This is a genomic window from Acetobacter nitrogenifigens DSM 23921 = NBRC 105050 (assembly GCF_000429165.1).
In the GTDB taxonomy this organism is placed as follows: Bacteria; Pseudomonadota; Alphaproteobacteria; order Acetobacterales; family Acetobacteraceae; genus Acetobacter; species Acetobacter nitrogenifigens.
On the sequence record NZ_AUBI01000009.1, the window covers coordinates 1 to 115,343 of the forward strand.

Consider the following 115,343-nt stretch of genomic DNA (forward strand, 5'->3'; position numbering starts at 1 on the left):
CTGTTCAAACAGAGCCTGCCAGACGCCGAGCTTTGCCCAGCGGATGAAGAGTTGGGCTGCCGTCCACCAGGGGCCGAGTTCAGCAGGAATGGAGCGCCATTTCGCGCCGTTCTGATGGCGCCAGAAAATCGCTGACATGGTCCGTCGCAGATCGCGAGGCGGGGTTTTGCCTTTCGGACGAACCGTCTCGATCAGAGGTTCCCAGATCGACCATGCATCATCGGAAAATACAGACTGTATCATGCTCATGACAAAGAGCTATGCAGTGCGCTCCGTCTTTCAAGACCTAACAGGCCCTAGTTGCCTGCCAAGTGTAGCTGCGCCCTCTTGGGCTACTTCTTGCCAGATAGCCGAAAACGGATCATTCGAAACCACAGGTGCCTCCGCTTCAAAGATAGGGTTGGCAGCTTCGGTGAGGTAGTAAGTTTTTGTTTCATGTCGGAAGCACAGTATAATTTTGACCGCCGACCGCGCCTTCAGACAATCGCATTGCCTGCCTGAGAGTGACGCGCGTACTCACTAAATATACAAGCAGATCAATCAGCGTAAGCAGGCTATCCTGGACTTGATCAACGGTTACGTTCACCGCGTCATGCCCGCAATCCATATCGCCGCAGTCCTCATTTTCTATCTCAAAAGCAGAGTCCTGACCCTAAGCGCAAAGAACCTCTAGCGTCCGCTGCGCCGAATCTCTGGCCCCCCGATCCGTCCGACCGGTGCCGTCGCCATTCGTACGAACCGCGGTTTTATGGAAATGCCGCAACCTAATCCGGAGCCGCAGGGCTACTGAAAATGCTTCATTTCAGCGTTGGCATTCACTAACGCCCGGCGACGTCAGGCAGCTTTATCTGGCACCGCCATATTTGCAGCCCCAGACATCGCACAAGCCCCGCGCATGCGGGAACGTCACGCGAAGTTGCGTCACCCTCGACGCAACATATCGTCGAGCGGATCGAGGCGTCGCAACCTCGATCCGCCATCAGCCGAGCGCCGGAACTCGGCCGGCTTTCATGTCGCCAAAGCGACAGTCCGCTACTTGCCGAGCAACGCTTTCACGCCCGGCGCGAACGCGATCATCACGCCGGCAACCGGCGTATTGGCTGCGCCGAACGCCGCTGTGATGTCGGTCGAGAGCGCCAGCTGCGCGAGGTTGTTGTCGAGAACAGCGCGAGCCGCCGCATCAGAAACCCCCGCGTTCCCGTCGAGAGCGTTCAGGCCAAGCGTCGCGAGGCTCGCCACGTCGTGCGACACCGGGATGGCCTCGACAAGCCCTCGGCTGGTCGCGACCTTGGTGTAGGCGGCGTCATTGCCTTTCCACGCCTGCAACTGCGCACGCAGTTCCGGCGCGACCGAATGGTCGCCCGCAGCATAGCGAGCCGCCAGCGCGTTGAAACGGATCGACGCAATCGGGTCCGGAGAGGCGATCTCCGCGATTTCGTCCAGATGGTCGCCATGCGCGCCCGAATAGCGATTCAGACGATAATTGCGAATCGGCACGATGGCGCTGACCAAGGTCTGCACGGCGTCGGGATCTTCCGGCGCCAGACGGGCCATCATGCGGCGCGTGTTGACTTCGGATTGCAGGCCCAATGCGGTCAGCTCGGTATCGACCGTCGCAAGGCGCCGATACATGTCGTCGACATCGCGCACGGCGGCGGGCGACCAGAAGCGCTCGGCGATCGCAGCGCTGCGCGGCCAGAACCGCGCGTCCAGAGTCTCGTCGGTCACCAGTTCAGCCCAGAGCGGCGTCTCTCCACCCAGCACAAGTTTCTTTTGCGCGTCGTTCAGCGGTGGCGGAGCCGGGTCGTTCAGGAACGCGTTGATCAGGACAGGGTCGCCGCCCTTGGCGAGCATCTTGTTCGCCTGTTCACGCGTCACGCCGACCGAGGAGGGGTCATACGGATCGACCAGGTAATGCTGTCCTGCCGATTGCAGCAGATCGAGATAATACCCGACGGCGACAATGACCGGGTGCCCCTCCGCAGTAGCGGACGAGATGAACTTGGAGCTGCGCCAAGCCTCGACGACCACGTTCTTTGGGATCGGCGCCTCGCTGACCTCGTCCCAGCCGACCATGATCTTGCCTTGCGAAGCCAGTATCTTTTCGACGTCGGCGGTGAAGGCCGCCTGCAGCGCCTGCGGCGTGGCGAAGCCGTGCGCATGCATGTAGGCGACGATCTTCGGATTGGTTGTCCACTGCTTCGGGCTGACCTCGTCGCCACCAGCATGAAAGTACTGATCCGGGAAGATAGCGCCCATTTCCGCGTAAAGCTTTTTGATCAGCTCAAGCGTGCCCGGAATTGTAGGATCGAGAGCCGCATTGTTCTTGTTCTTAGGATTCGGGTCGACCGGATGCTGTGCGGCAAGGTCAGGACGCGCGAGCAGAATGGCCAAAGCATGGCCCGGCACATCGAATTCCGGCACGACGCGCACGCCGCGATCGGCGGCGTAGGCGACCAGATCACGCAGTTGCGCCTGTGTGTAGTATTCGCCGTGCGAACCTTTCGACGTCAGAGAAGGCAACACCTTGCTCTCGACGCGGAATCCGGTTCCGTCGCTGAGATGGAAATGCAGCACATTGAGCTTCACCAGCTCCATCGCGTCGATCTGGCGTTTCACCGTCTCTACGCTCATGAAATGCCGTGACGTGTCGATCATCATGCCACGCCACGGAAAACGAGGCGCGTCGGAGATGGTCGCGAAGGCCAGTTCCGGGCCGCTCGCACCGACACGGATCAACTGCGCCAGCGTTGCAAAACCGCGCAGGACGCCTGTGGGACCGTCGGCGTTCAACATGACGCCATTGGCTCCAACCGAGAGTGTGTAACCCTCTTTCGCCTGAACGGTCAGCACGTTCGGATCTTCGCCGACGTGCACGCGCACCGGAATGGCCGCACTGCTCGCCCCGGCGCGTGCGCCGCCAGCCAGAATTGCTGTCCTTGCGTTAAACCGCGCAGCAGCGCGGTCGAGCATCGGCGTGGGCGCACTGTCCCAGGTCACGGAAAAACCGCCGGACGCAGGCAGCGCGCCAGCGGGAAACTGCGCCGACGACGGAGCGGGCATCAGCGCCGGAAGTGCTGCGGATTGCGACGCGACGGATGCGCCCGGCGTCGCGGCGACCACAGGAGCGCCCGCCATGTCGAACGCCAGCAACGCCGCCGCAGCCATCAGACCAGCCCTGAATCCGGTCGAGAAACCTCTTTTCATACGCTTTATTCTCCGTTTCTTGCGGTAGACATAACGCAGGAGCGCATGGCGCGCACACGCCCGGCGTCCGTCTCTCCCGGACGCGCTCCGAAGCCGAACGCGAGGACGCGCCCGTCTTCCTGCTCCTGCGGGGCAGGCCCCCGGCAGGAGGCATGAACCTCCATGACGCCCGTGGCGGCTATCACCTCCGCGACGTTCTCTGACGTAAGGCCGCCACCAGCCATGACCGAAATGCGGTCGCCAGCCTGTTCGCACAGCATCCGCAATATTTCGGCGCCATCGCGGGCGGTCTTCGCGCAACCGGATGTCAGCACGCGCTCAAACCCCAGCCCGATAGCCTGCTCCAGCGCTTCGGCAGGATCCGGCGTCAGATCGAAAGCGCGATGAAGCGTGGCGCGCGACAACCCGACGGAGCGAGCATGTTGCAACAGGCTCTCCAGACAGGGGACGTCGAGCCGCCCGTCAGCAAGCGACGCGCCCAGCACGACGCCGACAGCCCCATCCTTCTGCGCGAAGGCGGCGGCGACCGCGTCGATATCGCGGCGCATCGTCGCTTCCTCATCAACAGAAAAGACGAAATCTCCGCCACGCGGCCTGATCATGACATAGACCGGCGTCGCGCCCTGCGCCGCCACGGCCAGCAAACCGGGAGACGGCGTCAGCCCCCCTAGCGACAGGGCCGCACATAATTCGATCCGGTCCGCCTCTCCCTCCCACGCGGCGCGCAGACCACCGATGGAATCGACGCAAACTTCAAGACCGGGAACGAGTTTCGCCGTCACCCCTGCACAGCCTCAAGCAACGCAGTCAGCTCCGGGTCGTGGCTCATCTGCCAGGCGATCACGTCGCGCTGCGTCAGGCCAGACGCTGCAGCTTCGTCAAGCACGACCAGGCAGCGTTCGTGCAATTGCAATGCCGATCCCGGCACGAAGGCGGAAACAGGCCCCTCCACGACGCGCGCCAGAATATCCGCCTTGGCCGCTCCCGTGACGACCATCAGCGTTTCGCGGGCGTCGAGAATGGTCCCGGTGCCCATAGTCAGCGCACGCGCGGGAACGCTATCCGGATCGCCGCCGAACATGCCTGCGTTCTGCTCCCGCGTGGCGCGGTCGAGCGTGACGGCGCGGGTGCGTGAGCGTAGGGCCGACAGCGGTTCGTTGAAGCCGATGTGACCGTTTTCCCCGAGCCCAAGCAATTGCAGGTCGATGCCGCCGCTGGAGACGATCGCAGCTTCGTAAGCCAAAGCCTCTACGTCCGGACTGGCGGCAGCGCCGTCAGGGACGTGCGCGTGTTCAGAGCGAATATTCACCCGATCGAACAGATGCGCGCGCATATAATGGCGATAAGACTGTTCGTGTGAGCCCGGCAGGCCGACATATTCGTCAAGGTTGAACGTGGTGACTTCGGAAAAATCGAGACCAAGCTCGACATGCTCCCGGACGAGCAGTTGATAGATCGCCTCCATCGTGCGTCCCGTGGCAAGCCCCAGAACGGAGGACGGCTTGCGGCGGATCTGACGGGCGATGACCCGCGCCGCCACCGCGCGGGCGGCGGCCGCGTCCGGGCAGATGACCAGTTTCATGCTTATCAACCTTCCGTAAGCTTCAGGCCTGCCGGGGATGACGTCTCGGCCGTGCGCGCCATGAAGGCGAGCATCCAGACAGCGATGACGACATAGCACGGTATGGCCAGCGCCATGAACGCCTCGGCAACACCGATGCGGGGCGCGAGATGGACAAAAATCTGCGGTATGACGGCGCCGCCGGAATACGCCATGACGAGGAACGCAGTCGCCGTTCCGGGGTCGGCTCCGGCCTCCGCCAGCACGACAGGGAACAAGGCTGGCAGAATCATCGCGTTTGCGAAACCAAGCAACGCCACACATAGAACCGGCGCCATCCCGGAGCCGGACGTCGCGGCGGCGACCAGCGCCAGCAAGCAGAACGCGATGCCGAGCACACAGCAGAACACTGTATAACGCCGCTGCGTGACGAACCGCGGTACGACGACCATGCCGACGAGGTAGCCCGCCATCATGGCCGCAAGCGTAAGCGCCGTCAGATATTTGGTGACGTCGAGCGACAGTCCGAACGAGCGCCCGTAAAGCCCGATCGCATCACCGGCCAGAACCTCGACGCCGACATAAAGGAACATCGACAACACCCCGGTGACGAGCCAAAGCGGGTGCGCGCGAGAGCCTGAGGTTGTCGGCGTTGCGGCGTCGAGGGAAATTTCAGGAAGAGAGGACCGCGCGACAAGTATGGCGAGCAGAACCAGCACACCGGCCATCGCCGCATACGGCGCATGCACCGCGTGCGCGAAATTGGCCAGAATCGTGTCGCGTTCTGGTCCTGCAGGAATGCTGCGAAGGCTGGCGGCGACTTCGCTCACATGGGGCATGACCAGAACGGCAAACAGCATCGGAGCCAGAATGCCCGCAAATTTGTTAGCCGTACCCATGATGGCGATGCGTTGCGCCGCACGGTCATGATCGCCAAGCAGGCTGACATAAGGATTGACCGTGATCTGCAACAGGGAGAGCCCGGCGCCGATGACCGTCAGTCCCCCGAGCGCCCCGGCGTAGAAACGCGCCGTGACGCACTCGCCGAAAAGCGCCGTTCCCGCCGCCATGACGAAGAGAGCGACGATCAGCCCCTTACGAAGCCCGATCTTTCGGGAAAGCATCGTCGCGGGAAGCGGGAAGAAAAAATACGCCAGATAAAAACACATCGGCACGAGAAAAGCCGTGACGTCGTCAAGGCTGAACGCCACCTGCACAAAGGTGATAAGCGGGCCGTTCAACCAGGTCACGAAGCCGATGCTGAAGAACAGCGCCGCCATGATGAGCACCGGCCGCCAGCCATAGGAGCCAGCCGGGCTCTCGATCATTTTCCGCAACGCCTTACTCCCTGTTTTCAGGAGGCGCTGCGCAGAGGCGCCCCGTCCCGTTCGGTCGTCCGTTCTAGAACATCATGCGATCGGACGAAAACCGTCAGCGATGACAACACTCCCGGCTGCATACGGCAGGCCACGGCCTACCGGGATCCGGCGTCAACGCGTAAAATTGGCGCGACGGCTGCGGGACATGCAGCCGTCGCGTAACATCAGAACCCTGCCGACAAAGACACAAAGGCCGCAAAGTTACCGGCGACCATATAGGTCGGCGAGCTGCCCGCGTAAGTCGCGCCGGTCGAGGTCACGCGCGAATTGGCGCTGGCCGTATAGCTTGCGGCGCCGGACAGATATTTGTTGTCGCCGATATTCATCAGGTTCAACTGAATCTGCGGATGGCGAACGCGTCCGTAGGATTTGAAGCGATAGCCGAGCGTGACGTCGGACGTCAGGTACGCTGGCATCTTCTGGTCGTTCATGAACGTCGTGTACTGGGTGTCCACGTAACGCAGCTGGAAGTTTCCGAAATAGGTGCCGTCGTCATAGCTCAGGCCAATGGCGCCCGTGAATTTCGGCGAGCCAACCGCAGTTTTTCCAGCTGTCGGCAGCAGGCCCGAGCCCGTGTTGTAGTTGTTGTCAAAGGTCGCGTGCAGATACTGCCCCGAGAAATAGGGAGCGAAGTGATGCCAACGCTTGAAGCCCAGTTCCGCCTGAACGCCGCGTGCGGTCTCTCCGCCGACGTTGATCGGGCTGGAGATCAGCATATTGGTGTTCGGGATGTAGCCGCTCGACGTCACCTGATGGTTCGTCATGTTGTAATTGAAGAACGACGCCTGGAAATTATAGAACGATCCCTGATGGCGATACCCGATTTCCTCACCGATTGAGTATTCCGGTTTCAGGCTCGACGGCTGCTCAACGGCGTGCGAGCTGTTCGGGTCGAAAATCTGAGAGTAAGCCTCGACCGATTCTGGCGCACGGAAAGAAGTCGTGCCGTTGATATAGACCTGATCATGCGGCGTGATCTGATAGCTGGCGGCGAACTGCGGCAGCGGTTCGAAGTAATTGCCTTGCAACTTGTAAGGGTCAGCGCCGGGGATCAGGTTCGTGCCCTGACGTGACACCATCGCGACACGGAAACCGGCGCTGAGGGTCAACTTGTCATGAAACAGCTTCTGGGTGTCCGCAATGAACAGCGTGTTGACCTGCTGGACGAAGTTCAGGTCATAGCCGGAAAGAATCTTCCCGTTGACGGTGATGACGTCGCCCGACCAACCCTGCCCGTTTGCATAGACCGGCCGGAAATCCGAAAGCTCTTCATGCGTCGTGTAAGCGTACCACCAACCGAAGGAGAAGGTGTTCGACTTCGTGATCGCCCAGTCAGCCGAGACGTTGATGCCACCCGTTTTCTGATTCCACGGATCGCGGCTGGAGGTCAGGATGTTGCCATTGACATTGGTGCCAGCGGTGATGGTGCCATACTGCTGCGTTCCGTAATAACCGCCCGAAGCCGGGATATTTTCACCGCCGAGCGACGGACCGAACTGATGCACGTAATACGGCGTCACCTGCAGCTTCAGCTTATCGGCCAGCGTGAAGTGCATTGGCAGCACGATCAGCTGACTGTTCAGGTTGCTGCGGTTCAGCTTGTAGTACGTGCTCTCGCCGGGCGTGAACTGGGACGCGTAGTTGAAGCCAAGACCATACTCTTTCCACTGAGCCTTGGTCGGCTCGCGCCAGGACGTAGCCTCCTGCCGGTTGTAGGAGAATACGGCGGCGATGCTGTTGCCCTGCCCCCACTCTTTTACGAATTTCGAATCAAGGTGATAGCGAAACAAACCGCCGGGGCCGCGGAAGTTGTTATAGCCGGAATGCGAGAACGACACGAAGCCACGAATACCTGTGTTTCCGATATCCCCTGTTTCCAGACGGAGAAATTCCTTGTTGGCGCTGTGCGTTCCTCCACCCGCCTCGATAAAGCCTCCGGCTTTATGCGACGGATTCATCTCGGTCGCGGTGATCTGTCCGCCAACAGCGTTATAGAACGGAGCGTTCAGATCCGGCTGCCCCTGCGACACCGTGACAGAGCCGAGGTTTTCCGTATCCACCAACATGGTAGTGTACGGCGCGTAGTTAATCGGATCCGCCAGCGGAGCTCCCTCGAACAGGTAGCCGATCTGGGTCTCGTTCATTCCGCGCATGGTGATGTGATCGCCGGTCATACCCAGCGGATCTTGCGAAGACATTGTGGCGCCCGGAAGATCGGCGATCAGGGACGCAATATTGGACGTCGGCGACTGTTTGGCGATGAAATCGCGCGTGACGCCGCTCTGCGAGCGGGGCGCCGTCTGGACCGGCATCAATCCGCCGCCCGGAGTACGGTTTGTGATACCCGTCGCCGCAGGAAGACCACCCTTTACTGAAATTTCCTCTGGCGCCTGCGTGAACTGCCCCAGAACCGACGCGGACAGACCGCTTGCGGACGGCGCATCCGCCGCCGCAGCGGATGCGTGACGAACATTGCCCTTGCCAACCGTCTTAACTTTTGGAGCCGTCTGCGCATGAGCGCCTACGCTAAAAAGTCCGATAAGAACCGTGCAGGACACTGAAATCTGTCGTAGGGACACTCGCATCGCGCTCTATTCCTCAATTCGAACGGCGCCTCCGTTCGTTGCCAACCTGAAATTAGAATGATCAGGCGCGCTTTTGTCCGCAATATCTACAAAAGCCTCATATATTAATTTATCATATAAACAAATTATTTCCGTTTCGTACCCAGCTCATTGTTGTGAAAATGTCACATTTCTGTCGCACAATGAGGGCGCAGACGACAATCAGCCTGCGCTGAGAACCGAGACGCGCACGCCTTACAATTCATCCGAGCCAGAAATGAAGTAGCGTGCGGCGAGACTCGCCGCCCCGCTGGCGAAGTTTTCCGGCGCAAAGTCGCGGAACGTGACCATCGTCCCCGGTCCCTCACGATGGAGAATATGGGAATCCGCTTCCTTGCGCAGCGCATGCGCGAAAACACTGTCGTGCAGCGCCGGGTCCAGCATCACCACGACGTGGCTGGGGTCCAGCATCTGAATCAGTTGCGCCGTGGCCAGACCCAACGCCGACCCTGCCCGGTGCAGCAACGCCAACGCATCCGGTTGCCCTTTCGCCGCCAGAGCAGCCAGCGGACCGATTTCCTCAGGCAACCCCGCTCGACGCGCGGCATTGGTGATCGCCAAAAGAGACGCGACAGTTTCAAGACACCCCTTGTTGCCGCAGCGACATGGCGCGGCCCCGAACCCTTCGATGGCTATGGGAGCATGCGATATTTCGCCCGCGCCGCCCGCGTTGCCGCGTAGCAGACGCCTGTTGACGATGTGCGCGCAACCGATGCCGTAGCTGACGAAGACCATGCTGAAATCAGGACTTCCACGCAGCGGGCCGAATAATTGTTCGCCCAGAATCAAAGCGTTGGCGTCATTTTCCACCCAAGTCGGCAGCCCCGTGCGCTCTGTCAGCGCCGCGCCGATATCGACATTGCGCCAGCCAAGCGCTGTCGAGGCGACGCAGGTATGACGATCATGCGAAACGAAGCCGGGGAGCGCCACGCCTACGCCTGACAGCCGCTCGGTCGATGCGCCGCCCGCAGCACGCAATTGATCGATTGCGGCAACCAGACTTTCGACGCACAGGTCTGGATCCTCCGCGCGCGGCACCTCCACGCGCGCCAGCACAGAGCCGTGCAGATCAGTCAGCACCAGCACGGCCGGATCCTGCTGCAGGGACACGCCTATGAAGCTCGCCGCGTCGGCGCGTACCGCCAGCGAAACAGACGGTCGCCCGACTCCAAACACAAGCTCCTGTTCACACAGGATATTTTGGTTCAACAAATCCCGCACGAGTCCCGAGATACTCGCCTTACTGACACCCAGTGTGCGAGCGAGGTCTGTGCGACTGCACGGTCCGCCGCGGCTGAGAGTCGTTAGTATCTGGTAATGGCCGGGCGAAAGCATAGCGGCTCCAGTAGCAGCGTCCGTCCACAGAACGGCGGGAAAATGACGCCTACCATTTTTTTATGAAATGAACCATTTGCGGCGCAATCATTGTATCTTATTTACAAAAAACCGGACGTTCGATAACCGAATTCATTCGACGGAGCCTTCCACGCAGATCGACGAGCGTGAGACAGAGATGCGGAAATTTTTATGATTCTATGCGCGGATATCGGCGGCTCCTTTATTGATTTCGCAGTCGTCAGCCCGGACGGCCGCGTCGCCCACCGTCAGGCCGAACCGACTCCGATCCACGATATACGGGCATTTGCCGACATCCTGACAAAACTTTGCGCGCCATGGCCTGACATAGCCCTGCACATCGCCATCGCCGGAGTCGAAAACCCGGAAACTGGCGTCGTCCACGCCGCAAATATTCCATGCCTGGCGAACGCGCCGCTAACGTCGCTTTTGCAGGAACGTACGCAGCGACAAGTTCTGATCGCCAACGACGCAGATTGCTTCGCGTTGGCAGAGGCGCGTTTTGGCGTCGCTCGCGGCCATAGAAATGTGTTCGGCGTCATTCTTGGAACAGGCGTCGGCGGCGGCCTCGTGATCGATGGGCGTCTCGTGCGCGGCCTTGGCGGTGTGACGGGGGAATGGGGACATGGGCCATTCATCATCCCGCCTCCGGCAACGCCGCCCGGGCTCGACCTGTCCCGCGTCATTCCCTCGTTTCGATGCGGGTGCGGACAGACCGGGTGCCTCGACACCATTGCCGGAGCACGGGCGCTGGAGCGCTTGCATCTGTGGGCTGGCGGTTCGGCGGCGACCAGCAGGGAGATACTGACGCGGTGGGAGGGCGGTGAGCCTGAGGCCAGGCGGACTATGGACATCTATCTCGCCTACCTTGGATCCGCGCTGGCGCTGGTCGTGAATACGACAGGCGCTACGATCATTCCTGTGGGAGGCGGACTTGGCGGCTCCGCGGCCCTGATCGCTGCGATCGATCGCGGCGTACGGCAGAAAATTCTGGTGCAGTGTGATGCGCCGCTGGTCGTGCAAGCAGTTTTGGGCAAAGACGCCGGCTTGCTCGGCGCTGCATGCCTTGAATGTGAGAGTGAGCGGCGCTAACGCCGCATCGTGACGTAAGACCCGCGCCCGAAACGCGCGAACAGTTATCCAATCATTCGCGAAATGAGTGCGTATGTTCAGGGATTATTTTACCCTGCGATGAACGGCGCCTCAAGGCGCTTGTCGCCCGCACATTTTCCGTCTTCGCAGTCTTACGTATCGCAGGCGTGGTATTTGAGAAGTCGGAGAACCTTTGCATCGCTTGCACACGGCGCCTTCCGCCGGACGGAAAACGCCGGGACTTGCAAAATTGTGCGGCGGACTGACGGCCGTGCACGGTTTCGCACGGCGACATCTTTAGATTGGCGCGCTCAGGAACCCCCCCCCCGCACGTCTCGGCCCGCGAACAAGCCGTATTTTTGCTCTGGCGAAATTTTACCCGGTCCGTCGAGGTCGGGCGATCGCCTTACCGGCAGACGCGTCGCGTGCCGTCCGATGCGATGTAGGTCAGCGTCGCCGGGTCAAAGCAGGCGTTTTGCACGCAGCTGTCGCCACTCGACAGAGGTTGGGGATAAATCGATGCGCCAGTCGCGTTCGCTTCCTGCGCCGCAGCGCCGCATAGCGGCGTATTGTTTGGCGCAGAAGGATCGTTGACCAGCTTCGTCCCTTCCGGCGGCGGAATCTCCGCCACTGTGCCCGGGGGGAAGTCCTGCGGTGGTATGCGCTTTGGCGCCTCCGCAGGCGGCTGAGCGTCAGCGGAAGGCTGAGAGGCGGACTCGGTGTCCGCGCAACCAGACAGACCTGCAAGACAAAGAGCCAGAACCGGCAGCAGCGCCGAACGCCGCAGACCAGAGCCGAAACGCAGGGAGAAACGCGAAAACGTTGGAGAATTGAACCTGTGCATCGCGTCGATAATCCTCACCTTGCGTCCCGAAGGGTGAATCAACCCGATCAGGCGTTGCCGGCTGTCTGCGGGAACTCGGCGCGACGCGCCTGCCACAGGGCGACGAAGTCGATCGGCTGCAGCACAACCGGCGGGAATCCGCCATCACGCGTCACATCGCCCATGATGTTACGGGCATAGGGGAAAATCAGACGCGGCACTTCGACGAGCAGCATCGGCTCGACCAGTTCCGGCGGCGCGTTGGTAAGCGTAACGACAGCGGCGTAGGTCAGCTCAGCGATGAACACCTTGCGGCCGGCGGGACCACCTTCGGTCTCCGGAGCTTCGCTCGCTTCCGACTTGATGGTCAGAGCGACTTCGAACACCTGTTGGTCGTTTTGCAGGCGGTTCGCCTGAACGTCGATGTTCACAGAGATCTGCGGCGCGGCGCGCAGGGAGGCGAAAATCTCGGCTCCGGCCGGAACCTCGAACGACAGGTCCTTGGTGTACTGCAGGTTGATCGCCAGCGGCAGAGCAGGCGGCGCTCCCTCGGCGATGGTCTGGTTCGTGTCGGACATGTGGTCGATTCCTTCGTCTCGTGCCGTGGTAGGGCTCCCGCGGCGGTAGCATGGCGTGCGCGCTTCGCCAACCGTCTCGCGGCCGGAAGATTATTGAAGCTTCAGCCCGGCGCGATCAGTGTGTCAAAGGCGCCGTCGGGTCGAGGCGACGCCAACTCCCGTTCTCCATGCTCACGCGAGCAAAGGCGACGAGAAAACCCCAGTGGGAAACGACCAGCGTGTGCGGCCACTCCGGGTCCGCCGCCATCTCCGCGCGGAAGAGGGCGGCGCGTTCCTCCACTTCTTCAGGTGTTTCAACGCCTTCAGTCCACCACTGCTCCTCCAGCCCGGAGAAATCGAGTCCTGGCCATTGCAGCGCCAGTTGAGCAGGCGGAGAGCCGATATCGCACGAAAACGCCGCGCGCTCCCGGATGAGCGGGCGCACTTGAGGCGTCAGGGAGAGCGCTCGCGCAACCGGCGCGGCAGTTTGCAGGGCGCGCGTGAACGGAGAGACGAGAATCCGGCGGATCTTCTGCCCGGCCAGCGCCGTCACGAGCGCGTCCGCCTGCGCCAGACCATGCGTGGACAACGGAGGGTCGGAGATGCCCGGATCGCGCCGCGTGGCGGTGAACAGGCGATTGAACTCGCTTTCGCAATGTCTGAGAACGATCATGCTTTTGAGATAAGGCCTCAGGCCGCCGCTCGGCAATGTTTTTGAGACCCTGCCTCCTATCGCTCTTCGCAGCGTGAAACGGGCAGGCCCGGCGGCGCGGCTGGCGCTATAGACCGTCGGTCATTGCGCCAGCCTGCGCCGCTGCCTATTCTATCGTATCTGGACCAGACGTTCGGGGCGCGTCAGAGCGTGACGCCTTGGGCATGAACTACGGATGACGCCGCACATGGACTTCTCCCTCGGCCACTTTCCGGTCGATCTCGTTCTCTTCGCCCTGATCGCGGCGTTTCTCGCCCTTCGCTTGCGTAGCGTTCTGGGCAAGAAGGCGGGGCTTCAGGCTGCGCCCGTGGCGCCGCCGATGGCGCGCGAACCCGTTGGCCCCATTATCGAAGGACGACCGGAGCAAAGTTCGACGACGAAATTCGACATTCCGGCGTCCGGCACACGCCTCGGGCAGGTCCTCACAGCCGTGACGGAGAAGGATCGCGGCTTTACCCCGCAGCAGTTCCTGACCGGTGTGGAAGGCGCGTTTCGTCAGGTCGTCACAGCGTTTGCGGCCGGAGATCGCGCCGTGCTGCAGGAGCGGTTGACGCCGGAAGCCTTCACTGCGTTTGACGCCGCGATCACTGCGCGCGAAGCAGCCGGACAAACTCAGCGTAGCGAGATTCGCGGCATCAACTCGATCGCGATCGAAGATGTCAGGATGGCGGACATCGCTGCCGGCACTGCGGTCTCGATCGACGCACGTGTGGTGTCGGACCAGATCAGCCTGACCGTCGATTCTAACGGGCAGCCTGTGCACGGCACGGAATCTGTGACCGAATTCTCCGATCTCTGGACATTCGAGCGCCTTCTCAACGCTGGCTCCAGCTGGCGCCTGTCTGCCGCGCGGAGCGCCTGACGCTGCACAGGCTCGCCCGGAGCGCTAAAGCCATATGCCTGTGAAGCCTTCGAAGCCGACCCCCAGACGGTCGGAAGCGGGTGAGCACGCCACAAAAGCGTCGCCTCTATCGCCTAAAGCGCCTTCCTCCGTCGCCCCGGCGACGAAGCCTGCCCGCCTTCGCCGTTTTCATGTCGCCGGGCAGGAAATCGTGCTTGGCGACTGCCTTCAAGCGCTTCAACGCATGAAGGCGGGCGAAATCGACGTTGTGGTCACTTCGCCACCCTATAATATCGGCCTGGGCTACGCGAAGTACCGCGATCGGCGTCGGGAGGACGAGTACCTCGACTGGATGATTGAGGTCGCGACTGAAATTCGCCGCGTGCTCCGGCCCGACGGCTCGTTTTTCCTCAACATCGCAGGCACGTCCGCAGAGCCCTGGCTGCCGTTCGAACTTGCAGTGCGCCTGCGCTCCCTGTTCGCGCTGCAGAACCATATCTCGTGGGTGAAATCGATCGCGATTCCGGGCGATTCCGTGGGGCATTTCAAGCCGGTCAACAGCGCCCGCTACGTCAACCGGAACCATGAGCACCTGTTCCATCTCACGCTGAAGGGCGACGTACTGCTGGATCGGCTGGCAGCAGGCGTGCCGTTCAAGGATAAAAGCAACATCGCACGGCGCGGCCACGCGCAGGACCGCCGCTGTCGCGGCGACACTTGGTTCGTGCCGTATGAAACGGTTCAGGATCGGTTACAGAAATTCAATCACCCCGGCACGTTCCCGGTGCAATTGCCCGAGCTTTGTATCCGCTTGCATGGCAAACCGAACGCCCGTGTTCTTGACCCGTTTATGGGGACCGGGACGACCCTTCTGGCCGCCGCGCGACTGGGCGCGCGCGGGATCGGGCTTGAAATTGATCCGTCCTATGTCGCCGTCGCGCGCCAACGGTTGAGCGAGGGGCCAACAGGCGACGATGCCTGATCGACATAGTCGATTGTTTTCATCAAAATTATTATTTTGACAGATTAACTCACACCCCTCACATCGATGCACGGAATGCATGGCATCGACATGGGGGCGCAGGTGAAACGCATTGTTCTGGGAATCGCAGGGGCTGGTCTGCTCGCCTACGGCGCTACGGTTGCTTATCTGACGCATTATGATCGCGCTGGCGCACCTACGCTTCCGGCAGAATCCCCAACGCGGCATAACCCCGTCGCTCTGGCCGCATTCAACGCGCTGGATGAAGCGCGTTGTGATTACTGCCATACGCAGGGCGCCGCCCTCCCCTTTTATGCAAGCCTACCGGGCGCTCATCAACTGATGCAGCACGACCTGCGTGAAGGCCTGCGTCATTTCCGAATGGAGCCGGTGATCGAGGCGTTTCGTAAAGGCGACGCGCCGAGCGAAGAACAGTTGTCGCGCATCGAAGAAGTCATCCAGCAGAACCGGATGCCTCCGGCGCAGTATTTGCTGATGCACTGGCACGCGCATCTGTCCGGCGATCAGCGTAACGCCATTCTGGATTGGGTGAAGGCGGAGCGACGCGCGCACTACCAGACGGCCGGGGTCGCTCCCGCTTTCGCCGCCGAACCGGTGCAGCCCATCCCCGAGAGCCTGCCAGTCGATAAGGACAAGGTCGTTCTCGGAGAAAAACTGTTTTTCGACAAACGCCTTTCCGGCGACGGCACGCTGAACTGCGCGAGTTGCCATGGGCTCGACAAAGGCGGCGTCGACAATCTGGTGACGGCGACCGGCATCAAGGGCCAGAAAGGCCCCATCAATGCGCCGACCGTCTACAACTCGGCCTACAACATCGTCCAGTTCTGGAACGGGCGGGCAAAGACTCTGGCCGATCAGGCGGCGGGTCCAGTCATGAACCCGCTGGAGATGGGGTCACACGACTGGTCGGAAGTCGCGGGAAAACTGTCGTCCGATCCATATTATACCGATGCGTTCGCCCGCCTTTATCCCGACCAGCCTATCGGCAAGGACACGATCACCGACGCGATCGCGGAATACGAAAAAACGCTGATAACGCCGGATAGCCGCTTCGACCTGTATCTGAAGGGCGACGCCTCGGCACTGAACGCGCAGGAAAAGCACGGTTACGAACTCTTCAAGAGCGTTGGCTGTTCCGGCTGTCATAACGGCCCCGCCATGGGCGGCGGCGCAATGGAAGTCATGGGCCTGGAAGGCGATTACTTCCATGAACGCGGAGGCGCGCTGACCGACGCCGACAGCGGACGCATCGCAGTGACGCAGGACGAACTCGATCGCCAGCGGTTTCTTGTGCCTACGTTGCGTAATGTCGCGCTAACAGGCCCGTGGTTCCACGACGGAAGCGCTAAGACGCTGGAGCAGGCCGTGCGTGAAATGGCGCGCTATCAGACCCCGCGGCGCGATCTGTCAGACGGCGATATCGAGGATATCACCGCCTTTTTGAAAACGCTTACCGGACGTTACAACGGCAAGCCGCTGGATGCGACGTCCGGCGCCGCACAATAACGACAGTCCGGTCGGCCGACGGCTTTCACCGTCGCGCCGCCCGGGTTTTTGAGACGCAGTGCTCCGACGTCTTCGCACCGGGCTTTACGTCGGTAATTTCAAGAAGATTGTTTGACGTTCTGCCCTATGGCGGCGGACCGGGACTACGGCCCGCAGCGCCGGGCTCAGGCGTGACAGCAGGGCTGCACAAAGTCGGACTTCTGATATTCGTCCATCCCGCAAATACTGTTGGTTCACGCTAGGCTTGTGAAGGCCTCAGGAGTACAAGCGACAGCTGGCGCGTTCAGGAAAGACGCTCCGCTGCCGCCATGCACGCTACCGCAGCCCTCCAGCACAAACCCTCGGGCACACATACATCTCGACATGCGCCCCGTGTGAACGGCGCATTTTACAATCGGCTCCGATGCTCCGCCGGCAATCGGTGACGCCCCGCCGTGTAACCACCGGCCGCCGCATTAGTGGCGAACGGAGTGTCGTCCAACTCAAACGTCCGTGCCTGCGCTGGGGTCAAGAAGCGTTGCGGACACCACCGCACTTGAATCGAGCACGAAAAAAGCGCCTCGCCCTGCCCCTCCCAGAATTTCCAGATGCCAGTGTCGACACTCTCAATCTATTTGCGGGGCCATAAGCCGTCCATCAACCATATCCTGAAGAAACGCAGCGTGCTGGATCGTCAAGTGCGTCGTACGTTTGGAGCGGCGTTTCCACTCCGACAGCAGACGCCAGACAGCACGACATGCACGCCAAACAAACCCCCACGAGCGCGTCCCGCAAAGATTCAAGAAATCGATGCATCTTTTTCGAAACAAAATATCGGCGCTTCTTAGGAAAATTCTAAGCAAGCCCTATCAATTCAATTGTTTCGATCTCGTTGGAATTTCACTAGCAAGGATTACGCGCCTCTGACAGAGGCTTCATATGTCCGTTCAGGAGAGACCTCCGGCATGTCGGCAGGAAATGCAGTGGAAGCCGTCGATACCCTCATTATCGGCGGAGGGCAGGCAGGTATCGCGATGAGCGAACATCTCGGCAAGCGCAACATTCCATATCTTGTTGTCGAACGTGGAAAAATCGCCCAACGCTGGCGCGCGGAGCGTTGGGATTCCCTCGTCGCAAACGGACCGGCGTGGCATGACCGCTTCCCAGGCCGCAAATTCGAGCAACTCGATCCCGACAGCTTCGCCTCGAAATCCGATATCGTCTCGTATTTCGAGGGATATGTAGACCAGATCGGCGCGCCCATTCGTTGCGGCGTCGAAGTCACGGCGCTGCGCAGCGCCCCGGAAGGAGAAGGCTTCGAAGCAGAGACGGCTGACGGGACGATCCGGTGCCGCAACGTGGTCGTGGCTACCGGCCCGTTTCAGAAACCGACCTTTCCCGCGATCCTGCCGCCGGACAGCAGAGTCGATCAGATTCATTCCAACGCCTATCGCAACCCGAGCGCCTTGCGCGACGGCGGCGTGCTCGTGGTCGGCGCCGGATCGTCCGGCGCGCAGATCGCCGAGGAACTGCGTCGCGCAGGACGCGACGTATGGCTGTCCGTTGGCCCCCATGACCGGCCGCCCCGCCGTTACCGAGGACGCGATTTCGTCTGGTGGCTCGGCGTTCTGGGAATGTGGGACATGAAAGTTCCCGGCCCCGGCACCGAACATGTGACGATTGCGGTCAGCGGCGCGCGCGGCGGACATACGGTCGATTTTCGTGATATCGCGGCGACGGGCATCACCCTTGTCGGTCGCACCGAAGCCTATGAGAACGGCGCATTGCGTTTTGCCGCCGATCTCGAACGCAACGTGGCCGCCGGCGACGCCAACTATCTTGCGATGCTCGACGCGGCGGACGCTTATGTTCGCGAGCATGGCCTTGATCTGCCCGAAGAACCCGCGGCACGCGAACTTGGCGCGTTGCCAGACAGCGTGACGAATCCGTTGACGACACTGGATCTGGCGAAAGCCGGGATCAGCACGATTATCTGGGCGACCGGCTACCGGTTGGATTTCGGATGGATAGATCTGGACGTTTTCGACGAACACGGCCAACCGCACCATGATTGCGGCGTTTCAGAGACGCCCGGCCTCTACTTCCTCGGCCTCGCGTGGCTGTCGCGGCGCGCATCGCCCTTCATCTGGGGCGTGTGGCACGACGCGGATTATCTCGCCGGCCACATCGCCGAGCGCGAGGCGTCTCCACTCGCATGACACTGCCTTACGCTGCTGACGACCGGTCTTGCGTCAGCGGCGGTCGCAGGCGAGGGGCCGCTGCCTCCTGGCGCGTATTACATCATTGGACGCCAGACCGGCGGCCGGATTGATCGACTTGAATAAATTGAACTGTAGGCGCGGCGATCACACGCCCCAGCCACACAGCGTCAATAAAGTACGCCCAACGGTGGCTCGGCGTGATCGGGCCAGACGAAGAATCCAGCTTTATGACGGAAATCGTTGGCGTCACCGCGATCTTTCTGACGGCTCCGGTCGCAATCGCAGTCTCCCGCAGCATCCGTCACCGAGCCCGATCTCAGATCGACTCAAACGAAGGCGCTGCGGTCTCCGGATCGATCGCGGTCAGGAACTGCGACACCAGATCGTCGCCCAAGGCGGGGGCGCCGCACATCATTGCGATCGACAGTCCAAGCAGGGACGAAGCAGGCGTGTGACGCGCAGGCTGCTCAGTCGCGGCGATTTCCGGCGGGGGGACGCGCAGGTCCATGACCAGCGTCGGACAGCAGAACAACGCGCAGCGCAATGTCTCTCGCCACTCAGATGGAAGCGCGCCACGGGCGCGCAGATCCGCCAACAACGGACGCCACAACAGACGCGCCTTGCCGCGCAGGAACGCGCGACGCAACGGCGTAAGAGACCAGTTGGTCGTCACATGCGCGACGCCTCCCTTCAGCCGAAGCGCAGGAGCCTCGGCAAGGTCGGCCGGATGATAAAGCCAGTCAGCATGAGCAAGGATATTGTGAAACGTCGCTTTCACCTCGGCGAGCAGAGCCGGGATATTGCGTCCTGCAAACGCGGGATCGAAAAAGGTGAGTGAAGAGGGCGTCGCGTTTTTCGCAGCCGTAAACCAGACATTGGCGTTATGTGCGTCGCCATGCGCTATCACGCCGCCATACTGCGCGAGAGACGCAGGCGATAGCAGGGCGAGACTGCGCTCGAGAATACCGCCAAGCGTGCCTTCGTAACGCGTGCCATCGATCACCCAGTGGAGCGCTTTTACCTGCGCCCCTGTCAGCGTCGCGCCTGACAATGCGAAGAGTCGCTCGTCAGCGAAGAACGCAGCCGCGCGGCCACCCAGCGAAACATGGCCATCCGCGTCCGCCGGAGCTGCGAGCCGGTGGTAGAATAGTTGATGGATCGGCTCGGCGGCGCTCTCCGCCGCATCAATCGGATGCCAGGTCTCGCGATATATCCTGACGCTGAGACGATCGAGCTCATCCTGCGCAGAGATCAGAGAATCATGATCGCCGCCCGCGAGTGAACGCCCCAGATCCACAGCGCGGGCTGCGTCTGCCAGACGCGGCGTGGTGCGCCGGTCGTAAAGCAGGATCTGCCGCCCTATCCGCCGACATACATAGGCTGGCATGTCCACGGAATATCCCGCGTCCTGCAGGATCTCGCCACGATAGAATTCCTCAAGAACCGATTCCTCGCCTTCCTCATGGTGAAACTTGAAGAAAAACACAGCGCCGTCGTCGCGCGTCACGAAGCCATTTACCGAGTTGAGGCTGTAGCCATCTGTGCCGAACGAAATATCATAGGGCTCAAAGCCGAACTCTTCCCTGATCAGTTGCGCAAGCGCCTGGCTCGCCTCATCAAGTCGACCTTCACGCCTTGCGCGTAGTATTCCGGCCGCCCCCACTTCGTGCGGCGCGAAGACGTTCATCGCGGCGCAACCTTCGGCATTGGACGGGCGGAAGAGACCGCGCGTGCATGGCCGTCAAAACCCTCGAACCGCGCGAAGCGTTCCGCGTGGTGCGCGGCTTCGCGGTAAGCCTCGTCAGACACCCGGGCGAACGACATCCGTTTCATGAAATCATGAACGGATAACGGCGAGTGTGTTCGCGCAGCACGATTGGTCGGCAAAACCGCGTTCGGGCCAAGCACATAATTACCCAGCGTCACCGGCGTAGCATGCCCGAGAAGAACCTCTCCCGCGTTACGGATGCGGCCCAGATCGGCCATTGGATCCGCAGTCAGGATTTCAAGATGCTCCGGCGCGTAGGCGTTGGTGAACGCGACAGCCGCATCGAAGTCTGCAGTCAGAATAATGCCGCCATGCTCGCCGCCCAGAACCGAACGAGAGAAGCCTGCCCGCTTCGCTTCCATTGCCGCCCAATGCGTTTCCAGCGCCGTGCGTACGCCTTCCGCCACACGACGACTGCTGGTGACGAGCCAGGCGGAAGAATCAGGTCCGTGCTCCGACTCAATAATCAGATCCAGGGCGGCAAGAACCGGATCGACGCTGTCGTCGGTGAGAATAATCGCCTCGCTCGGTCCCGCAGGCACGCCGGGATCAAGAACGTCACTCAACAGGCGTTTCGCCGCGACCACGTATGGGCTGCCCGGACCGACGATTTTCGCGCAGGCAGGTACTGTCTCCGTACCGAAGGCGACTGCCGCGACCGCCTGTGCGCCGCCACATTTGTAGACGTCCCTGACCCCAATCAGCCGCGCCGCCACCAACGTTCCAGCGTCCACGCGCCCGTCATGCGCTGGCGGCGTCACGACGATCAGACGCGGTACGCCCGCAACCATGCCGGGAATGGCCGTCATGTTCAGGACACTCGGGAACGACCCTTTACCACGCGGCACATAGCACGCCACAGAGTCGATCGGCAGGCACCGGTCCCCCGCCCAGATTCCGGGCTGAACCTCTATCATCCAGCTATCTTCGGGTTTTTGCGCCTCATGAAAGCGCCTGATGTTCCCGATGGCGTATTTGATGGCGTCCATTACGTCGGGTTCGATCCTGGCGAACGCTTCGTCGAACTCTTCTTCCGTCGCGCGGATCGTCATCTCCGGCGCCGTGACTCCGTCCAGCTCACGAGCGAAGTGCTGCAGGGCGGCATCGCCCTCTTGTTTCACCCGTTCAATGATCGGCTTCACACGGTCGAGAAAGACAGAAAGATCGCTTTCTGTACGTTTGAGAAGTTCGGACGGAAACCCCTTGGTCGCGCTGAGATCGTGGAAAGTCACCGAGAAATCAGACATCGAGATGGTTCCTGCGTTGAGCGGCGCACGAGAGCGACCGCGTGAAAATCGGAAGACGAAAGCGAAAGGCTGCCGCACGCCATGGCGCCAACACGAGCCTCGCCCGACCGCAGGGCTGCAGGACGTCCCGCGAACCAGCCCTTTCCATTCGTTACAGTAAGACCCGTTCAAAACAGAGCATCGCACACTCGATTCCGGCGGCAACGAAGAAGACGAACCCTAAACCGCAGTCGTGCGGATCGGTGGATGGGCTTCAGGTGTCAGGGCATGGACGCACACATCCTTTCGCTTCAGGCGATTATCCGTTACTTGCGGCCTGTCATCGGCTGAACGATAGATGTCACGGTTTCGGAATGAAAGGCGCCTGATCGACGAAGCCATATAGTTTTTTTCATGGCAAGGCTTCGAAAAAAATTATTCAAAAAAACATTTTATAATCGAAATATAATCTTATGCTCTTATAACGAAACAAGGATATACAATGGCTATTATTTATTCTCGAACGATGTTCAATTCAAGCAGAACATACCGATACACAACAAAACATCGCTTGTATGTTATTGAATAATTTTACCTTCAACCGATAAATTGCCAGTCGGCATCGGTCGCAAAAAATCCAATTATTCCAATAAAAAATGGTATTTTCACATTAGAATCCACCCTCTGTACGGCAATGCCAAAGATTTTCTCGCTTACAACACCATACCGCGTTCATTGTCTCGACGCCCCCCATTACAGCACGGGACAAACCGTTTTAGAGCGAAGCGCCGTATGCGACCAAAAAATCACGCTGAAGTCGGAGACGCCAGGAGTCAGGCTATCCACGATCACAAAGCTTGAGCGGAGCAGGATGCCCATGCTCGTATACAGAGAAGAGAGCGAAAACCAGCCATCAAGGACAAACAATGAATCGCGACGAGCCTCTGCTATGGCAACGGTTTTCTCTGAAAGACCGTTGCGTCCTGATCACGGGCGCCAGCCGCGGAATTGGCCGGGCGCTCGCTCTAGGCTTCGCCCAGGCGGAATGCCACGTCGTCATCGCGGCTCGCAAAATCGATTCACTTGCCGAAACCGCCCGTGAAATTTCAGCATTGGGGGGTTCGGTCGAACAGATCGCGCTCGATCAGACGAACGTAGCGGGCATTCGATCAGCGTTCGCCGCCATCGGCCAGATCGACGTACTGATCAACAACGCAGGCGTTGAAGACGTTTGCCCCTCTCTCGATATCGAAGAAGAGCTCTGGGACAGAATTATCGACACCAACCTGAAAGGAGCGTTTTTCGTCGCCCAAGCCGCCGCCACTCGCATGGCCGGGCGCAAACGCGGCGCGATCATCAATCTGGCCTCCCTGACCTCTTATGTCGGCGTGCCCACGGCGACGCCCTACGGATCGTCCAAATCAGGAATACTTGGAATGACCCGCGCTCTGGCCGCCGAATGGGCGCCTCTCGGCATTCGGGTCAACGCGATCGCTCCCGGTTATTTTCACACAGACATGACGAAAGAGTTTTACGAAAATTCGACGTGGGTCGAATCGATGCAGGCCAAGATTCCCCTCGGACGTTTTGGCGCAGTCGACGACCTTGTCGGAGCGGCGGTTTTCCTGTCCTCCGACGCGGCGTCCTATATCACCGGGCAGTGCCTGCCTGTCGATGGCGGATATCTGGCGTCGATCTAGGGGGCTTTTAAAATGATTGGCCGCACGCCCGGAGATAGCTGATGGAACCGGCGCGCGAAGTGAGAGCCAGATACGTTTCCAGCCGAGAACAGAAAGCAGTCAATTTTGGGGGGTATTGGTGAGCCGGGAGGGACTCGAACCCTCGACCATTCGATTACGTACCACTTCGGCTTTCGCCGCCCGTAAAGGTTCGTGGTCTGGACTTTATCTTCGCCATGGACCGAAGTCTTTAGGCGGGCCCTGTCAAGTCTCTACACCTTCAAGTCGTAGCCGACTTGCTTGGCTCGGTATCGGCACGGCGTGAGCCAGAGCGTTCACCGAATTTAAGGCCTGTTCCACGACCGGTTTCCCGACCGCGCTCCCATTGAAAGTCGAATGCTCTACCGACTGAGCTACCGGCTCTCACCAACGGGGCGGCTTGTACATGCTCACCGGGGTCAGGGCAACCCTTGATCGACGAGAAGTCGCCTGATCAGTGAATCAGATGCGCGCGCCCCCGCGCCGTGGCGAGCGTCTGCTCGGCCGCAAACGCAGGCCACTCGCCACGCACCAGAGCCTCCAGCGAAGGCGTTGGCAGGTTCATACGGTCAGCGTAAATCCAGAGATACGACAGCGCGCGCGACACGTAGACCCGGGTCTCGGGATTCGGCAGGCGCTCCATGTAAAGGAGAGGATCGGTCGCGGCGCCGCTAGACGCCTCCCAACGGCCGATCGCGCCAGGACCGGCGTTGTAGCTGGCCAGCAGGCGAATAAGATCCCCGCCATCCGGCGATGAGGCGGCGTTCGACGCCGTCAGATGAGCAAGGTAGCGGACATAAGTCTGCCCGATCTCGAGATTCAGCCCCGGATCGTGCAGAGCCTCCGGCGCCGCAGTAAAGCGCGCGGCGTCGCCTGTGACGAAACCGGCCGTCACCGGCTGCAACTGCATCAGCCCATGCGCCCCGGCGCCGGATACTGCGCCAGGCTTGAAATTCGATTCCAGACGGGTCAGCGCATAAACGAGCGCCGGATCGACTGTGAACCCGTGCCGAGGATGCAGCGACGGCAGCGGCAGATTGGGCGCTTCCTGATCGGCGGCCTGCGTCAGACTCTGGATAGAGTCCTCCATCTCGAGCGCGAGGTCATTCAGTCCAGCAGCCTCGGCCACCAGCCGCATGGAGCGCGCCAGAGCCGTATCGTGTAGCACATTCGTCCAGTAGCGACGGAAAGCGTTCTCCGCGCGTTCCTGCTCGCCCACCTGCAACAGCGCAAAGACGCGCTTGCCAATGGGGGTGGCGGCGACGGCCTCCACGTCGATTTCGGTCAATACGGGCCGCACCGGAGCGTCGTCCACGGGGGTTTCCAGCGCCGCGTTCGTCACGCCGCCGCCAGACGAATGGCGCGGCGCGCGATCGAGCATCCGGCGCGCGAGCAGGCCATACAGGCTATTCGGCGCCGTCAGGGCGCGTTGCAACCATGGACGAAATGCGCTGTCTTCCCCGAGTTCGCGATGCGTGCGGGCCGCCCAGAACGCGGCGGCCGATTTCAGTTCCGGCGTCGCAAGCGGCGCCCGCGACGCCGTTTCGAAGAACGGTGCGGCGTCAGCCTTGCGGTCGAGCGCCCAGGCGGCGAGACCGGCGACATAGGCCGGAAAACCGACCTTTCCGTCGCCGCGCACGAACGCGTCGGTCGCCATCTCCAGCGCCTCCGCGCCATGCCCCTGACTCAGCAGGAGCTGCGCGACCTCACCGCCAAGCTGCGCGGCGTACGGCGCAGTCATGCCGGGCGTTATCGAGACCAGGTGAATAGCGCTACGAGCGCCCTTGACGCCTTGCGTCGCGCGCTCCACCACAGTCCGGTCCAGCAGCGGATTACGGGTGAAGGCCCGGTCGAAAGGATCGTCACGATTCACGCCGCCGACGCCGCCCAGCATGGCTGACGACGGTTGGGACGGCAGGGCGCCGTGATCGGGCATGGAGGACAGCCGCGCAAACACCGCCGGAGCGTCCGCCATGTCGGCGTTGGCGTGGAGCCACTGCCTCAGCTCCAGAGCCGTGGGGTGATACGCGGGATTGAGATAGCGCTCGGCCAGTATGTCGCCGAGCAGAGTCGAATCGGTCAGTCGGGTCGTGGCCGCCAGAGCATCGGAAAATGCGCCCTGCCGCTGGAGTCGAAATATCGACCGCACCAGTGTCGCAATGTCGGAAGAAAGCGGCCGTGGGAGCGCCACGGCATCGTCGCCGCCGTGCGCTGCGAAACGGGGGATCGCCATGGCGTACTGTTCGCCGGAACGTGCGAGCCGCGCCCCGCTTTCGGCGTCAGCCGCACCGTCGGCGCCGCCGCCCGAGCCGGGGGCGGAAGCCCTCGCTGTGGCTGACGCTCCGGTCAACAAGGCTGCGCCCGCGAGCAGAACGCGCACGGCTACATTTTGGGAGAACTGTCCGATGACTCGCATAGTCCGGCGGGGTTTATAAGTTCCCGATCGCGAAAGCAAGCTTTCGCTGATCCGCTCACCAATACGGCCTACGTATCCACGCCTAAAGCATTGAATTCAGGATATTACTTCGATCACAACGAGCAATGATAAAAATCGTATTCCTGACACATTTAAACAAATATTTGGCGATGACGCCTTTATTTCACCGCAGTTCATCAAGAGTAACAGACAATAACAGTAAATCGTTCCATATCTCCCGACGAGCGGAAGAACCCACGCGCAACTGGAGCGGGTGTCGGATCGGTAGCGCAGGGCGCTTCGGCCCCCATTCCTCGCCCCAGCCGCTCATTCTCCACCGCCCTCGCAACCTGCCTGGGTTCGCGTCCTCGCCCAGAATCATCCGGGTCGCGAGCCCGCCGCACAGCAGCAGGCGCTCGGGTTGGTAGAGGCCGATCGCCCGCAGCAGCAGCGGTCGACACGCCAGGCTTTCCGCGCGCGAAGGCGGACGACCACCGGGCGGGCGCCACGGAATCGACGGAGCCAACGCCACCTCTTCCCGACGCAGGCCGATGCTCGACAGCATCCGGTCGAACAGGGCGCCGGCCGCTCCCGAAAACGGCGTCCCGCTGCGGTCCTCATCCGCATCGGGCGCGTCGCCAATCACCATCACGCGCGCGCCAACCGGCCCGCAGGGCAACACGGTGTGGGTGGCGGTCGTCCGCAACGTGCATCCGTCGAAGCTCTCTATCGCCGTCGCCAGCGCCTCGACCGACGCAAGTCCGAGCAACGCGGCGACGTCCGGAAGAGCGGGTTCGGCGCCAGTCGCGGCCGTACTACGCACCAATGGCCGGACAGAAGCAGCTGTCGTCTGAGCCCCGCCAACAGGTTGACGCCCCACCTGCCCGGCGCCAGCCGACGCAGTCGGCTCCCGCGCCTCGGCGGCCTCCGCCGGAGGCTTGAGGGCGTTACGAGCCGAGTTCGCGAAACGATCGTGCGGCGCATCGTCGAGGATCGCATCGACCCCCCATTCCATCTGCATGCGCATAAGCGCCGCGATGTCGCCGCGCGACGGGGCCTGAGCAATTTCGCGTTCCATCAAACGCCCCACCTGGCTCGATCAGACATTTCAGCCAGAACTGATAAACGGCCGTGCTGAACCGCCATGCTTCCGTTCCGACGCCCCATAGCCACCTCCTGCCGCGGCCACATCATGATTTGGCGCAACCCCTTCGTCGAGTTACACGTATTGACGAAATCCCGCCACGCGGGCCGCAGCCTGGAGATTCCCATCATCGCCAGATCGCCTTGCTCAGATGCTGTCCGCCCGGCCCAATGCGGCCTTCCGTGCGCCCCAACCGCTTCGCACGCCTTCGATCCCGCTCCCATATTACAGCATGAGAGCGGGACGGCCGACCGGGCCTGTCAACCGGGACATCCCCGCAGGACGATGACGACATGCGAACGCAGAGCCGTGAAGAGAATCCCCCACGTGCCCTGACGTCCCGGACGCAATGCCTTAAAGCCATAAGGCGCAATGCCACGCGGCGCCTCATTCTCCCGGCGCCCTGACGCTTCAGTCTTCATACAAGAGTACAAGAACGCCATGCCCCCTCGTCCGGCCCCGCTCCTCGCTCTCCTGACGCCAATCCTGTGGGGCGGACTCGGCGTAGACATTTCAGGAGGCGCAAACGTAGCGCACGCGGCAGACGTCCATCGCCCTCCGGCCCACACGGCGCCAGCCGCGCCCCCGTCCGGCGCCACCACCCTCTCCCCCGTCGACTCGTCCGACTACCTTGTCGCCCTGCAGGCCGCGCGGCTGGACGATCACGCGGAAGCCGCACGACGTTTCGCCGCGGCGCTCGCCGTCGATCCGCGTGATGCGGCTTTGACGCGTCAGGCGTTCATCCAGAGCGCTCTCGCGGGAACGCCCGACGCGCCAGCGCTTGCTCGCGCGATGTCCGGACACCCGGAGGAACGGACGATCGTCACCGCCTTCGTGCTGGGAAACAGCGCAATCCTGAAGCAGGACTGGCGCGCCGCAGCCGAGACCTTCGCGACGATGCCAAAAGACGCCCTTACACGGTTGCTAGAACCGTTTCTCCACGCATGGAGCCTCGCCGGAGTCGGCAAGGCGGACGCAGCGATTCAATTGCTGGCGGGACCGGGACGCGCCGCCTCGCCGATGACCCCATTCTATGTCATCCACGCTGGCCTCATCGCCTCCATCGCTGGTGACAAAGCCCGCGCAGAACAACTTTTCCGACAGGCGACAACGCAAACGACAGGCGACGACCTCCTGCTGGCTCGCGCACGCGCCAACCTGCTCTGGCAGGATGGACACGGACTGGAAGGACGCGCGCTTCTGCGTCGCCTGACCGACGCCCCCACGCCACTCGCCCTCGCCAGCGCAGATCTGCAGGAAGCCATCACAGCTCCGCCGGTGACGACCATCCCCGAAGGCGCAGCCTACGCATATGTGATGGGGGCTTATGTGTTACGCCAGCAGGCCGCCCACGTCGGTCAGGCCGACGCGGAAAAACAGATCGACGCGGCGGCGGGCATGATGTTGAGCATGGCGCTGTCGCTCGATCCTCACCTTTCCGTCGCACGGCTGATGCTGTCCGAAGTAGAGGAGAACAGTGATCACAAGGATATCGCGCTACAGGTCCTGCGCGGCGTGGAGCCGACAGATCCGCTGATCCGGGTGGCGCGCTATCGCACGGCGCTGTTGCAGGATGCGCTGGGCGATCCCGTCGACGCCCGCCGCGAACTGGAGGATCTGGAAAAAGGCCAGCCGGGGCAAATCCTGATCTGTCGCGCGCTGGCCATGCTTTTGTTCGAACAGAAAGACTGGGCCGGATCGGCGGCCGCCTATGACCGCGCCATCGCCTCCGCAAAGGCCGCGCACCTCGCGGACTGGACGTTGCTGTTCGGGCGGGCCGCCGCCTACGAGCGCGCCGGGGACTGGACCCGCAGCGAGGCAGACCTCCAGGAGGCGCGCAAGCTGATGCCGGACGAGCCGCTGATACTGAATTTTCTCGGCTACGGATGGGTTCAGCGCGGCCTGCACAAGGACGAGGCGATCTCGATGCTGCAACGCGCGGCGTCGCTCGATCCCGATGACGCCGCGATCCGGGACAGCCTCGGCTGGGCGTTGCTGGAGAACCACCAGACGCAGGAGGGGGCGACGCTTCTGGAGCATGCGGCGGAGCAAACGCCGCTCGACCCGGAGGTGAATTACCATCTTGGCGTCGCTTACTGGCGTCTGGGCCGCAAGACGGAAGCCATAGATCAGTGGAACGTGGCTCTGGGCCTGAAGCCCGAACCCGATGATCTGCAACGGATCCGCAAGGCGCTCAGCGACGCGGGCGCGCCTGCGTCGCCCGCCGCGGCTTCGACAGCGACCAACGGCGGCTGACGCTGCCTGCTTTTGAACGAAATCGTCATTCGGGCTAGAGCAGGCCTCGATCCGGCGCAGCCCGATGATCGACGCACGGGGCGGACGCCCTCCCTTGCCGCGCGCCCCTTCCCGGGCGCCAGAACGGACTGAAGTTCTTGATCCTGACCGAAACCGCGCACGCGAAAATCAACCTCTACCTGCATGTGACCGGACGCAGGGACGACGGCTATCACCTGCTGGACAGCCTCGCCGTGTTCGCCGGAGCCGCCGACACGCTGTTTTTTTCGTCCGACGCCGCCGCGCTTTCCCTGTCTGTCGAGGGTCCCTTCGGCGCGGAGCTTTCGACGGACGCAACCGACGACAACCTTGTTATGCGCGCCGCACGCCTTCTGGCTGCCGAAGCCGGACACACGCCGACGGGCAGTCTGACTCTTGAAAAGACGCTGCCCGTGGCGTCGGGAATCGGCGGCGGCTCGGCCGACGCTGCAGCGGCGTTGCGACTGCTTCAACAGGCATGGGACGTTGCCGTGTCCGAGGAACGTCTGTTCGAACTGGCGGAAAAGCTTGGCGCAGACGTGCCGGTCTGTCTCGCGCAGCGCTCCGCGCGAATGGGCGGCGTTGGCGAGCGCCTTGATCCCGCGCCTGCGCTCCCTGATTGCGGCATGATTCTGGTGAATTGCGGGCTCGGCGTCTCGACGCCCGCCGTGTTTCGCGCGCGCGACGGCGGTTTCTCCGAAGCTCCGGCATTGCCTGCCGCATGGGCCAGCGCAGCAGAAATGGCGACCGATCTGGCGCGCCTGCATAACGATCTGGAAGCGGCCGCCTGTGCACTTTGCCCGACGATCCGCGATGTGCTCTCCGCGATTAACGCGCTCCCCGGATGTCTGCTGTCGCGTATGAGCGGCTCGGGCGCGACATGCTTTGGGATATTCGATACGCCGGAGGCGGCGCGGCGGGCGGCGGCGCAGTTGAGCGCTCTTACGCAGGCGCGGTCGTGGTGGGTCTGGGCGGGCGGCCTCGCCGGACGCCCGAAAACCTCCGAAAGCAGACCGGCGGCCTGAGAATCAGGCGCAACCTATGGCGCGAGCGCACGTCTTCGTGAAAGAGTGCGGCATTCAACGCGAAACAAGGGCGAGCATTATGGAACCGCATGTTCACATCGCCATATCCGATGATCGCACCCACGCGACCGTCGCCTTTACGGCGGACGACGCCTCGTTCTCACTCAATCTGTCCCGCGCGCAACTGGCCAGTCTCATCGCAGCGCTGGGCGCCGTGAACCAGACGCTCGGAGGGGATGTAACCCCCAGCATCGAGGGCGCGAAGTTTACGCCGGTGCGCCGCACAAGCTGGGCCGTGCAGCCGGACGTTGAATCCGGCGGTTCGATTCTGGCCTTCCAGCATCCGGCTTACGGGCCTCTGGGCTTCACGCTGCTCCCCAAAGACGCGGAGCGACTGGCGCATGGTCTGCAACTGCACAAGCAGCTTCACCTCGCCGTCAAGGCCGCCGCCAAACGCGCCAACTGAGCGGGCGACAGGCTTCGCAGACGCCCGCGGGGACCGACGCCGTACGACTGTCCTTGACGCTTTACATCTTTGCACACCGCCAGCCGCTCCGGCGCGTTCACGCCTAATCCGGCGTCGCCCGGAAACCTGTGGCCGGAAGGAGCTAGCGTCGATGATTATTGTGCACCACCTTGAGAACTCACGCTCACAGCGCATCCTGTGGCTTCTGGAGGAGCTGGACGTTCCTTACGAGTTGAGGGCCTACAAGCGGCAGGGGTCTTTGCTGGCGCCGCCGGAACTGAGAAAGATTCATCCGCTCGGCAAGGCGCCCGTGATTCAGGACGGCGACAGAACCGTCGCGGAGAGCGGCGCAATCATCGACTATCTCGTGACGGCCTATGGGGGCGGGCGCCTGGTTCCGCCGGAAGGGACAGCTGAAAGGCTCAGCTACACATACTGGATGTATTACGCAGAAGGCTCTGCAATGACGCCGCTGCTTCTGAAGCTGGTCTTTTCCATGCTTCCCGGACGCTCGCCCTTTCTTGTCAAACCTGTGGTCAGGATGATCGCCGACAAGACGAGCCGGAGCTTTATCGACCCGCAAATTCGGCTTCATATGGATTTCTGGGAAAGCGCCCTGTCCCGTAATCCCTGGTTCGCGGGAGAGCAGTTCAGCGCGGCTGACATACAGATGAGCTTCCCCCTGGAAGCCGCGACATCGCGCGCGACGCCGGGTCCGAAGAGGCCGTTCGTGGCGGCGTTTCTTGACCGTATCCATAGCCGACCAGCCTATCGTCGGGCGCTGGAACGCGGCGGCCCTTACGCCTACGCGGAATAGGCCAATCACGGAAAAAACCGGGCGAGACCCTCAGGAGAGAACTTATGTATTTCATTGCCACTGACAAATTGTATATTTTTTGTCGTGTAAATTAGTACTGCGACAACCATGCAGAACAGATCAAAATCCGATCAACAAAGCATCTTCTGGACCCAGGCAAAGCAGCGCAATTTTGAACGAAGAGCATAAATCGTATCTTGAGATGTAGATGCAGGACGCCGCTCATGGCCGGTTCAAAATCCTGAGAATGTCCAACTTATAGGGGACGAGCTTGGCCCGCGGCGATATCCCGGACATCCACGTCACATTCAACAAAGGACACGCAACTTCATCTGACCGTTCGCCACTCCCCCACTGGCGAGAAAGATAAGCGGGAGTGGAAAGCCGTGCGGACAGGCGAATGGTCCGATCTGAAGTTAAGCAAGAACAACGCTGGACCACAGGCGAGGGAAGGAAGACCCTTGCCGAAAACTACGCCAAGCGACTGAATGGAATGCAGCCTCTCTCCGGTCCCGGCAAAAACTCGATGACCGCCAACTCCGGCTCCGATTTCTATCAGAGCGCCATGATGGCTGAGGTCAAAGGCGCCCGGACGTCATAAAGGCAAATTCACACAAGCGTCTAAAATAGAGCGTCGCTTTGGGCGCGAGCGCAGAACAGGGTCACGCACGGCGAAGCAACCCCGACACGCCACGCCTTACCGCCCTGACTCGCATATGCTAGGGTGTCGCCGCTTTGTAATAGATTTGTCGCGCCCGCCTCCACCGGGGGCTGCGCGGCCCACGACATGACGGAAACGCTTTGACCGACGCCCCCGACCAGCCCATTCCGCCCTCGGACCTCGTTCCGGTGACGATCGAGGAGGAAATGCGCTCCTCCTACCTCGCCTACGCGATGTCGGTCATTGTCAGCCGCGCCCTGCCGGACGTGCGCGACGGCCTGAAACCGGTTCACCGCCGCATCCTCTACGCCATGCGCGAAAGCGGCTTCACCGCCGACAAGCCCTACCGTAAATCGGCCCGCGCCGTCGGCGACGTCATGGGTAAATACCATCCCCACGGCGACGCCTCGATCTATGACGCCATGGTTCGCATGGCCCAGCACTGGTCGATGCGCGTCAAGCTGATCGACGGGCAGGGCAATTTCGGTTCGGTTGACGGCGACAGCCCTGCGGCCATGCGTTACACCGAAGCGCGTCTGGCCAAGGCGGCCTCCTTCCTGCTCGACGACATCGATCGCGACACGGTCGATTTCCAGCCGAACTACGACGAATCCGAACACGAGCCCAAGGTTCTCCCGGCTTCCTTCCCCAACCTGCTGATCAATGGCGCCACGGGCATCGCGGTCGGCATGGCGACGAACATCCCGACGCATAATCCCGGCGAGGTCATCGACGCCACGCTGGCGATGATCGAGAACCCCGACATCACGCTCGAAGAGCTGATGAAAATCATCCCCGGACCGGACTTCCCGACGGGCGGCCTTATCCTTGGGCGTTCCGGCATCCGCAACGCCTTCGCCACCGGGCGCGGCTCCGTCATCATCCGAGCCAAGGCCGAGGTCGAGGAGATCCGCAAGGACCGCAAGGCGATCGTGGTCACGGAGATTCCATATCAGGTCAACAAGGCCACGTTGCAGGAGCGCATCGCGGAGCTCGTGCGCTCGAAGCAGGTCGAGGGCATTTCCGACATTCGCGACGAGTCCGACCGCTCGGGCATGCGCGTAGTCATCGAAATCAAGCGCGAAGCCACGCCGGAAGTCGTGCTCAACCAGCTCTACCGCTTCACGCAGCTCCAGACCTCGTTCGGCGTGAACATGCTGGCCCTTAATGGCGGCCAGCCGCAGCTGATGGGTCTTCGCGAAGTCCTTTCGGCGTTCATCGCCTTCCGCGAAGAGGTCATCCTGCGTCGCGCCCGCTTCGATCTCGCCAAAGCGCGTGATCGCGGGCACATCCTCGTCGGTCTCGTCATTGCCGTCGCCAATATCGACGAAGTGATCAGGCTGATCCGCGCGGCGCCTGACGCCGCCACAGCGCGCGAATCCCTCATGGCTGCGCAATGGGATGCGGCCGAGGTCGAGCCGTTGCTCGCCCTGATCCATGACGAGGGCAATGTCGTCATCGACGGCCAGGTCCGCCTGACCGAAGCGCAGGCGCGCGGCATCCTTGAACTGCGCCTGCAGCGCCTGACCGGCCTCGAGCGCGAGAAGATCCAGAACGAGCTGACCGAGGTCGCCGCCAAGATCAACGAATTGCTGGCGATCATCGGCAGCCATATCCGCCGCATGGAAGTGATGCGCGAGGAAATTCTCATCGCGCGCGCCGAAATCGCGACGCCGCGTATGACCGAGATCACCGACTACGAAGGCGACCAGACGGACGAAAGCCTGATCGAACCGGGGCTGATGGTCGTCACCATCACCCGCGACGGCTTCATCAAGCGTACGCCGCTCGAGGTGTTCCGCGCACAAAACCGTGGCGGACGTGGACGCACGGCAGCCGGACGGCGCGGCGACGATATCGTGGTCCGTTCGTTCAACGCGCACACGCATCAATGGGTGCTGTTCTTCTCCTCTGGCGGCAAGGCCTACCGCGAAAAGGTGTGGCGCCTGCCCGAGGCCAGCCCCACCGCCAAGGGCCGCGCTCTGGTCAACCTGCTGCCCGATCTCGGCGACGACTCGATCACGGCAGTCCTGCCGCTGCCGCAGGACGAGGAGCTGTGGGAATCGCTGCACCTCGTGTTCGGGACGGCCAGCGGCGGCGTTCGCCGCAACCGTCTGAGCGATTTCCGCAACATCCGCGCCTCTGGCCTGATCGCCATGAAGCTGGATGAAGGCGATCGTCTGATCGGCGTCGCGACCTGCCGCGAGGGTCAGGACGTGTTCCTCGCCACCCGCAAGGCGCGCTGCATCCGCTTCCAGATCACCGACGAGACACTGCGCGTCTTCGCCGGGCGCGATTCTTCGGGCGTACGCGGCATCAAGCTGGCCGAGGGCGACGAGGTGAACAGCCTCTGCGTGCTCAACCACGTCGACGCCACGGTTGAGGAGCGTCAGCTTTACCTCCGCGCCGCGGCAGCGAAACGTCGCGCCGAGAATGCCGCCGGAGAAGACGAAGCCGAAGATGCGACGGCGCCCGAGGCCGAAGACGAAGTCGCGACGGCGGGCGCCACCCTGTCGCCGGAGCGCTTCGCTGAGCTTGAGGCAGGCGAGGAAATCCTGCTGACAGTCAGCGATGGCGGTTTCGGCCGCCGCTCCTCCGCTTACGACTATCGCGTCAGCGGCCGCGCCGGACAGGGCATCTCCAACATGACCTTCTCGTCCAGCAAGCGCGGGTCCGAGGTCGTGGCGACCCTGCCGGTCCTGCCGGGCACCGACGTCATGCTTGTCACCAACGCGGGTCGCCTGATCCGCGTGCCGGTGGATCAGGTGCGGATCATGTCGCGTCAGGCCAGCGGTGTGACAGTTCTGCGTCTTGACGGAACCGAGGTGGTCACCAGCGTGTTCCCCGTTCTGGAAGATGACTCGGAGGGTGGAGACGCCGCTCCTGACGAGGAAAACGGAACGGAAAATGCCTAAATCGTCGCCACGGATCGGGTTCTACCCCGGCACGTTCGACCCGGTTACGTTCGGGCATCTGGACGTGATCGAGCGCGCCGCGCGGCTCGTTGACCGACTGGTCATCGGCGTGGCGACGAACGCCGGGAAGAAACCGCTTCTGTCGAGCGATGAGCGCATTGCCTGCATCAACGATGAGCTTCCTCGCCTGATTCAGGAGACTGGCTCGGAGATCGAGGTGGTCGGGTTCGACAAGCTGCTCGTTCATGCGGTGCGGGATTATAACGCCTCGCTGATCTTTCGCGGGCTGCGGCTGCTGAGCGATTTTGACTATGAAATCCAGATGCAGGGCGCCAACCGCAAGCTGGCGCCGGAGATCGAGACAGTTTTCCTGATGGCGTCCGAGCGTACGCAGTCCATTTCCTCCAGCCTCGTGCGCGACATCGCCTTTTACGGCGGCGATATCTCCGATTTCGCGCCCGAGGGCGCCGCACGGCGTATCAAGGCGCAACTGGGGCGCTGACCGCGGCGCCACGGCGCCAATTTTCTAATCACGAAACCCCTCCATGATTTTACGTTTGCCCAAGGGCGTCGTAAGGGGAGGCGTTCGTCGATCCCCCGCCCGCCCGGGCGCAAAAGGATCGGCTCACCAGCCAGCCTCACAGCCGGCCTGACCAAAGGATTTACGCATGTCCGAGATCGACAAGAGCGACCTGCTCAACCTGGACCTGGCTTCCGGCCGCGTGGTCATCCAGCTTCGCGCCGACATCGCGCCGCTGGCGGCCGAGCGCCTGCGCACGCTGTCTGCGGAAGGGTTCTACGACAACGTTGCGTTCCATCGCGTCATCTCCGGCTTCATGGCACAGGGCGGCGACCCGACAGGAACCGGCAGCGGCGGCAGCAAGTTACCGGATCTGAAGGCCGAGTTCACGCGCGCAGCGAAGTTCGAGCGCGGCACGGTCGGCATGGCCCGCACGCAGGACCCTAACAGCGCCAACAGCCAGTTCTTCATCATGTTCGAGCCCTCCCCGCACCTCGACGGGCAGTACACGATCGTCGGACAAGTGACCGAGGGCATGGATCTTGTCGACAAGATCAAGCGCGGCTCGGGCGGCGGCGGCGTCGTGACCGATCCGGACCGTATCGTGAAGATGCGCCCGGCTTCGGCTGAGGCCTGATTTCTCGCCGTTGGCTTCTGACGTGATGCTTTCACGCCAGAAGCCAACATGCAACAAACTGAAGTAAGACCATAGATTTATTCGATCCGTAAATATTTATTTATTGGGAAAAATTCTTCCCAATAAATAAATATACATCGAATTTTTGATTTCTTTCCTTTTCTACAAAAAGTGACCGATAAAATACCGACACTCGACCGAACCCGGGTCCCAGAAACCAGCGTTCGGCGTAACTAAAGCGCGTCATACCCCCTTTAAATTACGCTTGGCGCGCGAGCTCTCTACGTTTTCTTTGAAACAGAACCACGCCACGAGATATCGGATTATGAGAAAAATCGTACCGGCTGCTTTATCGATCTGCGCTGCTCTCGCCGCCGCGCTTCTGGCAACCAACGCACTGGTCAGGACCGCATTCGTCACGCGTATTATCTATAATATGTGCATGAGCCCGTGGTTTAAGGCATTCCAGACTTCAATTGGCATGCAGGGCACGGAAAATGCCGAACACATTTCCGGCGTTCTGTTTCTGCTGCTGGTTTCTCTGATTGCGCTCGTAGCGGCTGTTCCACTTTATCGGGCACTTAGGAAAGAGTGGAATTAAGCGTGGACTCCGCGCATACAATAGGGCCTTCAATCAATATCACAGCAACACTACATATTATTTTTCATAATTACTGCAAAATTAAAACAAATTCTACATGAGCATCAAACATCACGTAGTTCATTTCGACTTCGCCTCATGATGGCGTCTTGGTTTTCCTGGAAATATCTGTCCGCGAAATTTGCGCATTGACCTGCAACATACCCCAGGCATGGCGCCTCACCTGGATGAAGCGTCGCAGAAGCATCCCATCACATTTCTTGAAAATATATCGCAATTATCGCTAATCTGCAGTGAACCTCATGGAGGAACGTCATGCTGCGGTCATTTGAAGCGGTTAGCTGTCCTCAGAACAGACAGAATTTAATCGCCGCCGATCAAACACTCGCAGCATTGAGCAGTTCGGGCGATTACGCGAAACCGTGGCATTGGCACGATTGCGTGATGTTCATGCTCCCCAGTCAGGGAGCCATTGAACTGAAGCATGAAGGTCGCTCCAAAGGCGTCTGGCTGTCTCAGGAATGCTTTGCGGTGGTCCCCTCCAGACGCGGCCATCAGACCCGAGCGGCGCTGGCGTCTCACCGCCATATAGCGCTGTACGTTACTGAAGACGCGTTACGCAAGGTCGATGCTCGTATGGGTTCTTTGCAGGAGTTTTACCGGCGTGCGGACAGACCGATTCTCATCCAACGCAGCGCCGCCCTGCGCGCTCTACAAGACCTCGCGATACGCAAGGATCTGGGGGCATACGGCGGATCAGCACTTCGTCTGGATATCGCCTCAGCGCTTCTGGTGCAGTGCATATCCGATGTCATGACAGGCATGGCGACGCCTGATGCGGCTCGCCACGATCACGGGGCGGCTTTGGTCGCCGATCTCAAGTCATATATCGTAAATCATGCTGATCGGAACCTTCCTCTGGATGAAATGGGGCAACGTTTCGGGATTTCCCGCCGCCACCTCACACGCCTGTTTCGAGAAAAAAGTGGCGTTTCAATAGGGGCGTATCAGCAAGGAGCGAGATTAAAGCAAGCTAAAACACTTTTAACCGGCACGGATCTGTCGATCGGCGAGATAGCGCTTCGCGTAGGTTTTGAAAGCGGCGGCGCCCTGGCCCGGACCATGCGCCGGACCACTGGCCGCTCTCCATCGGAAATCAGAACGCCGAAGGCCCGATAGGGCATAAGATACGGCCCGACGGGACACGCAAAGAAACTCCCGATCCGTTTATTGTCCGCCCATACGAACCATCTGATAGGGTGTGACGATGAAGTCGGGCATTTCTATGAAAATCGTCAACGTATTTACCGACGGCCACGGCGGTGGCAACCCCGCGCCCATAGCAATGGACGCATCCAGCCTGTCTGACGCAGAGATGCAGAACATCGCGAAAGAGTTCGGCCTTGAAAGCGGGTTCATATTGCCTCCCCCTCCTGGCTCTCTATGCGACTTTGAAATTCGGTATTTCGTTCCTAATCACGAAATGGCTATGTGCGGTCATGTCACCGTCGGCGCGCTTTGGCTGCTGCATAAGGACGGAAAATTGCCTCGACAGCGGGCCAAAATCTGGACGAAGAGCGGCATTGTTTGTGGACGCCTTGCCGAGGGCGTTGGAGCAGAAGCGCAATTTGAGATTACGCAGCCTCTCGGCAAAATTGATGCATTGCCGAACCCTGCCGACAGCGAGGCGGAAATACTCGATGTTCTCCAGATCTCCAAAAAAGACCTGGCGCCGTTCCCCGTTCAGAACGCAGCAACCAGTCGGGTCAAGACGTTAATCCCCCTGAAAAGCACGGCCATTCTTGACGCGCTGCAGCCTGATTTCACACGCGTTGAAGGTCTATGCGAAAGAATAGATTCGACTGGACTATACCCATACGCTCCACATGATCGCGCCCGGCAAATTTACGACGCCAGGCAATTTCCGAAAAATTCCGGATATCCTGAAGACGCCGCTACGGGAATTGCGGCTTCGGCTCTGGCCTTTGGGCTTCTGGAGAATCAACTGGTCGATGCGTCCGATCGTCCCATCACAATCCGTCAGGGTCGCGCGATGAAACGACCCTCAAAAATAGATATTCGTTTCACCCTTGGTGATCCAGGAATCTCCGGTTGCTGGTTGAGCGGCCGAGTGGAAATAGCTGGAGGAAGATAGAATTCGCTACAATCCAGCATTCAAAAAATTAGTACAGTCGAAAAATACGACTTTCGGAAAATCTACCCAATTTTGACTTTCTGAACGAGTGAGAAAATGAACCGACGTTCAATTTTGCGGCTCGGCCTGCTGGCTGCGCCCGCTATGGTGGCGTCGCATGGCGCAAAGGCTGGTGACTCCCCCTTGATGGTCGGAGTACATGCCGGGGGGCCCCCGTTTTGCTTCAGAAAAAGAGGTTCCTACACTGGTTTCGATATCGACGTCTGGAGCGAAATTGCCAGCGGAATCGGAAGGAACTGGAAAACTCAACAGATGGAATTTGACGTCCTGATTCCGGCTTTGCAGACAAGAAGCCTCGATGTTGTCGTCTCGCAACTCTTCGTAAAACCCGCACGTCAAAAAGTGATCGATTTTTCAGAATCCTACTACAAAAGCGGATTGATCGCCGTGACTCGCGTCGACAATACGACAATCCACACCGCATCGGATCTCACCGGAAAAACAATTGGCGCAGAGACCGGAACAATAGGAACCGCCTACATCAGAGAAAACATCAAAAATGCGACGATTGCTGAAATGCCCTCTATTACCGAGGCGTTGCTCGCCCTTGAAGCCGGGCGCACCGATGCGGTCGTGTACGATACGCCGGTATTGATGTATTACGCCCACACCGGAGGAAAAGGTAAAGTACGGGTAATCAAGCCCGACCTCGAGGGGCGCGATGTCTGTGTAGGCTTTCCAAAGGGAAGCCCCCTTGTCGCACAAGCGAACACGCAACTGGCGTTTATGAAAAAAAACGGCCGCCTCGCCGCTCTGAACGAAAAATGGTTTGGACATACCGAAGAATAATCTTGATAATTTTACAGGAAATATAAAATGAATCTCGACTGGTCAGTCCTGATATCTGCTTTTCCGGATTTGATGCAGGGACTGCAGGTTACGCTTCTTATCGCAATCTCCGGGTTGGCCGGAGGGATCGTGTCTGGCGTCGTGGCTGGTGTCGCACTGGAGTATGGAGGACGAATCTCCAATGTGTTGGCACATATTTACGTCGCGCTCATCAGAGGAACGCCTATCGTAGTCCAGGTCATGTTCATATTTTTTGCGTTACCGTTGATAGCGGGCATTCGCATCAGTTCGATAGACGCCGCCATCATTACCATTATAATCAACTCTGGAGCTTATAACGCCGAGATTATACGCGGAGCTCTTAATAGTGTTCCTGGCGGAATACAGGAAGCTGGCCTGGCGATGGGCCTTTCTTTTCCCGCCGTTCTTGCTCATATTATAGCGCCACTTGCGTTTCGACGCTCGTTGCCGGCAATGGGAAACCAACTCGTTAATGTTGTAAAAGACACTTCTATTTTCATAGTGATCGGAGTCGGAGAGCTGACGCGCCGCGGTCAGGAAGTAATGGCCGAAAATTTTCGCTCCGTGGAAGTCTGGTCGGAAGTCGCGGCCATCTATTTTGTGGTCATCAGTGCATTTACGTTAGGATTGCGCGTATTAGAACGACGGATGAGGTTGCCCTGAAATGATTGAATTCCGTCAAACCACGAAAAGATTTGGCGATCATGTGGTGTTGCGACCAGTCGAACTCTCGGTCAAATCGGGAGAAGTTGCCGTTATTATCGGCCCTTCCGGCTCCGGAAAGTCGACGATGCTCCGTTGCGTCAATGCTCTCGAAAAAATTAGCGGCGGAGATTTGTTAGTGAACGAGCTCAGTGTGCTGGGATCGTCCGCCGACATACGCCAGATAAGACGTCAGGCGGGCATGGTCTTTCAGCAGTTCAACCTCTTTCCCAACCTTACGGCGCTGCAGAATGTTATGTTTGGGCCAATCCGAGCCAAAAAATACTCAAAGTCCGAAGCGAAGGAAATTGCCAAAGCACTACTAGGCAAGGTAGGACTTTTTGAAAGAAAGAATCATTATCCATCTCAATTATCCGGAGGCCAGCAACAACGCGTTGCAATTGCCCGTGCGCTTGCCGTGCAACCCAGATTGATGCTGTTCGACGAACCGACGTCTGCTCTGGACCCCGAATTACGGCAAGAAGTCATGAAAGTCATGCAAACACTTGCGATGGAAGGAATGACCATGATGGTCGTTACTCATGAGATGCATTTCGCCCGGCAAGTTGGCTCACGCCTCATTTTCATGGAGAACGGTCGCGTGGTTCATGACGGTGAACCGGCTGCTTTATTATCGTCGCCGCCTAGCGAGCGATTTCATAATTTCCTGCAGCATGTGCAATGACCGGCGCTCCACATAAATATCTTCGGCACGAGCAATCCATATGACGCAGCCCAATCAATTCGCGGATGCCTATGGTTTCATGAGAAATCAGGTCCAGTTAAACAACTGGAGAAACTCTCCATGGAATGTATGGGCGTTTCGTCATGTCCCGGAATTTATACCGACTGCCGAAATTCGGTCATACTCGGTGGAGCCGGAAGACCCCGCGGTTGCCCCCCATCCGTTAACTGAAAAGACCGTCACACTTGCAGGCGAGCCAGAACTGCTGGTTGATGTGCTGCGCCGCACCTGGACGGACGCCCTGGTCGTCATGAAGTCGGGGCGCTTCATAGCTGAGTTTCACGCGCCGCAGTTCGATCTTCAGACCAGCCATATTCTGTTTTCTTCAAGTAAATCTATCACAGGTCTTTTGGTCGGCCTTCTGGTCGGCGACGGACTGATCGATCTCGACACACCGGTAGCGACCTATGTGCCGGAACTGGAGCGTTCAGCTTTTGGAAACGCCTCAATTCAACATGTGCTCGACATGCGCACGAGCGTCGCTTTTACAGAAGAGTATGGCGACTCTCGTGGCGATTTCGCCCGCTACCGAAGGGCAGGCCTCCTCGATCCGCAGGTGGAGGGCCACCCCCGGGAGACAGTGATCGAATTTCTGGCGTCGCTAAAGCAAGGAACGAGTGAGCACGGTGGCCCGTTTCACTATTGCTCGCCGAACTCCGATGTCCTTGGGCTGGTAGTGGAACGGGCATCTGGAGAACGCCTGCCCGATTTCGCCGCCAGACGCCTCTGGCGCCCGCTTGGTCTCCGCCAGTCCGGTTCGATAACCGTTGATGCAGAGGGTACGCCACGCGCTGGTGGCGGAATCTCTATGACACCGCGCGACCTCGCGAGGATCGGTGAAGCCATGCGTTGTGGAGGCAGGGCGTTGGGTCGTCAGGTCATACCGTCAGTATGGGTTACCGAAACGATATCAGGAGGAGATCCGCAAGCCTGGGGGAAGGGGAATTTTTCCGACTGGCTTCCCGGCGGATCTTATCGCAATCAGTGGTATCAGAGCGGGAATGCTCATCGAGCATTTTTTACACTGGGCATTCATGGACAATGGCTCTACGTCGACCCCCAGTCGGAGGTGGTTATTGTCAAATTTTCATCACAGCCCAATCCCGTTGACGCCCTTATGAAAATGACAAATCTTTATTTATTTAACGAAATATCTAATTTTAATTTTGAGTGAAGTGCTAAGCTTAATTAGCTGCCGCTCGTAACCGCATACGCCAAAACCATGGTCTCGTGCGGTGAGATATTTTCTCTATCTTCGCTGTGGCGTGCACTACATCCCGCCGATGTCCGATAACGGACTGGCTTCACTACCGGGGACGGCAGAATGAGTATTTTAGTTCTTCTATGAAACTGCCATCCCGTTTTCTGGCTCGGACGATAAGGCCCACAATTTCGCGAATGGGCGGGCGAACGAAAATCTGTCCCCCGCCCATCGACTCAATCACGCGTTTTCCACAACCTTTCCGGCCGCTATCCGGGCTGCCTGCTTTTCTTCTTCGGTCCACACTTTACGCTCACGCGTCTTCTGCGGCTTGATCTGCTTCACCGGCCCCCCGCCCAACACAGGCGGACGCATGGTCGAATTTCGCGCGTCTTCTGAATGCCACTCGTGGTCTTCGTGAACGATCAGGGCGCGGCCAATTTCCCGCTCCACGGCGTGCAGCCAGGCGCGCTGTTCAGCGTCGCACAGCGTGACGGCGAAACCGGCGCGGCCAGCGCGGCCAGTGCGCCCGATGCGATGCACGTAGCTTTCCGGCAGGCTCGGCAGATCGTGGTTGAAAACATGCGTCACAGTGTCGACGTCGATACCGCGCGCGGCGATGTCCGTCGCCACCAGAACCTGAGCGGCTCCGGACCGGAAGGCGTCGAGCGCGCGTTCCCGCTGGCCCTGCGACTTGTTGCCATGCAGCGCCTCGGCAGTAATGCCCGCTTCGACAATGAAGGCGCAGACCTCGTTGGCGATGTTCTTCTGCAAGGTGAAGACAACCGCCTGCCCCATCCCCGGCGTACGTAGCAGGGTCAGCAGCGCGTCTTTCTTGTCGGCTGCGTCGAGGAACATGACCGATTGCTCGATGCGGTCCACCGTGGTTGACGGCGGAGCGATCTCGACTTTCGCCGGATCGCGCAGCAGGCTCTCAGCCAACGCGGCGATGGATTTCGGCATAGTCGCCGAAAACAGCAGCGTGTGACGATCTTTCGGCAGCGTTGCGACAATACGCTCTATCGGCTTGGCGAAGCCCATATCGAGCATCTGGTCGGCCTCGTCCAGAACCAGCGCTTCAAGCTGCGACAGATCGCACAGTCCTTGCTCGATCAGGTCGAGCAGGCGTCCCGGCGCGGCGACAATGATGTCCACGCCATCTTTCAGCGCATTGACCTGATGAAACTGGCTGACGCCGCCAAAAATCGTCGTCACGCTGATATCAAGATGGCGGCCAAAGCTCTCGAAGCCATCGGCGATCTGCGAAACAAGCTCGCGTGTCGGCGCGAGAACGAGAACGCGCGCGCCGCCGGCGGGGGCCGGGCGGGGGGACTGCGCCAGACGATGAAGCAACGGCAACGCAAAGGCCGCTGTCTTGCCCGTTCCCGTCTGCGCCATGCCGAGCAGATCGCGCCCTTCGAGCAGCATCGGGATCGACTGGGCCTGGATAGGCGTCGGATTGACGTAACCCTCCTGCGCCAGCGAGCGCAACACGGGCTCCGCCAGAGAGAGGTCGGCAAATGTCATGGTCATGGCAAGCGGCGCCTCCGGCGCTCAAAAAAGGCTGCGCCTGTTCGGGCTTCGCTGATATCGGAACGCGGGCTTTTACGGGCGATGCCGCAACGCGTCAACGCACGAGACGAGAGACGGCGTCCCGATGGCCGATCGCCAGCAGTTTTCCCCTCACCACGCAACGATGGTCATATCGGGCCGTTCGGGCGCCTCTGGCCGCATAATAATGCTCGACTGCTCAAGACGCCGTATGTCCTCACACTCAATGATTTATTCAGCGAAGCGTCGGTGATTCGGCGCGAATTCTACGAATTAAGTCTGAACTACCCGACAAAGCTTCATCGCTTACACGCTAAATTTCGAAAACCTCTTTCTGTATTCGGCTGGAGACACGCCGACATGCCTGACAAACGCCCTGCGCAACGTATCGGCGTCGGCAAAACCACAGGACGCCGCGACCTGCTTTGGCGTCTCCAGCCCCAGTTCCAGACGTCGCCGGGCGGCGCTCACGCGAGCGTCTTCGACCCACGACGCCGGCGTCACGCCCACCTCGTTGCGAAATAACCTTGAGAAATGACGCGTGCTCAGATCCATACGCCCGGCAAGATTCGCGACCGAGTGGTTCAAGCCCGGATTGGCCGCCACCCAACGTTGCAGTTCCTGTAGGGCCGAGCGGCCGGGCAACGCGGCGACGCCCTTGCGGCTGAACTGCATCTGCCCGCCCGGCCGCTTGAAGAACATCACAAGCTGGCTTGCCACCTTCCTCGCTACCTCGTGGCCCAGATCCTCCTCGACAAGCGACAGCGCGAGATCCAGACCGGCGGTCACTCCGGCCGCAGTTCGGAGAGCCCCGTCCGCTACATGAATTGCCTCCGCATCCACCATGACGTCGGGAAACTGCCGCGTCAGTTCCTCCGCGACGGCCCAATGAGTCGTGACCCGCTTACCGTCCAGCAAACCTGCTGCTGCAAGAAAGAAGGCGCCGCTACACACCGACCCAAATCGCCGCGCCGTCGGCGCACGCCTGCGTAACCACGCGACGACTACGTCATCCACCGGACAAACGGCCGCGTTTGGACGGCCAGCGACGAGAAGCGTGTCGATCGCCCCATCTTCGTCATCGCCGATAATGCGGTCCGCCACCAATCGTACGCCAGACGAACTACGGACCGGACCCGGTTCAATCGCGGCGACGACAAGTCGGTATTCCTCACGCCCGACCTGAGCATTGGCTTCCGCGAACACATCCAGCGGGCCGCATACGTCCAGAAGCTGGACCCCCGGCAACGCCACCATCACAATTGTCTTCGACCGCACTTTCATCCGTGGCCGCCCTGATCCTAAATTGTCTGAAATCGACGTATTACGACAATTGAAGCCATTTCACGATACTCCTACCGTCTGCGCAAGGTTAGCCAGCAGGAGGAAAATATGCCGTCCGTCACTCAAGAAGCCGCAATTCCCGACAGCGCGTTAGCTCGCGCAATCACCGAATATATTCGCGACACCGAAACTGAATTGCTCTTCAACCATTCCAGCCGCGTGTACCAGTTCGGCGCACTGGCGGGCGTCAAGCGCGGCCTCAAATTCGACCGCGAATTACTTTATGCAGGAGCGATGTTTCACGACATCGGCCTGATGCCGAGCCACAGCAGCCCGGACGAACGGTTTGAGGTCGATGGAGCCCATGCCGCCCGTGATTTCCTGCGGAGACATGGCGTTCCCGAAGAAGACGCCTACACGGTGTGGACGGCGATTGCGCTCCACACCACGCCGGGCGTGCCGCAACACATGCATCCTGTCGTAGCGCTTGTGACCGCTGGCGTGGAGATGGATGTGCTTGGCCTCACCTACGCTCAATATTCCGCAGCCGAGCGCGAGGCCGTCGTCGCTGCGTTTTCACGCTCCCCGAATTTTAAAGAAGACATCATCCAGGCGTTTTATGATGGGATCCGGCACAAGCCCGACACTACCTTCAGCAACGTCAAGGCGGACGTCATCGCGGACAAGGAGCCGCATTTTCATCGCGGCAACTTCTGTTCAGTCATACGCTGTTCGCAGTGGAGCGGTTAAACACCCCGAAGTGGACTGGCCTTGAAGCCGCCTCTATCTCGCACCCTGCTTGCGGCCGCCATCGACGCACGGCGCATCAGGGGGCTGGGGCAATGCTGCCAAGCGTGGCTATTGGATAACGGAAGCGGGCCGCGCGCAAACGCCCGCCACCCGGAATAGCCTGTTCTTTCCTTCGCTTATCAGATTTTAAACTTGCGCGCGCCCCACACCCCTGCCAGCACGCCGACGAGACCTAGCGTCGCCAACCCCAGGCGGGCGCCCAATGGCAGTGGAGCGCCGAGAAACGCGGGCGTCAGCGCCGTCGCTTTTTTGGATTCGATATCGAAAGGCCCATACGCGGAAAGCGCGCCCGCGACGCTGTGCTCCAGATTGGCGGGCGCATCGTCGGACGCAGCCGCCTTCTCCAGTTGCGCCGCATAACCCCGGCGAGCACGACGGGACGCGACGATGCGCGGCGCGAGCGCGTCGATCGCGCGCGTAATCTGACCGCGCAAACCGACCCACATATCCTCGCCGTTGTGAAACGCCGCGCGGCAGATGGCTTCTCCCGCCACTTCCGGTTCGAAGATCGGCGCAGGCGGGCGCAGGCGCTTGCCGGTCAGATTCTTCGTCCAGCCGAAGCGCGGCGTATTGAAGGACGGCAGATGGACAAGCACCACGCGGATGCGATCGCCATCATGCGCGATCTCGGCGCGCAGGCTCTCGCAGAATCCGACCACGGCGCTACGCGCGCCGTTCTCCGCCGCCTGCAGCGGCAATCCGCGCAAACGCGGGCCAAGCGCCAGATTGACGATCACGCCCTGTCCGCGCCGTCGCATCCGGCGCAGTGCGGCGGTGGAGCCATAGACGGAGCCTAGATAAGTGACCTCCGTCGCGCGGCGGATATCGGCGCCGTCCAGTTCCGCGACTGGCCCTACGACGGTGGAGCCGGCGCAATTGACCCAGATCGAGATCGGGCCAAGCTCGTCCTCGACCCTCTCTGCGGCGGCGTCCAGCGCCGCTTCGTCGGCGACATCGACAGCGACGCGCACGGTCCGCACGCCGGACTGCTCCAGTTCCTCGGCCGCCGCCGCCAGACGCTCCTCATTGCGCCCCAGCAATGCAACGTCAAAGCCCGCCCGCCCCAAAGCGCGCGCCGTGGCGCGACCTATGCCCGCGCCTGCTCCGGTTACGACTGCGATGCGATGCGCCATGATCCGCCCCCGATCCGTTCAGAACGCCCCGATGTGGTCCGAAACAGGCGCGGCGGCAAGTCCGGGACGTTCAATCAACCACACGGATACGGAACAGAGCGTTCATGATCGTCCCCCGCGGTCCCGCCACGGTGACGGGCACAGCGTCGACGCCAGTAAAGTCCGTCGCCGGTTTATAATGAAGGCTTGTCGCGGAGACCGGAGCGACGTTGCAGCGCGAGCGTGGGTTGCCTGCGGGGAAGCTCGGGTTGACCGAGTAATCGACGAGCGTAGCCGTTCCGTGCTGAGGATCTTTCGCGATCCTGAGAACCTGAAATTTCTCGGCGGAGCAGTCGGTCGCCACGGCCTGCCAGTAATTCAGCATCGTGTCGGTGTTTTTCGTCACGATCTTGTCGACCAGACGATAGCGATTCCACTGCGGGATATCGACGACCCTATGTGTCGCAGCAGACCCATTGGAAACGCCGGATCCAGACGCGCTCAGGGAAGTCACGGTGTTCTGCACGCACCCCGCCACAGAAAAACCAGAGGCACATAAAGCCAGACAGAGACCCCAATGCTTCATCATGCGCCGTCATGTTTTGTAACAAACACGGCGCTATCAGCGCGCAGATCGTAAGGCAATAACGACAACGAAAGGGTTAAAGGAAATTGCTTATATATCATATAAATTAATATATTCGCAGAATTTATCCCTTAACGTCCTCGCAAATGCGCGCGGCCACACGCCCCGCCGTCAAATCCGCAAGGCGCACAATCAGATCCTCCGCTCCCTCCACAGGAACAACGACGACATAAGCAGCGCCGGTCGCGTCAAACGTCTCTGTCTCGACCTGCGCGCCCAGTCCGGGCAGACGCGCGCCGACCAGCGCAAGGTCGGAAAACGGACAATGAAAGCCCACGCGCACGCGCGCCACGATCGGCGCGCGCGGCGCAAGACGCAGACACTCCGCCGCCGTGCCGCCATAGGCGCGGACCAGTCCGCCTGCGCCAAGCTTGATCCCGCCGAACCAGCGCGTCACGACCACGGCGACGCGATCTATGTCCTGCGCCTCGATCACCTGCAGGATGGGACGACCGGCCGTGCCGCCGGGTTCTCCGTCATCGTGAAAACGGTACTGCTGGCCGATCCGCCAGGCCCAGCAATTGTGCCGCGCCTCGACGTCCGAAATTTCGTGGATGAAGGCGAGGGCCGCTTCTTCGCTGTCGACCGGCGCGGCGTAGGCCAGGAAACGGCTTTTCTTGACCTCCTTCTCGAAAAACGCCCGTTCCGTCAGCATCTCAGCCATGGCCGCCAGCCCGCCACCCCCAGAGCCGGGCCGCGCCGTGGACGCGTTCGAACAGAATCTCCACGGTGTCGACGGGCGGCGCCTCGTCTTTGGCGGTTTCGACGATGACCAGCGCGTCCGGCGCGATCCACCCGCGCGCAGTGAGCGCGTTTAGGGCGAGCGCGGGCAGCCCCTTGCCGTAGGGCGGATCCAGAAAGACCAAACCGCAGGGATTAACAGCTTTCGGCGGCGCCAGAATGTCGCCAGCGAACACGCGCGATGCGTCTTCCTTGCGGCAGGCCGTTATGTTGACGCGCAAGGCGGCAAGGGCCGCGCGGTCACGTTCAAAAAAAGCGCAGGACGCGGCGCCACGCGACAGGGCCTCCAGCCCCAGAGCCCCGGTGCCTGCGAACCCGTCCAGAACGGCGACGCCCTCCACCGCGTCGCGCCCGCCCCAAGAGGCGTGCAGCACCATGTCGAAAAGCGCCTGCCGGACGCGATCCGCCGTGGGCCGGGTCACGCTGCCGGGTGGAGCCTGAAGCTGCCGCCCACGCCGGTCGCCGCCGATAATCCGCACGTGGCGCCTAGCCCCTGCGCGCTGGCGCACGCCCCTTCGACGCTCCACGCGCAGCGGGAGCCGATTCATTATCGCGCGGCAACTGACTTTTCAGAACGCGGCCCGGAACCTCCTCCAGTTCACCCGGCTGAAGTTCACCCAAGGGAAACGGGCCGTAGGACGTGCGGAGCAGGCGGCTGACGTGCAGGTTGAGCCCGGCCATGACGCGCCGAACCTCGCGGTTTTTTCCTTCCCGCAGCGCCACAGTCAGCCATGCGTTGTCGCCCTTTTTCGAGTCGAGCGACGCTTCGATAGGCCCGTATTTCACGCCGTCGAACACGCTGCCGCCGGCAAGCTCCGCGAGCCGCTTCGGGTCCACGACGCCAAACACGCGCACGCGGTATCGCCGCAACCATCCATTCGACGGCAACTCAAGACGTCGCGCCAGCGCACCGTCATTGGTCAGCAACAGCAGGCCCTCGCTGTTAAGGTCGAGGCGCCCGACGCTGACCACGCGCGGCATCCCCTCCGGCAGGGAGGCGAACACGGTCGGACGCCCCTCCGGATCGCGGTGGGTGGTCACCAGACCGTCCGGCTTGTGATAGCGCCACAGACGCGTGTGGTCCGGCTGCTCGACCAGCTTCTTGTCCACGAACACAGCGTCGTTCGCCGTCACGAACGTCGCCGGATGCGTCACGGGGGCGCCGTTGAGGGAGACGCGCCCCTCCTCGATCATGCGCTCGACGTCGCGACGGCTCGCGACCCCGCTGCGCGCCAGCCATTTTGCGATCCGCTCGCCGCGCGCGCGCGCGTCCTGCCCGTCCATGTCCGTCATCCTTCGTGTTTCACAGCATTCGCCGCGCCGTTTCCTACAACTCCCACGCGCGCGCGCCAGTCACGGCAGGCGGAGACGAAAGCGGCGAAGATGGCCTTGTCTCCAGCATCGATAAGAAATTCGGGGTGCCATTGCACGCCCAGACAGAACGTGGCCTCGCCATCCTCGATGGCTTCGATGACGCCGTCTTCCGCCCGCGCGGCGATGATCGCCTGGCCAGGGTCTCGTACCGCCTGATGATGGGAGGAATTCACGGCCATGCTCGAGCGTCCGACAATCGTCGAAAGGCGCGTGCCCGGTTCGATCATGACGATATGACCCGCCTCGTCACGCGGATTGGGTTGCTCGTGCGGTAGCGCGTTCGGGATGGCCTCCATTATGTCCTGATACAGGGAACCGCCCAGAACGGCGGCAAGCAATTGCATACCGCCGCAGATTCCAAGGATCGGCATCCCGCGCGCGCGCGCCGCCTCAATCAGAGCCAACTCGGAACGCGTACGCGCCGGTTTGAGCTGCGTAGTCGGGTGAAGCGTCTTGTCGCCATACAATACGGGGTCGATATCAAAGGCGCCGCCAGTGACAACGAGCCCGTCGAGCCGGTCGAGAAAAGCCCCTGCCATACAAGGCGCGTGCGGTATGGCCACAGGCACGCCATCGGCGCCGATAATGGCGCTCATGTAATTGGCGCGCAGGGCGTACCATGGAAAGGCCGAATACTGGTCGGAGCCTCCCGGCTCCTGATCCATGGTTACGCCGATGACGGGGTTATCGCGTGTCATGGCGCTCACATAGAATAAAGCGCCGTGCCGGTATATGGGGCGGCCGTTCGCTCATCTCTTGATCGATCATCGTCCGGATCTGCGAAGCGTCACATCAAGGTGGGCGACGGTTGCGCTCGCTGCCGTAAAGAGCGGCAACACCATCGGCTCCAACTGCGTCCCAACGCAGAAAGGAAATAGCGTGTCAGCTCCAATACGCGCTGCGTCCGAACACAGATCAACACCTTTGAACCGGACGATTTCTGTCGCGCACATACGTTTAAAGTAGAAGAAACACCCGGGAGCGCCTCTGGCGGCGCAACGAGGCGCAGCTTTATTGCTTCCTGATTATCAGACGAGATGGAGGAGCCGGAACACTGTCCTGAGTTGGCGGAAGCGCCTCACACTCGAAACAGCGAATTCGAACGGCGACATCCTGAAAAGATATCGATCGAAATGCTTCGGTTCAGCCTGAACCCTGTTCCGTCGGACCTTCAGGCGCGACCTTTCAGAGATCAGCCAGCTTCACTGCGCCAGACTCATTCGCCACGCGGGCGTGCATCGCCTCGCTGCCGAAATGAAATGTTCCGCGCTCGGAGGCGGCCAGACCGATGCCAATTGCGGCGGCTGCCAAGACAAGTGTCAGACTGCGCATCGGGGTCTCTCCCTACACTTCAGGCGGCGAAGTTGAACCGTTATGTTACAGAGATCACTATGTCTGTGAGCTGCACTTTGTGCCCTCGTCGTGTTACAAGCAAGGGAAAATAAGGGGTTTTCGATTATTTTTCACTCACTGCATCCTCGCCCGCCCAACCGGCGTTTGAAACAGAACGTGACTACGGCCGATCAGCGCTCCGTTTCGCGCGAACCTTCCCCGTGAAGCGCGAGATTGCCTCCGGCGGTTTGTTGCGATGGAGCGCCATGGACGAGGCTTTGGCCGAAGCCCGCGCCGCTTCCGGGCGTGGCGAAGTGCCGGTTGGCGCGGTCGTTCTGGGCGCGCACGGGCAGATTATCGCCAGCGCCGGGAATCAGGTGGAGGCCGACCATGACGCTTCAGCGCACGCCGAGATGCTCGCGCTACGTGGGGCCGCCCGCCTGCTGGGGTCGACGCGACTGAACGATTGTACGCTGGTCGTGACGCTGGAGCCGTGTCCCATGTGCGCAGCCGCCGCCGTCCATTTCCGCGTCCGGCGGGTTGTCTTCGGCGCCTACGACCCGAAAGGCGGCGGCGTCGAGCACGGCCCTCGCATTTTCGCCCAGCCAGCATGCCTCCACCGTCCCGACGTCGTCGGCGGGGTTGATGAGCAGCGCTGCGCGACCCTCCTGCGCTCGTTTTTCCAAGATTTGCGGGCCGACAGGACGGCTCGGCGCCGATCAGGTGACGCATAATCGTCAAAAGTGACGGCCTAACGCGTTTTTCATCACCGTGTATGATGCCGGTTCGACGACACAAGGCATTGTGACCTCGTCACGTCTCGGACGGACATGTCGGGTCAGCCCCGACGCCAAGTCCAGAAGGGGTCGCGTATCGCGACCCGATCAGTTGGAGCCTACCGGAAGACCTATGCAAGACCAGACACAGTCGCCCCGGACCGCCGGGAATAAACGTCGCTCGCTCCTGCTCGCCGTCGCTGGCGTCGAACTTCTGTCCCTCGCCGTCCCTCCGATGTTGGGGACGCCTGGCCTGATCGGCAGCGCGCGCGCCGACGCGCCCGGCGCCATTCAGCCCCGTACGCAGACCCAGACGATCCCCGACTTCGTCAACCTGGTGAAGCAGGTGAAACCCGCGGTGATCTCCATCACCTCGATCATCAAGGCTGACGCGGCGGATGAGGAAGGCGGCGGCATGGGCGGCGGACAGGGCGGCATGCAGCAGTCGCCGTTCCCCTTCCCCTTTCCGTTCCAGATGATGCCGCAGCACCAGCGCCAGACGATCGAGGCGCGCGGTTCGGGCTTCATCATCTCCGCCGACGGTTACGCCGTGACCAACAATCACGTCGTCAAAGGCGCGACCAAGGTGACTGCGACGCTTGACGACGGCACGACGCTGGCGGCCCGCATCGTCGGACGCGACCCGAAGACCGATCTGGCGCTGCTGAAGCTGACATCCACAAACAAGCTGCCGTTCATCGAGCTTGGCGAGTCCGACGATGTCCTCCCCGGGCAGTGGGTCGTGGCCGTTGGCAACCCCTACGGGCTCGGCGGCACGGTCACGGCCGGCATCGTCTCCGCTCTGGGCCGCGACATCGGCGACGGACCGTATGACAGCTTTTTCCAGATCGACGCGCCGATCAATCGCGGCAACTCCGGTGGCCCGCTGTTCACGCAGGACGGAAAAGTCATCGGCGTGAACACCGCGATCTACTCGCCGTCAGGCGGCTCGATCGGCATCGGGTTCGCCATTCCGTCCGACGTGGTCAAAAACGTCGTCTCCCAGATTCAGAAGACCGGTCACGTCACGCGCGGTTATCTGGGCGTCGAGGCCCAGCAGATCTCCCCGTCGATGGCGAGCGCGCTTGGCCTGAAGTCGCCGTCCCCCGGCGCCCCGCCATCAGGCGCCCTGGTCGCAAACGTGTCGGCAGGCAGCCCGGCCGAGAAAGCGGGGATCAAGTCCGGAGACGTCATCGTCAAACTCGACGGCAAGCCGGTGGACACGCCGCATAATCTTGCCGTGAAGGTCGCGTCCATCGCTCCGAACACGGACGCAACCGTAACTCTGTTGCGCAACGGCGCTTCGCGCGACGTCACCGTCCACATCGCCAACCAATCTGCCGCGAACGAAGCGGCTGGCGCGTCGGCCCAGGTCGGCGCAAAAGGCGAAAAACTTGGCGTTTCCCTCTCGCCGCTGACTGGCAACGTCCGACAGCAGCTTGGACTCGACAGTTCCGTCCACGGCGTCGTGGTCACCGACGTCAAGCCGGGCTCAGCCGCCGAGCAGGCTGGCGTCCGGCCGGGCGACGTCATTCAGGCTGTGGGCGATCAGCCGATCGACAACCCGCACGCCGCCGTGACGGCTGTCGCCGCTGCTCTGAAGACCCGCCAAGCGGTGCTGCTGCGTGTCCTGCGCGATGGGCAATCCCTATTCGTGGCGATCTCTCTAAACGGCGACAACGGCGACGCTGGCAATAGCGCGCCGGGCGGCGGAAGCGACGGAGATGACGACGACAATAACTGACTGCGTGCCGCCGCCCGACCTTCGGGCGGCGGCGTTTGCGCCCGACGCTGCCGCACAGGATCAACCCTTGCGCAGTGCAAGAGTCATCCGGGTTATGTTTTTGTCAGATATAAAAGCCGTCATTTTATAGATGCCACGCCAGCGTCATCCCGATGAGACGCGGTGGAACAAGATAATACTGATCGAAGATGCCCCCTCCACCTGAATACCCCATGGTGACGCCCCGGGAACTGGTTAGGTTTTTCACGTATATCGAGAGAACGCTGTGACCGAGTGACGTAGGCAAGTCGCCGGACAGGCGCAAATCCAGTGTGTTGTAATTACCCATCTTCATTGCGCTACCAAACATCACCGGGGCGGATCCCTGATAGTGGTGCATGATCGAAAAAACTGGTCGCATAAAAAGTGTTTTCGCCTGATAGCTCAGAGTCTCACTGAATTGCCATTTCGGGCTGGCCGCCAGTTGTGTTCCCTTGTTCAAGACCACGCCGTTTCCAAGGTTCACAGCCTCGGTCATGTGAGCGTCCGTATATGTGGCGTTTGACTGCAACGTCAGCCCCGGAAGAGGCGTCACCCATGTGCCCGCAAATTCAAAACCGCGACTTGTAGCGCGACCCACGTTGGCCTCATACCCGACCCCGTCAGGGCGGGCGAGTTTCGCCTGAAGATTTCTCCAGTCTATATAATAAAGCGTTGGCTCCAGAATCAGGTGACCTCGAAAGAAATTCAGCCTTGCGCCTACCTCATAATTCTTGAGGCTGTCGGACTTCGTTTCGCGAGGCGTGGGATATTGGGCGCTCACCGGGTTGGTATTGGGGGCGCCAAACCGGTATCCTTCCGAAAATTGAAAATACGCCATGATATGCCTGCCGGGCTCGTACTTGAACGCGAATTTTGGCAAGGCGCTGGTTTGTGAAGAGCGTCCAGACGAATAATTGAAGAGGCTGCCATAGGCCAGATATGACCCCAGCCCCCCGACTTCCGCGGATGATTTTTCGGACATTCCGAACACACGCGCACCTCCGGTCAACGTAAAATCATGTAGGAATTTGTATGATATTTCTCCAAAAATTGACTTTTCTACTCCGTTATAATTCACATCGTAGGGCTGCCAGACATCGCCGCCAGGCGCCAACTGACTGGCCAACTCCGATCCATACATAGAAGCGAGGTAATCGCCGCTCCCCGCAGTCGAAAGCGGGCTATTCACACGCTTCCATGTCTCGTAATACGCGGCTCCGATCAACCAGGACAACGGCCCCTGCCCCTTGGAAGTCAGGCGCAATTCATAGTACATGGACTTCCCGTCGACGCTCTGCCTGTCAATCGTCGGAGCTTTGATCGTCGGGAACAGAGCGCCGTAATATCGGGTATAGTCCCACGACGCGGACTGCCCTTTCCTCAGGAAAGCGCCAATCGCCGTTAACGATGCAAAGCCCAAGTCCTGATCCAGTCGTAACTCGTGCATCTGCGTCTGCGTACGAACCGGCTCCAGCGTCGCCACTTTCTTCGTGTATGCGCCATAGACCTCCGACATTGAATATGGGTCATCGGATACGTCAGTGCTCTGCCCGAGATAGGTATAAGCAAGCTTCGTTCCGTCCGTCGGCGTAAATACTACGCTGACCCGGGCGTTACGCGTATATGTCGTGTTGGTGTTTTTCCCGATGCCAAGATTCGTGATGTATCCGGGATCTTGTCGATAATCGAGCACCCCCCTAACCGCCAACCTTCCTTTGATGATCGGGATGTTAACCATTCCCTTTTCACCATAACCCACTTCGTGCCCGGGCATCCCAACGATAGACGTTTCCCCGGCGGCATCCCATTTTGTTACGTTCGCCTGATTCGGAATGTAATCAATTGCGCCGCCCAACGTCGCCGATCCGAATAGCGTACTTTGCGGCCCTTTGAGAGCTTCGATGCGAGCCACATCAAACGTGTCTATATCAGGGACGGAAACTGCGAACCCCGGATCGGTCAAAGGTATGTCGTTCAGAAAATACCCCGTCGTTCCTTGACCCTGATCAATTCCAGCTGTCGTCGCCACACCGCGAAAAGTAATCGCCGAATATCCGGGGATGGAAGCGGATAATGTGGCCCCGGGTATCTGCGAAATATAATCCTGAAAAGCTTGCGCCCCTCTGGCTTCGAGGCTGGCGCCCGTAAGGACGGTGACTGAATTAGCGACGTCATGTGTCGATTGACGCCGTCGCGACGCGGATATGGTAATTGCTTCCGGGCTTCCTTCAGCAGAATACACGGCATCAGTTTTTTTGATGTTTTTTATCTGCTTTGAAGAACTTGCTGTTTGGCCTGTTTTTCGACCTCCAGCAGCGTTCACTGCACCCTGTGCGCGAGCACCGGCAGGGTGAAGATACGCCAGACTGCAAAACGAGCTGACAAGAAGGAGGCTACGCTTCCTCCATTTTTTTGATTGCATAAGGTGATAAAACATTTTTATTTCCACATCCCGCCGCGAACGTCGCACTTTCTCGAACCTGCTATCGTTACAAAACTCTACCGCCGAGGAATTTGAGATAAAAATTTCTTATTCAAAAAAAAATTTTTCTATTACAAGAATTTCAATTTCGTGATTACGTCGATCAATTCTCAATGACATGATCAAGGCCCAATGGATCGAGCACTCTTGGATAAAAATCTTCATCTCTCTCCCTGAATTGAAAATCACGAAAATTCATATCAAGGGCTCCCGGCGTCGCCACGTAAAATATTTTCTCTGAAAATTTTGAAAAATCCGCCTCAAAGTGTCGGCCTGATTTTAGGCCAATAAGCCTTTTCCCAGACACATCCAATCCAATATTAAGAAACAAACTCTCTGTATAAACCTGACTTCTTTCGGAAATAACGAGAACGTCAATGCCGTCAACATAGAGCCACGCTGCCGCTCCTGCGGATATAGACGTTCCATCGAGGCCTACCTGTCTAAGATCGGAAGATATTTCCCGCACTTCAACTTTATCAAGGTCAAGAGGAAGACCAGAAGATAAGCCGATCTTGCCGCCAATCCGCAAGGGAAGGATCGCACCGCGCCCAGCTTCAATACACGTTTTCACGACTACGGGATCATAGACAGCGCCAAATACACAATCCGTCGCGCCGAATTCCATAAACGATCGCAATAAATACATGGAATCACCAGGGGACCCGCCACCCGGGTTATCACCCTGATCCGCGATGATCCATGGCCCATGTGACGGCCGTTCAGAAGAATCTCGAAGAATACACTTCAGATCGTAGGGTTTCTTACAAAAAGCACGTCTGAGTTTGTAAAATCTTTCTCCAGATTTTCTGGCTATCTCTTCGGCGCAACTCAGGTCTCCATCCGAATACGCGAGTACCTGCGCACCGGTAAACGGCGTATCTCCCCACGGAAACCCGTGAACGAGGCTAATGGAAAGACATTTAATTTGCGCTTCGAGCGACCGCAATTCATCCGTAAATACACGCATATCCCTATCAGACGTCGGAAACAAACCGATCATCTGACAATTGTATCGTGCTCCAACCGGATGAATGTCACCACGCGCAATCTTTATGCAGGCGTCATATAACTCGGACAGGCGTGAAAGAGTGTCCGTATGCGGATACTCCCTAAGAAACATCATGATAGATGAATTCTCTATCATGACGTCCGTCAGATGCGCATGAGGATCAAGTAAGACGCCTATGCAAACGTTTCCGCCCACCGCATTTCTCAAGCGCGCAAGAAAATTTCCTTCGCAATCGAAGCAGGTGGTAGAAACCATCGCACCATGTAACCACAAAATGACGACGTCATATGGGCCGGTTTCCACTATAGACCGAATCAATTGTCCACTGAGAGTCTCCCAAACATGATCGAGAGTTGGTCCACCTGGGAGCGCCTGCGCCATCAGGCCGAAAGAAATACGATGACCGTCTTGTTGTGCTTTTTCACCAAGAAGTTCAAAAAATGGCTCTCCACGCGTGTCGCTCAAATCAACCTGAAGGTTATTCCGGGAAAAACCGCTCATTGTCTCAAACGCAGACCAACTCGTTGGAATTGGCGACGACGTGTTGGTTTCAGTGCCTATCCCACCACAGAAAATTCGTAACGCCGATTCGGCCCGAGCATGGTCATTCATAAAAAAAATCCTTAAAAATTCAAAACTTTGACCACACTGACATGATTAGAAACGACGTTCTTCGCTCCGATGACCTAAACGGAGCGGCCTTCTCACTTTCTATTGTCGTTTGAAATGCAGTCTGGCTGTACGCCCACTACTCATAAGAATTCCTGATTCACTTACTTCTAATGTTACAAGCATTGGAAAAAATGATTGTGTTGTGGCCATCCAGATATCAGACCCAATCTGCTCCAACGTATAATCCTGGCTACCGTTGACCCCGGAAACTCGCATTACATTACCGTTTATAAACGCAAAAAGTTCTGAAATTTCTGATTTATATTCCCCAAACAATTCTTTTTTCTCGCTGTGAGAAGCCGGAGGATGAACTCGCTCCAGGCGATCAGTCCGTTCGAATTCGATTGCATTTAACGTCTCGAAATCCGGCCCGTCCGGCATCACCCGGATATCAGTGGGCATGATCGAAACAGAATACGCCCCAGATCGGTCACGCTTAGCGGGGAGCGTCATTCCATTTATCATCATAAATGGATTTCCATTATTCTCAGAAATTTTTAAAACACGACCACTGTTCTTCGAATAATACGTTCCTGTAGCAACTGCTCCAACAGTATCCTGCTGTATGACCGGCAAATCCGCAACACAACTGTCGATAATAGCATCCACCAGGTTATAAAGATCAAGTGCGTTCCGTCCATTACTAATGACTATAACGTCAAGGTCGCAATCGACCACTTTCAGCATCTGGCACGATCCACCTATGACCCCGCCTGCGTGATGTACCGTGGACAGACCGCGATATGTGCCCATCATCAATCCCAGGCCGTAGCCGTGACTCGCGGCAGGCGTCCGCATCTCCGCCCAGCTTTCTGCGGAACCCACGCGCGGCGTGCTCATATGCGCAAGCCAGCGCAGCATATCATCCACTGTCGAGACAATGCCGCCCTCGCCCCCGACAGGCGCACCCATCACGCCACGGCGCCATCCACCCGACAAATCGGGCACGTGAAGCGTCGCGCTATTTGGAACAAGGTCCGTGTCCAAAGGGCGCAGCATTGTGTCGACCATACCGACAGGCAAAAAAATGCGCTCACGCAGAAACTCGCCAAGCGGAGCGCCGCTCAGTCGCTCGATGATCATGCTCAGCAGAACGTAACCACCGTTATTATAACTCCATCCATTCCCTGGAAGAAAATTGACGCTCTTTGTTTGGCAGAGCATTTTGAACTGCTCGTCTGCGGCGATCGGCGCGCTTGGCGGCGCGGATAGCATCAAGATATCAAGACTGTCGCGCATGCCGCTGGTGTGCGCCATCAATTGACGGATGGTCATATCGTCCGCCCAAGCCGGCAACTCTGGCAGCACCAGTCTCGGACTATCGTCCAACGACAGAAGGCCGTCCTCTTTCAGCAACATCAACGCCAGAACGCAAAAGTGTTTTGAGGTCGAGCCTATGCGCATTCTGATCGAGGGCGACAGGGCCGTCGATGTTTCGATTGAAGCAAGACCCACGCCGCGACGATAGACCGGCCTGCCCTTCAATCCGACGCCTACGGCGAAACCAGGGGCACTGGTGCTGTCAAATGGCGCAAGCAGTCCATCCAGTTTATCGACGTCGATGTGAACCTGATGTGCCACGAGAATTTAAACTCCTTTGACGCCTCTAAACCGCAATCTGGACACGCTCGCCAAACGCACATCTTCAACTGGAGAAGTTCGACAATCGAATTTTGCTCGTCGCCGTTACGTGAGCGCGGGACATGTGTGGACGGCCGATATTGCAGGAACAGGCTCCCGCATATTTCGCTCCCGTCATAAAAAAACGAATACTCGTTCTTTTATTGCAATGTCAACAGACTTGTGCGGATGCGCGAATCGACATACCGAATGCTCGTTTGCAGGAGTCCATATGCCGAAAAGAGACGACGCGCACATGCTGGCGCAACGCGAACGCATATTGCGCTCTGTGATCGAGTGCATCGCACAGAAGGGCGTGGATCGAACCTCCATCAGCGACATATGCCGGCGAGCAGGCATGAGCACCGGCGCTCTTTATGTCCACTTTGCAAACAAGGACGAGATTATCGCTGAGGCGCTTCGCTACGGGAGTCCTCTGGAGGATGCGTTTCCAGCACGATGGCTGGACATCGTCGCCCTGCTGTCGTCCGTCGAAAACCAGATGGGCTTCGACATCCTGACGGTCGTGCGTAGCCGCCTGCACCTGCACGCGGAGAGCGTGCACCCCGGCACGCTTCACGACACGCTTCGCCCGATCCTTCAGAACACCATGGAGATTTTTACTGCACGATTGCAACAGCTTTCTGACCGGAATGAGATTCGGCTGCGCATGACTGCTGAACAAACTGCACGAAGCATCCTCGCTTTTCTGGACGGGATGTTCTGGATCACACTTGCGACTGATCAGCCACTGGACGCCCTGCGCCCGCAATTAAAGGAGGGTATCGACTGTTTTGTGGAGCCACTTTCCTGAAATTCGCCGCGCCTTTTCAGCGCAATGCGCGCCCGGCATCTGCTCAAACTATCGTCTTCTGCTTCGACTATTTTATCGTGTGACTTACGCCACCTTCACTGAGCCCGTTCAGCGAAGACCGGCCGTCCAGCTACACGCCGACACGTTCGCATTTTTTCGGAGACATCTTTCATGACCACCACCCCCTCGCTCCATTTCGTCACACTCATCGGCAGCCTCCGCAAGACATCGATCAACGCCGCTGTCGCTCGCGCTCTTCCGGCCCTCGCGCCGGAAGGCGTGTCGATCAGCGCTCTGGGCTCCGTTGGCGCGTTCCCGCTATATGATCAGGATTTGCAGGAGCAGGGTTTCCCGGCTCCCGTGCTGGCCATGGCGGAACAGATCCGCGCTGCGGACGGCGTGATCATCGTCACGCCGGAGTATAACTACTCCGTGCCGGGCGCGCTAAAGAACGCCATTGACTGGCTTTCACGCGTTTCGCCGCAGCCGCTGGCGGGCAAGCCTGTGGCGATCCAGACGGCGTCACCCGGCGCTATCGGCGGAGCGCGGGCGCAGTATCACCTCCGCCAGAGCCTCGTGTTTCTCGACGCGTTCGTACTGAACAAGCCGGAAGCGATGATCGGGCTGGCGGGCTCCAAGGTGAATGCGGAGACACTGGAGTTGAGTGACAGCGGAACGCGCGAATTCCTGTCGCGCCAGATTGAGGCTCTCGCGGCTTTGGCGCGGAAAGTAAAAGACTGAGATTCCGGAAAGCCGGGATTCAGGGCTTTTCCGCCAAACACGGAAACCTTGGAAAAGCTTCAGGTTCTTACTTTATCGAGCACCCTCACCCATTCAAATGACACCGTTTGAATGGGATTTGCTCCGGCCTCGCGCCGCCCACAACCAGAGCGCGCCTCAGCGCGGAGCGAGCACGCTGCGACTGCGGCTGTATCCGAAATAGATCGCGAACCCGATCAGCAACCACACGACAAGCCGGATCCACGTCAGACTGTCCAGAGAAGCCATAACCGCAAGGCAGCTCAAAACGCCAAGCACCGGCACGGTCACGCCGCCCGGAATACGGAAACGACGTTCTCGGTCCGGTTGAGTCCGGCGCAGGACCAGCACCCCGATGCAGACAATGGTGAACGCCAGCAAGGTGCCGATGGACGTCATGTGCCCGAGTTCCGAGATCGGCAGGAACGCGGCCAGAACGCCAGTCACCAGCATAAAGAACAGGTTTGACAGCCACGGCGTGCGGAAGCGGGCATGGGTGCGGGCGAAGAACGACGGCAGCAGCCCGTCGCTCGCCATTGCGTAAAACACGCGGCTCTGACCGAGCAGCAGAACCAGCATGACTGATGTGAAGCCGCAGATAATGCCCAGTTTCACCGCCGTCTTGAGCCATCCGAACGGCGTATGGTCGATCGCGGTCGCGACCGGGGCGGCGTCGCCGAGCATGTCGTGGTAATTCACCATTCCGGTCAGGACGAGCGAAAAGGCCATATAGACCGTCACACAGACCAGCAGGCTGCCGATGATGCCGATCGGCATGTCCCGCGCGGGGTTGCGGGCCTCCTGCGCCGTCGTGGAAACGGCGTCAAAACCGATATAGGCGAAAAAGATCGTGCCAGCGGCCCTCATCACGCCGGAGAATCCGAAATGCCCGAACGTTCCGTCGTTGGGCGGGATGAACGGGTGATAGTTGGTCGTATGCACGTAGGGCAGACCAAAGCCGATGACCGCGGCGATAACGGTCAGCTTGATCGCGACGATGACGGCGTTGACCTTCGCGGAATCCGAAACGCCGCGGATCAGAAGCATCGTGATGGCGACGATGGCGAACACGGCAGGCAGATTGGCGATGCCCGTAGCCTCCGCGCCAGACGCCAGACGCACGGTTTCGAACGGGGAAGCTGTCAGCCTCTCCGGCAGCGAGACGCCCCAGTCGGCCAGCAGGGAAACGACGTACCGCGACCAGCTGACCGAGACGGTGGCGGAGCCAACGGCGTATTCGAGCACCAGATCCCAGCCGATAATCCAGGCGACGAACTCGCCCAAGGAGACATAGGCGAAACTGTAAGCGCTGCCTGCGGCCGGGATCATGCTCGCCAGCTCGCTATAGCAGAGCCCGGCGAAACCGCAGGCGACGGCCGCGATCAGGTAGGACAGCACGACCGCCGGTCCTGCGTTCTCGGAGGCGGCGATGCCGGTCAGCGAGAACAGTCCCGCACCAATGATGGCGCCGACGCCCAGAGCTACGAGATTACCAGCCCCCAGAACCCGCTTGAGTCCCGTCTCCTCGGCCGCCGCGTTGATGGGCTTGAGGCGAAACAGGGAAGTTGAGGCCGGTCGCCTCTCCGTCTGCGACATGAAGTTGTGTCTCCGGGTTCTGTCTTCTGAACGTGGATAGCCGTTGCGGCGCGGGCTGTCGCGGGGTACGTCTCCGCCCGAAGCATGTGGCCTTGGGCTCGCCAAGGCGGTATGAGCGGGGCTGTTACGGTCCCGTCGCCGGTTCAGCGGTCTGGTGGCGGGTTTAGCCGGTTGCGTGGCTGGCGGTCGAAAAAAGGATTTCAAAGGTGAGCGAGACGAATCTGCAACGATTTTTTCAGGCTCCTCTGAGCGCTGTCGACCCCGACGTCGCAGCTGCGATCGGCGGCGAGATGGTCCGCCAGCGCGAAGGCATCGAACTGATCGCCAGCGAGAACATGGCGTCCGCCGCGGTGCTTGAGGCGCAGGGAAGCGTTCTCACCAACAAATATGCCGAAGGCTATCCGGGCCGCCGCTATTACGGCGGCTGCTTCGAGGTGGACAAGGTCGAAGTACTGGCCATCGAGCGCGTGAAGAAGCTGTTCGGCGCGGCCTTCGCCAACGTGCAGCCGCATTCCGGCGCGAACGCCAATCAGGCCGCCTTCATGGCGACCATCGCGCCGGGCGGCACCGTTCTGGGCATGAGCCTCGCCGCCGGCGGCCATCTGACGCACGGCGCGGCGCCGAACTACTCCGGCAAATGGTTCAACGCGGTCCAGTATGGCGTCCGTCTTCAGGACGGCGAGCTGGATTACGACGACATGGAGCGTCTGGCGCGCGAGCATAAGCCGAAGCTGATCGTCGCTGGCGGGTCCGCCTATCCCCGCATCATCGACTTCCCGCGCTTCCGCAAGATCGCGGACGAAGTCGGCGCGAAGCTGATGGTCGACATGGCGCATTTCGCGGGCCTCGTCGCCGCAGGACTCTATCCCAGCCCGCTGCCGCACGCCGATATCGTCACCAGCACCACGCACAAGACGCTGCGCGGCCCGCGCGGCGGCCTGATCCTGACCAACGACGAAGCGCTGGCCAAGAAGATCAACTCGGCCGTGTTCCCTGGCCTGCAGGGCGGCCCGCTGATGCATGTGATCGCAGGCAAGGCCGTCGCCTTCGGCGAAGCGCTGCAGCCCGAGTTCGTTGAGTATCAGAAGGCCGTCGCCGCCAACGCCCGCGTGCTGGGCGAGACGCTCATCTCGCGCGGCTTCGACATCGTCACCGGCGGGACCGACAGCCATCTGCTGCTGGTCGACCTCCGCCCGAAGAAAGTCACAGGCAAGGCGGCCGAGCAGGCGCTGGAGCGCGCGGGCATCACCGCGAACAAGAACGCCGTACCGTTCGACCCGGAAAAGCCCGCAATCACCTCCGGCATCCGCCTCGGCAGCCCGGCGGCGACCGCGCGCGGCTTCCGCGAGGAAGAGTTCCGCACCGTCGGCGAGATGATCGACGAAGTGCTGACGGCGCTGGCCGCATCCGGCGGCGAAGGCGACGCGGCGGTGGAGAACGCTGTGCATGAGCGCGTGAAGGCCCTGTGCGCGAAGTTCCCGATCTACAAGTGAGGCAATGTGGCCTGCGACGCCGGCGCCCGCAGGCTCTTTCACCTTACCGCCCGCTCATGCGGGCGGGGATCGCCCAAAACGACGAAAACCGACGCCCATGACGATTCAGCCCCTCGTCCATTACCCGGATCAGCGCCTTCGTCTGGTCGCGGCGCCAGTGACTGTATTTGACGCGTCCCTTCGCACTCTTGCGGTCGATCTGCTCGACACCGTGCGCGCGGCGCCGGGGATTGGCATAACGGCGCCCCATATCGGCGTCTCCATGCGCGTCGTAACGCTCGACCTGCCCGGCTCAGACGCCCCACACACATACGTCAACCCGGAGATTATCTGGCGTTCCGAAGAGACGCTCCTTCACGAGGAGGGCAGTATCTCCATGCCGGGCGTGAACGAGCGCGTCGATCGCGCAGCCCGCGTGCGCGTGCGTTACTGCGACATTGACGGGCATGAACACACCGAGGAGGCCGACGGCCTGCGGGCGGTCTGTCACCAGCATGAGATCGACCAGCTGGACGGAATTTTCTGGATACAGCGCCTGTCGGCCCTGCGACGCAACAGGCTGGTCGCGCGTTACGAGAAAATGCAGCGCGGTCGCTGAGCGTGTTTTGGAGAAAGGTGACCGAAGCGGAGCAGTTCGCGGGTCTTTGATTGCAGCGCCCGCCAGGCGACCGCCCTCATGGCGTCATGGCCACACGCGCAATTCAATTTGTGCGCATGCCCCCGGTGTCACCTTCTGGCGAAGGGCGCGACGCGCATGCGCCTCAAAAACGCCGAAACCATTGCAGCGGCATTCTTGTAAAACGTCAGTGGAGCGATGATGGACTATCTGGCCGCCATGAAAGTGTTCGTCCGGTCCGCCGAACTGGGCACGTTCACCCGCGCCGCAGAGGAAGCCGGAATTAAGGTTTCCACCGTCTCTCGCTACATTACTTTTCTGGAAGAGGATTTGGGAGCAGCCCTCTTCAACCGATCGACACGTCATCTGCATCTGACGGAAATGGGCCGCGTTTTTTATGAAAAGGCGCTTTCGTTACTGGATGATATCGAACAGATTCGTTCACTGGTCCCCACTCTCAACGCCATGCCGCAGGGGTTGCTTCGCATCCAGCTTCCCGGCGCGTTCGCGCGGAAGCATGTCGTAGGCGTTCTGGGAGAGTTTCTGGCCCAACACCCGATGATACGAGTGGAAGCGATTCTGGCCGACGCCGAACGCGACATCATCGAAGGCGGCGTGGACGTTGCGTTGAAGATCGGCGCGCTGGCTGATTCACAGCTTGTCGCAAGAAAAATAGCGCCAAACCATTATTGTTGTTGCGTCAGCCCGTCCTTCAGGGACGTCAACGGTCGGCCTGAGACGCCGCAGGCGCTTGCTCATCGCCCCTGCCTGCCGCTCGGCCTGCAATCCGGCGGCACATGGGCTTTCAAGGCCGCAGAGGGGTGGGAAAAAATAAAGGTCTCGGGACCTTTGCGATCTGACGATCTGGAATGTCTCCGGGCCGCTGCTATCGGGGCGTCGGGTTACGCTGTCTTGCCCCGCTGGCTCGTCAATGACGACCTGCAGGGGGGTTTGCTGGAAAATGTCCTGGCTGATTATGAGTTCTCTTCGGGAGGTGAAGCCGATGAGGGAATCTGGATCGTCTACCCCCCCAAAAAAATTGTCCCCTCAAAAGTACGAGCCTTCATCTCCTTTTTCGAAAACCGCTACCGCGCTGCAACCGAGTGGTGAGGTTTCATACAGTTAGCATCCCCTTGCGACAAAACTCCTATGCGGCGCGGGTTATCGATCTCAACACGGCGGCGGCTCAATATCCTGCCGGAAGCGCTTAAAAAACTTCAAAAAGGAGAGCCGCCATGGACAAATATTCACCGCAGCAGAGCCCGGTTACGCTACGTGACGAAGATGGCCCCGCCATTACGCGGGACGCCGAATACTTTGAGTACAGCACCGCAGCGAACCCCATCCGCCCGAGCCTGACGCCCCGAATTCCATTCCATTTCTTTTCGCCCGATCTCTATGCGGAGGGGGCGTCACGCGTCGTCCCGCTGGACATGAGCGAGGCTTTGAAATGCGAGGCTCCAGCGACCGGTCCTGGACTTTGCGCCAGTTTCGTTCGCGTCGCCGCAGGCGACTCTCTCGCGCTACAGCCTGAATCGACGTCGACAGTATTCTACGTTATTCGGGGCGCAGGCACGGTCGAGGCCCACGGCGCGACGTTCGAATGGAACGAAGGAGATTTCTTTACCGCCCCCGGCGTCGGCGCGATCAAGCTGAGCGCGACAGGCGAGGCCGCACTCTACTACGTCAATGACGCCCCCTTGCTGCGCTACCTTGGCGTGAAGCCTGCCGTCGCCCGGTTCGAGCCGACACTTTACCGGGCGGAAAAAGCAAACGCCGAATTACGGACGGTCGCATCTCAGCCGAACGCAGGTGAAAAAAGCCGGGTCAGCATTTTGCTAGGCAACGCCAATTTCCCTCACACCCGCACGGTGACGCATGTGCTTTGGGCGATGTACGGAATGATCGGCGCGCATACGCAGCAGAAGCCGCATCGCCACCAGTCCATTGCACTCGACTTTATCGTCGACTGCGACAAGGGATGCTACTCCCTGCTGTCGAAAGAAATCGATCAGGACGGCAATATGGTCGATCCCACCCGCGTCGACTGGGAATCCGGCTGCGCCTTTGTAACGCCGCCCGGATACTGGCACGCCCATTTCAACGAGTCTGACAGGGACGCCCGCCTGATCCCAATTCAGGACGCAGGTCTGCAGACTTACCTGCGTACCCTCGACATCAGATTCACGTGATCGATCAGGACGCAAAACCGCTCTGAACTCCCTGAACTCGGCCCCGAGCCTGCCTTTCTGACGCTGCGGCCCGACCGACATGATACTCAGGTATAATGTCGGTCATGTCGCGCAGAGGCTATCGTGTATCAAACTTTGACGCACAACGAATAAAATAAAGGCGCGCACCAGGTGGCCGATTACGTCAAACCCTCCGTCATTCTCGACAACATGATCGAAGCTGCCTCCCTGAAGGCCGCTCTTCCCGCCAAGGACGTACTGATCCGCGCCATGTTGGCCGGGGCATATCTTTCCTTCGCCACGACTCTTGCCTTCCTTGTGGCGGCGCAAACCGGCCAATTCATCGTAGGAGCTGTGCTCTTTCCTGCCGGGTTTGTGCTCATCGTCCTTTTGGGCATGGAATTGCTTACCGGTAATTTCGGCATGATGCCTTTGGCCGCATTTGCCGGACGCATCGGCGGCGGCGCAGTTTTTCGCAACTGGGCGCTGGTGTTTCTCGGCAATCTGCTCGGCAGTCTGATTTACGCTGCGCTATTCTGGATCGCGATCACCGATTGCGGGAACGTCTCAGGTGGTCCGCTTGGAGAAAAGCTGCGCGCGCTCGCCGTATCCAAGACGACGGCTTATGAAGCGTTCGGGGCGGCCGGGCTGGCGACCGTCTTCGCAAAAGCAATACTTTGCAACTGGATGGTAAGCTTGGGCTCGGTTGTCGGCCTCGCCTCGACCTCGACGATCGGCAAGATCATCGGCGCGTGGCTCCCGATCATGATATTCGTCGCGCAAGGCTACGAGCACAGCGTCGTGAATATGTTCGCGATCCCGGCTGGCATGATGCTCGGGGCGCATGTCACCTTTGCCGACTGGTGGCTGTGGAATGAGATTCCGGTAACGCTGGGCAACCTTGTCGGCGGCATCGTCTTTACAGGGGGCGCGCTTTACGCGACCTACAGGACCACGCCCATCTCCAATCAGGATCCGGCGTCCCGCCCCGTCTAGGGCTGCGTTTGAAGGATAAAGAGGGCTTTTGTCATGAGCGAAACCGCCAAACCCCACTACGAGACCTACGACCACCCGGCTGGCGGCTGGGGGGCTGCGAAAGCGACCGCGAAGGCGCTGCTGGAGCAGAGTGTCCTCGGCAAGGGATCGCGCGCGCTTCTCTCCATGAACAAGCCTGGCGGCTTCAAATGCCCCAGTTGCGCCTTCCCTGACCCGGACCGCGAAAAGACGCTTGAGTTCTGTGAAAACGGCGCGAAGGCGCTGGCTGTGGAAGCCACGAAGAAGCGCGTGACGCGCGCCTTCTTCGAACAGCATACCGTCACGGAACTGATGGCGCAGAGCGATTACTGGCTTGAGGAACAGGGGCGCCTGACCGAGCCCATGCGCTATGACGCGGCGACGGATCGCTATGTGCCTGTCACATGGGACGACGCCTACGCGATGATCGGCAGGCATCTGCGCGCCCTGAAAGATCCGAACGAGGCCGAGTTCTACACATCTGGCCGTACCTCGAACGAGGCCGCTTTCCTGTACTCGATCTTCGTCCGCGCATACGGCACGAACAATTTCCCTGATTGTTCCAACATGTGCCACGAGCCCACGTCACGCGGCCTGCCGCATGCGATCGGCGTCGGCAAAGGCACGATCGTGATGTCGGACTTCGACAAGGCCGAGGCGATCTTCATCTTCGGGCAGAACACTGGCACGAACTCCCCGCGCATGATGAGCAACCTCGTCCATGCGCGCAAACACAACGTGCCGATCGTGGTCGTGAATCCTATGCCGGAGCGCGCGCTGATCCGCTTCACCGAACCTCAGGACCCGGTGAAGATGGCGACGTTCGGCTCGACTGCCATCGCCAGCGAATTCGTACACATCCGCATCGGCGGCGACCTCGCCCTTGTGAAAGGCATGATCAAGGCCCTGCTGGAACGGGACGCTGCTGGCGAAAAGGTGCTGGATCAGGAATTCATTGCCGAACACACGCATGGTTTCGAAGCATGGCGCGACGAGGTCCTGTCCTGCAGCTGGCAGGATATCACCCGCGTTTCCGGAATTTCCGAGGAACAGATTCGTCGCGTCGCGGAGATCTACGCACGCTCCAAGGCGACGGTCCTGTGCTTCGGCATGGGCATCACGCAGCATCAGCAGGGTTCGCGGATGATCCAGCAACTTGCGGCGTTGCTGATGTTGCGTGGGAATTTTGGAAAGCCCGGCGCCGGCATCGCGCCCATTCGCGGACATTCGAACGTGCAGGGAGACCGCACGGTCGGCATCGACGAAAAGCCGACCCAGGCCTATCTCGACCGCGTGCGCGACACGTTCAACTTTGAACCGCCGCGCGAACACGGGCATCACGTCGTGGAATCCGTGGAGGCAATGATCGACGGCCGCTCCAAAGTCTTCATCGGCATGGGCGGCAACTTTATCCACGCCATTCCCGATACAATCATCGCTTATGAGGCGATGAGTCGCCTCGACCTCACCGTTGGCATAGCGACCAAGCTGAACCGAGGGCATATCGTCCACGGCAAGGACGCGCTGATTCTTCCGGTGATCGCCAGATCCGAGATCGATCGTACGTCGGCGGGCGAACAGTTCGTCACCATCGAAGACGCGATGTCGAACGTGACGTCTTCTCGCGGCGTGCTCGAGCCTGCGAGCCCGGATTTGCGGGCGGAAGTCGAAATCGTCTGTCGCATCGCCCGCGCAACGTTGCCCGACAGCCATATTCCGTGGGAAAGTTATATCGAGGACTACGATCTGATCCGGGAAAAAATCGCACAGGTTTACCCGGAAATATACACAGATTTTCCGAAAAAGATCAAAAACCCCAAGGGATTTCACCTCGACATTCCACCGCGTCGCCGGGTGTGGAAGACCTCTACCGGTAAGGCGAATTTCCTCGTAATCCCCGGCCTCGCCGTGGACAGCGACGTGCCGGATCCCGACATGTTGCGCCTCTCCACCATTCGCTCGCACGACCAGTACAACACAACAATCTACAGCAACAGCGACCGTTATCGCGGCGTCTATAACGACCGTATGGTGCTGTTCCTTAGTGCTGCTGAGCGTGAGGAACGCGGGCTGGAAAAACACGCGCGCGTGGCGCTCGAAACCATCTCCAGCGACGGCGTGACGCGACGTGTTGAGGGTCTGACAGTGCTGGATTATCCGATGCCGCGCGGCGCGATCGCGGGATATTACCCGGAATTGAACCCTCTTCTGCCGCTGAGTCATTTCGACGATATCAGCGGAACGCCCGCAGCGAAGTCCATCCCCGTGCGTATTGTCGCCATGGCCGACGCCACGCGGGAAGCCGCGGCGGCCTGATTTTCGCCAAGACGCGCCGTCCGGTGTCCCGACATCGAAATTTTCGATTCGGGACGTTGGGCGAAAGAACCGAGTCATAGATATGATTTTCAATTTCGAGAGCGACTTCGCCGGATCCCTCCGGTGCATTCCAATGGTCGCCCGACAGAAGCTCGATCTCTGCGGCGTGAAGCTGTCATTGCGACAATGGAGCCGCTTTTCTCGCGAAGACCGTGAGAGCCTGACGACGCTCTCTGCCGAATCCGCAGAGGAGCGGGGGAGCTATCGTGACCTGGTGCTCTCCCTCATCGCAGCCAAAACGGACGAACCGCCAAAATTTCTACCCTCCGAATCATTCGAAGGATGGACTGCTCCAGACCGGATGCCCGAGGCAGTCATACGGCAAGCAGGGACTGACGGCGTCTCTCCACCAACGTCGGCGCAATGGGCGGCGCTGGCGCCGCTTCAGCGTTTCGCTCTGATAAAGCTGGCCAATTCCAAACATGAAAACGAAAACTTCGTTCCCGCAATGAGGGAGTTTGGCGTTCTGACCTGAGCAAAACACCGTAACCGCCTCGCTCTGCGCTTCTCCTGGAGGAGTTAAGGCTGAGCACGAGAACATCCTTCCGCCCAAACTTCCGAATATGCCAAATCTCACAAAAGAGTTTCTAAAACCCTTTCAACAATAACGCCCCGATCCCGTGACGCCGACTCTTCGACGAACTGCCGTCGTAAAAAAGCGTTTCTTGAGTCTCATCCGCGAACAGACCCGGTCGGACAGGCCGTTGATCAGCAACCCGGCGAAGCAGCACGACCCGCTACCCAGCGGAATCGTTTCAAAACTGCCGCAACTCGTATGCTCCTCAGCCGACGGCAGTCGGGCTGTATACTATGCGACTACCCGCGCCAGTCGTACCGCCGTATGGCCACGCGCAGCGCGGTGATTCGGCATGATCAACATGCAATCGTCATAAGGCGTACGGATTTCTTCCGGGCCGTCCAGCGCGATCACCGTACCCTGAAGGGGAATGATCTCACCGCCCCGGAAATTACGCAGAAACGTCAGCGACGTCGTTCTGGCGGTGACGCATTCCGTAACCTCCGCCACACGGGGACGCGTCCCGGTCGCCTCGGCGGAGCCTATAACGTCGCAGGCGCCGAGAAAACGTGAGACCACCTTGCGGGTCAGGGCAAGAGTCGCTGCGGCCCAATGTTGCCCGGCCTCAAGCAGACAGGCCCGCGCGCCGGTGGAAGGAGTGACGAAACGCTCATAGTCAATCAGGCGAGGCCCGCCCGCGTGCCCGCTGTCGCTGACAATCAGGGGCGGCGTCCCGATCTCCCGCGCAAGCGCGCATCCCGCTTCGCTCGGCCCGGACAGCACGAGGGGATCTGACGGCCACAACATTGAGTGCAGGTCGAGCAGCATATCAATCGTATCGAAAAATCCGATCAGGCTGCGAACGCGGTCACGTTCGCTGGACGCCACTGGCTGATCAAGGGTGCCACGACGCCAGAGGCGATTCATGTCCTCATCGACGAAGCGCGATGCGATTGGACGTTCAAAATCGAACCGGGCGAACGCAGCCAGATTAAGGAAGACGAGCGATAGTTTGCCCCGCCGAGGCGTCACCCCCGCTCGCAGCAGTTCCGCCAGTACGATGGCGCCTGCGTATTCGTTGCCGTGCATCAGCGCGCTGACCGCGACATGCGGCCCCGGCCTTCCGGAATCGAACTGATGCAGACCGGGAACGCCCGTGTTGCCAGCCACCCAGGGCGACAGATCCGGGGGGGAAATTTCCAGCGTGAATGTGGGCAGGCGCGGCGGCGTCGGAGGCAGAGTCTCCGACAGGCGCGGCGCGGGCGCGCGAACGGGTAGCGGTTCGCGGCCCGCGGACGTCATGCCGACCCGGTCGACCGCGTGCAGACGCGCTGCGCCATATCGCGGATGAAAGCGTCGCAACGTTCAAGCTGCGTCCGCGCGATCCATTCGTCCGGACGATGCGCCTGTTCAATGCTGCCCGGACCGCAGACGATGCTGGTCATTCCGGCCTGCTGATAGATGCCGCCTTCGGTGCCGTAGGAGACGAACTCTTCGGCGTTTGCGCCTGTGGCGAGCTTGACCGCCGTGGTCAGAGGATTGTCCGCGGCGAGCGCAAGCGGCGGCAGTTCGTTCAGGACTTCGAAACTCAGGCCGCACTCCGGATCGGCTTCGCGCATCCATCGCCCGGTCGTCGCTTCAAGCTCCTTCTCCATCCGCGCCATCATGGCGTGCGAGTCGTCGCCGGGAACGTTGCGCCATTCGAGAAGCGCCTCGGCGCGTTCGGGGATGATGTTGATCGCCGTTCCGCCCTGCGCAAAACCGATCTGGATGGTGCTGTTGGGCGGCTCAAAGCCTTCGACCTTTCGACCTTCCAACGCGAGGCGCCGCGCCTCGGCCGCGACCCACGCCATCGCCTCTCCCAATGCGTGCAGCGCATTGACGCCTTCCGCCGGACGAGATGAATGGCCTGGCTTGCCGCGCGCGACGAGGCGGGCCGCGAGACGCCCCTTGTGCGCAATGACCGGCGTCATCAGGGTCGGCTCACCGACGACGCAGACCGACGGGAGAAGGTTGTTTTCAAGCGCGTCCTGCATTGCGACGCGAGCGCCGTCGCAACTGATTTCCTCATCGAATGTGAAGAGCAGATGCACCGGGCGTTCAAGCTTTATGCGCACAAGATCAGGCACCGCAGCGAGCATGCACGCGACGTAACCTTTCATATCGGCGGCGCCTCGACCAATCAGTTTGCCGCCCTGTTCGCGCAGCACAAACGGGTCCCCCGTCCATTCCTGACCCGTGACCGGAACGGTGTCCACATGCCCGGCGAACGCCAGTCCTCCGGCCTCTCTCGGCCCTATAATGGCGTGCAGGTTGGCTTTCTCGCCCGACGGATCGTGACTCAGCGACCAGCTGACGCCATGGGCGTCCATCCAGCCGGAAATCCAGTCGATCAGCGGCAGATCCGACCGGTCGCTGGTCGTGTCGTAAGACACAATATGAGCCAGCATCGCCACGCTGTCCGTGGAGCCCGGCGCAGGCGCCGCGGTTGCAGTACGTCCGTGCGATTGCGCTACGCCGGATTGGACGGAAAGGCTCGTCGCGTCGCCATGCGACGGGCTGTCGGGGTGCGCAATATCTGTCATGCCGCCGAGTATTGACCCTCAGGCGCGGTCCTCGCAATCCCGCGAAAGCAATCTGAGCGAAACTTTGCACGTTATTGCGACGTCCCCACTCCCCGACTTACCCGTCACTCCGACATTTCGGACCACGTTTCGACCTCACACGCTCTTTCCCGCGCAGTCGGGTCGGGGTTAGGATCGGGCCGTGCCCTTTTTTTATGACAAATCTTTATTCCGGGACTGAAGGTGAGCAAGGCGTTTCATCCGTTGCACAGCGTCTGGCGCCGCCTCCCGGTCGAGCAGAGGCGCCGCGGCTTCGCCGCCCTGACCGCCGCGCTGGCCCCCAAGGTCACGTTACCGCCGCCAATATCGAACGGCGCCATGATCGTCGGCGGCGAACTCAACCGGGACTCCGGGCTGGGCGAAGGCGCGCGCATCATGCTGCGGGCTCTGGAAGCGTTCAGTGTGCCGGTCACGCCGTTGCGCGCCGGGCTCTTGGAGGGAACGGATCGCGCCCACTCCCGGGGCGGTCATTCAGGTCAAGCCCCGCGACCAGCCCTGATCCTGCATGTGAACTCGCCGCATCTGCCCGCCGTTCTGCTCCGCCTCGGGCGACGCTTCCTGCGCGGGCGGCGCATAGTCGGTTACTGGGCCTGGGAGTTGCCGACCCTACCCCCGCTCTGGAGCGCCGGGGCCGGTTGCGTGCATGAAGTGTGGGCGCCTTCGGCGTTCAGCGCGAGAGCCATCGAACCACTGGCGCCGGGACGCGTGCGGGTCGTGCCCCATGCGCTGGCCGCGGCTCCCATCCTTCCAGCCTACCTCGACCGCGCCGCGTTCGGCCTGCCGGAAGACGCCGTCGTCGTGCTCGTTTCGTTCAGTCTCGCCTCCAGCTTCGAGCGAAAAAACCCGCTGGCGGCAATCCGGGCGTTTCGCGCAGCTTTCGGAGACCGCCGCGACAGGATTCTGGTGCTCAAGATTTCGCACGCCGAGCATTACGCCACCGATATGCGTATGCTGCGCGAGGCTACCGGCGGCGCGCAGAACATCCGCTTCGAGGAACGCCTGCTTCCGATCGCGGATTCCTACGCCCTGACACGTTGCGTCGATATCGTTCTCTCCTTGCACCGCAGCGAGGGTTTCGGCCTCGTCCCCGCAGAGGCCATGCTACTCGGACGCACCGTCATCGCTACGGACTGGTCCGCCACCGCTGAATTCATCGACACGGATTGCGGCCTGCCCGTCGCCTTCAGACTGGTTCCCGCGCGCGATCCGCGCGGCGTGTTCGAGGCGCCAGGGGCGCAATGGGCCGAAGCTGACCTCCATTCGGCCGTCAGCGCGTTACGGCGCGCTGCTGACGACGCGGCGCTGCGAACGCGGCTGGGAATGAACGCCGAGATCGCGGCGCGCGAACGCTTTTCTGGCGCAGCGCTCCTCGACGTGACGCGTCGCCTCGCCGCGCCGCCGGGTCATGCGCCGTGAGCCGCGTGCTCATCTGGCAATGGGGTCGACGAGGCGGCGGCCCTCGTTTCGCACTCGACCTCGCCCGGTCTATCCATAGATTGCCGAAGCAGGAAATTCTTTTTTCTCCCTCGCGCCGCGCAGAGATTCTATCTGCGCCGGTCGCGCGGACGTTGCCTCTCTGTCCCGTCGACACGTATGACAACGTCTGGGGGCTGGCCAAACGGCTTCTAACTGCTCCTGCCATGGTCCTGGGACTGCGGCGTCGGCTATCCTCATGGCGGCCGGATTTCGCGATCTGCGCGATGGTCGGGCCGCTGGATCTGCTGATGGCTCTGATCCTGCAGAGCCTGAGCGTGCCATTCGCCGTCATCGTGCATGACGCGGTGACGCATCCGGGAGACGGATTTCCACTACAGATGACATTGCAACGCGCGCTCCTGCGCCGGGCGGACGTCATCGTCGCACTGACCAGGCACGTCGCCGCGCAACTGCGGGAGCAGCCGACGACAAGAATGAAGGACACCATCGTCGCGTCGCACCCCCCGTTCAACTATGACGTGACTCCTCCGAACTCCGCCCGCCCCCGCGAACCTGGACCTTTGCGGCTACTGATGTTTGGGCGGCTGCTCCCATACAAGGGGTTCGGGATGCTGGCCGAGGCGCTGGCCGGTTTTCCATCCGAACTTTCATTTGAATGTCGCATCGTCGGCAAAGGGCCGGACTCTGAACCGTTGCGGGCGCTCTCCGCCATGCCGCAGGTTACGGTTGAAAACCGTTGGGTTCCAGAAGAAGAAATCGGATTGCTGGTCGAATGGGCCGACGTGATTGTCCTGCCTTACACCGAGGCCAGCCAGAGCGGCGTCGGCGCAATCGGCCTCGCCGCCGGGCGATGGATCGTCGCAACGAGTGTGGGCGGCCTGACGGAGCAGTTTCGGAACCAGCCGCAGGCCACGCTCTGCGACCCAGACGCGGCTTCGCTCCGCGAAGCGCTGATCCAGGTGATCGAGGCTCAGCCAATGCCTGTGGTTCCGCCCGCCGCAGAAAACGACACCGCGTGGCGCGCTATGGCGGAACAGCTTCTGGTCGATCTGGCGGCCTGCGGCCTGCCTGTATCCGGGTCAATAGTTTCCGCCATTGCCGCTTCAGACGCGCCTCATCGTGATATTACAACGCAAAACCAGGAGAAGATTGGCATCAATATATAAAAAGGGGGAAACATTCCGTGTTTCGCCCTCTCTCGTGTGTGCCGTGCAATTTTTTTATGGGCTCACCTTGGCGGACGCCCCGCCACGTCTCGTTATCGTCATCTCCTTCCTCAGCGTAGCGCGTTGACGCCCCGCCATCTGAAGGCGACCATGGGCTCGGCAAGCGCAACACTAACGATACGGCGTGGTCTGACCAGAAACTTTGTATTGGATGGAGGACGTAGATGCTCGATGCTTTGCGTTGCTACCTGACAGCGCGCATTCTTCTGAATGGTCTTGCGGCCCTCTGCATGCTGATCGGGTCATGGTGGAGCGACGCCGCTGATGCTCATATGGTCGCCACACCTGTCTCATGGACTTTCGAAAACGTCCGTTTCAGGAGCTTGCTGGTCTATGACGACGCGATCGCCGCCAGGAGGCCGGGCCTGCTCATGGTCCCGGCGTGGTTTGGCGTCAACGACACAGCGATCCGCAAGGCGGAAGATATCGCAGGTCAGCGATACGTCATTCTTCTAACCGACATGTATGGGGAGACCATTCGTCCTCGCAACTCTGACGAGGCGCATGCTGCGACGAAGCCGCTCCTGTCAGACCGTCGGCTGATGCGGCGACGTATCAACTTCGCACTAGCGCGACTACGCGGTTACGCGGACAGCGCGCCAATCGATCCGACCCGGATGGCCGCGATCGGCTTCTGCTTTGGCGGCGCCGCCGTTCTGGATCTCGCCCGAAGCGGCGCAGATATATCATCCGCCATATCTTTCCATGGCAACCTGACGACAGACGATCCGGATCTAGCGAAACAAATCCGCGCACGCGTGCTCGTGATGAACGGCGCGGACGATGCGACAACGTCGCCAGATTTCTCGAACTTCATGCAGGAGATGCGCCAGAGCCCGGCGCCGTGGGAATTCACGGTTATCGGCCACGCAGTCCACTGCTTTACCGAAACGGAGGCCACCGCCTCCTCCGGTCTATGCCGTTACGACGCGCACGCTGCGGCCCAGTCCTATTCGCTTATGAGCCAGTGGCTGAAAGACGGTTTCTCCAACACGAACCAGAGCGTCATCCGATCAGACGGAATCGACTGATCGGACAAAGAGGTTCGCCAAAACAACAAACCGGAGCCTTATCCCTGAACCCGTGTGAACGGATAAGGCTCCGGGAGCGCCGCAGTTCGGGATCAAACGTCCGTCATGTGCTTGAAAATATGTATTTCCCCGCGCCCACAGAACTGGTCGTCAACCGCGAGGGCCTCCGCCAGTTCCGGCGCGATTACAAGGCGTCCCGACGCCAGCGCGCCAAGCATGGTCGTCGCGGCGCGCTCTCCCTGCGCCAGCGCCCCGAATACGTCCGCTCCGTAAGCCTCGACAACGTCCCGACAGTAATCGAGAGCGCCTGAAAAAATTTCTTCCAAAACAGAAAAGTTTTTCTGAGACACTCCGCCGGCGCCAAAAACCGGTCGCGGCGGGACGGAATCGTCATAACCCATTGTCTGGCCGTGCGGCGCCGTCAAAAACGCTTCGATCATCAGGCCGCACACGCGCTGGAACCTGTCCCCGGCCGCCCCTTCAGCGAGCAGGCCGAATGCTAGGCCTCCCGTTTCCTCGACGCTGGCGGCCAATTGCCCGGTCGCCATGTACAACCCTGCGAAACGCGCGCCGGTCGTCTCTTGCACGCGTCGTTGAATAGTGGCGCTGTATCCGACGTCGACCATTCCGTACAACGCAGAACCATTCGTACGAATACCTAACGACTCGCAATATACATGCAGTCGAGCGGCATTTTTCTGCGTCTGCGCGAGAATGTCGTTACGCAGCAAAGTGATGATCGAACGCGCCTTGTCGAATTCGTCTGGCGTCACGATCCGCATGGCGCGCAGAGGACTATCGGGAGCGACCGTATACCCCAGACGAGCGTCGAGCATCCCGGCCATCGTGCCGCGAAACCCTCCGCCAATCCTCACAAGACTGAGCGGATCGCCGCTGCGACTCAGGGATGCGCTGTTGGCGACCCGCCGCGAACAGCAAAAATAAACGCCCTCCGGCAGGTCGGGAAGCCAGCGCGCACGCACTTCTTCGTAGAGTTTCAGCAGGAAATACCCTTCGCGTGCGACAAAGAATATTTTCTCGACGTGCGCGGTCGCCGGGTGCTGCGCCAGCTTGCCCATGAAGCACAACAGCAGCGGGCCAAACAGCGCCCTTCCCACTTCAAAAGCCGACGACAACGTCAAAGCGCGTGCGACCCCGCCACGTTGAGCGGATGGGAAAGGAGAACCGAAAGTTGCAGCCACGAAGGGGCCAAGCAGAATCTCCGCCGCCAACGCTTCGTCCGACCGATCGATCCTTACGCCCTCATCGCTCACATATTCCTTACGCGCTGCAGCGAAAATATCCGCTTCCACCGGGTTTGCGCGCAGCAAGGAAAGCGCCGACGGGACATGAATGGTCTGCACGCCGCGTTGCGCTGCGTTGAGCAGATCGGACCGTTCGTTGTCTCCAACATGCAGCAGTCCGTCGGCGCCTTCAGCGGAAACGACAAGGTCCCACATGTCGCCTCTGTCCTTGCGTGCGAGACGTTCGGAAGACAGATAGATTTCATCGACCAGAGCAAGAACGCCCGCCCGGGCGAGGATCGGGTCCAGCTCCGCCCGGCGCAGATAGGTGTCGCTGACCAGAATCACGCGGCGTCCCCGCTGGCGGGCATGACGCAAAACTTCGAGCATGTCGGGGCGAGGCTGCAACTGGCGGGCGTCGAGCTCCACTTCCTTGCCGCGAGCGAAAGCCAGACACTCGGCGCTCCAGCCGGTCGCTTCCTCCAGCCTGGCGTAGATCTCGTCAAGCCCGACGTCGTCGGTCCAGTCCAGCGCAGCGCGCGCCGCGTCCTCGGCGCTTTTACGGTGATCGAAGAAATTGCGAATTTCCGGATACGCCCGCTCAACCAGCCAGCCAGCGTACCGTTGCGCCGCGTCGGGGGTCAGCGCGATCCGCTGAAGCAACGTGTCGAAGATATCGAACGAGACAACGCGCGCCTCTTCGACCGCTATTTTCAACCGGGCCGATGAAAATGCTTCATAGTGATCGAAATTGCGCCGCCCCCAGCCGACGCGAATCAACCCCGCCTGCGCGTCGTACTCGTCGCAGCGAAAAGCGGCGCCGCGTCAGCAACGCCGCCTCCGGTCGCGACACGAAAATCAGCGTCAGTCCACGCCATGTCGAGAAACGGCGCCAGAGCGCGTGTCCGGGCCCAGAACATACCGCCCGCCGGATAGTCGAAATAACCTTCAGGACATGACGCGTCAGGTTTGAGTCGCCGCAGCGCCGCGCGCGCCTGCGCCCCCTCCCCAACCCAGCCGAACGCCCAGTACGGCATAGCGGACGGAGGCGCCGGTTGCAGCAAGCCGAGCGCGGCGTCATCGGCAAGGCGCGAGAAGAGCCCCCCGAACGCGTCCGGATGAGGCAGGAGGTTCTGGCGCAATTCGTCAAAGACCGGACGACCATCCGCCCCGACTTCTGTATGAAGGAACAGCGCGAATTCATGATGACGCAACGCATTGCGAAACACGCTGAATACCGTGGCGATATTGTATCCCCGCACGGGAGCTTGGCGAATGATCGCGGGCTCCCTGATCCCTGCGCTCTCGATAATAGCTTCGCAAACGCCGCGCAGGTCCACGCTGTCGACGAGAATCAGCAACGTATAGTGACACGGCAACGTCGCCAGACGCTGGCAGATCACCTGGAGCACCTCCGGTCGACTGACATGAATCGCGATGGCGAGACTGCGTGGTTGCGGCGGAAACCCAGCCAGCAACGTCGGCTCTACCGGGCCGTCCCCTCCGCGAAGCGTCGTATCGCAAACGCCCTCTCCGACCACGCCCGCCGCGCGACCAGCGAGAAGATAATGCAGAAGCGCGTTGTCCACCCCCGCTTCAAGATGCCAGGAGCGGGCGAAGTAACGCGACGGGTCGAACAACGGTCCCGGCGGCAGGCCCTCACGCACCCCGAGGGTCATGAAATGATCAAGCGGATCCGCTACGTCACAGCCAGCGTTCGGCAGGCGCGCCTGATACCACGCCGCGTCGAACAGCCCCGAGTCCACAACATGTTCGCGACCATCCTGCGTCATCGTCATTGCGCCTTCTCCATCGGCGTCGTTATCCGCCGTCTTTTCAGCGGCGCGCCCCCGTTCGCGCAGGAATCATGCCTGCTGCGCCGGTAGCATACAGCGCCGGGACTGTCGCGCCCTGCTCCCGAAACGGGGCAATCCTGACTTTTCAATCCGCCGCCCTTCGGGCAGCATCCGCCGCCATGAAAGACCTGTCCGACCGCCTTCTCGCCCCTGCCCTTCCCCTGCTCCGGCGTCTCGACCCCGAACGCGCCCACGGCCTGGCGATCGACGCCCTGCTGCTGGGCGCCGGCGTTCCTCCGTCACGTCCGAAGGACGACCCGGCGTTGGCCACACGCGCGTTCGGCATGCGGTTCTCCAACCCCATCGGCATCGCTGCAGGATTCGACAAGGACGCACGCGTCGTCCGACCACTGGCGCAACTGGGCTTCGGGTTTGTCGAGGCGGGAACGGTTACGCCGCGTCCACAGCAGGGCAATCCCCGTCCGCGGCTGTTCCGGCTGACGGAGGATCGCGCCGTCATCAACCGGATGGGCTTCAACAATCAGGGCATAGATCGCTTCACGGTGAGGCTGGCGCGGCTGTATCGCGACCGGGGCACACGTCCCGGCGCGCCGGTCGGCGCCAATCTGGGCATCAACAAGATCGGCGCAGCGCCCGAACTGGACTACCCGGAGCTGATCGCGCGCGTGAAGCCGTATGTGGACTATATCGTCCTCAACCTCTCGTCGCCCAACACGCCCGGCCTGCGCGCCCTGCAGGATTCCGAACGCCTTGCCGAACTGCTGGCCGCGATCAACGCACGTCATGCGACCCGCCCCCCCCTGCTGATCAAGCTCGCCCCGGATCTGGCGGACGAACAGCTGGCGCCCGTTATCGAAGCTGCGGCGCAGGGTGGGGCGAACGGACTGATCATCAGCAACACCACGCTGGCGCGTCCCGCGACACTGCGCAGCCCGCACGCGGGTGAGACCGGCGGCCTCTCGGGCAGGCCGCTCAAAGCGCGAGCGACCGAAATGCTGCGCGAAGCCGCGCGGCTGGCGAACGGGCGGCTCGGGCTTGTGGGTTGCGGCGGCATCGAGACTGGCGCGGATATCGTCGAACGGGTGCGCGCGGGTGCCGACCTCGTGCAGGTCTATTCCGCGTTCGCTTACGAAGGCCCTGCGCTTCTGGCGCGTCTGAAGCGCGAGACGCTGACGATCCTGCGCGAACTGGGCGTGGAATCGCTGTCGGATCTGAAAGGCGCAGACCTGAAGAACAACGGTGGAGAAAGCCGATGACCGTCCGCCGTATAGAGCGCCTCTCTGGCGTTTCCGGTCTGGCCGACCGTTATGACGGCTACATCGTAGATTTGTGGGGGTGTGTGCATGACGGCGTGCGCCCCTATCCCGGCGCCATTGCGTGTCTGCAGGCGCTGAAATCGGCGGGCAAGCGCATCGTGCTGCTCTCCAATGCGCCGCGCCCGAGGCCTGTCGTGCAAGCCCAGCTTCGCGACATGGGCGTCGTGGACACGCTCTACGACGGCCTGATGACCAGCGGCGAGTTCACCCGTCGCCTTCTTCTCTCGCGCGACCAGGACGCGACCCTCGCCGTCGCGCCATGGCTCACGTCACTGGGGACAAAAGCGCTGCATATCGGCGGCGACCACGATCTGGCGCTGTTCGAGGGGCTTGGTCTGGAACTGGTCGAGACGCCGGAGGAGGCCGACTTTGTCATGAACACCGGACCGGACGAACGGCGTGGAAAGACCGAGTTCGAACCTTATGTCGCAGCACTTGACGCCGCCGCCGCGCGCGGGCTGCCAATGATTTGCGCCAACCCTGACATGGAGGTGATCCGTGACGGAAAGCGCCTTATCTGCGCTGGATTGCTAGCGAAAATCTACGAGCAGAAGAACGGCCTGGTTCACTGGATCGGCAAGCCTTTCGCTGCGGTGTACGAACCGGTGCTGGCCATGCTCGATACGCCGCGCGACCGCGTGATCGGGGTGGGCGACGCGCTGGCGACGGACGTGCGCGGTGCGGCGGCGGCAGGCGTGGACGCACTCTGGATTCTTGGTGGGATCCATAAGGAAAAACTTGGCGACGATCCGGCGTTGGCGCAGGCCGAGGCAGACGCGCAAGGTCTGTTCCCCGTCGCCAGCGTGCCGGGCCTCGTATGGTAAGGTAAGAGGCTTTGACTCGATCCGCCTTTGCGTTCGGACAAGCCTGAACCGCGGGGCGGCGCTGCAAGACGCAGCTTACAGGCGGCTCCGGTGTCAAACCGGGTATGGCATGTTCCCATCGGCTTTTATAAACTGAACTTTGTGTCGGACCGGGCAGGCAGGAGGAACGCATGACGCGCCCAGCATCGGGACGACCGGGAACGCGTTCGGCGGACAAGTCGTCGCCATTGACCTTAAAGCGCCGGTGGCCGTCCGTAGCGGTCGTCGCTTTTATCGCTGCGCTTTTTCTTGGCGCGGCGGGGCTGCGTCTCATGCTCGCGCACAGGACTCCAGATACCGTCGGCGGTCCTTACGCGCTTGTCGACATGAACGGACGAGCTGTCACGCAAGACACCTTCCACGGTCGTCAAACCCTAATCTATTTTGGCTACACTCACTGCATCGACGTCTGCCCGCTTACGTTGGCGACGGTAACCCAGGCTCTGGACTCGCTCGGCCCTGTCGGCGCCGCGATCACGCCGCTGTTCGTCACTGTCGACCCCGAACGAGACACTCCCGCAGTGGTGAAAAGCTATGTCTCTACGTTTTCACCCGACATCATCGGCCTTACCGGGCGTAGCGGCGATATCGACCGTATGCTCCACGAATTTCACGTCATGGCGAACAGACGCACGCCCCGGAGCGGAGAGAAGCCCGGCGCCTATCTGATGGACCATAGTTCCGTGCTCTACCTTATGGACGGAGACAACCGGCTTGTGGGCGTGCTGCCCGTGGACGCAAGCGCCGAGCGACTGGCGGCGCAACTGACTCAGTTGACCGCTTCCAGAAAGCCGGGCTGACCTTCCAATGCTACGCACGGCTTTCTGTGAACGCGACGCCGGGTCCACCCGCTCGCAGCGGTCGCGTCTCAAAACATCACTGATTTTTGAAGAAAATATCAAAAATCTTCACCATCGGAACGAAAAACATCGGTTCTCATAAAGGTCCGTCTGTCGCCATATCGGCGCAGAAGTTTTCTGTATGCGCAGCGTACGTCCACACAAGTCAACGGCGCTCTGTATTACAAGGCTCCGTGCGTCTTCAACCTGCTGGACAGATACAGACGGTTCATCAACCGCAACTCCTCCGGCGCGCCCGGCGTCGAGATGACCGTTCTGCGCGTCATTCCCAACAACACTTTCATATTGTTCACAAGAACCGCTGAAATATCTTCAGAATTTTTTTTATCCAGATGCGGCGCGCACACGCGCAACGCTCCCGAGACGCCCGCCAGAGCATGAGCATGCAACCGGCGCCGAAAATCCGCCACGTCTTCGCGCATATCCATCAGGGCAGGAAGGGATTTCACCTGCGGATAGATCGACACCAGAAACTCTATCAGCATGTCGGCCAGTTCATCCGGCGACCTCCCTGCGGCACGCTGCTCCAGCGCCGCATACGCCTCCGTCAGGATCGCAAGATGTTGGTCGAGCAACGCCCCCGCCACCGCGTCCTTGTTTGGAAAGAAACGATAAAGCGAACCGATTTTCGCCCCGGCTCGCGCGGCGATCTCCGCCATTGTCGTCGCTTCGTAGCCGCGCTCCGCAATGATGTCCGACGCTGCGTCCAGCAATTCAGCCACCCGCTGGCGCCCGACCGCCCGTTGCGGAGCCAGCGGCGCCCGGTTTTTTCCGCTTGACGAATTTGAGTTCATACTCAAATAATGCTCCTACTTGAACGCACCCTCAAATTCTACCCGACCGCTCCTGATCGAACAACGCGCAGGAGCGCGAGCGCCATGCCGGAGCAGAATGGATGATTTCTCTACCCGCCTCCACAACCGCCCTCGTCCTGATCGATCTCCAGAAGGGCATCATGAGCTATCAGCTGGAGCCGCATGCCAGCGACGCTATTCTCTCTCGTTCCAAACTGCTGGCGCAACGTTTCCGTGCCGCCGGAGCCCCGGTAGTACTTGTGAATGTCGCCTTCGCCGCTGACTTTGCGGACGCCGTGAAAACCCCCGTGGATCGTTCGCTGGCGCCGCCAACAGACAGCCGCCCCGCAAACTGGTCCGAACTCTGCGACGATCTGGCCGAACCCTCCGATCTGCGCGTCACCAAAAGACAATGGGGGGCTTTCTACGGAACGGAACTTGATCTTCAACTCCGTCGACGTGGCGTCAGGACCATCGTTCTGGGGGGCGTCGCGACCAACATGGGCGTCGAGTCCACGGCGCGCGCGGCGCACGAACATGGCTACGGCGTTGTGGTCGCTGAAGATGTAACATCAAGCCTTTCAAAAGACATGCATGATTTCGCTTTCGAGAAGATCTTCCCGATGCTGGGGCGCGTCACGACGAGCGACGCTGTCGAATTGACGAATTAAGGAGCGACCCTTCCGTCAGAGCGAACGCAGGCGGGACCGCTGCCGACGCGCTCTGGCGGAGCATTTGCCAGACGAACGAACAGACGCAACCAAAAAAGAGATTTTTCTTGTTATAAAAATCAATTGTTGAAATATTTTCGATAAATGTACGCCTATTGCGCCGGAGCCGAACGCGGCTTCACAACTAATCGGAAATGACCCTGAACACGCGGCAGCACTGGCGCCGAAAGACGCAAAACATTCCGGCCAGAGAACATTTTTGTCACGACGCTTTCACCGCGTCCCGGACACCTATTGCGCCAAAGATCGAGCAGCCAGCTCCCCGATCCTGCGTTGGACGACAGGATCGCCGCCGCCCTCAAGAAACCAGAGCGCCGAAAGGCCGCTCCATGCCTGTATCCATCGCAGCAATCTTCGAGAGTCGAGGCCTGCAAGGCTGGAGACCGTGCGGACGCGACGTTCGAACGTCCCGCTGTCCACCGCAAACGGTCGAGCGGGGTCAGCAAGGTCTGGATTCAGGAACATGGCGGCGTAATCAGCAGTTCGCTCACCCCAAAGCGCCTTCGGATCTATCGCCAGCCAGCCGCGCGATCCAAAATCCAAAATATTGCCGTGATGCAGATCGCCATGCAAAGGCACAGCGGCGCTCTGCTCGCTCAGCAACAGCCGCGCCAGTGTCGAGCATCCCACGATCCACGCTTCATCCGTCTGCGATAGATTGAGCAGAGAGGCGAACCAGTCTTCGAGCGGCTTCAGGGATGGAGCATCCCCCCCCTGACGCAGATGCAGGCGCGCGGCCGTCGCACAGAGAAGCGACGTCGCATCGTCATCGCTTCCTTCGTAAACAAGCGCCGCAAGCGAGCGATCTCTGGAGGTGCGCTCAAGCAGAATGACGCCTAGGTCATGCTTCAGGACGGGCGCGGCGCCCGCACCGCCCCACCACGCCATCAACGCGGCGCCTCGTTGCTCGTCGGGATCGGCGGTGACCTTCAACATTGCGGCGACGCCATCGCAAGTTACCGGCAGCAGATACGAAGACGCCGTTTTCAAAGGCGCTCCGTCTTCGATCAGATTCCACCGGGAAATACAAACGCTCGCTTCATGCTCATGGGCGGACATTCGCTTCATCGCCCGATGCTATCGCGCGAGGACGGGTCGCGCCACAGCCGAATACGAACGCCATGAGCTGACCAAATATCATGTCTTTTTCAGTATGACGCTCGCCACGACAATCAATAGCAACGACGCGCCAAGTTCAGGCAGAAGAACGCCCAGCGCCGTCATAACGACAAGAGATCCCACGCCAACCCGCTGGCTGGCGAGCGGCGACGGAGCGCCCAGATGACCAGGCGTTTTACGCCGCAGCCACAGGATCGTCGCAGCGACGCTCATAGTCAGCAAACCCGTTGCGACGAACAGATTGAGCACCTGATTGGCCCAACCGAACAGTTGTCCTTCATGCGCGGCGACGCCGTAAGCGACAACGCGATCAGCCACGCCTTTCGAAGAAAATCGTTCCATGGAGAGGACCGCTCCCTTCGCATCGAGAAGGGCGCTGACGCGGCGTGGTCTATCCTGCGTGTCCGAGCGCACACGCCATGGCGCGCCGATGCGGGCAGGCGGCGTGACCAGAACGGGAGCAGGAAACCCCAGACGTCGGCTTGCGATGACCACTGCGTCCAGCCCTGCAAGCGGATCTGCCGATGGCGATATCGCGGTGGTCGACCGGGCCATATCCATGCCCGGCATATCCATGTCGCCCATGTCCATGCCCGGCATTCGCTGAATCGCACCAGAATTTTCCGCGGGGTGTCCGACGATGACGTCTCGCGCTGAAACCGCTCCTATTTCCCAATCCTGAACCGAGGCCAGTTTACCCACGGTGGTCTCAACCCGAGCCAGCGCATGCCCCCATACGAAAGACCACGGCAACCCGGAGACCAGAAACAGCGCCAGAAACAGGGAAATCCAAAGGCCTGTGACGGCATGCAAATCGCGCCACCGCGCACGCGCCCGGCCGACGCGGGGGTAGAGCACTCCTCCACCTCGCGCGCCGCCTCGCGGCCACCACAGATATATCCCGGTGACGATCATCACGATCGTCCACGAGGCCACCATCTCCATGATCACTGAACCGACATTACCCAAAAGCAGTTGCCCATGCAGCTTGAAGACAATGCGTTCGAACCGCGACTCTTCCGGAATCTTCTTGAGTATCAAGAGGGAAGACGGATCGACGTAAACACGGATCGCTTCGCCACCATGGTCGACAACGACGCGCGCCGCGCTGCCGACGCCTCGCGGAAGTTCATAGGCGAGCAAGCGCCCGCCCGGAACGGCGGCGAGCGCCGCGCGCACCTCCTGCGTCGGCGACGCCGCAGGCCCTGTGACGGAGAGATGATCGAGGCGCCAGTCAATCCAGTCGTCGATCTGCGGTTTGAACAGATAGACTGAGCCGGTCAGGCTGAGAAACGCCACAAACGGAAGACAGAAAAGTCCCGCAAAGAAGTGCCACCGCCAGATGGTGCGGTGATCTGGCCACAGGGAAAATTGTTTTGGCTTCATTTTAATTTTCCCTCAGAATCTCACGCGCACGCCGCCCATGAAGGCGCGTGGCGATCCTGCGTAAATTGATCCGGTTTTTCCAGCCAGCGTCGCGGCCCCGGCCTGTCGCCCACTGCTCAGCAAGCTATCGGCGATCACCGTGGCGCCCGCAGCGTAAATCTGGTTGGTGACGTTCTGCACCTCGAAATAGCTATGCAATCGATGCGCCCACCCGAATCGTGCAGGAGGGTCGTAATGAACCTCGAGACTCAACAAGGCATAACCGGGAACCTTGAGAATATTGGCGTTGTCGATCCACATATCGCTGCGCCATGCGACTTCCGCGAACGCGCCGAGCCCTTCAAAGACGCCGTCGGGTTGATCGTACATTACACGTGCGTTCAAAAAATGCGGCGCCACGCCGGGGATATAACGCCCCTTTCGCGAGAAACTGCGCGACACGGCCCCGCTGGTCAGCGTCTCCATGTAGTTCGTGTAGATCTGGTTGTCATAGGTGTAGGAAAGCTTGAACTGCAAGCCGGGCATGCGCGTGCGTAGCGGGCACCAGGTTGCGCCAAGTTCGACGCCTCGGTGTTCAGACGCTGGCGCGTTGAAGGTGTAGCTTCCGGCGGCCGTGTTGACGCCTGCGGACTGGCTGACAAACTCGTTGTGATAAAATTCGTAAAACCCCGTCGCCTGCACGTCGATATCGGCCGAGGGACGCCACTCCGCGCCCAGATCGAAACCCAGACTTGTTTCGCTCTTCAGGGATGTGTTGTTTCCGTAATTTCCCTGCCGCGTTACAAAAAAGCTTGAATATGACGGCGTGGCGTAGGCCGTGCCGACGCGCGTATGCAGGGTCCACGCCTTTGATGGCGCGTAAACGAGAGACGCCTCCGGGGCGAGATTGAAGAAATATCTGTTCGCCGTAACATATTGCAGCGAACGCGATGACGCTCCGTAGGCGTAGAGCGTCTCGACTGCCCCGATATCCGAGTATGTGCCGCCCAACCCCACCACGGCCCGCCATTTGGGCGCGAATTTCCAGTCTTCCTGAAATCGCAGGCCAATGTTGAACTGGTGTCCATAGGACGTCGAATTCAGCGCGCCGCGCGTCGCGCCGCCCTGCGGCGTCAGGTTGTACACCTGATACCCGTAATCCATGTAATCGAAATTCGCGCCAACGAAGCTTGTCAAAGGCGTCGCGCCGATGTGTCCACGATTCGTAAGATCGGTCTGCACATTATAGGAATTGAACGGGCCGACGAAGGCTGTAGTCGAGGTCGGTTGATCGACATGACGCTGATCATAGGTGAACTGCGTTCTCCACTGGGTCTGCGCGTTGAAATCATGTTCCCAGCGCAAACCGACAATCGTCCGTCGGTCAAAGCGACCAAGCCCCGCCTGCTGCGGACTGGTCGCCCGCGTCGCTCCGTAACGTCCGTTGCTCAGCAGGTTGACCGAGGCGCAACCGTTCGAGGCGCTGGCTGCGTTCGCGCATCCCTGCTGATAGGGATTGGCCAAATACTGCGAGAGAGACAGGCGCAGTGGCAGAAACGTGTCCGTGACGTTATTGATCACCTTCAACACAAGACGATCGGCCGGTGTCAGGACAACGCGCAGACGCATGTTTTCAGTGGAGGTCGCATAGGCGTTGTTCGGTATAAATCCATTTCCCCGAACATCGCTGCCGAAAAGCATCAAGTCATATCTGCGGTTCCCTGCGCCCAACGTGACGTAGTTGTTGATCATCCCGAAACTGCCGAAATCAGACCCCAGTTCGACCCCGTGAACGTCGGCGCCGTTGCGCGTCCGGAAATTGATCGCCCCATTGATGGCGTAGTTTCCATAGAGCGAAGACGCCGGTCCCTGAAAGACGTCGACGCCCGCATAGGCATGCGGATCAATCAGATCCGCACGAGCCGTTCCGTCAGGCTGGGTGACGGGAAATCCGTCCTCTGTCACCGAGAGGTTTTTCAGCCCGTAGGACTGCCTCGCGCCTGAGCCACGTACGGAGATCACGGTGTCGCGCGGCCCGTTGCCCTGCATCACAGTCACGCCGGGAATGGTCGCCATCATGTCGGCGACAGTCTGCGCCGAACGATTGGCGAAATCACTGCGTTCCGCGCTGTAGGTCGTCTGTCCCGTTGGCCGCGCCGCGACCGACAGCCGGTCCACGCCGTTCACAGTGATCTCTTCCGGACGCGGCGCCGGGCGGTCCGATTGAAGGCGGGGTTTCGATTTTTGCTGCGCGCGGCGCGCTGGAACGGCCGGAGCGGCATGCGTGGACCGCGACGGCGGACGAGCGGTGGACGCTCTGGCGAAGTCGGGCTGAAGCATAGCCAGCGCAAGCGCGCCGACGATTGCGCCGCCGCGGCGCGCGTCTTTTGTGATGCGAATCATGATGGTATAACCTGAATGAAACAGAAATACTCCGCGCCTCCGTTCGAGCGAACACGCGGGTTACGAAAACTCGTTTCAGATCAGGCTGGCGGTCCCTGCGGGTAGAGACTGGCGACGCGGCGCAGTGGCGGCCCACGCACCGGCGGAAAACACCAGACGCGGGCGCACGGAACACAGAACGTCAGAAAAAGCAGAGCGAACGCCACGAACGCCGGGGCTGGGTTGTCGAGCGCGTCGCCAAGCAGGAATATCCCATCGCCCATGTCGGAAGGGATGTGTTCGTGCGGGGTCCCATCGCCAACGTGCTGACTGTCGCACAGGAGGGACAGCGCCGCGACACGCGCCACGGGATCGTCGGGAGCGGCTTGCGGTAAAACGAGACCGCCGAAACTCAACCGCGCCATCAGAGCGAGCAGAACCAATGGCCAGCTGGCCAATATCCGGTTCATGAACTGCGTCCCGCCTCGCATATCCGCACTCTTAGAGAGTTTGAAGCGACTTGCCCAGAGTGGCGGCGCCCGCTACGGCACAGAAGAAACCGTCTTTCATGAAAAAACGATCGGCGACGGACCGACCAACAACTTTCGTCAAACCAGCTGAAATTACGACAGCCTTCAACCTTGATTCACGAGACTGCCCGAGCTGCGACGCGTGGCCTCGCCGTGACAGCCCCAGGAACAATGGCGCTCTCCATGACCTGCCCGCCTCTCGGCGCCTGTTCATCCGCTCGCAACGCCGACAGCCTCGAACCGCCAACCCCGGAGCTACAACGCCTGGATGCACGAATATGGCGCCAGCATACTGTTTGGAACGGTCGGCAAACATCTTTTTCGTGGCGGCACGACGTCCGACCCTATCGTCAGCTTCGCCCTGACGGCGCTCCGGATGTGATCGAAATTCCTGCGACGACCAGCTACAACGCCTGGACGCACGGCATGAACACGCGCTTTGAACTGCGGTCGATCTTCCCCAAGAAGCACGCACTGTCGATAATAAACTCAGGCTGCTTCTTTAACGGCTTTTCGTTACACGAACACGCAATGTCTGTTGCGCGCAACTCCCCGCGAAGACTCTGTTTTCACGTTCCGCCCTGCGGCGTCTCTGCGAAGAACCTCCTGATCTCCGCCGCCGCTGCGGCCAGTCCCATCCGTTGCGTCTGCACGCCGCTGGGGAATGCGCTGAGCAGGCGCGACGGCGTGCGACGCTCCAGCAGCACAAAAACGCCGCGATCGCCGCGGGCGCGGATCAGGCGTCCGAACGCCTGCCGCAGGCGCAGACGCGCGATCCGTTCGTCGTACAGCCCCGGCGCACCCTGCGAGAGATGCAGTCTGCGTTCGCGATGCAGGATATCCGGGCGCGGCCAGGGCACCCGCTCGAACACAACCAGCCGTAGCGCATGCCCCGGCACATCCACGCCGTCGCGCATCGCATCTGTCCCCAACAGGCAGGAATGGGTTTCAGTGCGGAACACGTCGACCAGCGTGGTGTTGTCCATCGCGTCAACATGCTGCGCGTACAGCGAAACCCCCTCAGCCTCTAGCGGTTCGGCGATGCGACGATGCACCCCGCGCAATCGCTCAATTGCGGTGAACAACCCAAGCCCCCCGCCTCCCGACGCGAGGAACAACGTGCGATAGGCGGCAGCGAGCGCATCTACATTGTGATGAGCGACGTCGTTGACGATGAAAACACGGGTTTGCGCTGCATAGTCGAACGGACTGGCCAAGGCTGCCCGCACGGCGGGCGCGGGCAGATGATTGACACCCACGCGCGACTCCGCAGCCTCCCACGCGCGCTCGACCGCGTCTCCACTTTTTGCGCCAGTCTCGTCACGCAACGTGGCCGAAGTGATCAGCAATCCGTGCGCGGGTGCGGCAAGGACGGCCGCGAACGGAATGGTCGGATCGAGCCAGTGCTGATGCAGGCCGACGTCCAGTTCGCCACGCCGCTGTCCTCCACGCGCCGTCAGACGGATGAAGCGAATAAACTGCGGCGTGATTCCCTCTTCGGGTGGCGCGGCAAACGCGCTCAGCATTGCGACCCAGCCGTCGAGACGCGACAGCGCGCGGCGGCGCAGCGTGCGCGTCATCGCCTCGATCCGCCCGCGGGAGGTCGCGTCCAGCGTGTCGGCTTCTTCGCTGAGACGATCCTGCAGGCGGTCGACCAGCGTGCGCAGAGGTTCGGCGACACGACCCAACGCACGTGAAAGCGCCGCCGCTGCTTCGGCGAGTCCCGGCGCCAGAGGATACAGATCGCACTCGCGCCCGTTCAGCGTCACCCGGCTGGCGCCCGCAGTGCGTGCGAGCACCTGCGCCCGCAGCAGGGCAAGAAACGCCTCTGTCGGGTTGATCAGCTCCGCTTCCGAAGCCTGTGGCGAGGGAAGAGCGAGCACGCTCCACGGGTCGCTTTCGACGACGTCCGGCGGCTCCCCCACGTCTTCGTCAGCGAGGGAGAGCCGCGCCGACCACCCCGGCGCAGGCAAGGCTTTCGCCGCCAGAAGAGCGGCGTCGAGGGGCGTCTCCAGTCGCGGGGATCCGACCACCAGATCATCCAGACGACGCTTTAGCCCGCGCGCGCGGGAGCGGCTGCCCTCCGCCCCCAGAAGCCAACGGCGCAGTTCAGCGGCTTCCAGTCCGGACAGTTCCAGCGAAAAGGCGCTGTCTGCCGCGTCAGCAACGTGATGTCCCTCGTCAAGCACGTAGCGCGTCGGTACGCCGTCCTCGTCATTGGCCGCGTCGTCCGGATTGGCCGCGCCCTGCTGCGCCCATGCGGCCTGCGACATGACAAGCGCGTGGTTCGCCACCACGAGATCGGCCTCCCGCGCGCGACGGATCGAATGCTCGACGAAACACCGCTGATAATGCGGGCAGGCGCCGTGGATGCATTCGCCGCGCCGGTCGGCGACGCCCGCGACGATGGCGTGACCGAAAACCTCTCCGAACCAGCCCGGCAGATCGCCTCCGAACAGGTCGCCTTCAGACGTCGCCAGCCCCCAGCGCGCCAGCAGGGACAGCGCGATCGTGACGCCCGCTCCGCGCGTGGGCGCGGTGTTAACGACCTCTTCCATGTTCAGCAGGCACAGGTAGTTCTCCCGCCCCTTACGCAGGACGATCCTGCGGCGGCGCGCGGCGGCGCGCGGGTGCAGCCGCGCCGTCTCGCTTTCGATCTGTCGTTGGAGATGGCGCGTATACGTGCTGATCCAGACCGCCCCGCCATTGCGTTCCGCCCACAGGCTGGCTGGCGCAATGTAGCCCAGCGTCTTCCCCGTTCCGGTGCCCGCCTCGGCGAGGACCACCTGCGGCGCCCCCCGGCTCTCGCGCGGCGCAAAAGCACTGGACGCAACGCCCGCGAAGTCCGCCTGCCCCACGCGGGTCTCCGCCCCCGGCCCGAGGATCGTCGCAAGCCGGGCGCGCGCTTCGGCCGGCGTCACAGGCCGAGAGCCCGGCGCGGGACGTGGCGGCGTCTCCTCCCATTTCGGCAGCGCCCGCCATATCCGCATCGCGTCGCCGGGCTGCATGGCCGATCGCGGCGTAGGTCCCTCGAGATCGAGCGCCTCCATGACCGCATCGCCCCACATCCACCCCACCGCACGCAGTCTCACCGCGAGCGCGTTCGTCATCTCCCGCGTCTCTCCCGGGGGCATGCCGCGCAGATCCGCCAGCAGCCGCGTCGCCAGACCCGGCAGGCGATCAACGTCGACCGCACCGTCCGCCATGCCTAGCGCGAGCGACAACCCGAGTGGCGTAGGGGCGGCCGGATGCGCCGGATGCACGAAGGCGAACAGCTCCAGCAGATCGAACCACGGCGACGGTTGCCCCGGCGGCGGCAGGCCAAGCTTGCGGGCCGCCTCCGGGGCATGAACCACCAGAGGCGGCCCCGCCTTCGCGATGAGAGCGAGCGCGCCGTCCCGGTCTAGCGACAGCAGTTCTCCATCGGGCGTCAGGCAGGAAAACGAGCCGTGGCGGGCGATAATGGCTGGCGCGTCATAGGGGGAATAGGCGGACATTCCCGCCAGTCTAGCGAAAGACGGCCGGACGGTAAGTAGGCTCCTGTCTGAAGATGTGGGCGGATATGGCGAAGAGCCGCGGTCGGCCCGGCGCAGAGCGCTCTCCAACAGCGTCGATCTTCAGGAACGCAAGGAGCCCGCGATTATAGTGACTCATCGACGCAGACATAGTTGCCGACAAATCCGCTGTTACGCTTGCCCATCGCCGCCCCGCACGCCGTCCCATGCGGCCAGCGCCCGCCGACGAGCCGCTGCATGATCGACAATGGGAAGCGGATAATTCGCAGGCAACCCGCCGGGACTCTCCCACGGCGCATGAATGTCCTTGTCCGAAACCGATTTCAGCTCTGGAACCCATCTGCGGATATAGACGCCCGACGGGTCGAATTTCCGGGACTGCAGCACCGGATTCATGATGCGGAAGAACGGGGCGCTGTCCGCCCCCGTTCCGGCGCACCACTGCCAGTTCAAAGCGTTGCTGGCGGGATCGTAATCGGCCAGCGTCTCGGCGAACCATTGCTCGCCAAGACGCCAGTCGATCAGCAAATGCTTGACCAGAAACGACGCCGCGACCATCCGCACCCGATTATGCATCACGCCCGAGCGCCAGAGTTCGCGCATGCCCGCATCGACGAGCGGATAGCCGGTCCGTCCCCGCTTCCACGCCTCCAGCCCCGACGGGTCGGTCCTCCACGGCAGGCCTTCGAATTCCTGGCGCAGCGCATGGTCAGCAAGGCCCGGATGCTCCCACAAGACGGACCACGCGAACTCCCGCCACCCAAGCTCCGCCAGAAATTTGGCGCGTGCGGCAGCATGAGCAGGGTTCACAGACGCGTCGCTTACGGCGTTCCACACCTGTCGCGGACTGATCTGTCCAACACGCAGATAAGGCGACAGGCCAGAGGTCGCGTCACGGTCAGGAAAGTCTCTCTCATCCTCGTAATGGCCAAGATCGTCAGCGATGAAGCGGACAAGGCGGTCCTGTGCGGCGGCTTCTCCGAATTTATGATGCGCATCCAGCGAGGACGTCCACGCGGGCCATGGAAGCTGCTCCTCCTGCGCCCCGGTGACTGGCTCGGTAAAGAATTTGAGTTCTCGCGGTGCAGGCAGCGGTGGCCTTGGCGAACCTGCCTCGCAGGCCGCGCGCCAATAGGCGGAGAAGATTTTGAACGGCTGCCCTACACGGTTCTTCACCGTCCATGGTTCATGAAGCAACGCGCCTGCGAAGCTGTGCGCCTCGGTTCCACAGGGGGCGAATTCCCGCTTCAAACCGGCGTCGATCTCCCGCCCGACCGGATCGTAACGCCGGTTCCAAAACACCGCCGCTGCGCCAACGCGCGCCGCGATTTCGGGCAACAGACGCGCCGAATCTCCGGCGAAAACGTGAACTTTTCCACCCAGAGATCGCAAGTCCACGTTAAAATGCGCCAGCGTTTTCTCGCGAAACCAGTCCACAGCAGTCATGCCGTAAGGGCGCTCGGGCCGGATATGGATCAACAGGAGCGGCGCTCCGGTCTGCGTCGCCGCAGTCAGGGCCGCGTTATCGGCGAGGCGGAAATCTTCGCGGAGCCAGACAATGGCGGGTTTGTCGTTCATTCTCCAACTTCTAGAGCAGATCCGGACAGGGAGGAATCAGGCGCCTTCATGAAAACGCTCACAACCGATAATCCGGAACCTGTAATTGCCGGATACCCTAGGCATCCTGCATGACATGCTCGCCAGCAGAAATCCGATAGACAATCCTCGCGCGTCTGAGCCGGCGTCCCACAAAGGCGCGCAGCTCCGGCACAAGCCGACCCGGCAACTATGCCTCTCCCTCTGTTCAAGAGGTCGTGGGAAGGTGTTTTTTATTCATTCGGAATCTTGACGCAATCCTCATATTTTCAAAATGTTAACAAATCGGGACAAAGTCACGAAACATTAATTATCCGCAATACACGTCAAATTTCTCGTATTATCACATTTTATCTGTATATCTGTCATTTTCAATCATACACGCTTTTCTCGCAGAGATATTCTATAAAATTCTTTCATATAAATAAAATTTATTCGGATATATTATTTATTCAAAAAGCCAGAAAGACAGAATCCACAGACAATCGTCATATGACGTCATAATTTATCCACAAACACATACAGAAAATGCAGACCGTTACACACCTGCGACTCCTCCGGACGAAAACGCCCAAAGCGAACGGCGACACCGTCCCAGCGTTTGCACCCTGACGGCTGTCATGCCCGGCGGAGACGCTCATGATGCCGCAGCGGGTTTCGCTTCGAGTCTCTCAGGATCGGCGGCTGCAGCAACTCGCTTTCCCGATGCTCGACAACAAAGGACTGAGCCATGACAGCCAGTAAACCGCTCCCCTTCGCAAGAAGTTTCGCCCGCCCCGTCAGCGCGACGCATCCAGATTGCGCACGCGTGGGGGACGTGCCGCAAGACCGCACGATTCACCTGACCATCGTGCTCAAGCCCTCGACGCCTATCGACCCCACCGCCGCGCCGTTGAGTCGTGAGGAGTTCGCGGCCCGGCACGGAGCCAGCTCCGACGCCATCTCGCGCGTCGAAGCGTATGCCCGCGCGCATGGCATGACGGTCGATCTGGCGGACGCGGCCCAGCATGTTGTGCGGGTGTCTGGCACGGTGAAGCAGGCCTGCGCCGCTTTTCGGCCCGAGAAACTGGGACTGTACCGCTTCGCTGGACGCGCCGAGCCCGCGATGGCGCGAGAAGGGTCTTTGACCCTTCCTCCGGAGCTAAGCGACGACGTGGTCGCCGTCATGGGCTTCGATGAACGCCCGGTCGCACGCGCGCATTTTCGGCGTCTGCTTGCATCGGGGGGCAACGCTACAACTCAGGGAACCTCGATGGTCAGCGCAGCGGCGCGATCCACATCGTCCTGGTCTCCCGTGGACGTTGCCAAGCATTATGGATTTCCGACAGACGTCACCGGCAAGGGGCAGACGATTGGCCTCATCGAACTGGGCGGCGGATATCAGGCCTCGCAGATGGCGGCCTATTTCAAAACTCTGGGCGTCGGTCGCACCGGAACGTTGACGGCAGTCAGCGTGGACCGCGCCTCCAATGCTCCCGACAATGACCCCAGCGGCGCGGATGGAGAAGTTCAACTCGACATCGAGGTCGCCGGATCGGTCGCGCCCGGCGCCAACATAGCCGTCTATTTCGGCCCCAATCAGGGCAGCGGCTTCTTCGACGCACTGAACACCGCCGTGCATGACAAAACGAATGCGCCGAGCGTCATCTCCATTAGCTGGGGCGGCCCGGAAAGCGGCTGGGAAGCCCAGGATATGGACGCCATGGACCAGACCATGCAGGCGGCCGGCGCCATGGGCGTGACCGTAACCGTCGCATCAGGCGACAACGGCGCGTCGGACGGCACAAACCAGACCTATATGGTCGATTTTCCAGCCTCCAGCCCGCACGCCCTGGGCTGCGGCGGCACTCGCCTGCCGCGCTCGGGCAGCGAAGTCGCCTGGAACGACGGCGCATCTGGTGGAGCCACCGGCGGCGGCTATTCGACTCATTTTACGAAGCCGGACTGGCAAAGCGGCAATGACGAATCATATCGCGGCGTGCCGGATGTCGCCGGAAACGCCGACCCGGAGACAGGGTATCAGGTGACGGTGGACGGAACCTCGACAGTCATCGGCGGCACCAGCGCTGTAGCGCCCCTCTGGGCCGCGCTGATCGCCCTGGCCAACGAGAAAAATGGCCACCCCGCCGGTTTTGTGAACGCCCGACTTTACGCAACGCCCACAGCGTTCAATGACATCGTCTCCGGCGACAACAACGGCTATTCTGCCGCAAAGGGTTGGGATCCTGTGACCGGCCTCGGCAGTCCCAAGGGAGCCGCGATCGTCGCCGCCGTCGCACCCCCGACGACATAGCGTCCGCATCGGCAATACACACATATCAGAAGCGGGGGAGAGCATTCGGCCTGCGCTTCCCCGCGTCTCTTACTATCGCGTCGGGCGCATCTGAACGAGGCGTTCGCGGCGTAATGCTACCGGAAAGAAAACGCTGGAATTCCTCACAGTATTGCCGTTTCCGGGCTGATCGAGGGAGGCACGCCCCACCCAAATATTCTGATACGCCAAGGGGCGCGAGAAGCTGCGTCAGCAGCCTTTCGCGCCCCTTGGCATTTTCACCGAAACAGCCGCTCGCCGCCTTTGACTATAAACGACGGGCGCTACGTATGCGCTGACCGCAAACGGTCGGTCCTTATCCAAGACCGACGCCGCCCGCTGTCGCTAGCTTTTTTACTCCTGATCGGGAGCCGACGCGGAGTTGAGCTGAATATAACGCTCGATCCCGATCTGCTTGATCAGGTCGAACTGGCGATCCAGATAGTCCTCGTGCTCTTCTTCGTTATCAAGGATCTTCAGCAGCAGGTCACGAGACACGTAATCGCGCACGCTCTCGCAATATGCGATTCCATCGCGAAGATCGGCGAGCGCCTTCTCTTCGAGCTTCAGATCGCATTCGAGGATTTCCTTGACGTCCTGACCGATCAGGATCGTGTTCAGACGCTGCACGTTCGGAAGGCCGCCGAGATAGAGGATGCGCTCGATCAGCCAGTCGGCGTGACGCATTTCTTCGATGGATTCCTCATACTCCTTCTTGCCGAGCAGCGTGACGCCCCAGTGGCGCAGCGTCCGGGCGTGAAGGAAATACTGGTTGATCGCCGTCAGTTCGTTGGTGAGCTGCAGGTTGAGGTATTCGACAACCTTCGGGTCTTTGATGGCCATAACGCGCTTCTTTCTGGTCCGTTCGAGTAAATATGCGGGTCTATGTATCGCATGACATGATGACGCGCAATGAAAAAATCATGTTATATCAATGTGATAATGGGTATAATAATCAGTTGCAAGCCAATTCGGACGCAGTCGCAACATTGTCAGATCAGAATTTGCCGCCATGAACGTCCCGCCGCCGATCACGGCGCCTGTATAGGTTTTTCCTTCCTTGTTTGAAGATTATTCAAGGAGACGAAGGGACGCCGTATCCCTTGTGGTGACGGCGCGCCGTGCATATCGTTCGCGCCTCAGAACAATGAGGGCGGCTTGTCGTCGCCATACGGTTGAGAGTGAGACGCCACATGCCCCATCGCCCCCGCGCCCCGAGGCCCTTGACCCGCCGCGCAGGAGCCCTGCTCGGCCAGACGGCGCTCACCCTGTGCCTGCTCATCTCCGCCTCGTTGACTGCCCACGCGGAAGCAGGCGCGGGCGCATCCACCGGCGACGCCATAACGCATGCGGACGACCATCCGGGCGAATGGCTGGGGCACGGACGCACGTGGTCCGAACAGCGTTACAGCCCGCTCGACGCGATCAACGCCGACAATGTCGGTAGCCTGCATCTGGCGTGGCATCTCGATCTCGACACCAATCGGGGGCAGGAAGGGTCGCCGATCGTCGAGGGCGGCGTGATGTACGAGACCACGGCCTGGAGCATGGTCAAGGCGGTCGACGCGGCGACGGGCAAACTGCTGTGGTCCTACGATCCCAAGGTCGTACGCTCGTTCGCCGACAAGGGATGTTGCGACGTGGTGAACCGCGGCCCGGCTCTCTGGAACGACAAGATTTATGTGGCGACATACGACAACCGTCTTATCGCGTTGGACAAGCATGACGGACATGTCGTGTGGAGCGTCGATACGATCCCGCACGACGCGGAACTCGGCTCGCAACGCTCCTACACCATCACCGGCGCGCCGCTTGCCGCCAAAGGGCAGATTGTCATCGGCAACGGCGGAGCAGAATTGGGCGCGCGCGGGTTTATTTCCGCCTTCAACGCCGAGACCGGCAAGCTGTCATGGCGTTTCTACACCGTGCCGAACGCACATAACGCACCCGACCACGCGGCCTCTGACGATGTATTGCGCAAGGTGGCGTATCCTACCTGGAGCAAGGGCGGCGCATGGCTCACGCAGGGCGGCGGCGGCACCGCGTGGGATTCAATCGTCTATGACCCTGTCACAGACCTGATCTATATCGGTACCGGCAACGGATCCCCATGGAGCTACCTCCTACGGTCTGAGGGTAAGGGCGACAACCTGTTTCTTTCCAGCATCATCGCCGTCAAGCCGGATACCGGCGAATATGTATGGCACTTTCAGGAAACTCCTAAAGATCAGTGGGATTATACCTCCGTCCAGCATATCATGACGCTGGATCTGCCGATTAACGGAACCATGCGGCACGTAATCGCGCACGCGCCCAAAAACGGATTTTTCTATATTCTTGACGCCAAAACCGGCGAGTTTCTGTCTGGAAAGAACTTTGTCTACGTCAATTGGGCGAAGGGACTGGATCCGAAGACCGGGCGTCCTCTTTTTACCCCCGACGCGCTTTATTCCACGAAAGGGAACCTCTGGTACGGGTTCCCTGGCACCATGGGCGGGCACGGCGTTCCGGAAATGGCGTACAGCCCGAAAACCGGATACGTCTACATTCCTGTCCAGCAAGCGCCCGATTTCTATCAAACCGCCCACACGATGGAGGTTCATCCGGACGCCTGGAATCTGGGCGAAGAGACCGTCGCAAGCGATGCACGGGACTCTTACCAATCACTTGCAAAAATCACCAGGGATCTTCGCGGCTGGCTGGTAGCGTGGGATCCTGTGCACCAGCGCGCCGCCTGGCGCACGCCGGAAGGAACAGATCCGATCAACGGCGGTCTTCTCGCGACAGCTGGCGATGTTGTGTTTCAGGGTTTGGCCAACGGGCAATTTCACGCTTACGATGCCCGAAACGGCAAGGACCTATTTTCCTTTGACGCACAAAGCGGAATTCTTGCGCCTCCAGTCAGCTACCTTGCGAATAGCAAGCAGTATGTCGCTGTAGAAGTCGGTTGGGGCGGAGGCTACGGACTTTACCCGAGCGGTCTGGAGCGCAGGAAGCCAGGTTCCACCAATCATTCCCGCATCCTCGCATTTACTCTGGACGGCGCCGATAGCCTGCCACCCGCACAGGTGATGTCGCTGCCACCCCTTTCGCCGCCGCATGACTATGACAAAAAGAGCGCGCTCGCGGGAAGTCGTCAGTTCGCATTATACTGCCAGTGGTGTCACGGAAATCTCGCCAAATCGAACGGCGTTTTGCCTGACCTGCGCTACTCGTCGGCGATCGCCGACAACGGGGCATTCGAATCCATCGTCGGCAAGGGCGCGCTCGAGGCCTTCGGCATGGATCGCTTCGACAAATCGCTGTCCCCCGAAGAAATCGAGACGATCCGTCAGTATCTGATCTGGCGCGCGCATCAGACACTGGAAGAACAGGCCGCCAAGGGCGGGAAGCCTGCTCACTAAAGCACACCGCGCGGACAGCCTGCATAATCCCATAGAGATACTGGGGGAGGCCAGCAGCCTCACAACGATGTCGCTAGCTCAAGCGGACTCTCCGGTTTGCCCGAAACAGGCTCCTCTGACGGCTTTATACGGTACCAGATTGCGTAAAGCGCAGGAAGGAACATCAGAATCAACACTGTTCCTGCCGCCGTGCCCCCGATCAGGGTATAGGCCAACGATCCCCAGAATACAGATTCCGTCAGCGGGATGAAGGCGAGCACAGCGGCCAATGCCGTCAGGATAACGGGACGGGCGCGCTGCACAGTCGCTTCGACCACCGAGTGGAACGGGTCGAGTCCCGCCGCCTGATTCACCTTGATCTGCCCGATGAGAATCAACGTATTGCGCATCAGGATTCCCGACAGACCAATCAACCCGAGGATCGCATTAAAACCGAACGGTTGATGAAAAATCAGCAGAGTCGGCACTGTCCCGATCAATCCCAGCGGCGCCGTGAGAAACACCATGAACATGCCGGAAATAGAGCGGGTCTCGAACACCAGAACGATCAGGGTCAGTAGAATCATAACCGGGAAAATCGGCGCCAGCGCTGCGTTCGCCTTTCCGGATTCCTCCGCATTGCCGCCGACCTCGATGCGATAACCAGGCGGCAACGTCGCCCGCACCGGGGCCAGCGCCTGATTAATCGCCGCAGCGACCTGCGGTGGTTGCATTCCCTCGTCGATGTCGCTTTGCACCGTGATCGTCGGAACCCGATCCCGCCGCCGCAGCACCGGATCTTCCGCGTCGATTTCGACATGCCCGATCTGGCTGAGCGGAATCAGTTGGCCTGTCCGATTACTGATGCTCATATCGCCCAGTCGCGCAGGATCAAGACGATCGAGCCCCGCGCTGCGAACCACAAGATCCACCGCCCGAATATCCTCACGCACCTGCGTCACAGGAGCGCCCAGCAACAGAAACTGGATTTGCTCCGACGCCTCCTGCGGCGACAGACCGATCAGTTGCAGGCGCGCCTGATCCAGCACGAAATGCACGGTCTGCGCACGCTCGCCCCAGTCGGTATTCACCTGTCGCGTGTCAGGGTTGTGTCGCATGACCTCGCTCACCTGCGCAGCGATGCTACGCACTCGATCGACGTCCGGCCCCATAACCCGGAACATGATCGGAAAATGCGTGTACGGACCGAAGACAAACTGCGTCACACGAATTCGCGCGTCGGGAGCGATGCCCTGCGCCACCGCCTGCCTCATACGATCGCGCAGGTGATCGCGGGCCTCAGCGTTCAGTGTCAGGACCACAATTTTCGCGAAGGCCGGGTCTGGCAGCTCTGGGTTATAGGCCAGGAAAAAACGGGGAGCACCCGCTCCGACGTAGCTGGTGACGATCTTCGCTTCCGGCTGCTTTTTCAGCCACGCCTCCACACGAGCGGTAACCCGTGTGGTCGTCTCGATGCTTGTTCCCTCCGGCATCTGCACTTCAGCCAGCAATTCTGGACGGTCCGAGCTGGGAAAGAATTGCTGACGGACAGCGCCCATCCCCAAGACAGACAGCACGAACAGCGACAGAACGGTTCCAGCCACCAGAAGCTTGCGGCGGACGACCCACACCACAAGACGACGGAAGCGCTGATAATTCGGCGTGGCGTAGATATGTTCGTAAGCGCCGTCGATTTTTTTGATATCCGGCAACAGCTTCACGCCAAGATAGGGCGTGAACACCACGGCCACGAACCAGGAAGTCAGCAGCGCGTAACCGACGATCCAGAAAATATTCCCTGCGTATTCTCCCGCGGTCGACCGGGCGAAGCCAACGGGCGTGAAACCGATGATCGTCACCAGAGTGCCCGCCAGCATCGGCGCCGCCGTATGGCTCCATGCATAGGCGGCAGCTTTCGTGCGTTCGTATCCCTCCTCCAGCTTCACCACCATCATTTCAATTGCGATGATCGCATCGTCAACAAGAAGCCCGAGTGAGATGATCAGCGCCCCCAGCGTAATTCGGTCCAGAGCCCGGCCCGTCACCAGCATGATCACCATGACGATCGACAGCGTCAGCGGCACGGCCGCCGCGACGACGATGCCGACGCGCCAGCCGAGGCTGAGCAGGCTTACGACCATCACGACGGCAAGAGCGACGAAAAATTTCAGCATGAACTCACCGACCGCGGCGTGAATAATTCCCGCCTGATCGACGATTTTCGTCAGGGTGACGCCAGACGGCAGATCTGCGCCAAGTGTCTTTTCTGCGGCCGCCAGAGAGGCGCCCAGTTTCAGTCCGTTCCAGTGATCCTGCATGACGACGTTCAGAATCAGCGTCTGCGCCCCGCTGTGCCGAACAAGATAGGTTGGCGGGTCCTCATATCCACGCTCAACCGTCGCGATATCGGAAATCTTGAATGTCCTGCCTTCGGCGGTGACAGGAATGTCCCGGATTTTTTGCAGATCGTCCAGCGCCCCGTCCAGACGCACGAAGACCTGCGGGCCACGCGTGTCGATCGAACCCGCCGGTGTCACCGCATTCTGACGACGCAGCGCAGCGAACATATCCTGCGCGCTGATCCCCAGCGTCGTCAGTCTGGCGTTGGAGAAATTGACGAATATTCGTTCCGGACGTTCGCCGACGATATCGACCTTGCGTACGCCGGGGACATGCAGAAGGCGCTGCCGCACGGTCTCCGCCTGCCGAACCAGAAGATGTTCGGGAAGTCCATGACCGTCCAGCGCATAGACCGCAAAGTCGACGTCTGAATATTCATCATTGACGAATGGCCCCTGCACGCCCTGGGGCAGAAGCGGCATGGCGTCATAGAGTTTTTTCCGGACCTGATAGAATTGTTCCGGCACGGCGGCGGGCGGAATCGTGTCCTTGAGCGTGACCATCATCAACGCCAGTCCGGGTCGCGCCAACGTTTCCACGCGATCGTACCACTGCAGTTCCTGCACGCGCTTTTCAAGAGGATCCGCCACCAGATCCTGCATCTCCTTCGCAGTGGCGCCGGGCCAGACAGCCGCCACGGTCAGAGTCTTGACTGTAAAAGCCGGGTCTTCGGCTCGACCGAGACTGAAAAAGGCGAAAGCTCCCGATAACGCCAGCGCTATGATCAGGAACAGCGTGATTCCACGCTCGCGCACCGCGAGGGCGGAGAGGTTAAATCCGCTCATTGCATCGCGACTTTCGTCGAAGTGATCTGAATATGTTCCCCGGCATGAAGGTAGTGGCCGCCCACCGCCGCGATCAACATGCCCGCACGCAGATCCGCCCCAGGAACGATCGTCGCCGTCTCATCACCTACGCTCGCGAGTTTCACCGGATGAAAACTGACCGTCGACGCACCTTCGTCCACGCTCCAGACTCCGGGACCTTTTCCTTCGTCGTCGATCGCGCCCAACGGCACGACAAAGGCGGACAAGGCATCGTTCGCGTCAGGCAGGCGGACGCGCACCGTCGCACCAAGCGGCGCATCCGCGCCCGCGCCCTCCATAACGTAACGGGCCTCGAACGTGCGGGTGCGCGGATCCGCTGCGTCGGAGAGTTGGCGCAGACGTGCGGTTACGCTGAGCCTGTTTCCGTACAGCTCGGCCTCCGCCGTCGAATGCAGGGCGGGGCGCACACCTTCTGGCAGTTCGACCGAAGCTTCACGCGGTCCCTCATGCGCCAGCACGATAACCGTCTGACCTGCTGCGACGACATGGCCCGGCTCCGCCAGCGTCTGAACGACGACGCCATCCGCATCCGCACGAAGGAAAGCGTAATCATGCTGATTTCGCGCTATTTTTTCCTGAGCAATCGCTGCATCCAGCTGAGCGCGGGCGCTATCGGCAGCCGCCTTGATCTGGTCGTAGACCGAAGCCGAAACAGCGCCGGTCGCCACAAGGCCATGATAGCGACGCTCGTCGGCCGCGGTCTGGTTCCAGCGCGCCTGAAGCGACGCCACGCCGCCAACCTGCGTCGTTACTGCATGGACATAATCCGTTGGATCAAGACGCATCAGCGCCTGTCCTTTGGAAACAGTCTGTCCAGCGTCGACCAGTCTCTCGACGATCTTGCCGGCAACCCGGAACCCGAGATCGCTTTGCACGTGCGCCGCTACAACCCCAGTGTAGGCACGCCCGCCGGGCGCCGCCGGGTCGATCCGCACGACCTCGACGACGCGCTCGGCCGTGCGGGGATCTGGCTCATTTTTTTGTTTACAGGCCGACAGCCCCAAAGCGACGCAAAGGCTAGCTGTAGCGAGAAGGGAAAGGCGTGTTCCAGCCATGATCTGGCTCCCACTGGGTTAGGGAGCCCAAATTGTACACGAGTGACTATATTGTCAATTGGTCACAATTCTATTTTCTACCGGCTCAGGGGGCGAGACTTCGCAGAACGAGATTCGCCAGAACCGCCGCATCGCCCTCCAGCGTGTCCATGTGCTGCTCAAGCAAAAGAGGATGATAGATGGATTGCAGAACAAGCATTATGGCGCTGGAGGTCTCGTCGACCGGCGTTTTGCGCTCGAACTCGCCGCCATCGCGCCCTTCGTGAATCAGACGTTCCACCATGGCGCGCAACGCTTCATGAAAGAACTTCGAAGATGGCCATTCTTCCTCTACAGCCGAATATACGATGTCGTGCAGCCTCCGTTCGTGTGAGAACAGAAGGAGGGTGCTGCGTGCAAGCGCCAGAAAGACCCGGCGCATCCGGTCCGAAGCCGCCTTCCCGTCGTCAACGATCACCTGCACGTCTTCGCGCATCCGGTCGTGCTGAAGCGCGCAGATCGCCTCTCCGATCGCGCGTTTCGAATCGAAGAATTTATAAATATACGCCTTCGAAAGACCGATCGCGTCGGCCAGATCCGCGATTGTGGTCTTCTTGTACCCGTAATGCCCGAAATGTTCGATGGCCGCCGCGATGATCTGATCCCGACGCTCGTGGTCAACCGGACCGCGCTGTCCGTTTTGGGGCGTACGCATCCTGACTCCTGTGGCTGACGGTTCGCGCTTTGTAAGTAGGCTACGCGGGGCGAATTGACAACGAGTGACGATAATGTCTATTAGTCACTCGACTACAGCCGGACAGTCCATGTCCGACTCCCCTCGAAAGTCGAGCATCCATGACGATCACCCATCGCCCGGCAGAACAGGACGTCATCTCTTCGCCTGTTCGCAAGACTGCCGGCTGGTTAAGGCCCGGCGTCGCATTGTCTCTGGCGTTCATGTCATCCGCCTGCGCTGTCGGGCCGGATTACAAAGCGCCGAACCCCCATCTCGATACGTTTCATAGCGCCGCAGCCGTGAACGCACGCCGCGCAGCGCCGTCGCCGTCTCTGGACGCGTGGTGGAACGGGTTTCACGACCCGGAACTTGTTCGCATCGAGCAGCGCGTATTGAGTCAAAATCTTGACCTCGCGGCCGCACTCGCCCGCGTCCGCCAGGCAAGTGGCGCGGCCGAGGCGGCGACGGCGCGCCTGTTGCCTACACTGGATTTCGCTCCCGAAGCGTCCGCGAACAGGATGTCGCGTGAAAGCCTGATCGGACATGTGGTTCGAACAACTCCAGGTTCCCACCGCGACTATCGCACTTATGACGTCAGCGGCGCAGCAAGCTGGGAGATCGACCTGTTCGGCGGCCTGCGACGCGGACAGGAAGCCGCGCGGGATGAAGAGCAGGCTGCGCAGGCGGAGCGCCTGGGTGAACGCGTCACGGTAGCGGCCGACGCGGCCGATGCCTATTTCCAGATCAGGGGCGATCAGGCGCGGCTCGCCGTCGTTGAAAAACAGATTGCAGTAGACAGCCACCTTCTGGATCTGGTTCGCCAAAGACGCGCGAGCGGCGTTTCAAATGAGCGCGAAGTCGCGCAGGCCGAGGCTCTGCTGCAATCCGCGCGTCAGAACGCGCCGCTGATCCGTATCGCACTAGAGGCGCAGCTCAATCGCCTGGATGTGCTGATGGGCGCGCAACCCGGCGCCTACGCAGCAGAACTGGACGCACGCGCCGATATCCCCGCCATCCCCGCCATTGACGGCGACACGCCTGCGGAGATGCTTCGCCGCAGGCCGGACATCCTCGCCGCGGAACGCCGTCTGGCGGCGTCGAACGCGCGCATCGGCCAGGCGCTCGGCGACTATTATCCCAGGCTGTCGCTGTCTGGCGCGCTCGGCTTTCAAAGCCTCAATCCGCAAAGACTCTTCACTGCGCCAGGCTTTCAGGCGGCCGGGTCTGGCGCCATTCGCTGGCGGATATTCGATTTCGGCAAGATCGACGCCGAAGTCCAACAGGCCCGCGGCGCCAACGCCGAAGCTCTGGCGCGTTACCGGCTGACGGTGCTTCATGCCGCAGAGGACGTCGAAAACGCCTTCACGACTCTCGTACAAAGTGAGCAGCGAACAAAAGAATTGCGAATCGAGGTTGCGTCCCTGATCCGCGCCCGCGATCTTTCGCAGCAATCTTTTCAGGCGGGCGTCATTCCCTTGACCGATGTGCTCGACGCAGACCGGCAGCTTCTTGATTCGCAGGATCAACTCGCCCTCAACCGAGCCAACGCAGCGCGCGCGGCGGTCAGCTCATTCAGGGCGCTCGGCGGCGGGTGGCCTACGTAGGGATTCTCTGATTGCGGGATGGGTTTCGTTAATTTCGGCGCTTATCGAAACCCGCGAGACCACAGCCTGAGCAGACTAGGCGCCCGCAGTCAGCCCTCATAAACACGCGGCGTCGACGTGGCGTGTCGCGGTTGACCTTTCGAGACCTCTCCAAGACCACCAACATTGGACCGGTTCAACCATCTGTGACAGCCGCGGCCAACGACGGGCATCGACAACGACGATGCGCCATGCTTACTCTACGAAACAAACAATCGTTTGATTTTGTCTCTCGAGCGTCGGATACGAACATGGAACAGCAGGACAGGGACTCGATCGCGCACAACATCGCCTTGGCCGAATCCGCGTCGGCGCGCGGCCTGAAGTCGCGCGCCGCATGACCAGACGCGTCGACGCCACGCAATGATGCCGCCAGATCGCCACCGCTTCCTGATCGACAGTGCAGCACCTCTCCCGAACTAACGCGACCTTTACTTCCAGCCTTCCGAAACTGTTGCCCCTTACACGCCAAGGACCAGCGGACCATGCCCAGTTACACCGCCCCTGTCGCCGACATGATGTTTCTGCTGCGCGACGTACTCGATGCGCCCGGGGCGCTCTCCCTGCTGCCGGCGCATGCAGAGACGGATCTCGCCATGATCGAGAGCATTCTTGACGAGGCGGGAAAGTTCTGTGCGGAAAAGCTTCACCCGCTCAACCGGAGCGGCGACGAGGAAGGGAGCCGTCTGGCAAACGGCGTCGTCCATACCCCCAAGGGCTTCGCCGAGGCGTACGCGGCGTTTCGTGACGGCGGCTGGACCGGGCTTTCGGCGTCGCCGGAATTCGGCGGTCAGGGGCTGCCGCGCGCCGTACAGATTCTGGTCGATGAAATGCTGTCCGGAGCCAACCTCTCCTTCGGCCTGTTTCCCGGCCTGACGCGCGGCGCCTGTGAGGCCATCGAGGCCCACGCGGACGAGCATCTCAAATCCACCTATCTCCCGCGCATGATTTCCGGTGAGTGGACGGGCGCCATGGCCCTCACCGAAGGCAACGCCGGGTCCGATCTCGGCCTCCTGAAGGCCACGGCCGCGCCACGCGGAGACGGCTCTTATTCCGTGACCGGATCGAAGATCTTCATCTCCTCGGGCGAGCACGACATGGCGGAGAACATCATCCACCTTGTCCTCGCGCGGCTGCCCGACGCCCCTCCCGGCACAAAGGGCATCAGCCTTTTTCTCTGCCCAAAATTTCTGGTGAACGGGGACGGCTCTCCTGGCGCACGCAACACGCTCTCGGTCGGCGCGCTTGAGCACAAGATGGGCATACATGCGCAGCCGACCTGCGTGATGAACTATGACGGTTGCCAGGGCTGGCTCGTAGGTCAGCCACATCGAGGGCTCGCCGCCATGTTCACCATGATGAACGCTGAGCGTCTGTTCGTCGGCGTGCAAGGACTCGGCGTGGCGGACGCCTCGTACCAGACAGCAGCAGCCTATGCGAAGGAGCGTCTTCAGGGCCGCGCCTCCGGCGCGTCGGGGACCGCGCCGATCATCGCCCACCCGGACGTCCGCCGGATGCTTCTGACCATGCTTTCCACCATCGAGGCCGGGCGGGCGCTCGTGCTCTTCACTGCGCTGGAGATGGACAAGGAAACCACCCACCCCGACGCAACCACGCGGGCGGAATCAGCCGGACTCGTCGCCCTGCTCACCCCGGTCATCAAGGCGGCGCTGACTGATTTCGGCTTCGAAGCGGCGGTTCTTGGGCAACAGGTGCTGGGCGGACACGGCTATATCCGCGAATGGGGGCAGGAGCAGCATGTCCGTGACGCCCGCATCACGCAGATTTACGAAGGCACGAACGGCATACAGGCGCAGGATCTGGTGGTCCGCAAACTCGACCTCGACGGCGGCGCGCCTCTGCGGCGCTTTCTCGGCCTGATCCGCGAAACTCTGGCGACCACGGCGGATCGCAGCGAGCTGACGACAGAACGCGACGCGCTTTCCGAGGCTCTGGGACACCTGGACGACGTCACCACGCGTCTTGGCGGCGCACTTTCGGAAGTCGACGAACGTAACGCGGCGGCTGTCGATTATCTGCGCCTTTTCTCTCTGGTGGCGTATGGCTGGCTCTGGCTGCGGATCGCAGACGCAGTGCTCCGGGTGGGCGACGTCACGACGACGGGTCGCCGGAAACTCGCCACCGCCCGTTTCTTCGCCACGCGTATGCTGCCGCAAAGCCAGTCGCTCGCCCGACAGATCGCAGCGGGCGCCGCTCCACTCATGGCGCCGGAAGCCAGCTGGTTCTGATCTCCGCCCGACATACGCGAAGTCCCGGGTAATGGCGCACAATCCTCGCAAGCCTGACACACACGCCCCCCTCAAGCACACGAACGACACGTCAGGCGGGGCATGACGACGCATCAACGGAACGCGCGGTGAAATCATGACGCAGAATCATCACACCAGGAGCCGGGGAACGTTTCGAGCGTCGAAAAGCGACACTGCTCTTCACGGTCACGATCGCCAGCGTCCTGGCCGTCGCCAGACCAAAGAAAACGTCCAGTCATGGCCACTTAGGGAGACCCGTCATGAGCACTGAAGATCCGATCGTCATCGTCAGCGCCGCCCGCACGCCCATCGGCTGGTTTCAAGGCCAGTTCAGCGGCGTGAAAGCGACCGAACTGGGCGCGACCGCAGTCAAGGCGGCGCTGGAACGTGCGGGGTTGCAACCCTCACAGATCGGGGCAGTCATCATGGGCAACGTTCTGCCTGCGGGTCTCGGGCAGAATCCGGCCCGGCAGGCCGCTCACGGCGCAGGTGCCCCGTTCAGCACTGGCGCCGTGACGATCAACAAGCTTTGCGGTTCCGGGTTGATGGCGATCGGCTTCGGTCATGACTCGCTCGTCGCCGGAACAAACGAGCTGGTTGTGGCGGGCGGTCTCGAGTCCATGACGAACGCGCCCTATATCCTGCCCAAGGCGCGCAGCGGCTATCGCCTCGGCCATGGCGAGATCTACGACCACATGTTCCTCGACGGGCTGGAAGACGCTTACGAGCCCGGCCAGCTCATGGGGCATTTCGCAGAAAAAACCGCAGAGGAATACGGCTTCACTCGAGCAGCGCAGGACGACTACGCGATTGAAACCCTGCGGCGCGCCCGCCATGCGGTCGAAAGCGGCGCGTTCGCAGCCGAGATCGCGCCCGTTTCGGTCGCTTCCCGCAAGGGCGAGGTCGTTATCGACGCCGACGAGAATCCCCTGAAGGCGCAACCGGAGAAAATTCCCGGATTGCGGCCAGCATTCGGAAAGAACGGCTCCATCACCGCCGCCAGTTCGTCGGGCATCGCTGATGGCGGGGCCGCCGTCGTACTCGCGCGACGCAGTTCAGCCGAGCGCCTCGGCCTGCCTGTTCAGGCGCTGATCCGCGGCTTCGCCGTCCATTCCATGGCGCCACGTGATTTCACCGTAGCGCCCGTTCCGGCGATGCGCACCCTGCTGGAGCGCGTCGGCTGGGGCGTGGGCGACGTCGATCTTTGGGAGGTCAATGAAGCCTTCGCCGTCACCGCCATGCTGGCTCGGCAGGAACTGGAGATTCCCGCAGAGCGTCTCAACGTGCACGGCGGAGCCTGCGCTCTGGGGCATCCGATCGGCGCCACGGGCGCACGCATCGTCACTACGCTGCTCCATGCACTCAAAGCGCGCGGCGAACGACGCGGCGTCGCATCGGCCTGTATCGGCGGCGGGGAGGCGATCGCCATCGCGATCGAACTGCTCTGAACGGCCATCCGGGGTGCTGTCACGTGAACTGGCGAGGGGTATTGGAAGGCGTTTGAGTGATTTTTCAGGCGGGGAGAGCGATCTCGCTATTCCATTGAGCGAACGCCCTGAGACGGTGCAGATGTCGGGCTATGGCGTTGTCGATTGAGGCTGGTGGAGCGAAGGCGTTACGCACGGCGGAGAAGACTGTGACAAAGCGCTGACAGCCTCCCGGTGATCGAAACCGTTGCATGGCGCGTTCGCGCTTTCGCAAGGGCAGATGCGAATTCTCCGCCCTGTTGTTCAGGCTTTGTGAGATCGGTGTTCCACACAGGGCATGACCTGACGCTTTGCTGTTCCGTATGATTTCAGTTTGTCGGCAATAATGCATTTTGGTCTGGGGCCCTGCTTCCTGAGAAGCCGCGTCGACTGCCGCTTCGCCGCCTTCGTGTTGCGTCGTCTTTGCAGGATTTCATCGAGAACGTAGCCGTCCTGATCGACGGCGCGCCACAACCAGTGAACCTGGCCACGGATCACGATCCTGACCTCGTCGAGATGCCACACGTCGCCTGGAGCCGCGCGCCTGCGGCGCAGCCTGCGCGCAAATGCAGCTCCGAACTTCAGGCCCCAACGGCGGATCGTCTCATACGACACGACAATCCCGCGTTCGAGGAGCATTTCCTCGATCAACCTGAAGCCAGCGGAAACCGGAATTACAGCCACACAGCGTGTGCAATCAGCTCACGCGGAAAACGGTGACGTTTGTAGCTGATAGGGGGAGCGCTCATCCAGGCAATCTACAGACCCAAAGTTATTGTGACAGCGCCAGAATGTCTTGACAACGATACGACTTCATTTTCATTTACAAATAGTAACGACACTAAAGGAATTGTAAATGATCAGAGAGTTGACGATCGAAGAGATCTTGTTTGTCGCTGGCGGGGCTGGCGGCGGAGACGATTCGAAGGGTGCCGGAGAAGCGGCGGCGTCAGGCTCTGTAGCCGGGATGGGTGTGGTCGGGTCGATGCTCGCTGGCACGGAAATGGGTGCTGAGGTTGGCCTGCTTGGTGGTCTGGCAGGAGTTGCCGCTGGCGGACTCATCGGTGGGGCTGTGGCTGGGTTTTCGTATTACGCGTGGCATGGCCTTGACGCGGACAGCCACGGCAAGTGACACCTTCCGTCGGATTACAGATTTCTGGCGAAATAGAGATCCATTAGGAGGAGCAACTCTATGGAAAGAGCAAATGTATTCCCGAAGACAAATCCGTTGATTTTTATGACGTGCCTAATCGCTTCTTTGTGCGCATTATATGCTCTTAATGCCCAGTTGATCTCACGTGGCGTCTTTCTGATCAGTCTGGTCATCCTTTCCGAGATTATCGTGCTGACCCTCTACAGGGCTGCGCCGCCGAGAATAATGGCGTTGGCGGCACTTCTGCCTTTGCCGATCATTTATGGGTTCTCTTGTTTGTAATGAATGGGGCGCTGTCACGTTAACTGGGGTGGGGTATCGGAAGGCGTTTGAGTGATTTTTCAGGCGGGGAGAGCGATCACGCTTTCGCAACGGTAAATGTGAGTTCTCCGCCCTGTTGTTCAGGCCTTTGTGAGATCCGGTGTTCCACAAGGGGCATGATCCGACGCTTCGCTGCACCGTAAGATTTCAGTTTGTCGGTAATCATGCGTTCTGGTCCGGCGCCCTGCTTCCTGAGAGGCCGCGTCAGCAGCCGTCTCGCCGCTTTCGTATTGCGTCGCGTCTGAAGGATTTCGCCGAGAACGTAACCGTCCTGATCGACGGCCCGACACAGCCAGTGCGGCCTGCCGCCGATCGCAGTCCGGACTTCGTCGAGATGCCAGATGTCTCCGCGTTTCGCCCACTTTCAGCGCAGCCTGCGCGCATACGGCACCCCGAATTTCAGGCTCCAGCGGCGGATCGTCTCATATGACACGACAATCCCGCGTTCGAGCAGCATCTCCTCGATCAACCTGAAACTCAGTGGAAGCCGGAATTACAGCCACACAGCGTGTGCTATCAGGTCGCGCGAAAAACGGTGACGTTTGTAGCTGACAGGGGGAGCGCTCATCCAGGCAATCTACAGACCCAAAGTTATTGTGACAGCACCGGTGATTGAAAGAAAAGCGCAACGCGGCGACCTGTCGACAGACAGCAACCGCATCGGCATGCCCTGCATGCTGGATTGGCGGAGGGATGATAAATAAACAGAACCGATCAGTTTCTATTGTTTCCATTTATTTTGGAATGGTACGATCGTATCGTGAGTGCAACAGCGGGGAAGACAACAACTGCTCCCGCCGAACCTGACCTCGAAAAGAGACGCTCTCATGAACGCCATCATCTCCCGCGACGCCCTTCTTCTCGCCGCCCGCCTCGCACTCTCTCTCCTTTTCATCATCATGGGCTGGGGCAAGCTGTCGGATTATTCCGGCGCAGTCGCCTACATGGCGCAGACCGGCGCGCCTGTTCCGGCTGTCGCAGCGATCGTCGCGATACTGGCCGAACTTGGGATCGGGCTGGCGCTCGTTCTGGGCGTGCTGGTCAGCCCTCTCGCCATCGCGCTTGCCCTATACACGGTAGTGACCGGCTTCATCGGCCATCATTTCTGGACCATGGACGGAGCGCTTCGCTACGACATGATGATCCACTTCTACAAGAACATCAGCATCGCGGGCGGCCTTGTCGCTCTGGCTGTCGCGGGTCCGGGACGCTTCGCCCTCCGCCTGCCCACGCCCGCCCTGGCGACGCGCTGAACAACCGACATCCACCGAGGCGAGCCTGACCACGTGACGTCAGCTCGCCGCAGATCACCCGATCGCGGTTTGTGAGTAAACTGACCCGAGCCTGATCAGAACAGACCGAAGCGCGCCACCGGCGCGCTTGAGGCACATTTTGGGAAAGGTCCGGGGCGCGCCTTCGTTGGACCGCGCGACGCCGGGCGTATTTCAGCCAGCGTGCTTGTTCTCTGCGACGTAGCGGTTGGACAGGAAAGGCAGTCCAAGATTCTCGCGAAACGTATCATGCTCATATTCGACGCGCAGAAGACCGCGTTGCTGAAGCACCGGGACCACGAGATCGACGAACCGCTCGAGCTGACCGGGCAACGCCTCGAAGATAACGAACCCGTCCGCTCCCTCATTCTCAAACCAGCGCTGTAGCGCATCCGCAACTTTCTCCGGTGACCCGACGAAGTCGCCGCGTGGCGTACTGAGTTCTCGCGCGATCTGACGGACCGTCAGATTTCCCGCCCGCACCCGCTCCAGAATACGCTGCGACGCACTCTGGTTGCTGTCCTGGCCAATACGGGCGACGTCTGGAAAGGGGCCATCCAGATCGTATTGACGGAAATCATGATCGTTAAATGCGCGCGCAAGAAAGCCAAGTCCCGTATCGATCGAGGTCAGCTCGGATAATTCCTGATAATACGCCTCAGCCTCCTCATCGGTGCGTCCGACGATCGGAGCGGCGCCCGGCAGGATGAACGGAGCGCCGTCGGGGCGGCCCAGGCGCTCGGCACGCGCTTTCAGATCACGATAATAAGTCTGGGCCTCTTCAAGGTTCTGCGGCCCACA

91 protein-coding genes and 2 pseudogenes (1 of these 93 running past the window's edge) are annotated in these 115,343 nt (G+C 60.7%); 48 read left to right on the forward strand and 45 right to left on the reverse strand.

Features of this window, described 5'->3' with window-relative positions; translation table 11 throughout:
- The 7 genes from G442_RS0111075 to G442_RS0111110 all read right to left on the reverse strand — a co-directional run.
- A partial coding sequence (locus G442_RS0111075; RefSeq protein ID WP_154660370.1) for a transposase occupies positions 1 to 243 on the reverse strand: 243 nt, incomplete at its 3' end.
- A gap of 789 nt (positions 244 to 1,032) precedes the next feature.
- The gene (locus G442_RS0111085) at positions 1,033 to 3,207 is read right to left on the reverse strand and encodes a beta-N-acetylhexosaminidase (RefSeq protein ID WP_246789418.1); all 2,175 of its coding nucleotides are present in this window, start codon (positions 3,205 to 3,207) and stop codon (positions 1,033 to 1,035) included.
- A gap of 5 nt (positions 3,208 to 3,212) precedes the next feature.
- Positions 3,213 to 3,989, reverse strand: coding sequence for a copper homeostasis protein CutC (locus G442_RS0111090; RefSeq protein WP_026398047.1), 777 nt, complete (start codon positions 3,987 to 3,989; stop codon positions 3,213 to 3,215).
- Positions 3,986 to 4,789, reverse strand: coding sequence for a glucosamine-6-phosphate deaminase (nagB, locus tag G442_RS0111095; RefSeq protein ID WP_026398048.1), 804 nt, complete (start codon positions 4,787 to 4,789; stop codon positions 3,986 to 3,988). Before nagB ends, G442_RS0111090 begins: the two co-directional genes overlap by 4 nt.
- A gap of 5 nt (positions 4,790 to 4,794) precedes the next feature.
- Complete coding sequence (gluP, locus tag G442_RS0111100) at positions 4,795 to 6,096, reverse strand: glucose/galactose MFS transporter (protein ID WP_051292221.1); 1,302 nt, start codon at positions 6,094 to 6,096, stop codon at positions 4,795 to 4,797.
- Positions 6,097 to 6,311: 215 nt separating this feature from the next.
- On the reverse strand, positions 6,312 to 8,732 hold the full coding sequence (locus G442_RS0111105) for a TonB-dependent receptor (RefSeq protein WP_026398050.1): 2,421 nt from the start codon (positions 8,730 to 8,732) through the stop codon (positions 6,312 to 6,314).
- A 234-nt stretch (positions 8,733 to 8,966) separates the two neighbouring features.
- Positions 8,967 to 10,106, reverse strand: coding sequence for an ROK family transcriptional regulator (locus G442_RS0111110; protein WP_026398051.1), 1,140 nt, complete (start codon positions 10,104 to 10,106; stop codon positions 8,967 to 8,969).
- A 192-nt stretch (positions 10,107 to 10,298) separates the two neighbouring features.
- Between G442_RS0111110 and G442_RS0111115 the strand changes: the two genes are divergently transcribed.
- Positions 10,299 to 11,219 carry an ROK family protein gene (locus tag G442_RS0111115; RefSeq protein ID WP_026398052.1) on the forward strand — a complete coding sequence of 307 codons (921 nt, stop codon included), beginning with the start codon at positions 10,299 to 10,301 and terminating at the stop codon, positions 11,217 to 11,219.
- Between the two features lie 406 nt (positions 11,220 to 11,625).
- On the opposite strand, the gene G442_RS0111120 is transcribed toward G442_RS0111115, so the two are convergent.
- The 3 genes from G442_RS0111120 to G442_RS0111130 form a co-directional block, all read right to left on the reverse strand.
- Positions 11,626 to 12,063 carry a hypothetical protein gene (locus G442_RS0111120; protein ID WP_246789419.1) on the reverse strand — a complete coding sequence of 146 codons (438 nt, stop codon included), beginning with the start codon at positions 12,061 to 12,063 and terminating at the stop codon, positions 11,626 to 11,628.
- Positions 12,064 to 12,110: 47 nt separating this feature from the next.
- Positions 12,111 to 12,620, reverse strand: a complete 510-nt coding sequence (gene secB, locus G442_RS0111125; RefSeq protein WP_026398054.1) for a protein-export chaperone SecB — start codon at positions 12,618 to 12,620, stop codon at positions 12,111 to 12,113.
- 115 nt (positions 12,621 to 12,735) lie between these two features.
- On the reverse strand, positions 12,736 to 13,272 hold the full coding sequence (locus G442_RS0111130; protein WP_026398055.1) for a histidine phosphatase family protein: 537 nt from the start codon (positions 13,270 to 13,272) through the stop codon (positions 12,736 to 12,738).
- Between the two features lie 226 nt (positions 13,273 to 13,498).
- Here G442_RS0111130 and G442_RS0111135 point away from each other — a divergent pair, with 226 nt between their 5' ends.
- The 4 genes from G442_RS0111135 (at position 13,499) to G442_RS21975 (ending at position 18,859) form a co-directional block, all read left to right on the forward strand.
- Complete coding sequence (locus G442_RS0111135; RefSeq protein WP_026398056.1) at positions 13,499 to 14,173, forward strand: Tim44/TimA family putative adaptor protein; 675 nt, start codon at positions 13,499 to 13,501, stop codon at positions 14,171 to 14,173.
- A 34-nt stretch (positions 14,174 to 14,207) separates the two neighbouring features.
- On the forward strand, positions 14,208 to 15,134 hold the full coding sequence (locus G442_RS0111140) for a DNA-methyltransferase (protein ID WP_026398057.1): 927 nt from the start codon (positions 14,208 to 14,210) through the stop codon (positions 15,132 to 15,134).
- 102 nt (positions 15,135 to 15,236) lie between these two features.
- On the forward strand, positions 15,237 to 16,661 hold the full coding sequence (locus G442_RS0111145; protein ID WP_026398058.1) for a cytochrome-c peroxidase: 1,425 nt from the start codon (positions 15,237 to 15,239) through the stop codon (positions 16,659 to 16,661).
- A 944-nt stretch (positions 16,662 to 17,605) separates the two neighbouring features.
- Positions 17,606 to 18,859, forward strand: coding sequence for a flavin-containing monooxygenase (locus G442_RS21975; RefSeq protein WP_035376536.1), 1,254 nt, complete (start codon positions 17,606 to 17,608; stop codon positions 18,857 to 18,859).
- Positions 18,860 to 19,178: 319 nt separating this feature from the next.
- Here the strand turns inward: G442_RS21975 and G442_RS0111165 are convergent, their stop codons facing one another.
- Positions 19,179 to 20,549: a hypothetical protein gene (locus G442_RS0111165; protein ID WP_051292223.1), complete on the reverse strand. Its 1,371-nt coding sequence runs from the start codon at positions 20,547 to 20,549 to the stop codon at positions 19,179 to 19,181.
- A complete protein-coding gene (gene hisD, locus G442_RS0111170; RefSeq protein WP_035376545.1) occupies positions 20,546 to 21,877 on the reverse strand; it encodes a histidinol dehydrogenase in 1,332 nt (443 codons plus the stop codon). Before hisD ends, G442_RS0111165 begins: the two co-directional genes overlap by 4 nt.
- 905 nt (positions 21,878 to 22,782) lie before the next feature.
- Here hisD and G442_RS0111180 point away from each other — a divergent pair.
- Positions 22,783 to 23,556: an SDR family NAD(P)-dependent oxidoreductase gene (locus tag G442_RS0111180; protein ID WP_035376537.1), complete on the forward strand. Its 774-nt coding sequence runs from the start codon at positions 22,783 to 22,785 to the stop codon at positions 23,554 to 23,556.
- Between the two features lie 472 nt (positions 23,557 to 24,028).
- Here G442_RS0111180 and G442_RS0111185 read toward each other — a convergent pair whose 3' ends face one another.
- Positions 24,029 to 25,990: a transglycosylase SLT domain-containing protein gene (locus tag G442_RS0111185; protein WP_026398064.1), complete on the reverse strand. Its 1,962-nt coding sequence runs from the start codon at positions 25,988 to 25,990 to the stop codon at positions 24,029 to 24,031.
- 184 nt (positions 25,991 to 26,174) lie between these two features.
- On the reverse strand, positions 26,175 to 27,068 hold the full coding sequence (locus tag G442_RS0111190; RefSeq protein WP_035376538.1) for a uracil-DNA glycosylase: 894 nt from the start codon (positions 27,066 to 27,068) through the stop codon (positions 26,175 to 26,177).
- Between the two features lie 507 nt (positions 27,069 to 27,575).
- On the opposite strand from G442_RS0111190, the gene G442_RS21980 reads away from it, so the two are divergent.
- The 15 genes from G442_RS21980 (at position 27,576) to G442_RS0111275 (ending at position 42,696) form a co-directional block, all read left to right on the forward strand.
- Positions 27,576 to 29,390 carry a tetratricopeptide repeat protein gene (locus G442_RS21980; RefSeq protein ID WP_051292224.1) on the forward strand — a complete coding sequence of 605 codons (1,815 nt, stop codon included), beginning with the start codon at positions 27,576 to 27,578 and terminating at the stop codon, positions 29,388 to 29,390.
- Between the two features lie 137 nt (positions 29,391 to 29,527).
- On the forward strand, positions 29,528 to 30,433 hold the full coding sequence (locus tag G442_RS0111210) for a 4-(cytidine 5'-diphospho)-2-C-methyl-D-erythritol kinase (RefSeq protein WP_026398068.1): 906 nt from the start codon (positions 29,528 to 29,530) through the stop codon (positions 30,431 to 30,433).
- Between the two features lie 79 nt (positions 30,434 to 30,512).
- Positions 30,513 to 30,899: a hypothetical protein gene (locus G442_RS0111215; protein WP_035376547.1), complete on the forward strand. Its 387-nt coding sequence runs from the start codon at positions 30,513 to 30,515 to the stop codon at positions 30,897 to 30,899.
- A 151-nt stretch (positions 30,900 to 31,050) separates the two neighbouring features.
- Positions 31,051 to 31,716: a glutathione S-transferase gene (locus G442_RS0111220; protein WP_026398070.1), complete on the forward strand. Its 666-nt coding sequence runs from the start codon at positions 31,051 to 31,053 to the stop codon at positions 31,714 to 31,716.
- A gap of 400 nt (positions 31,717 to 32,116) precedes the next feature.
- Positions 32,117 to 32,317: a hypothetical protein gene (locus tag G442_RS25565; protein ID WP_026398071.1), complete on the forward strand. Its 201-nt coding sequence runs from the start codon at positions 32,117 to 32,119 to the stop codon at positions 32,315 to 32,317.
- A gap of 200 nt (positions 32,318 to 32,517) precedes the next feature.
- A complete protein-coding gene (gyrA, locus tag G442_RS0111230; protein ID WP_026398072.1) occupies positions 32,518 to 35,292 on the forward strand; it encodes a DNA gyrase subunit A in 2,775 nt (924 codons plus the stop codon).
- Positions 35,285 to 35,794 (forward strand): pantetheine-phosphate adenylyltransferase, encoded by a 510-nt coding sequence (coaD, locus tag G442_RS0111235; RefSeq protein WP_026398073.1) that lies wholly within the window; start codon positions 35,285 to 35,287, stop codon positions 35,792 to 35,794. The genes gyrA and coaD overlap by 8 nt, the downstream gene beginning before the upstream one ends.
- Positions 35,795 to 35,960: 166 nt before the next feature.
- Positions 35,961 to 36,449, forward strand: coding sequence for a peptidylprolyl isomerase (locus G442_RS0111240; protein WP_026398074.1), 489 nt, complete (start codon positions 35,961 to 35,963; stop codon positions 36,447 to 36,449).
- 325 nt (positions 36,450 to 36,774) lie between these two features.
- Positions 36,775 to 37,050, forward strand: coding sequence for a hypothetical protein (locus G442_RS0111245; RefSeq protein WP_026398075.1), 276 nt, complete (start codon positions 36,775 to 36,777; stop codon positions 37,048 to 37,050).
- Between the two features lie 393 nt (positions 37,051 to 37,443).
- Positions 37,444 to 38,229: a helix-turn-helix domain-containing protein gene (locus G442_RS0111250; protein ID WP_161628361.1), complete on the forward strand. Its 786-nt coding sequence runs from the start codon at positions 37,444 to 37,446 to the stop codon at positions 38,227 to 38,229.
- Between the two features lie 106 nt (positions 38,230 to 38,335).
- Positions 38,336 to 39,205 (forward strand): PhzF family phenazine biosynthesis protein, encoded by an 870-nt coding sequence (locus tag G442_RS0111255; protein WP_211229142.1) that lies wholly within the window; start codon positions 38,336 to 38,338, stop codon positions 39,203 to 39,205.
- Positions 39,206 to 39,301: 96 nt separating this feature from the next.
- Positions 39,302 to 40,054 (forward strand): transporter substrate-binding domain-containing protein, encoded by a 753-nt coding sequence (locus G442_RS0111260; protein WP_026398078.1) that lies wholly within the window; start codon positions 39,302 to 39,304, stop codon positions 40,052 to 40,054.
- 27 nt (positions 40,055 to 40,081) lie between these two features.
- Complete coding sequence (locus tag G442_RS0111265; RefSeq protein WP_026398079.1) at positions 40,082 to 40,738, forward strand: ABC transporter permease subunit; 657 nt, start codon at positions 40,082 to 40,084, stop codon at positions 40,736 to 40,738.
- Position 40,739: 1 nt separating this feature from the next.
- Positions 40,740 to 41,462 carry a glutamine ABC transporter ATP-binding protein GlnQ gene (gene glnQ / locus G442_RS0111270; protein ID WP_026398080.1) on the forward strand — a complete coding sequence of 241 codons (723 nt, stop codon included), beginning with the start codon at positions 40,740 to 40,742 and terminating at the stop codon, positions 41,460 to 41,462.
- A gap of 40 nt (positions 41,463 to 41,502) precedes the next feature.
- The gene (locus G442_RS0111275) at positions 41,503 to 42,696 is read left to right on the forward strand and encodes a serine hydrolase domain-containing protein (protein WP_026398081.1); all 1,194 of its coding nucleotides are present in this window, start codon (positions 41,503 to 41,505) and stop codon (positions 42,694 to 42,696) included.
- Between the two features lie 267 nt (positions 42,697 to 42,963).
- Here the strand turns inward: G442_RS0111275 and G442_RS0111280 are convergent, their stop codons facing one another.
- Complete coding sequence (locus G442_RS0111280) at positions 42,964 to 44,256, reverse strand: DEAD/DEAH box helicase (RefSeq protein WP_026398082.1); 1,293 nt, start codon at positions 44,254 to 44,256, stop codon at positions 42,964 to 42,966.
- 324 nt (positions 44,257 to 44,580) lie between these two features.
- Positions 44,581 to 45,558: a GlxA family transcriptional regulator gene (locus G442_RS0111285; protein ID WP_026398083.1), complete on the reverse strand. Its 978-nt coding sequence runs from the start codon at positions 45,556 to 45,558 to the stop codon at positions 44,581 to 44,583.
- Positions 45,559 to 45,666: 108 nt separating this feature from the next.
- On the opposite strand from G442_RS0111285, the gene G442_RS0111290 reads away from it, so the two are divergent.
- Positions 45,667 to 46,308, forward strand: coding sequence for an HD domain-containing protein (locus G442_RS0111290; RefSeq protein WP_026398084.1), 642 nt, complete (start codon positions 45,667 to 45,669; stop codon positions 46,306 to 46,308).
- A gap of 179 nt (positions 46,309 to 46,487) precedes the next feature.
- Here G442_RS0111290 and G442_RS0111295 read toward each other — a convergent pair whose 3' ends face one another.
- The 7 genes from G442_RS0111295 to G442_RS25095 all read right to left on the reverse strand — a co-directional run bounded on the left by G442_RS0111295 (position 46,488) and on the right by G442_RS25095 (position 51,573).
- Positions 46,488 to 47,501: an SDR family oxidoreductase gene (locus G442_RS0111295; protein WP_026398085.1), complete on the reverse strand. Its 1,014-nt coding sequence runs from the start codon at positions 47,499 to 47,501 to the stop codon at positions 46,488 to 46,490.
- A gap of 70 nt (positions 47,502 to 47,571) precedes the next feature.
- Positions 47,572 to 47,994: a hypothetical protein gene (locus tag G442_RS0111300; protein ID WP_154660368.1), complete on the reverse strand. Its 423-nt coding sequence runs from the start codon at positions 47,992 to 47,994 to the stop codon at positions 47,572 to 47,574.
- A 196-nt stretch (positions 47,995 to 48,190) separates the two neighbouring features.
- On the reverse strand, positions 48,191 to 48,790 hold the full coding sequence (locus tag G442_RS0111305) for an IMPACT family protein (RefSeq protein WP_026398087.1): 600 nt from the start codon (positions 48,788 to 48,790) through the stop codon (positions 48,191 to 48,193).
- On the reverse strand, positions 48,783 to 49,346 hold the full coding sequence (gene rsmD / locus G442_RS0111310) for a 16S rRNA (guanine(966)-N(2))-methyltransferase RsmD (RefSeq protein ID WP_026398088.1): 564 nt from the start codon (positions 49,344 to 49,346) through the stop codon (positions 48,783 to 48,785). Before rsmD ends, G442_RS0111305 begins: the two co-directional genes overlap by 8 nt.
- Positions 49,347 to 49,353: 7 nt before the next feature.
- A complete protein-coding gene (locus G442_RS0111315; protein WP_174766895.1) occupies positions 49,354 to 50,151 on the reverse strand; it encodes a pseudouridine synthase in 798 nt (265 codons plus the stop codon).
- A gap of 5 nt (positions 50,152 to 50,156) precedes the next feature.
- A complete protein-coding gene (locus G442_RS21985; protein ID WP_084440548.1) occupies positions 50,157 to 50,939 on the reverse strand; it encodes a gamma-glutamyl-gamma-aminobutyrate hydrolase family protein in 783 nt (260 codons plus the stop codon).
- Positions 50,940 to 51,426: 487 nt separating this feature from the next.
- Positions 51,427 to 51,573 carry a hypothetical protein gene (locus G442_RS25095; RefSeq protein ID WP_154660369.1) on the reverse strand — a complete coding sequence of 49 codons (147 nt, stop codon included), beginning with the start codon at positions 51,571 to 51,573 and terminating at the stop codon, positions 51,427 to 51,429.
- Between the two features lie 266 nt (positions 51,574 to 51,839).
- Between G442_RS25095 and G442_RS21990 the strand changes: the two genes are divergently transcribed.
- Together G442_RS21990 and G442_RS0111345 are read left to right on the forward strand one after the other, a co-directional pair.
- A complete protein-coding gene (locus G442_RS21990; protein ID WP_051292227.1) occupies positions 51,840 to 52,307 on the forward strand; it encodes a nucleoside deaminase in 468 nt (155 codons plus the stop codon).
- Positions 52,308 to 52,482: 175 nt separating this feature from the next.
- Positions 52,483 to 54,093, forward strand: a complete 1,611-nt coding sequence (locus G442_RS0111345) for a Do family serine endopeptidase (RefSeq protein WP_026398091.1) — start codon at positions 52,483 to 52,485, stop codon at positions 54,091 to 54,093.
- A 124-nt stretch (positions 54,094 to 54,217) separates the two neighbouring features.
- Here G442_RS0111345 and G442_RS0111350 read toward each other — a convergent pair whose 3' ends face one another.
- The 3 genes from G442_RS0111350 to G442_RS22000 form a co-directional block, all read right to left on the reverse strand.
- Complete coding sequence (locus G442_RS0111350; protein ID WP_084440549.1) at positions 54,218 to 56,551, reverse strand: TonB-dependent receptor; 2,334 nt, start codon at positions 56,549 to 56,551, stop codon at positions 54,218 to 54,220.
- Positions 56,552 to 56,699: 148 nt separating this feature from the next.
- A complete protein-coding gene (locus tag G442_RS21995; protein WP_035376540.1) occupies positions 56,700 to 58,220 on the reverse strand; it encodes a M81 family metallopeptidase in 1,521 nt (506 codons plus the stop codon).
- Positions 58,221 to 58,319: 99 nt separating this feature from the next.
- Positions 58,320 to 59,861 (reverse strand): serine hydrolase domain-containing protein, encoded by a 1,542-nt coding sequence (locus tag G442_RS22000; protein ID WP_051292229.1) that lies wholly within the window; start codon positions 59,859 to 59,861, stop codon positions 58,320 to 58,322.
- A gap of 271 nt (positions 59,862 to 60,132) precedes the next feature.
- Between G442_RS22000 and G442_RS23970 the strand changes: the two genes are divergently transcribed.
- Together G442_RS23970 and G442_RS0111370 are read left to right on the forward strand one after the other, a co-directional pair.
- Complete coding sequence (locus G442_RS23970) at positions 60,133 to 60,714, forward strand: TetR/AcrR family transcriptional regulator (protein WP_026398093.1); 582 nt, start codon at positions 60,133 to 60,135, stop codon at positions 60,712 to 60,714.
- Between the two features lie 171 nt (positions 60,715 to 60,885).
- Entirely contained in the window at positions 60,886 to 61,455 is a 570-nt protein-coding gene (locus G442_RS0111370; RefSeq protein ID WP_026398094.1) for an NADPH-dependent FMN reductase, read from the forward strand.
- A 156-nt stretch (positions 61,456 to 61,611) separates the two neighbouring features.
- On the opposite strand, the gene G442_RS0111375 is transcribed toward G442_RS0111370, so the two are convergent.
- Positions 61,612 to 63,069 carry an APC family permease gene (locus G442_RS0111375; protein ID WP_026398095.1) on the reverse strand — a complete coding sequence of 486 codons (1,458 nt, stop codon included), beginning with the start codon at positions 63,067 to 63,069 and terminating at the stop codon, positions 61,612 to 61,614.
- A gap of 206 nt (positions 63,070 to 63,275) precedes the next feature.
- Here G442_RS0111375 and glyA point away from each other — a divergent pair, with 206 nt between their 5' ends.
- From glyA to G442_RS0111410, 7 genes are all read left to right on the forward strand, one after another.
- Positions 63,276 to 64,562 (forward strand): serine hydroxymethyltransferase, encoded by a 1,287-nt coding sequence (glyA, locus tag G442_RS0111380; RefSeq protein ID WP_026398096.1) that lies wholly within the window; start codon positions 63,276 to 63,278, stop codon positions 64,560 to 64,562.
- A gap of 97 nt (positions 64,563 to 64,659) precedes the next feature.
- On the forward strand, positions 64,660 to 65,160 hold the full coding sequence (locus G442_RS0111385; RefSeq protein ID WP_026398097.1) for a peptide deformylase: 501 nt from the start codon (positions 64,660 to 64,662) through the stop codon (positions 65,158 to 65,160).
- Between the two features lie 219 nt (positions 65,161 to 65,379).
- Positions 65,380 to 66,288: a LysR family transcriptional regulator gene (locus G442_RS0111390; protein ID WP_026398098.1), complete on the forward strand. Its 909-nt coding sequence runs from the start codon at positions 65,380 to 65,382 to the stop codon at positions 66,286 to 66,288.
- Between the two features lie 125 nt (positions 66,289 to 66,413).
- A complete protein-coding gene (locus tag G442_RS0111395; protein WP_246789422.1) occupies positions 66,414 to 67,370 on the forward strand; it encodes a cupin domain-containing protein in 957 nt (318 codons plus the stop codon).
- A 171-nt stretch (positions 67,371 to 67,541) separates the two neighbouring features.
- On the forward strand, positions 67,542 to 68,366 hold the full coding sequence (locus G442_RS22010; RefSeq protein ID WP_035376541.1) for a formate/nitrite transporter family protein: 825 nt from the start codon (positions 67,542 to 67,544) through the stop codon (positions 68,364 to 68,366).
- 33 nt (positions 68,367 to 68,399) lie between these two features.
- Positions 68,400 to 70,700, forward strand: coding sequence for an FdhF/YdeP family oxidoreductase (locus G442_RS0111405; RefSeq protein ID WP_026398100.1), 2,301 nt, complete (start codon positions 68,400 to 68,402; stop codon positions 70,698 to 70,700).
- An 82-nt stretch (positions 70,701 to 70,782) separates the two neighbouring features.
- Entirely contained in the window at positions 70,783 to 71,235 is a 453-nt protein-coding gene (locus tag G442_RS0111410; RefSeq protein WP_026398101.1) for a nitrate reductase associated protein, read from the forward strand.
- Positions 71,236 to 71,568: 333 nt separating this feature from the next.
- Here the strand turns inward: G442_RS0111410 and G442_RS0111415 are convergent, their stop codons facing one another.
- Together G442_RS0111415 and argE are read right to left on the reverse strand one after the other, a co-directional pair.
- Positions 71,569 to 72,579 carry a M14 family metallopeptidase gene (locus G442_RS0111415; protein WP_174766896.1) on the reverse strand — a complete coding sequence of 337 codons (1,011 nt, stop codon included), beginning with the start codon at positions 72,577 to 72,579 and terminating at the stop codon, positions 71,569 to 71,571.
- Entirely contained in the window at positions 72,576 to 73,862 is a 1,287-nt protein-coding gene (argE, locus tag G442_RS22015; protein WP_084440553.1) for an acetylornithine deacetylase, read from the reverse strand. The genes G442_RS0111415 and argE overlap by 4 nt, the downstream gene beginning before the upstream one ends.
- A 222-nt stretch (positions 73,863 to 74,084) precedes the next feature.
- Between argE and G442_RS22020 the strand changes: the two genes are divergently transcribed.
- From G442_RS22020 to G442_RS22030, 3 genes are all read left to right on the forward strand, one after another.
- Complete coding sequence (locus tag G442_RS22020) at positions 74,085 to 75,317, forward strand: glycosyltransferase (RefSeq protein ID WP_035376542.1); 1,233 nt, start codon at positions 74,085 to 74,087, stop codon at positions 75,315 to 75,317.
- On the forward strand, positions 75,314 to 76,504 hold the full coding sequence (locus tag G442_RS22025) for a glycosyltransferase (RefSeq protein WP_146882434.1): 1,191 nt from the start codon (positions 75,314 to 75,316) through the stop codon (positions 76,502 to 76,504). Before G442_RS22020 ends, G442_RS22025 begins: the two co-directional genes overlap by 4 nt.
- Positions 76,505 to 76,728: 224 nt before the next feature.
- A complete protein-coding gene (locus G442_RS22030) occupies positions 76,729 to 77,595 on the forward strand; it encodes a dienelactone hydrolase family protein (RefSeq protein ID WP_051292230.1) in 867 nt (288 codons plus the stop codon).
- A gap of 92 nt (positions 77,596 to 77,687) precedes the next feature.
- Here G442_RS22030 and G442_RS0111440 read toward each other — a convergent pair whose 3' ends face one another.
- Positions 77,688 to 79,619: an HAD family hydrolase gene (locus tag G442_RS0111440; protein ID WP_026398103.1), complete on the reverse strand. Its 1,932-nt coding sequence runs from the start codon at positions 79,617 to 79,619 to the stop codon at positions 77,688 to 77,690.
- On the reverse strand, positions 79,616 to 80,638 hold the full coding sequence (locus G442_RS0111445; protein WP_026398104.1) for a rhamnan synthesis F family protein: 1,023 nt from the start codon (positions 80,636 to 80,638) through the stop codon (positions 79,616 to 79,618). Before G442_RS0111445 ends, G442_RS0111440 begins: the two co-directional genes overlap by 4 nt.
- A 176-nt stretch (positions 80,639 to 80,814) precedes the next feature.
- Between G442_RS0111445 and G442_RS0111450 the strand changes: the two genes are divergently transcribed.
- The 3 genes from G442_RS0111450 to G442_RS0111460 all read left to right on the forward strand — a co-directional run bounded on the left by G442_RS0111450 (position 80,815) and on the right by G442_RS0111460 (position 83,635).
- Positions 80,815 to 81,912, forward strand: a complete 1,098-nt coding sequence (locus tag G442_RS0111450; RefSeq protein WP_026398105.1) for a quinone-dependent dihydroorotate dehydrogenase — start codon at positions 80,815 to 80,817, stop codon at positions 81,910 to 81,912.
- Positions 81,909 to 82,796 (forward strand): TIGR01459 family HAD-type hydrolase, encoded by an 888-nt coding sequence (locus G442_RS0111455; protein WP_035376543.1) that lies wholly within the window; start codon positions 81,909 to 81,911, stop codon positions 82,794 to 82,796. The genes G442_RS0111450 and G442_RS0111455 overlap by 4 nt, the downstream gene beginning before the upstream one ends.
- Positions 82,797 to 82,966: 170 nt before the next feature.
- Positions 82,967 to 83,635, forward strand: coding sequence for an SCO family protein (locus tag G442_RS0111460; RefSeq protein WP_026398107.1), 669 nt, complete (start codon positions 82,967 to 82,969; stop codon positions 83,633 to 83,635).
- Positions 83,636 to 83,856: 221 nt separating this feature from the next.
- Here the strand turns inward: G442_RS0111460 and G442_RS0111465 are convergent, their stop codons facing one another.
- On the reverse strand, positions 83,857 to 84,489 hold the full coding sequence (locus G442_RS0111465) for a TetR/AcrR family transcriptional regulator (RefSeq protein ID WP_026398108.1): 633 nt from the start codon (positions 84,487 to 84,489) through the stop codon (positions 83,857 to 83,859).
- 101 nt (positions 84,490 to 84,590) lie between these two features.
- Here G442_RS0111465 and G442_RS0111470 point away from each other — a divergent pair, with 101 nt between their 5' ends.
- On the forward strand, positions 84,591 to 85,160 hold the full coding sequence (locus G442_RS0111470; protein WP_026398109.1) for a hydrolase: 570 nt from the start codon (positions 84,591 to 84,593) through the stop codon (positions 85,158 to 85,160).
- Between the two features lie 291 nt (positions 85,161 to 85,451).
- Here G442_RS0111470 and G442_RS0111475 read toward each other — a convergent pair whose 3' ends face one another.
- The 6 genes from G442_RS0111475 to G442_RS0111510 all read right to left on the reverse strand — a co-directional run bounded on the left by G442_RS0111475 (position 85,452) and on the right by G442_RS0111510 (position 95,709).
- Complete coding sequence (locus tag G442_RS0111475) at positions 85,452 to 86,288, reverse strand: aminoglycoside phosphotransferase family protein (protein WP_211229143.1); 837 nt, start codon at positions 86,286 to 86,288, stop codon at positions 85,452 to 85,454.
- A 69-nt stretch (positions 86,289 to 86,357) separates the two neighbouring features.
- Positions 86,358 to 87,725 (reverse strand): PepSY-associated TM helix domain-containing protein, encoded by a 1,368-nt coding sequence (locus G442_RS22035; RefSeq protein ID WP_051292231.1) that lies wholly within the window; start codon positions 87,723 to 87,725, stop codon positions 86,358 to 86,360.
- 12 nt (positions 87,726 to 87,737) lie between these two features.
- Positions 87,738 to 90,107: a TonB-dependent receptor family protein gene (locus tag G442_RS0111485; protein ID WP_035376544.1), complete on the reverse strand. Its 2,370-nt coding sequence runs from the start codon at positions 90,105 to 90,107 to the stop codon at positions 87,738 to 87,740.
- Positions 90,108 to 90,187: 80 nt separating this feature from the next.
- Positions 90,188 to 90,556: a hypothetical protein gene (locus G442_RS0111490; RefSeq protein WP_026398112.1), complete on the reverse strand. Its 369-nt coding sequence runs from the start codon at positions 90,554 to 90,556 to the stop codon at positions 90,188 to 90,190.
- A gap of 629 nt (positions 90,557 to 91,185) precedes the next feature.
- Positions 91,186 to 94,113, reverse strand: a complete 2,928-nt coding sequence (locus tag G442_RS0111505; protein ID WP_026398114.1) for an ATP-dependent DNA helicase — start codon at positions 94,111 to 94,113, stop codon at positions 91,186 to 91,188.
- Between the two features lie 189 nt (positions 94,114 to 94,302).
- Entirely contained in the window at positions 94,303 to 95,709 is a 1,407-nt protein-coding gene (locus tag G442_RS0111510) for a cryptochrome/photolyase family protein (RefSeq protein WP_026398115.1), read from the reverse strand.
- 748 nt (positions 95,710 to 96,457) lie between these two features.
- On the opposite strand from G442_RS0111510, the gene G442_RS22040 reads away from it, so the two are divergent.
- Positions 96,458 to 98,020, forward strand: a complete 1,563-nt coding sequence (locus G442_RS22040) for a S53 family peptidase (protein WP_084440554.1) — start codon at positions 96,458 to 96,460, stop codon at positions 98,018 to 98,020.
- Between the two features lie 372 nt (positions 98,021 to 98,392).
- Here G442_RS22040 and bfr read toward each other — a convergent pair whose 3' ends face one another.
- Positions 98,393 to 98,881, reverse strand: coding sequence for a bacterioferritin (gene bfr / locus G442_RS0111525; RefSeq protein ID WP_026398116.1), 489 nt, complete (start codon positions 98,879 to 98,881; stop codon positions 98,393 to 98,395).
- 350 nt (positions 98,882 to 99,231) lie between these two features.
- Here bfr and G442_RS0111535 point away from each other — a divergent pair, with 350 nt between their 5' ends.
- Positions 99,232 to 101,442 (forward strand): PQQ-dependent dehydrogenase, methanol/ethanol family, encoded by a 2,211-nt coding sequence (locus G442_RS0111535; RefSeq protein ID WP_084440555.1) that lies wholly within the window; start codon positions 99,232 to 99,234, stop codon positions 101,440 to 101,442.
- Positions 101,443 to 101,501: 59 nt separating this feature from the next.
- On the opposite strand, the gene G442_RS22045 is transcribed toward G442_RS0111535, so the two are convergent.
- The 3 genes from G442_RS22045 to G442_RS0111550 all read right to left on the reverse strand — a co-directional run bounded on the left by G442_RS22045 (position 101,502) and on the right by G442_RS0111550 (position 106,397).
- Positions 101,502 to 104,606, reverse strand: coding sequence for an efflux RND transporter permease subunit (locus G442_RS22045; RefSeq protein WP_051292234.1), 3,105 nt, complete (start codon positions 104,604 to 104,606; stop codon positions 101,502 to 101,504).
- Entirely contained in the window at positions 104,603 to 105,703 is a 1,101-nt protein-coding gene (locus G442_RS0111545; protein ID WP_026398118.1) for an efflux RND transporter periplasmic adaptor subunit, read from the reverse strand. Before G442_RS0111545 ends, G442_RS22045 begins: the two co-directional genes overlap by 4 nt.
- An 85-nt stretch (positions 105,704 to 105,788) precedes the next feature.
- Positions 105,789 to 106,397 (reverse strand): TetR/AcrR family transcriptional regulator, encoded by a 609-nt coding sequence (locus G442_RS0111550; RefSeq protein WP_026398119.1) that lies wholly within the window; start codon positions 106,395 to 106,397, stop codon positions 105,789 to 105,791.
- A gap of 140 nt (positions 106,398 to 106,537) precedes the next feature.
- Here G442_RS0111550 and G442_RS0111555 point away from each other — a divergent pair, with 140 nt between their 5' ends.
- The 3 genes from G442_RS0111555 to G442_RS0111570 all read left to right on the forward strand — a co-directional run bounded on the left by G442_RS0111555 (position 106,538) and on the right by G442_RS0111570 (position 111,779).
- The gene (locus G442_RS0111555; RefSeq protein WP_026398120.1) at positions 106,538 to 108,022 is read left to right on the forward strand and encodes an efflux transporter outer membrane subunit; all 1,485 of its coding nucleotides are present in this window, start codon (positions 106,538 to 106,540) and stop codon (positions 108,020 to 108,022) included.
- A 524-nt stretch (positions 108,023 to 108,546) separates the two neighbouring features.
- Positions 108,547 to 110,310, forward strand: coding sequence for an acyl-CoA dehydrogenase C-terminal domain-containing protein (locus G442_RS0111565; protein ID WP_026398121.1), 1,764 nt, complete (start codon positions 108,547 to 108,549; stop codon positions 110,308 to 110,310).
- A gap of 281 nt (positions 110,311 to 110,591) precedes the next feature.
- On the forward strand, positions 110,592 to 111,779 hold the full coding sequence (locus G442_RS0111570) for an acetyl-CoA C-acyltransferase (RefSeq protein WP_026398122.1): 1,188 nt from the start codon (positions 110,592 to 110,594) through the stop codon (positions 111,777 to 111,779).
- Between the two features lie 64 nt (positions 111,780 to 111,843).
- On the opposite strand, the pseudogene G442_RS22050 reads toward G442_RS0111570, so the two are convergent.
- Positions 111,844 to 112,546: pseudogene (locus G442_RS22050) on the reverse strand (IS6 family transposase).
- Positions 112,547 to 112,653: 107 nt separating this feature from the next.
- Here G442_RS22050 and G442_RS0111580 point away from each other — a divergent pair.
- Together G442_RS0111580 and G442_RS25770 are read left to right on the forward strand one after the other, a co-directional pair.
- Complete coding sequence (locus tag G442_RS0111580; protein WP_026398123.1) at positions 112,654 to 112,929, forward strand: hypothetical protein; 276 nt, start codon at positions 112,654 to 112,656, stop codon at positions 112,927 to 112,929.
- Positions 112,930 to 112,989: 60 nt separating this feature from the next.
- Positions 112,990 to 113,232 carry a hypothetical protein gene (locus G442_RS25770; RefSeq protein WP_026398124.1) on the forward strand — a complete coding sequence of 81 codons (243 nt, stop codon included), beginning with the start codon at positions 112,990 to 112,992 and terminating at the stop codon, positions 113,230 to 113,232.
- Between the two features lie 72 nt (positions 113,233 to 113,304).
- Here G442_RS25770 and G442_RS24430 read toward each other — a convergent pair.
- Positions 113,305 to 113,788: pseudogene (locus G442_RS24430) on the reverse strand (IS6 family transposase); the annotation flags it as partial.
- 310 nt (positions 113,789 to 114,098) lie between these two features.
- Between G442_RS24430 and G442_RS0111595 the strand changes: the two are divergent.
- Positions 114,099 to 114,524 (forward strand): DoxX family protein, encoded by a 426-nt coding sequence (locus tag G442_RS0111595; RefSeq protein WP_026398126.1) that lies wholly within the window; start codon positions 114,099 to 114,101, stop codon positions 114,522 to 114,524.
- A 192-nt stretch (positions 114,525 to 114,716) separates the two neighbouring features.
- Here G442_RS0111595 and G442_RS0111600 read toward each other — a convergent pair whose 3' ends face one another.
- A protein-coding gene (locus G442_RS0111600; RefSeq protein WP_026398127.1) for an LLM class flavin-dependent oxidoreductase crosses the window boundary here: on the reverse strand, positions 114,717 to 115,343 show its end. It continues 705 nt past the right edge of the window; only the last 627 of its 1,332 coding nucleotides appear in the window; its start codon lies off the right edge, out of view — the gene reads right to left on this strand; the stop codon is at positions 114,717 to 114,719.

What these genes read in the sequence shown, in the direction of transcription:
- G442_RS0111110 (WP_026398051.1), bottom strand. Translation starts at nt 10,106, where the DNA reads ATGCTTTCGCCCGGCCATTACCAGATACTAACGACTCTCAGCCGCGGC.
- G442_RS0111570 (WP_026398122.1), top strand. Translation starts at nt 110,592, where the DNA reads ATGAGCACTGAAGATCCGATCGTCATCGTCAGCGCCGCCCGCACGCCC.
- G442_RS0111545 (WP_026398118.1), bottom strand. Translation starts at nt 105,703, where the DNA reads ATGGCTGGAACACGCCTTTCCCTTCTCGCTACAGCTAGCCTTTGCGTC.
- G442_RS0111165 (WP_051292223.1), bottom strand. Translation starts at nt 20,549, where the DNA reads ATGAACGTCTTCGCGCCGCACGAAGTGGGGGCGGCCGGAATACTACGC.
- G442_RS0111180 (WP_035376537.1), top strand. Translation starts at nt 22,783, where the DNA reads ATGAATCGCGACGAGCCTCTGCTATGGCAACGGTTTTCTCTGAAAGAC.
- G442_RS0111510 (WP_026398115.1), bottom strand. Translation starts at nt 95,709, where the DNA reads ATGAACGACAAACCCGCCATTGTCTGGCTCCGCGAAGATTTCCGCCTC.
- G442_RS25565 (WP_026398071.1), top strand. Translation starts at nt 32,117, where the DNA reads ATGGTCCGATCTGAAGTTAAGCAAGAACAACGCTGGACCACAGGCGAG.
- G442_RS0111385 (WP_026398097.1), top strand. Translation starts at nt 64,660, where the DNA reads ATGACGATTCAGCCCCTCGTCCATTACCCGGATCAGCGCCTTCGTCTG.
- G442_RS0111450 (WP_026398105.1), top strand. Translation starts at nt 80,815, where the DNA reads ATGAAAGACCTGTCCGACCGCCTTCTCGCCCCTGCCCTTCCCCTGCTC.
- G442_RS0111305 (WP_026398087.1), bottom strand. Translation starts at nt 48,790, where the DNA reads ATGGCTGAGATGCTGACGGAACGGGCGTTTTTCGAGAAGGAGGTCAAG.
- G442_RS22045 (WP_051292234.1), bottom strand. Translation starts at nt 104,606, where the DNA reads ATGAGCGGATTTAACCTCTCCGCCCTCGCGGTGCGCGAGCGTGGAATC.
- G442_RS0111505 (WP_026398114.1), bottom strand. Translation starts at nt 94,113, where the DNA reads ATGTCCGCCTATTCCCCCTATGACGCGCCAGCCATTATCGCCCGCCAC.
- G442_RS0111395 (WP_246789422.1), top strand. Translation starts at nt 66,414, where the DNA reads ATGGACAAATATTCACCGCAGCAGAGCCCGGTTACGCTACGTGACGAA.
- G442_RS25770 (WP_026398124.1), top strand. Translation starts at nt 112,990, where the DNA reads ATGGAAAGAGCAAATGTATTCCCGAAGACAAATCCGTTGATTTTTATG.
- G442_RS0111120 (WP_246789419.1), bottom strand. Translation starts at nt 12,063, where the DNA reads ATGCACAGGTTCAATTCTCCAACGTTTTCGCGTTTCTCCCTGCGTTTC.
- bfr (WP_026398116.1), bottom strand. Translation starts at nt 98,881, where the DNA reads ATGGCCATCAAAGACCCGAAGGTTGTCGAATACCTCAACCTGCAGCTC.
- G442_RS0111275 (WP_026398081.1), top strand. Translation starts at nt 41,503, where the DNA reads ATGACGCAGCCCAATCAATTCGCGGATGCCTATGGTTTCATGAGAAAT.
- G442_RS0111255 (WP_211229142.1), top strand. Translation starts at nt 38,336, where the DNA reads ATGAAAATCGTCAACGTATTTACCGACGGCCACGGCGGTGGCAACCCC.
- G442_RS0111185 (WP_026398064.1), bottom strand. Translation starts at nt 25,990, where the DNA reads ATGCGAGTCATCGGACAGTTCTCCCAAAATGTAGCCGTGCGCGTTCTG.
- G442_RS0111105 (WP_026398050.1), bottom strand. Translation starts at nt 8,732, where the DNA reads ATGCGAGTGTCCCTACGACAGATTTCAGTGTCCTGCACGGTTCTTATC.
- G442_RS0111460 (WP_026398107.1), top strand. Translation starts at nt 82,967, where the DNA reads ATGACGCGCCCAGCATCGGGACGACCGGGAACGCGTTCGGCGGACAAG.
- G442_RS0111260 (WP_026398078.1), top strand. Translation starts at nt 39,302, where the DNA reads ATGAACCGACGTTCAATTTTGCGGCTCGGCCTGCTGGCTGCGCCCGCT.
- glnQ (WP_026398080.1), top strand. Translation starts at nt 40,740, where the DNA reads ATGATTGAATTCCGTCAAACCACGAAAAGATTTGGCGATCATGTGGTG.
- G442_RS0111265 (WP_026398079.1), top strand. Translation starts at nt 40,082, where the DNA reads ATGAATCTCGACTGGTCAGTCCTGATATCTGCTTTTCCGGATTTGATG.
- G442_RS21995 (WP_035376540.1), bottom strand. Translation starts at nt 58,220, where the DNA reads ATGAATGACCATGCTCGGGCCGAATCGGCGTTACGAATTTTCTGTGGT.
- G442_RS0111455 (WP_035376543.1), top strand. Translation starts at nt 81,909, where the DNA reads ATGACCGTCCGCCGTATAGAGCGCCTCTCTGGCGTTTCCGGTCTGGCC.
- G442_RS0111490 (WP_026398112.1), bottom strand. Translation starts at nt 90,556, where the DNA reads ATGAACCGGATATTGGCCAGCTGGCCATTGGTTCTGCTCGCTCTGATG.
- G442_RS0111130 (WP_026398055.1), bottom strand. Translation starts at nt 13,272, where the DNA reads ATGATCGTTCTCAGACATTGCGAAAGCGAGTTCAATCGCCTGTTCACC.
- G442_RS0111595 (WP_026398126.1), top strand. Translation starts at nt 114,099, where the DNA reads ATGAACGCCATCATCTCCCGCGACGCCCTTCTTCTCGCCGCCCGCCTC.
- G442_RS22040 (WP_084440554.1), top strand. Translation starts at nt 96,458, where the DNA reads ATGACAGCCAGTAAACCGCTCCCCTTCGCAAGAAGTTTCGCCCGCCCC.
- G442_RS0111220 (WP_026398070.1), top strand. Translation starts at nt 31,051, where the DNA reads ATGATTATTGTGCACCACCTTGAGAACTCACGCTCACAGCGCATCCTG.
- G442_RS22030 (WP_051292230.1), top strand. Translation starts at nt 76,729, where the DNA reads ATGCTCGATGCTTTGCGTTGCTACCTGACAGCGCGCATTCTTCTGAAT.
- G442_RS21975 (WP_035376536.1), top strand. Translation starts at nt 17,606, where the DNA reads ATGTCGGCAGGAAATGCAGTGGAAGCCGTCGATACCCTCATTATCGGC.
- G442_RS0111280 (WP_026398082.1), bottom strand. Translation starts at nt 44,256, where the DNA reads ATGACCATGACATTTGCCGACCTCTCTCTGGCGGAGCCCGTGTTGCGC.
- secB (WP_026398054.1), bottom strand. Translation starts at nt 12,620, where the DNA reads ATGTCCGACACGAACCAGACCATCGCCGAGGGAGCGCCGCCTGCTCTG.
- G442_RS0111415 (WP_174766896.1), bottom strand. Translation starts at nt 72,579, where the DNA reads ATGACGTCCGCGGGCCGCGAACCGCTACCCGTTCGCGCGCCCGCGCCG.
- hisD (WP_035376545.1), bottom strand. Translation starts at nt 21,877, where the DNA reads ATGTCTGATTTCTCGGTGACTTTCCACGATCTCAGCGCGACCAAGGGG.
- G442_RS0111405 (WP_026398100.1), top strand. Translation starts at nt 68,400, where the DNA reads ATGAGCGAAACCGCCAAACCCCACTACGAGACCTACGACCACCCGGCT.
- G442_RS0111370 (WP_026398094.1), top strand. Translation starts at nt 60,886, where the DNA reads ATGACCACCACCCCCTCGCTCCATTTCGTCACACTCATCGGCAGCCTC.
- nagB (WP_026398048.1), bottom strand. Translation starts at nt 4,789, where the DNA reads ATGAAACTGGTCATCTGCCCGGACGCGGCCGCCGCCCGCGCGGTGGCG.
- G442_RS0111465 (WP_026398108.1), bottom strand. Translation starts at nt 84,489, where the DNA reads ATGAACTCAAATTCGTCAAGCGGAAAAAACCGGGCGCCGCTGGCTCCG.
- G442_RS0111215 (WP_035376547.1), top strand. Translation starts at nt 30,513, where the DNA reads ATGGAACCGCATGTTCACATCGCCATATCCGATGATCGCACCCACGCG.
- G442_RS0111565 (WP_026398121.1), top strand. Translation starts at nt 108,547, where the DNA reads ATGCCCAGTTACACCGCCCCTGTCGCCGACATGATGTTTCTGCTGCGC.
- gluP (WP_051292221.1), bottom strand. Translation starts at nt 6,096, where the DNA reads ATGATCGAGAGCCCGGCTGGCTCCTATGGCTGGCGGCCGGTGCTCATC.
- G442_RS22035 (WP_051292231.1), bottom strand. Translation starts at nt 87,725, where the DNA reads ATGAAGCCAAAACAATTTTCCCTGTGGCCAGATCACCGCACCATCTGG.
- G442_RS0111345 (WP_026398091.1), top strand. Translation starts at nt 52,483, where the DNA reads ATGCAAGACCAGACACAGTCGCCCCGGACCGCCGGGAATAAACGTCGC.
- G442_RS0111240 (WP_026398074.1), top strand. Translation starts at nt 35,961, where the DNA reads ATGTCCGAGATCGACAAGAGCGACCTGCTCAACCTGGACCTGGCTTCC.
- G442_RS25095 (WP_154660369.1), bottom strand. Translation starts at nt 51,573, where the DNA reads ATGCGCAGTCTGACACTTGTCTTGGCAGCCGCCGCAATTGGCATCGGT.
- G442_RS21980 (WP_051292224.1), top strand. Translation starts at nt 27,576, where the DNA reads ATGCCCCCTCGTCCGGCCCCGCTCCTCGCTCTCCTGACGCCAATCCTG.
- G442_RS0111245 (WP_026398075.1), top strand. Translation starts at nt 36,775, where the DNA reads ATGAGAAAAATCGTACCGGCTGCTTTATCGATCTGCGCTGCTCTCGCC.
- G442_RS0111550 (WP_026398119.1), bottom strand. Translation starts at nt 106,397, where the DNA reads ATGCGTACGCCCCAAAACGGACAGCGCGGTCCGGTTGACCACGAGCGT.
- G442_RS23970 (WP_026398093.1), top strand. Translation starts at nt 60,133, where the DNA reads ATGCCGAAAAGAGACGACGCGCACATGCTGGCGCAACGCGAACGCATA.
- G442_RS0111410 (WP_026398101.1), top strand. Translation starts at nt 70,783, where the DNA reads ATGATTTTCAATTTCGAGAGCGACTTCGCCGGATCCCTCCGGTGCATT.
- G442_RS0111290 (WP_026398084.1), top strand. Translation starts at nt 45,667, where the DNA reads ATGCCGTCCGTCACTCAAGAAGCCGCAATTCCCGACAGCGCGTTAGCT.
- G442_RS0111350 (WP_084440549.1), bottom strand. Translation starts at nt 56,551, where the DNA reads ATGTTTTATCACCTTATGCAATCAAAAAAATGGAGGAAGCGTAGCCTC.
- G442_RS21990 (WP_051292227.1), top strand. Translation starts at nt 51,840, where the DNA reads ATGGACGAGGCTTTGGCCGAAGCCCGCGCCGCTTCCGGGCGTGGCGAA.
- G442_RS0111390 (WP_026398098.1), top strand. Translation starts at nt 65,380, where the DNA reads ATGGACTATCTGGCCGCCATGAAAGTGTTCGTCCGGTCCGCCGAACTG.
- G442_RS21985 (WP_084440548.1), bottom strand. Translation starts at nt 50,939, where the DNA reads ATGACACGCGATAACCCCGTCATCGGCGTAACCATGGATCAGGAGCCG.
- G442_RS0111535 (WP_084440555.1), top strand. Translation starts at nt 99,232, where the DNA reads ATGCCCCATCGCCCCCGCGCCCCGAGGCCCTTGACCCGCCGCGCAGGA.
- G442_RS0111085 (WP_246789418.1), bottom strand. Translation starts at nt 3,207, where the DNA reads ATGAAAAGAGGTTTCTCGACCGGATTCAGGGCTGGTCTGATGGCTGCG.
- G442_RS0111445 (WP_026398104.1), bottom strand. Translation starts at nt 80,638, where the DNA reads ATGACGATGACGCAGGATGGTCGCGAACATGTTGTGGACTCGGGGCTG.
- G442_RS0111470 (WP_026398109.1), top strand. Translation starts at nt 84,591, where the DNA reads ATGATTTCTCTACCCGCCTCCACAACCGCCCTCGTCCTGATCGATCTC.
- G442_RS0111580 (WP_026398123.1), top strand. Translation starts at nt 112,654, where the DNA reads ATGATCAGAGAGTTGACGATCGAAGAGATCTTGTTTGTCGCTGGCGGG.
- G442_RS0111375 (WP_026398095.1), bottom strand. Translation starts at nt 63,069, where the DNA reads ATGTCGCAGACGGAGAGGCGACCGGCCTCAACTTCCCTGTTTCGCCTC.
- G442_RS0111285 (WP_026398083.1), bottom strand. Translation starts at nt 45,558, where the DNA reads ATGAAAGTGCGGTCGAAGACAATTGTGATGGTGGCGTTGCCGGGGGTC.
- G442_RS0111190 (WP_035376538.1), bottom strand. Translation starts at nt 27,068, where the DNA reads ATGGAACGCGAAATTGCTCAGGCCCCGTCGCGCGGCGACATCGCGGCG.
- G442_RS0111315 (WP_174766895.1), bottom strand. Translation starts at nt 50,151, where the DNA reads ATGGACGGGCAGGACGCGCGCGCGCGCGGCGAGCGGATCGCAAAATGG.
- G442_RS0111140 (WP_026398057.1), top strand. Translation starts at nt 14,208, where the DNA reads ATGCCTGTGAAGCCTTCGAAGCCGACCCCCAGACGGTCGGAAGCGGGT.
- G442_RS0111295 (WP_026398085.1), bottom strand. Translation starts at nt 47,501, where the DNA reads ATGGCGCATCGCATCGCAGTCGTAACCGGAGCAGGCGCGGGCATAGGT.
- G442_RS0111115 (WP_026398052.1), top strand. Translation starts at nt 10,299, where the DNA reads ATGATTCTATGCGCGGATATCGGCGGCTCCTTTATTGATTTCGCAGTC.
- G442_RS0111135 (WP_026398056.1), top strand. Translation starts at nt 13,499, where the DNA reads ATGGACTTCTCCCTCGGCCACTTTCCGGTCGATCTCGTTCTCTTCGCC.
- coaD (WP_026398073.1), top strand. Translation starts at nt 35,285, where the DNA reads ATGCCTAAATCGTCGCCACGGATCGGGTTCTACCCCGGCACGTTCGAC.
- argE (WP_084440553.1), bottom strand. Translation starts at nt 73,862, where the DNA reads ATGACAGATATTGCGCACCCCGACAGCCCGTCGCATGGCGACGCGACG.
- G442_RS0111475 (WP_211229143.1), bottom strand. Translation starts at nt 86,288, where the DNA reads ATGAAGCGAATGTCCGCCCATGAGCATGAAGCGAGCGTTTGTATTTCC.
- G442_RS0111485 (WP_035376544.1), bottom strand. Translation starts at nt 90,107, where the DNA reads ATGATTCGCATCACAAAAGACGCGCGCCGCGGCGGCGCAATCGTCGGC.
- G442_RS0111555 (WP_026398120.1), top strand. Translation starts at nt 106,538, where the DNA reads ATGACGATCACCCATCGCCCGGCAGAACAGGACGTCATCTCTTCGCCT.